The sequence below is a fragment of the Alteraurantiacibacter palmitatis genome, from assembly GCF_037154115.1.
GTDB lineage: Bacteria > Pseudomonadota > Alphaproteobacteria > Sphingomonadales > Sphingomonadaceae > Alteraurantiacibacter > Alteraurantiacibacter palmitatis.
In genome coordinates this window covers 1-113,996 of record NZ_JBANRO010000010.1, presented here as the reverse complement: position 1 = coordinate 113,996, position 113,996 = coordinate 1, and the positions used below count along the sequence as shown (strand labels likewise).

Here is a 113,996-nt window from a genome sequence, read left to right as displayed (position 1 = left end):
GATGCCGGACGTCGAACCCGTCCTGCCGATCGCCGACACGTCGGTTGACGGCGAGGAGGGCGAGGCGCTCCCGGCGTTCCTCGGGGAGGACGGCGATGGTGACACCGAGGATTCGGCATACGCCATCGCGGCGGAATAGCCGCATCGGGCGGGGTGGTTTCGGCCGCTCCGCCCCTTTTTCTTCACAATGCCGACCAACGGCCCGGCCGAGCGCCGGGCCTTTCGCATGGCCGCCCGGCCACTTCCGGCCGGGCGGCTTCCACCCTCATCATAGGAGTATCCCCATGAAGATCGACGAGATCGCATTGGCGGACGCCGAGGCGCTCGCCCCCGTCCTGCTCGCCGCCATTCAGCGCCTCGGGCAGCTCGGCCGCTCGGGCGCCGTCGCGCTGGCGCGGCAGGTCGAAGACGGCGACGCCGATTTCGACGAGGCCGCCGAATGGATCGCCGACATTGCGGCCGGCAAGCTCACGAACTGAGCCGCGCGCCGCCGGTCCCATGACGGGGCCGGCGGCCAGAGCCCGAGGAAGGCCGGGGGCCGGATGAGCCGGCCGGATTGAGAGAGAGCATCGGACGGCTCGCTCCTTTCCCGCTCTCCCGGAGAAACATCATGTCCGACAACATCCACAACCCATCGCGCGCGGCCGTTTCGTCCGTCCTCGACGGCCACGCTGTCGTGGACTCCGTTCCGCTCGGCACCACGCTGCGCTTTTTCGATGGCACGCCGCGACCGCCCGAACGCTTCCGGCGCAAGCTGTCCGCCTGGAAGAGCCGCAATGACACGGGCCGTCTGGTCGAGAAGTCGGCTGCCTGCACGCTCGGCGGCACGCCATTTCCCGCCACCTTCACGCTGCACCTCGCCAACTACGGCTCGAACGGCACGATCGTCATGGTCGTGAACCGGGGTTTTCAGGCCACGACCGATCTTTGCTTCGAGGTTCTCGAACGTCCCGCGCCCGGCATGGTCCGCGTGTTCTCGCGGCGCGGCGGCCGGGTCGAGCTGCACCGCCTCGCGTCCGACATGGCCGAGGCCGAGGCGTGGATGGCGAAGAACCGCTATTGCGATCCTATTGCTGAGATCGTCGGCGAGGACGAAGCCGTGACCCTCGGGAGGGCGGCATGAGCGGCGGGGCTCCGATCGAGGCCATTTATGGTCTCACCGCCGATGGCCACCTGGCGGCACTGGTTGGTGATTTCGCCTACCTTGCCGTCCCGGACGCGGAGGGCTTACGCATCGAAAGCGCGTGGCGTCCCAACCGGCCTATAGCCGAGTGGACGCGGGCCGACTTCTATGGCTCCGCCGGAATAGTCCCGACCGAGGCCGGTTTCCGTGCTCATGTCGAAGAATATGTCCAGCATTGTCGTGAACAACGGGCAATCGGCCGCACCCGCGAACCGGCCAACGGCGTCTGGACGCCGTGGGACTGGTCGCAGGGCGCCGAAGTCTATGCCGAAGGCGTGGTCTTCCACTCCACGGCAAGCCACGGCGGCTTCAAGCTCGATGACGCCCATAACGCCGTCATGCCTCCCGCGCTGCGCGTCGATAGCGGCTGGTATGAGGAAGACTGCGAGTGGGTGAAGGTCGCGTTTGGCTTCCCGGAGCTGTTCACGGCCTACGAGCGGCGCATCGCGGAGAAGACCCTGCGCAACACCTTCCCCGAGTGCTGGGAAGCCGTCCACGGCCGCGCCCTCGCGTCAGGCGAATCCTTCGAGAACGATCGCCGCCTGTTCGAGGAGGCCCATGCTCAGGACTGGATCGTCGTATCCGCGAGCAGGTCCAGGAGTTCGCCGGGCTTCGTGAAATGCGTCGCGGCGCTCGGCGGGAAACGCGGCCGGCGGCCGTATCGTGGGTTTCTCGTGCCCAAGGATGAATATTGCTCCGGCCCGCATGGCTTCGTAATCGACGAGGCCCGACACGAAACCTGGAAGCTGTCGACCGCTCCTGACGCCTGATCTTCGCATAGCCCGTCCCTGCGCTTCGGCTGGGGGGCGGGCTCCTTTTTTTTTTTGCCATGTAGAGGCGCACCTCGTTCGCAATCGTCAACTTCAATTCTACCGAATAGCGATAGCCGAAAGATCGTTGGCGGGATCGACCACGACGCCCGCCGCCTTGCGTTCGGAATAGCGATCCACAAGCTGCGCGGCGTGCGGGCGCAGCAACACAGTGAACCGAACCAGCTCCTCCATCACATCAACGATGCGGTCATAATAGCTCGATGGCTTCATACGCCCGGCTTCGTCGAACTCTTTGTAGGCCATCGCCACGCTCGACTGGTTGGGGATGGTGAACATCCGCATCCAGCGGCCGAGCAGGCGCAGCGTGTTGACTGCGTTGAACGACTGTGAGCCGCCCGAAACCTGCATGACTGCGAGCGTTCGTCCCTGGGTCGGGCGCATCCCCTTCATCTCCAGCGGCAGATGGTCGATCTGCGCCTTCATGATGCCGGTGATCTGGCCGTGGCGCTCGGGACTGCACCACACCATACCTTCCGACCACAGCGCATGGTCGCGCAGCTCATGGACGGTGGGATGGTCGTCGCCCTTCACCTGGTCGGGCAACGGCAGGTCGGATGGATCGAAGATGCGCGTTTCTGCCCCGAAGAACCGGAGCAGCCGCGCGGCTTCCTCGACCGCGAGGCGCGAGAAAGACCGTTCGCGCAAGGAGCCGTAGAGCAACAGGATACGCGGAGGCGGATCAGCCCGGCGATATAGGAAGAGGCTTCACCTGCCGGCAGCAGCGGCGCGAACAGCCAGCCAAGGAAAAACGTGGCGAGCAGCGCCATCGAAAAGGGCTTGACCGCCCAGTTGATGAACAGGGTGACGCCGACGCCCTTCCAGTGCCGGCGCACCGATCCCAAGGCACCAAAGTCGATCTTGAGCAGCATCGGCACGATCATCAGCCAGATCAGCACCGCGACCACGAGATTGACCCGCGCCACTTCGGCCGAGGCGATCACGCCGAACAGGTCGGGCAGAGCATGACCGAGCGCGATGCCGACGACGATGCAAAGCGCCACCCATAGGGTCAGGTAACGCTCGAAGAAGGAGATGCCGGGACGGGCCGGCGCGGTGCCGGCGGGAACAGTTGCCATGCCTCAGATCACCTGCACGCCGGTTTGATCGACGACTTGCTGCCCGTCCTCCTTGGCGAACGCGCCCTGTTGTGGCGCAGGCAGCAGGTCCAGCACCGCTTCCGATGGCCGACAGAGCTTCACGCCCAGCGGTGAGACGACCAGTGGCCGGTTGATGAGGATCGGATGCGCCATCATCGCGTCGATAAGGGCTTCGTCAGACAGGGAAGCGTCGCCCAGACCCAAGTCGGTATAGGGCGTGCCCTTCTCGCGCAGTAGGTCGCGCGGCGTGAGACTCGCGCGCTCGATGAGTTGGACGAGCAAGGCGCGTGTGGGCGGCGTTTTCAGGTATTCGATGACATGCGGCTCAAAGCCCGCATTGCGGATCAGGCCCAGCACGTTGCGCGACGTGCCACACTCCGGGTTGTGATAGATGATGATGTCGGTCACGCGGCATCCCCGCGCCGGGCGGTTGAGCCTTCGGCATGGCCGATCTCGCGCAGCTTCGCGCCAAGCGCCTTGGCTTCAAGGGCCGCGATAGGCAGCGCTAGGAACAGTTTGATCCGGTTTTCCAGATAGCGCAGAGCCGTCACGAAGGCGCGCTCGCGTTCGATGTCCGTCCCTTCGACATGGCTGGGATCTTCGATGCCCCAATGGGCCGTCATCGGATGGCCGGGCCACACCGGGCAGGTCTCACCGGCCGCGTCGTCGCAGACGGTGAACACGAAATCCATATGCGACGCATCCGGTTGAGAGAACTCCTCCCAGCTTTTCGAGCGCAGCCCTTCGGTCGGATAGTCGATGCGCTCCAGCAGCCGGAGCGCGATCGGGTTGACCGCGCCCTTGGGGAAGCTCCCAGCCGAGAAGCCGCAGAAGCGGCCTTCGCCCAGCTTGTTGAGCGCGCTTTCCGCGAGGATCGAGCGCGCCGAATTTCCGGTGCAGAGGAACAGGACATTGAACACGCGATCGGCGGACATAGCGGTCTCCTTCAACAGCAGGGAGTGAGTTCGGCGACGAGCGGCGCGCATAGCTCCGGCTTTCCGGCGCAGCAGTCCTTGACCAGAAACAGGGTGAGCGCGCGCAACCTATCGAGGTCGGCGCGGTAGATGATCGACCGGCTTTGCCGTTCGGACTTCACCAATCCCGCACGCGACAGGATGCCAAGATGGGCGGACATGGTGTTCTGCGGGACGTCGAGCTGACGGGCGATCTCGCCGGCCGGCAGGCCGTCTGGCTCGTGCCGCACCAGCAAGCGGAAGGTATCGAGGCGCGTCCGTTGGGCGAGCGCGCTCAAGGCGAGGATGGTCGACTCTGATTCCATATATCCAGAATAACAGATATTATGGGACGACGCCATAGGACTTCCGCATCCCGCATCATGAGAGAGTGAGAGGGGGGCCGGAAATGGGCGGGTCGGCCGGATCGAGAGAGAGCGTCCGGCGGCCCGTTCCTTCCCGGCTCTCCCAGGACATTCGCCATGACCCTTGCTGCACCCGCCGCGTCTGCGGCGCCATTTCCGGTCGCGCCCGTTTTAGCCGCAACCGCCCAATCCACTCTCTCCGCCGCTGCGCTCATCCTTCCCGACCTCGAACGGGGCCGCGCCATCGACGCGCGCGCCTTGCGCGCCGCGATGGAGACCGCGTTCGGCGGCTCCGATGCCGATGGCGCCTGGGACTGGAAGACCGCCTATGACGCCTGCGAGGCGGCGCAGGTCCTGTTCCTGCGCAAATACGGCAGCGTCATCCTCCGCAAGTCGGCGTCGCCGGCCGCCGCGCTGGCGATGATCGAGAAGGTGGCGGCGCTGCTTCCCACCCATACCCGCCGGTCGGAGACGTCTCAGGCGTTCCAGCAGTTCTCGACGCCGGCCGGACTCGGCTTCGTCGCCACCATCGCGGCCGCGATCCGGCCCGGCGACGTGGTGCTCGAACCGTCCGCCGGCACTGGCCTGCTCGCCGTCCAGGCCGAGACGCGCGGTGCGGGCCTCATTCTCAACGAGCTGGCCGAGATCCGCGCCGAAATGCTCGCCGGCCTGTTCGGCGATTGCCCCGTCACTCGCCACGATGCCGCGCATATCCATGATTATCTGCGCGCGGACATCGCGCCGAGCGTGGTGGCGATGAACCCGCCCTTCTCGGCCGTTGCGCATGTCGATCGGACCATGAAGGACGCGGCCCTGCGCCATATCGGCTCGGCGCTGGCCCGTCTCGCGGAGGGCGGCCGCCTGGTCGCGATCACCGGGGCGAGCTGCGCGCCCGACAATCCCGCCTGGACCGACTCCTTCGCCCAGCTTCAGGAACGGGGCCGCGTCCTGTTCTCGGCGGCGATCGACGGCCGGGTCTATGCCAAGCATGGCACGTCCATCGACACTCGGCTGACCGTGATCGACCGTGTTCCGGCCGACGATCCTTCCGTCTTCCCAGCATCCCCCGGCGTCGCCCCGGACACCGCGACCCTGCTCGGCTGGGTGCTTGATCATGTCCCGCCGCGCGAGTCCGGTCCCGATACCCCGCCACCGGCCATGCCGGTTGCCGTGCCCGTCGCCATGCGGGCGATGTCGGCCAAGCCCGCGCGCCGTCGTCATGTCACGCCCGTTCCGGCCGCTGCGCCGGCCAAGCTGCCCGAAGTGGCGGAGTTGGCCTATGACGTGATCGACTGGACGCCCGCCGAGGCCGGCCGCCTGACCGACGCCATCTACGAGCCCTATGCGCTCCAATCGCTGCGGATCGACGGCGCCAGGGCGCATCCGACGCCGCTGGTCCAGTCCGCGGCGATGGCCTCGGTCCCGCCGCCCCGGCCGAGCTATCGGCCGATCCTGCCGGCGAGCCTCGTCGCCGATGGCGTCCTGTCCGACGCCCAGCTCGAATCCGTCATCCTCGCGGGCGAAGCGCACAGCGGACATCTCGCCGGAGCATGGACGGTCGATGACACCTGGGATGTCGTCACCGCCGCGCCGGACGATGCACAGGATGCCGTGCGCTTTCGCAGGGGCTGGTTCCTCGGCGACGGCACCGGCGCGGGCAAGGGCCGCCAGGTCGCGGGCATCATCCTCGACAACTGGCTGAAGGGCCGCCGCCGCGCGGTGTGGGTCAGCCGCTCCGAGACCCTGCATCAGGACGCCATGCGCGATTGGGAGGCGCTCGGCCAGGAACGCCTGCTAGTGACGCCTCTCTCGCGCTTCCGGCAGGGCACAGCGATCACGCTGGACGAAGGCGTGCTGTTCGTCACCTACGCCACGCTCCGATCGCAGGATCGCGGCGAGAAGGTGAGCCGCGTCCAGCAGATCGTCGATTGGCTGGGCGCCGACTTCGACGGCGTGATCGTGTTCGACGAGGCGCACGCGATGGCGAACGCCGCCGGAGGCACGGGCGCGCGCGGCGAACAAACGCCCTCCCAGCAGGGCCGCGCTGGGCTTCGGCTCCAGCACGCGCTCCCCGATGCCCGCGTCGTCTATGTCTCCGCGACCGGCGCGACCACCGTGCAGAACCTCGCCTATGCCCAGCGGCTCGGCCTGTGGGGCGGCGAGGATTTCCCCTTCGCCACCCGCAGCGAGTTCATCTCCGCGATCGAGGACGGCGGCGTGGCGGCGATGGAGGTGCTGGCCCGCGACCTGAAGGCGCTCGGCCTCTACTCCGCCCGCTCGTTGTCCTTCGACGGCGTGGAATATGAGATACTCGAACATGCGCTGACCCCGGCGCAGATCGGCATCTACGACGCCTACGCGGGCGCTTTCCAGATCATTCACAACAATCTGGATGCGGCGATGAAGGCCGCGAACATCACCGGCGCGACCGGCACGCTCAACGCCCAAGCCAAGTCGGCGGCGCGTAGCGCGTTCGAGTCGGCGAAGCAGAGGTTCTTCAATCACCTCATCACGGCGATGCAGACGCCATCGTTGATCGCCAGCATCGAGCGCGATCTGGAGGCCGGCCATAGCGCCGTCGTCCAGATCGTCTCGACCGGCGAGGCGTTGCAGGAACGCCGGCTCGCCGACATCCCGAACGAGGAATGGGACGATGTTCGCGTCGACGTGACGCCGCGCGAATATGTCCTTTCGTATCTCGAACACAGCTTCCCGGTGCAGCTCTACGAGCCGTTCACGGACAGCGAGGGCAATCTGTCCTCGCGGCCCGTCACCGACGCGGACGGCAATCCCGTGGAATCCCGCGAGGCCGTCGAGCGCCGCGACCGGCTCATCGAACGGCTCGCCTCGCTGGCCCCTGTGCCCGCCGCGCTCGATCAGATCATCCACCACTTCGGGACCGATCTTGTCGCCGAGGTGACGGGACGCTCGCGCCGCATCGTCAAGCGGCGCGGCTCGGACGGCATCGACCGCTATGTCGTCGAAAGCCGGCCGGGCTCGGCCAATGTCGGCGAGACCGATGCGTTCCAGAGCGACGCCAAGCGCATCCTGATCTTCAGCGATGCCGGGGGCACCGGCCGCAGCTACCACGCCGACCTCGGCGCGAGGAACCAGCGGCTGCGCGTCCACTATCTGCTGGAAGCGGGATGGAAGGCCGACAACGCCATCCAGGGCTTCGGCCGCACCAACCGCACCAATCAGAAGCAGCCGCCGCTGTTCCGGCCGGTCACGACCGACGTGAAGGCGCAGAAGCGGTTCATCTCGACGATCGCGCGCCGGCTTGACACGCTGGGCGCGATCACGCGCGGCCAGCGGCAGACCGGCGGCCAGGGGCTGTTCCGGCCCGAGGATAATCTGGAATCGCAATATGCGCGCGACGCGCTGCGCCAGCTCTACCGGCTGCTCTATGCGGGCAAGGTCGAGGGATGCTCGCTGTTGGCCTTCGAGGAGGCGACGGGTCTCAACCTGCGCGACGACACCGGCCTCAAGAACGAACTGCCGCCGATCACCACCTTCCTCAACCGGATGCTGGCGCTCACCATCGACCTCCAGAACATCCTGTTCACGGCGTTCGAGGACTTGCTGACCGCCCGCATCGAGGGGGCCATCGCGTCGGGAACCTACGAGCTGGGTCTGGAGACGCTACGGGCCGAGAGCTTCACGATTGCCGACCGGAGCACCATCTATACGCATCCGGGCACCACGGCGGAGACGAGGTTGCTGACGATCGAACGCAAGGACCGCAATCGGCCGCTTACGCTGGCGAAGGCGCTCGACCATCTTTCGGACCCGCGTGCGGTCCTGCTGGTCAACGCGCAGTCCGGCCGCGCGGCGGTGCAGATACCGACGAAGGGCGTCATGCTCGACGACGGCAGCATCGAGAGCCGCGTGCGCCTGGTCCGGCCTATGGAATCGACGCCGATGCCGTTGGAGGCGATGGCGCAGACGCAATGGCGCGAAGCGAGCCGTCCCGACTTCGCCCGCGCATGGGAGGCGGAGCTGGCCGAAGTGCCGGAGTTCGCCACGAGCACCATGCACATCGTCACCGGCTTGCTGCTCCCGATCTGGAAGCGCCTGCCCAACGAATCCACCCGCGTCTATCGGCTCCAGACCGATGACGGCGAGCGGATCGTCGGCCGCCGCGTGTCGCCGGCCTGGGTGGCGACGGCGACAGCCAACGACAATGCTCCGAGCCTCGACCCGCAGGCCGCCTTTGCCGCCCTGATGGACGGTCGCACGGTCCTCGACCTGGCCGAGGGCCTTCAGCTTCGCCGCGTGCGCGTCATGAACGCCTACCGGATCGAGCTGACGGGCTTTACCGACCCCATGCGCGAGCGGCTGACCGCTTACGGCCTGTTCCACGAAATCATCTCGTGGACGCTGCGCATGTTCGTGCCGGTCGATTCCAGTGGCGTCGCGGTGCTGGAACGGATCATGAAGCGATGGCCGCTCCAGCGCATCGCCGACCGGACGGCTGCGTGATGGGCCGGCTGTCGGATCAGGCAGGCAAGTTGGCGCACCGTCTCGGCGACCGGGCCGAGGCGGTGTGCCGCCACTACCTGTCGAAGGGGCATCGTGAAGGCCGCTATTGGCTGGTCGGCGATGCCCACAATACGCCGGGGCGCAGCCTCTATGTGAGGCTCTGGGGAACGGAGGACGGACGGGGCGAAGCCGGAAAATGGACCGATGCCGCGACAGGCGAGCATGGCGACCTGCTCGACATCATCGCGCTCGCCTGTGGCCATGCGCATCTCCGCGACACGCTGGACGAGGCGCGGAGCTTCCTCAGCCTGCCACATCCCGAGCCTTGCGCCGATGGTCCGCATCCCGCGCGCGAGCCGAAGGCGCCCACGGGCTCGCCGCAAGCCGCCAGGCGCTTGTTCGCCGCGTCCGAGCCTGTCCGTGGATCGGTCGTTCAAGCCTATCTGCATGACCGTGCGATCACCGGCTTGCGGACCGACGATCCCCTGCGCTTCCATCCGCGCTGCTATTACACCCCGTCGCGGAAAGACTTGCCCGGAACTCGTCGCGCATGGCCCGCCATGATAGCCGCCGTCACCGATCTCGACGGCACGATCACTGGCGTTCATCGCACCTGGATCGACCCTGTCACATCGACGAAGGCCCCGGTGGCGACGCCTCGGCGCGCGATGGGTTTCCTTCTCGGGCACGGCGTCCGTTTCGGGCGAGCGGACAGGGTGATGACCGCTGGCGAAGGCATCGAAACCATCCTGTCCCTGCGTTCGATCATGCCCGCAATGCCCATGATCGCCGCTCTATCCTCGTCCCACCTCGCGGCCATCCTGTTCCCGCCTGCGCTTCGACGCCTCTATGTCGCTCGCGACGACGATCCATCCGGCGACGCGGCGTTGACGAGGTTGACCGAGCGGGCTTCGCCGGCCGGGATCGAGGTCGTGCCGCTCTCGCCCATGCTCGGCGATTTCAACGAGGATCTGCGCCTGATCGGAGCCGAGCGGTTGCGATCGGTCCTCGGCACGCAGCTCATCCCCGAGGATGCGGGCCGGTTCCTGGCCATCTCGGGCTGAAGCCGGAAAGGCGGCGGAGGTTCGGCTCGGGGTTTGGGAAGGTCCGGCCTGTCGGTTGCGATAACGCTGCTGGTCATCGGAGAGACCACGCCCTTGCTGCCTTCTTGAGAGGCGTTCGGGACGACAGCCGCCCCGGCCCGGCAACGGCGTTCGGCGGCTAATTTCCGCCGCGGCCCGCAAGGGGCCGCTTTGCATCGCGAAGCAAATTAGCCGCCGCCCTGCCGTCCAGCGCGATGCTTGGCCCCCACCCACGCAGAGGCGCGGGATGGGGGTGCAGGCCCGGTTCGCCCGCCGTCTTTCGACGCCTGCGAAGGCCGCGAAGGGCGCGGTCACCCGCATCCGCCGCCAATGGTTCGCCAAACGCAAGAGCGTCGCGGCGATCCTCAAGGAAGTGATGACCAACGAGGCTTCGGCGCTGGTCGATAGCGACGCATCGAACAAGGCCGCCGACGCCGACACCGCCTTGCAGGAGCTGGGCGCCGACTATGCCGGCATGGCCTATGTGACGGCGACCGTCACCGTATCGGACCGCGATCCCGCCATTGCCGCCGAGAAGCTGCGGCTGGTCGAGAAGATCGTCCAGGGCCGGGACTTCACCACGATCCCCGAGGGGATGAACGCCATAGAAGCGTGGCTCGGCTCACTGCCCGGCCACACCTACGCCAACGTCCGGCAACCGCCGATCTCCACCCTCAATCTCGCCCACCTGATCCCCCTGTCAGCGGTATGGGCGGGGCCGGAACGGGACGAGCATTTCGGTGCTCCCCCCTTGCTCTACGGCAAGACCGAAGGCTCGACCCCGTTCCGGTTTTCCCTTCACCCCGATGGCAGCGATGTCGGCCATACGCTGATCGTCGGCCCGACCGGCGCCGGCAAGTCTGTCCTGCTCGCGCTGATGGCGATGCAGTTCCGCCGCTACGAAAACGGCCAGGTCTTCGCGTTCGATTTCGGCGGCAGCATCCGCGCCGCCGCGCTGGCGATGGGCGGGGACTGGCAGGATCTCGGCGGCGGGCTATCCGATGATGCCGATACCGGCGTCCAGCTACAGCCGCTCTCCCGCATCGACGATCCCGCCGAACGCGCCTGGGCGGCCGAGTGGCTGGCGGCGATCTTCGCCTCCGAAGGCGTCGCGGTCGATCCCCAGGCCAAGGAGCATATCTGGTCGGCGCTGACCTCGCTCGCCAGCGCGCCGCAGGCCGAGCGCACGCTGACGGGGCTTGCGGTCCTGTTGCAGAGCCAGCAGCTCAAGCAGGCGCTCGCGCCCTATTGCATCGGCGGGCCGTGGGGCCGGCTGCTCGACGCCGAGGCCGAGCGGCTGGGCGAGGCCGACGTGCAAGCGTTCGAGACCGAGGGCCTGGTCGGCGCGGGATCGGCGGCGGCTGTGCTGTCCTATCTGTTCCACCGGATTGAGGGCCGGCTGGACGGCTCGCCGACACTCATCATCATCGACGAGGGCTGGCTTGTCCTCGACAGCCCGGATTTCGCGGCCCAGCTCCGCGAGTGGCTGAAGACCTTGCGCAAGCGCAATGCCAGCGTCGTCTTCGCGACGCAGAGCCTCGCCGACATCGAGACGTCGAGCATCGCGCCGGCCATCATCGAATCCTGCCCGACGCGCATCTTTCTGCCCAACGAGCGCGCCGCCGAGCCGCAGATCGCGGCCATCTACGCGCGGTTCGGACTCAACGCCCGGCAGATCGAAATCCTCAGCCGGGCGACCCCGAAACGGGATTACTATTGTCAGAGCCGGCGGGGGAACCGGCTGTTCGAGCTGGGGCTGGGCGAGGTGGCGCTGGCCTTCACCGCCGCCTCGGCCAAGTCCGACCAGCTCCGCATCACCGAGATCATCGAAGCCTACGGGCAAAGCGCCTTCGCCGCCGAATGGCTGCGGCACCGCGGCTGCGCCTGGGCCGTCGAGCTGCTGCCGGAACCGGCCTCCGACCGCCAGCACCAGCTTCCCCTCACGCCAGACATGGAGATGCCCTCATGAAACTGCCCGCCATTCGCCGTGCCATCGTGGCCGGCATCCTCGCCAGCGCGGCCGTCGTGCCGATCATCCTGCCGATGCCGGCCTACGCGCAATTCGGCGGGATCGTCTATGACCCCACCAATTACGCCCAAAACGTGCTGACGGCCGCCCGGTCGCTGCAACAGATCAACAACCAGATTCAGCAAATCCAGAACCAGGCGACGAGCCTCATCAACGAGGCGCGCAACCTGACCTCGCTGCCATTCTCGTCGCTCCAGCAGCTCCAGCAGCAGGTGCAGCGCACGCAGCAGCTTCTCGGCGAAGCGCATCGCATCGCCTACGACGTGCAGGACATCCAGCAGGCGTTCAACGGCCGCTACAAGGGCGCGGTGCTGACCGGCGATCACGCGCAAATGGTCGCCAACGCCAATGCCCGCTGGGAGGATAGCGTCGGCGCCTTTCAGGATGCCTTGCAGGTTCAGGCCGGCGTCGTCGGCAATATCGAGGGCGCCCGCACGACGATGGACAGCCTGGTCTCGGCCAGCCAGTCCGCGACGGGCGCGCTTCAGGCGGCGCAGGCGGGCAACCAACTCCTCGCCCTGCAATCGCAGCAGCTTGCCGACCTCACCGCCGCCGTCGCGGCGCAGGGCCGGGCGCAGGCCCTGCAATCCGCCCGCCAGGCGGCCGAGGAGGCCGAAGGGCGCGAGCGGTTCCGCCGCTTCATGGGCAACTGAGACGCCCCATGTCGCGCACGGCGAAGATCGCAGGGGTGGCGGCGCTGGCCGGGCTGATGATGGCGGTGGCGATCGTCGCCGCCGTCCAGCCCGATGAGCCTGCGCCCGTGCCCCCGCTCGTCCTGCCGGTGGACGAAGGCCGAGCCAGGCTCGCTCGCGAGCTGGATCGCTGCGCCACGCTCACCATGCCGGATAGCGGCTGCGAGGCGGCCTGGGCCGCCAACCGCCGCCGCTTTTTCCGCCAGGACGAACCCGCGCCCGAGATGGAGCGCGGCAGCGGCACGGCGCCGGATGAAGGCGTCGCGCCATGAACGACACGGGCGTTATCGACAATTTCCTCAATGTCTTCACCGGCTACATCGACAGCGGATTCGGGCTGCTCGGCGGCGAGGTCGCGTTCCTCTCGACCACGCTCATCGCCATCGACGTGACGCTCGCAGGGCTGTTCTGGGCCTGGGGTGCGGACGAGGACGTGCTCCAGCGTCTCGTCAAGAAGACCCTCTACATCGGCACCTTCGCCTTCATCATCGGCAATTTCTCGCTGCTCGCGACCATCGTGTTCGAAAGCTTCGCCGGGCTTGGTCTCCAGGCCAGCGGCGGGGCGTTGACCATAGACGAGTTCATGAAGCCCGGCACGATCGCGGCGAAGGGGCTTGAAGCCGCCAAGCCCCTGCTCGATGCGGCGGGGCAGTTCTCCAGCCTTTGGGCCGTGTTCTCGAACCTCGCGCTCATCCTCGTGCTGTTGCTCGCCTGGGTGATCGTGGTGCTCGCCTTCTTCATCATCGCGGTGCAGGTGTTCATCACATTGATCGAGTTCAAGCTGGTGACACTCGCCGGCTTCGTGTTGCTGCCCTTCGCCTTCTTCAACAAGACCGCCTTCATGGCCGAGCGCGTGCTGGGCCATGTCGTCTCGACCGGCATCAAGGTGCTGGTGCTCGCCGTCATCACCGGCATCGGCACCACGCTGTTCAGCCAATTCACCACCGCCGGGCTGGGCGCGGAACCCGACATCAATCAGGTCATGGCGATTGCGCTGGCCGCGCTGTCGCTGCTGGGCCTTTCGATCTTCGGCCCCGGCATCGCCAACGGCATCGTCTCGGGTGGCCCGCAGCTTGGCGCGGGTGCTGCGGCCGGGACCGCGCTGGCCGCAGGCGGCGCGCTGGTCGGTGGCGCGGCTGCCGCACGGCTTGGCGTGGGCGCGGCCGGTTCCGCTGTCGGAGCGGCAGGCCGGATGACCGGCGCCGCTGCCCGTGGCGGCGCGCAAATGGCGGGCGGCGCCACCAGCGCCTACAGCCTCGGTTCGTTCGGCAAGAGCGGCGCAGGCGCGGTCGCGGGCGGCATGGCCGCGGTCGGCCAGGTGGCAGCGGGAAGCGCGGCGAGCGCCGTTCTCTCGCCGCTGCGCAAGGCGGCCGCCAAGGGCGGCGAGGCGATGAAGTCCAACTTCCGCTCGGGCGCCCGCGCCGGGTTCACTGCAACGGGCGGCACGATCACCGGCGGACCCGCGCAGGCCGCCGCAACCGCTGGCGGTTCCGAATCGGCCAGCACGTCCACCCAGCCCGCATGGGCCGCCGCGATGAAACGCCGCCAATCCATGACCCACGGCGCAACCGTCGTCGCCCACACGGTCAAGGCTGGCGACAGCCACGGCGGCGGCGCTGGTCCCGACATCAAAGAGAAGGACTGATCTCCGATGTTCCGACGCCCCACCATCCGTTACGGCCAGACCCCCGAACCGACGACACCCTATCAGCGCGCCGCCCAGCTATGGGACGACCGCATCGGCTCGGCCCGCGTGCAGGCGAAGAATTGGCGCCTCGCCTTCTTCGGCGCGCTGGCGCTCTCGGGCGGACTCGCGGGTGGCCTCGTCTGGCAATCGGCGCGCGGCCATATCGTGCCCTGGGTAGTGCAGGTCGATCGGCTCGGCGAGGCGCAGGCGGTCGCTCCGGCCGAGGCCGGCTACCGCCCGACCGATCCGCAGATCGCGTTCCACTTGGCCCGCTTCATCGAGCAGGTGCGGAGCATCCCAGCCGATCCGGTCATCGTCCGCCAGAACTGGCTCAGAGCCTATGATTTCACGACCGATCGGGGCGCGATGGCGCTGAACGACTATGCGCGGGCCAACGACCCCTTCGCCAATGTCGGCCGGGTGCAGGTCGCGGTGGAGGTGTCGAGCGTCATTCGCGCCTCGCCCGACAGCTTCCGCATCGCCTGGACCGAGCGGCGCTATCAGGACGGCCAGCTCGCCGCCACCGAACGCTGGTCGGCGATCCTCACCATCGTCGTGCAACCGCCGCGCACGCCCGATGCCCTGCGCAAGAATCCGCTCGGCGTCTTCGTCAACGCCCTCAACTGGTCGAAGGAGCTGTCGCAATGACACGCATGTCCGCCCGCCTTGCCGCCAGCACGGCAATGCTGCTTTCCGCCTCCGCGCTCGCCGGCTGCGCCACCACATCGGCAAAGCCGCCTGCCATCGCCTATGACGATCCGCCAGTGGAGATCGCGGCGACGCCCGCGCCCGAACCGCCGCGCGCGGTCGAGGTGGTGACGATTCCCGAACCGCTGCCGCTCCCCGGCCAATTGAAGCCGGTGACGGATACCGCGGCGACCTCCGAACCCGTCGATCCGCGCCGCCGTGTCGGCGCGGCCAATGCCGCCGCGCGCGTGCAGCCCGTCCGTGACGGCTTCCTCAACGCCATCCAGCAATACCCGTGGACGCAAGGTGCGCTCTATCAGGTCTATACCGCGCCCGGCCAGGTGACGGACATCGCCCTTCAGGAAGGCGAGCAGCTCGTGGGGCCGGGGCCGGTGGCGGCCGGCGATACCGTGCGCTGGATCATCGGCGACACGGTGAGCGGCAGCGGCGCTACCGCGCGCGTCCATATCCTCGTCAAGCCGACGCGGCCGGACATCGCCACGAACCTCATCATCAACACCGATCGCCGGACCTACCATCTGGAGCTGCGCGCGACGGCTTCGACCTACATGGCCTCGGTATCGTGGACCTATCCGCATGACGCGCTGATCGCCTTGGCGAACCGCAACGCAGCGGCCACGAACACCGCGCCAGTGGCGAGCGGCGTGGACGTGTCCGCGCTCAATTTCCGTTACCGGATCGAGGGCGACCGCGTTCCGTGGAAGCCCGTTCGCGCCTTCGACGATTCCACACAGGTCTTCATCGAGTTTCCGGCGGGGATCTCGCAGGGCGAGATGCCGCCGCTGTTCGTGACCGGCCCGGTCGGCGATGCCGAGCTGGTCAATTACCGCGTGCAGGGCCGCTACATGGTGGTGGACCGGCTGTTCGCCGCCGCCGAATTGCGCCTGGGCGACCGGCGCAGCGAGCAGCGCGTCCGCATCGTGCGGGACGACGGGCGCAGGGGGCGGCCGTGACCGATCCCGCCGACACTTCCCCGGCCGAGGCAGCCGCACCGCAAGCGCTGCGCTCCGATCCTCAAGCCTTCCAGCTTCGGGGCGACCCGCCGCGTGTCATGCGGCTCTCGCGCAAGGCGCTGGCTGTCATGGGTCTCGCCGCCGGCCTTGGGATCGGCGGCTCGCTGATCTACGCGCTCAAGCCCCCTGGCGAGAAGCAGGCGAAGGAACTCTACAGCACCGACGGCCGCGCCACGTCCGAGACAATCACATCGGGACCGCGCGACTACAGCCAGGCGCCCCGGCTCGGCCCGGCGCTTCCCGGCGATCTCGGCGGCCCGATCGTCTCAGCCCAGCAGCGCGGGGAGAACGTCTCGGTCCCGCCGGTCGGCGCACAGCCCGATCCGCGCGCCCAGGCCGAAGAAGCCGCCCGCCAGCGTGCCGAGCAGGAACGTGACGCGGCGCGTATGAGCAGCGTGTTCCTCGGGGGCAGCAGCGCCGGGGCCGCTGCGATGCCTTCTCTGCCTAACCTCGCAATGGCAGCGCCGGGCGCCGCCGCTCCGCAGCCCGCCGAGGCCGCGCAGAGCGACCAGGCTGCCAAACGAGCCTTCATGGCGCAGGCGTCGAGCCAGCGCACGGTGAGCGTCGAGCGCCTGATGGGGCCGGCCTCGCCCAACATCGTGCAGGCCGGCAGCATCGTTCCTGCTGCGCTTATCACCGGCATCCGTTCCGATCTTCCCGGTCAAATTACCGCCCAGGTGACGGCCAACGTCTATGACAGCCCTACGGGCCGTATCCTGCTCATCCCGCAGGGGGCGCGGCTGATCGGCGAATATGACAGCGAGATCGCCGCCGGGCAGACCCGCGTGCTGCTGGCCTGGGATCGGCTGATATTGCCGGACGGCCGCTCGATCGTTCTCGAGCGCCAGCCCGGCGCCGATGCGGCCGGATATGCCGGCTTGCAGGACCGCGTGAACCAGCATTGGGGCAATCTCCTGAAAGCCGCCGCCGTCTCGACGCTGCTCGGCGTCGGGGCCGAGCTGGGCGCCGACGAGGACGACGACCTCACCCGCGCCCTGCGGCGAGGCTCGCAGGACACCATCAACCAGACCGGCCAGCAGATCGTGCGGCGACAGCTCAATGTGCAACCGACGCTCACCATCCGGCCGGGGCACCCGTTGCGCGTGGTCATTGAAGCCGGCATTCGCCCGCTTCAATTCCCCATGAACCGCTTGAAGCGGTCCCGGCCTTCCGCCTCGATGACGGCCTGCTCGGCATTGGCGCACTCGCCGCCTCGCACCGAGCCTTCCGCGCATTGCGTCACGATCTCCCCTGCTTCATCGAGATGCGCCGCGAAATACTGCGTCCCGCGCGGCTCGGCCGGCCTCGGTGCGGCGGGGGCCGGGCTCGCGAGGGCCGGTGCCCGCTCGACGGGAACGATCACCGGGCGCAGCACGAAGCCCGCTCCGAATCCGACGATGAGCGTGACCAGCACGATGATGAGTGTGTTGCCTTGCGTCATGATGGCTCCTTTCCCGGTTGCTGAGACGGTGGCTGCGGTCCAGGCACGGACGGCAGCGAATAGCGGGTGGCTACGAAGTCGAGAAAACGGCGCAGCACCGGATTGTCATTGTCCTCGCGCCAATAGCCCGAGAAGCCGATCCGCATATGCCCGTTGGTCTCGTGGACCTCACGGAAGACGACGCCTGGGACGTGGATGCCGAGCGCCGATTCCGCAACGATTGAAATGTGCCCGCCGAGCGCGATGACGCTCAACACGGTGTCTCGCCTGATGTCCTCCATGTCGATCTCTGGCGAATAGCCCGGCATCCCGAGCTTGCCCAGGAGCATGTTGCGCGTCTCGGGACCGGGATCTTGCTCCATGAGCAAGAACCGTTCGCCGATCAGATCGGTCCAGTGGATGCGGTCGCGCTGCGCAAGCGCATGGCCTTCGGGCATCGCCACTAGGATGCGCTCGCTCCAGAAAGAGCGGCTCATCAGTCCTTGATAGGGCGCCTCGCCGATCATGATGGCGATGTCGAGCAGCCCGTTCTCAATTCCGGCCAGCAGCATGTCGCGGTCGCGCTCGAACCCGCGCAGACGCACGTCGGGATGGTACTTGCCAAACTCGCTCAGGGTCGCACGCAGGTTGCCGGCCGAGAAGGAGGTGTAGAAACCCACGGCCAGCTTGCCGGCATGGCCATTGTTCGTGGCGCGGACCCAGGCGTTCAATTCCTCCCACTCTTTCATGATCCGCTGCGCGACGCGCAGATAGGTCGCCCCGTCTCCAGTCAGGGTCGCGCCGCGTGTCTTGCGGTCGAACAGCACCATGCCCAACCGCTTCTCCACTTCGAGGATATGGCGGCTGAGCGTGGCTTGCTTGATGTTGAGGTTGCGCGCCGCCCGGCTGAAGCTCCCCGCTTCGGCCGCAGCAATCAGATAGCGCAACTGGCGCAGTTCGATCATCAGCCCGGCTCAATCGAGCAAAAAATAGGGGCAAGTTGGAACCTCGGGGGTCGATCCTGATAGGCAAGCCACAGCACCAGGGCTCCGGCGATCAGGTTGGCGGTGGCAGCGTGCCCAGGACTGCCACCAGCGCGAGTAGCGCGACGCCGGCCGCGAGTTCCAAACCGATGCTCAGGCGCAGTATCCGCAGCCGGGCTTCCCTTGCGTCGTCCCCAACAGCGGCAAGGGCGGGTGTGAGGCGGAACCGATTGGCCCCTGCCAGCGCGAGCATTATGGCAAACAGCACCAGCTTGGCGATCAGCGCCTGACCATAGGGGGTCTTGCCAAGCGTCGGCACATTCTCGAAACCGATCAGAATGGCGCTGTTGGTGAGTCCAGTGCCGATCAGCAGCACGACCGCGAGTGTTCCAATCCGCGCGAAGCCCGCGAGCGCCGTGATGAGCGGCCGAAGGCGAGCGTTGGAATCGCCTGGCCGCCAAAGCACGATGCCTGCGAAGGCCACCAGCGCACCGATCCAAATCGAGGCTGCGAACAGATGAACGATGTCGGAAAGAAGGACAGGCAGGAAGCCGGCGGCCCCGGCGTGGCCGGTCCAGGCGAAGGTTGCATTGACCAAAGCGGCTATAACCGCCGCAACCAGCCACAGCGTGCGCTCCGGCTTGAATGCGGCAAGGACGACAACCAACAGCGCGGCGCCGATGGCACGACCCAGGATAGCCATGCCCAGCGGTAGGCCGATCACGGCGCCGAGCGCATCCGGATTGAGCGCCGCTTCGAGCGAGCCAGCCATCATCGCGGTTTGCGCAACGAGTGCCGCCGGCGCCGCAGCCAACAGCACCAACGCCGCAGCCAGCGCGACGCGGCGTGGCCACGCCAGCCCGAGCTCGCGGACCGTAGGGCTGTAAAGCATGAAGGCGGGCAAGCCCAACGCGATGGCGATGGCGACATATTGCACGCCACGCAGCGCGATGACGCAAAGCTCTATCACCTCAGCGGACAGTGAAGGCGAACGATCCCGTCATCCGGTGCCCGTCGCCGGCGGCAATCCGCCAATTAACCGTGTATCGACCCGAAGTAAGCGGTCGTGCGGGAACCCCGCTGATCGACTTCCGATCCTCGCTGACGCTGGTGCGCACCGCGACTGTCGCGCCGGCTGAATTGATCAACTCGAAGCCTGAGAAGGTGGGAACGACCGCGTCGCTGAACGTAAGCGTAAGCCGGGCCGGTGCCGTGACGGTAGCGTTCACCGCTGGCGTTGAGCTGACAAGATCGACATGGGCGTAGGCCGCGGTTGCAGAAAGAAGCAGCGCGGCGGTGGTAAGGATGGAATGTAAAAGGCGCTTCATCGGTTTCACTCTGATATATGGCTTCAAGGCGGTCACTCCTGAATACGCAACCAAAGCGCCCGTCCCTCATCCGCGAGCGACGCCGCCAGCTTTAAGTCCGCAAGATCGCCCATCTCCCCTGCGCGCAAAGCGAGCGCTCAATGGTGGTCATAGAAGCCAACGTCTCGAATGTTATTCCAGCTATCGGTCGTGTGACACGCGCCGCATTGCTCGACCTCGGCGCGCTTGCCCGCCACGCGCCGCGAGACCATTTCGAAATGGCCCATGTAATGGCTGGGCGGGGCCTGGTGACATTGGGCACATTGTGTCGAGTTGACGGACGGATGCCGGAAGCTTGGGATGCTCCAACTCTCGACGGTGTGGCACGAGCTGCACTCGCTCCCGAACTGGCCTTCATGGGGATCGCGATAGGCGTGGCAACTTGCGCAGTTGAGCTCACGCAGAGGATTTTGGGGTCGCATAGCTCCGAAGAAGGAGGGAGTGGAAATCCGTGCTGGAGGCTTACCCGCGTCCGGTTCCAATAGGGCCTCGCCGTCCATTCTCACCAAGGCGCGAAGCAAAGCTTGATGGTCCATTCTTACGATACCGCGCTCGCCCTCATGCTCGACATGGCAGCTCGTGCATTGCGTTACTTCGGCGTGAAAGCGCGTTGATTGCTTGCTGCCGAAATCCGTGTTTACGTGGCAGGACATGCAGGTTGCCGCCTCGACGCCCTGATGGGGGGTGTGGCACGTCTCGCACTGATCCGCGAACTGCTGGTGCGCGCGCGAGATCGGACCCGGATTGACCAGTCCTCGCCACCCGCCGACGGCGCCGCTCCCGCCTGCATGCACCATCAGCGGGATGACGACCGCCACAAGGAGCAACGCCGTGATGAAGCCGGCATAGAGAAGAACACCGCGCTTCATAGCCAGCGCAGCCCGTAATAGAGCGCGGCCCAAATATGCAGGATCAGGAGCAGATAGAGGATCGCGGCCACGGTGACATGGATTCTGCGCCACTTTCGAAGCAAGTCGCCGACCGCCGCCTCTGCGCGCACGGCGTATTCGACGTCGACGATCGCGCCGGCCAAGTGCTCGCGCTGGCCAGCCAGCTCGTCAGGTTCGATCTCGTCCGGAACGAAAAACAGCCGCATCATGCGCGCGCGCCACGTTGGCGGCGCGATCGTCTCGGTCTCGTCGGGCGCGAGGCCCTCATAGGCCGACTTCAGCGACGCCAACTCGGCATGGCGTCCGCGCGCCGCCTTGGCGAGTTCGCCAAGCAGGTAGCGGCCGGTGAAGCCGGTGACGACGATCAGCAGCATCACGCCCGTCAGGGCGACGCCGAGCGGGCTGTTGAACTTGTGGGCGGCATGAACGAGGCCCAGGATCGGCGCGAGCACGCCTGCATAGATGTGAATCGAGAGCAGCGTCCGCGTGCTGATGCGCGGCGTCATCCAGGCATTGACCGCAGGGATGCGCTTGGCGACCACATAGAGGAGCGGCGCAAGCATCAGCAGCGCGGCGCCTATCCCGATCAGGCTGCCGATCAGGCTGCCGGGGAAGCGCGGCGACGCATGGAAAACAAAGCCAAGCGGGAACAGGACCAAGAGCGTGACGAGGATGGCGACCAACGCGCCGCCGCGCTCGCGCATCAGGCTTCCACAACCAGCGGCCCGCCGGTGCTCCTTGCTTGGCAGGCGAGAATATAGCCCTCCGCCGCATCTGCCGGATCAAGCCCGGTCTCGACCGCCATCGTCACGTCGCCTTCAAGGAGGCGCGTAACGCAGACCCCGCAATCGCCGACCCGGCAGGCATAGGGAATCTCGATCCCAGCTTCCTCGGCCGCCTCCAGCACGGTCTGCTCCCCGGCCAGCGCGGCCGAGACGCCGGAGAGCGCGAACGTGATGGTCGTTGCAGCAACGTCCGCGCGCGCCTGCGCGGGTGCCCACGGCGGCGCGCTGGCGGTGGTCACAGCGCTCGGCGCGTCCTCGGCCGGAAGCGAAGCAGGTCCGAACGCCTCACTGTGGATCTGCGCCTCGGGAACGCCAAGCTCGACCAGCAGACCCCGCACGGCCGCCATCATCCGCGGCGGCCCGCACAAATGGATACGCCTGTTCGCGAGATTCGGCACCGCCTCCGCGAGCGCCTCTTTCGTGATCATCCCCGTCGGACCGACCCATTCGGCGCCGGTCGCGTCCTGCATCGTGGCGAAGACGTGCAGCCGTTCGTGAAGGCGTTCCAATCGCTCGATCTCTTCGCGAAACACGAACTCGTCGGGCGATCTCGCGCCATAGACAAAGAAGATGTCGCCCGGCCAGGCGATGTCCGTCAGATAGCGCAGCACGGACATCATCGGCGTTATGCCAACCCCGCCGGCGATGAGCACGATGCTGTCGGCATCGGAGCCGGTGAAGGTGAACTTGCCGAACGGGCCGGTGAGTTTGAGGAAATCCCCGGTCTCCACATGGTCATGCAAATAGCGCGAGACGGCACCATGCTCCTCGCGCTTGACCGTCAGCTCGACATAGGCGCGCTGCGAGGGAGAGGACGCGATCGTGTAAGATCGCCGTGCGGTCTTTCCTGGCTCAAGCTCGACTTCAACTTGGAGGAACTGACCCGGCAGGAAATCGAACGGCAAGCGGCCGGTCAAGGGCTCAACCAGACGATAGGTTTCGATCGTCGGCGTCTCGCGCATGATATGCGCGACCTTGAGCTGTCCTGTCCAGGGCCGAGGACGTTGCGCCGCGCCAGCGCCGGACGGCCGCGCATTGGCGTCGCGCAGGTTCGGGGCGTCCCCGCCGCGCGCCTGTGCTGCGTCGCGCGGCGAAAGGCCGACCAGGGCTGCGCCGGGGTTTTTAACCAAAGCGCGCACCCGCCGCGCGCGCGCCACCTGCAATATGAGCAGGCCCACGGACATCAGCACGAGAATGGTCATAAACAGCAGGTGGCCGGGAGATATGCCGAACTGACGTTGGCCCTCATCGCCGTGCAGCGGCAGGACGGCCATGCCCATTTCCTCGCGAAACCAGTTCAGCGCGACGTGCTGGGGCGGCACCCCATCCACAAGCGCAGTGCGAACCGCAGACCCGCTCTGAAACAGATCGAGGCCCTCCCGCAACTGATCGGCCGCCTGGCGCGCCTCCTCCGCCGTGACGGCACCCTCGGCGCCGGCGACTCCGCGATGGAGCAAAGCCAGCCCCTGATGGATACGCATGTCCACTTCGCCGGCGAGCCGGCGGCGCTCATCGTCGGTGAGCGCGGACAAACCGATGAGGCGAGGATAGAATTGGTCGACCTGCCGCCGATGATGTTCGCCTTCCCCCATCATGTCAGCCATCATTTCCGCCATCGCACCCGCCGATGGGGCGGGCGTTTGAGATGGCGGTGAAGCGGGCGCCGGCATCGGCATTGAAGGAGCGGCGTTCGCGGGCGGGTGATGAGCGCTATGATCCTCGTCCGCTTGTGCGTGCGCGCTCGTCGGCGTGACAAAAAGCGCCGCACCGGCTGCCAGGGCAACAGGGAGGATTCGCTGCATTACGGACAGAACACTTGGTTCCGTCTATTCGTGCTTCATCCCCTGCATTGGCGGCGGCTCAGGCGACGCCGTGGCTTGCGGCGTCGCCTGCGAGGTCGTTGCCCCGGCCGGATGCGGCGCGCCTTTTTGCGCGTTGTGGTCCCCTTCCATGCGCATGTGATCCATCCGCATCCGGTCATGCTCTTCCATCATCTGATGGTTCGCCTGATCCCCGCCGGGCCCCATGTTATGCTGGCCCGCCTCACGGTCGCGGTCATCATGCGCGGCTCCCGCCGCGTTCGCCGCATCTTGCGTTGCATTGGCGGCAGGCGCGACGGCGGCGTTCTCGGGCGTCTTCGTCTGCTCGTCGGTAGAGGCGCCGCAGCCGGACAGGCCGATCACAATCAGGGTCGCCGCAGCCGCTATCCAAGCTCCGTTCGGCCGCTTGTCGTTCAAACGAGTCATTGACCGTCTCCTTACGCTTGTTGTCGCAATCGCCCTGCATTGCCCGCAGCGCTCAACAGCGACGCAGGCTACGGCGGAGAGTCGGGTCGTCGGACCGGCCGCGCACCAGTCGCTGGAAGACGACGGCGCTTGCAGCCGATCCGACGAACCCTTTGGCCGGTCAGTTGTTCTCCGAACTGGTCCCGGCAGGGGCGGGCTGCGAGAGAATCTGACGACACCGGCTATGGCTGAGGTTCATCGGATTGCGTCCCTGGCCCTTCATTTCACGGTGGTCGTGACGATCCGCCACGCCCATGTCTCGTTCCATTTCCTGACAGGACGCATATTGCGCCGGGGTCGCTTGCGTCGTGGCACACGCCCCCAGTAGTAGCATTGATCCCGCCGCGGCTATTGTCATCCCGAGTTTCATGATAATCCCTTTCGTGGCAAAAGCGCCCATCGCCGTTCGCGGCTCTCCCCCCGCAGTTCTCATTCTCGCTGGTCCGGGAACGTGGCCCCACGCACAGGAAACCATAGGCGGGCAGGAGGGCTGGTCTTTAACCGACATCAAATTGCCATGCGTTTTTTGGGGAGTTGGGCGACGTCGCTAGCGATGAAGCCCCGACTGGCCCTGCCTTTGCGATTTCACCCAATGACCGCGACGAGCTACAGGAAGCGTAATCAAAACCAGAGGCGGACACCGGCAACAAAGGTCGCGCCACCAACGTCCTCGCCATCCGCTCGTGCGTAGCGCGCCGTGCCACCGAAACGACGCTCCCAAGCGATGCCGACATACGGCGAGAACTCGCGCACGATCTCGTAGCGCAGCCGCAAGCCAAGCTCGATATTGGTTAGCCCCGACCCGATGCGGTCACGCGGCACATCCTGCGCCGAGAAATTGGCCTCTGCGCGCGGCTGCAAGAGCACACGCTGGGTCAGGCGCACATCGTGGTAGCCCTCGAAGCGCGCCAGAAGGTCGCCCCGATCCGAAAGGAACAACGTCCCTTCCAGCTCGAACCAGTAGGGTGCCAGACCCTCAATGCCGACCGCCGCGTAGCTGCGCGAACGCTTGAAATCGTAGCGGACACCTGCCTGGAAATTCCAGTAGGGGTCGATCGCACGGCTGTAGAGCAATTGCAGGTCGGCGCGATCCGTGCCGCCGCGAAAAGCGCCTTCGCCCTCGCTCTTGATGGTGAGCTGGTTGATGTCGCCGCCGATCCAAGCCTGCATGTCCCAATGGTAGCTGCCACCATCGCCGGTCGCTCGATACTCAAGGAGATTGAGCAGAACCTGGCTGTATATCCCGCCGCCATGCTCGCGTCGCTCGCCCGCGCGCACGCGGGCCATCTCCGAAGGAGAAAAGCTCCGGTCCGCATAGAAATCCTCCGGCACCGGCGGCGGCGGTGCGTCGCCGGCCGGGAGCGCCGTGCCCGCGATGCCATGCGATGGGGATGCGCCTGCCTCGCCATGCCCTGCGTGTGGGTCCGAGGCTGGCGCCGCATCATGCCCCGCATGTGGATCGGTGGCCTGCGGTGGCGACGCTTGCGCACCATGTGCCGCGTGGGGATCGGCGTCCTGTCCGGTCGCTGCGCGTTCGTGGTCCTGAGCCGGCGGCGGCGAACTTGATCCGGTCACGCCATGTCCGGCGTGCGGATCGGCCGGTTCTGCGGGCCGCGTCTGTGGCTCTGCGCGAGACGGCGCGCGGTGTTCGGCGTGCGGGTCTTGGGTCGATTGCCCGCTTTGCTCCGGCGTTGGCGTTCCATGCTGGCCATGATGAGCTTGTGCGAATGCTGCCGGAGTGTGCGCGAGAGCCGCCACCGTGGCGAGGGCGATGAACCGGACGCTCATCGGGCGTCTCCTTCGGGACGCACCGTGACTACCTGCATCATCCCGGCGTGCATGTGATAGAGAAGGTGACAGTGAAACGCCCAGTCGCCAACGGCGTCGGTGGTCACGTCGAAGGTGACGGAGCCACCAGGTGCCACATTGACCGTATGCTTGCGCGGCGCGAAATCGGCATGGCCCGTCACAAGCTCGAAGAAATGGCCGTGCAAGTGGATCGGGTGCGCCATCATCGTGTCGTTGACGAGCGTGACGCGCACGCGCTCGTCCTGCCGGAACGGGATAGGGTCGGGAAAGTCACTGAACTTGAGGCCGTCGAACGCCCACATATAGCGTTCCATGTTTCCCGTTAGATGGAGTTGTAGGCTCCGGCTCGGCGCTCGGATGTCCGGGTTGCGGTCCAGCGCCATCAGATCGCGATAGGTCAGCACCCGGTGTTCGACGCCGTCCAAACCCTGGCCCGGCTCGCCGGTGCGATCCACCGGCATCGGCGCGATCGACTGCACCGTTGGCGTGCGCGCCACGCCCGGAGCATTGGAGAAATCGCGCATCGAATGGCTCATCTCGCCGCCTGAACCCGCGCCCTCCGCCGCCGGCGCGCCGTGACCCATCGCGCTATGGTCCACGCCATCGCCTGCCTGGCCGTGGTCCATGTCGCCCATGCCCATATCGCGCATCGTCGCGAGCGGCCGTTCGCGCAGTGCCGGGACGGGCGCCGTCATGCCCGCGCGAGGCGCGAGGGTCGCCCGTCCCATGCCCGAGCGGTCGCTTGCCTCGGCGACCAGCGTGTAGGCGCGATCTTCGGGCTCGACGATCACGTCATAGGTCTCCGCGACGGTGATCTGGAACTCTTCCACCGGCACCGGGCGCACGTTCAGCCCGTCGGCCTGAACGACGGTCATCCGCAGGCCCGGAATACGCACATTGAAGATCGTCATGGCGGCGGCGTTGATGAAGCGCAGGCGCACGCGCTCGCCCGCGCGGAAGAGCCCCGTCCAATTGTCTTGCGGGCCATGCCCGTTGACGAGGAAGCTGTAGGTCGATCCGGTTACGTCGGCGATGTCGGTCGGGTCCATCCGCATCCGGCCCCAGGCGAGACGCTCCCCAAGCGGCTGGTCGCGCCCGTCCAGAAGACCGGCGACCGTCTGGCGCTGGTAGTTGAAATAGCCGCCCTGCTGCTTGAGCCTGCGAAAGACGAGATGCGGGTGCATGTGGCTATAGTCGGACAGCACGATCACATGCTCGCGATCGTAGCGCACCGGATCTTCACCCGCAGGGTCGATGATCATCGGCCCGTAATGGCCGAGCTGCTCCTGCAAGCCCGAATGGCTGTGAAACCAATAGGTGCCGGACTGCACGATCGGGAACTCATAGACGAAGGTTTCGCCCGGACGGATGCCGGGAAAGCTGACTCCGGGCACGCCGTCCATGTTTGCCGGGACTATAAGCCCGTGCCAGTGGATCGAACTGTCCTCGTCGAGCGCGTTGGTGACGGCGATCCGCACATTCTGACCTTCGCGCAGACGGACCAGCGGCGCAGGGATCGTCCCGTTCATCGCGATGCCGTGGCTGGTGCGCCCGTCGATAGTGATCGGCACATGCGCGATGCGCATGGCGATCTCCTCGCCGCTAAGCACGGGCATATCGGGGGCGATCCCGGCCGAGACCGGCTGCGCCCAGGCTGGGAACCAGCGCGCGAGCGCCAGGCTGCCGCCGGCCAGCGCCACCCCGCGCAGCAGTCCGCGCCGACCAATGGCGGATGAGGTCATGAGCATGGCCCTTCGTCGTCAGTAGTTCTGGGAAATACGCCGGCCCCACTTTGGCCCCTCAGAATTTCGTTCAGTTTCTGCCGAGCGCGATAGACGCGGGTTTCCACCGTCTTCTCGCTGACGCCGAGCAAAGCCGCGGTTTCGCTTTGCGAGAGGCCCTCCACCGTGTGCAGCAACAGAGCCTCCTTCAGCCTAGAGGGCAGTCGGGCGATCGCCAGCATGACGTCCTTGAGCCGCTGCCGATCGTCCAGCACGACATCCTGCGGGACGCTCTCGTCCGCAATGGCCTCGGCAGCGCCCAATGGCAGCGCGCCCGTCAGTAACCGCCGCACGGCGCGCCGACGTGCCCAATCGCGGCATTTGTTAAGTGCGATGCGCGCCAGCCAGTGGCGGAACGGGCGCACCCGATCGTAGCGGTCGAGCGCCGCAAACGCGGCGATGAAAGCCAGTTGCGTGACGTCGACCGCTTCGTCGGCGTCGCCGATATGGCCGCGCACGATCCGGTAAATCGGCTCCCGGTGTCGCGCCAGCAAGTCCGCATAGGCGGATTGCCGCCCGGAGAGGGCCATTGTAGCAAGCTCGCCGTCGGTCAGTGGCCCCTCGGCCATGCCCTACCGCTCCGGCGTTGTCAGCGCCCTCGTGACCGCCGCGTCGAAGCGCTCCGCCTGGTCGGGACGAAGCACGGCCCGCATCTCGAAAATATGCTCCAGCGTGGCCTTCTGGAGTTCGCCCATGACTTGGTGCGAATGGTCGACGGCAGCATCCACCCGAGGCCCATAGCCTTGCTCGGCCCGGATTGCGGCGGCAAGGCGCGCGTTGTCAGCACGCATTTCCTGTTCGAGCGCTCGGCGGCGCGTGGCGAATCGCTCTTCAATGTCCTCAATCGCAGCCAATTGCCCGGCATCCAGTTCTAGCTGATGGTGCAGCAGAGCATGGAGCTCGGTTTCCACCGGCTCTTTAACCGGGATCAATTGCCGGCCAAGAAAAACCCCGCCGAGCGCACTCGCGAAGGCGATCAGCACCACCAGCAGGATGCGCGTCCGGTTGGTCATGGGGTTTCGGCCAAGAGTGTCGAGGGCGCTAGCGCGGATGGGACGCCGAACGGGGCAAGCGGCATGCGCATCGGATGCGGCTGGGTAACGCCCGAGCCGATAATGCCGACGAAGAGCGCCAAGACGGCAACCAAGGCGAAGCTCGCGTTCGATACGGCCATGCTTCCGGCGCGACGCGCGCTGACGGCGGCTAGAACCTCACCGTCAATACCGGCCAGCCGGTCCGGGGCCGGGGCAGCGCGCAGGTGCCCCAGCAATCTGTCCAGCTCGTTCATTGCGAATCTCCTTCTATTGCAACCGATACGCAATTCAGACCAACTGCCCATCACCAAGGCCAACGCGCTTTAGCGCCAGGTCGATCACGGTTAGGGCAGAATGGCGCACGACTCCTAATCTGCTCCTTCCCCATGACCGACACCATCCTCACCATCAATCCCGCTTCCACCACGATCAAGCTCGGGTGTTGGCGCAGGATCGAAACTGCCTGCACGCACTCGGCGATTAGCACCCTCACGGCTGGAAGGCGGGCAGCGCGTCCCTAGGTGCCCGGTGCGAGGCGAGCCCTGATCCGCTTCATCTGCGCAATCTCGGAGCGTTGAGCGCCCATGATGTCGTCGCATAGAGCAACCAGCTCGGGATCACTCAAGGCAGACTCTCGGCACATGAGAATCGCCCCGGAATGGTGAGGGATCATAGATTCGATGAATTGATGGTCGTGGATCAACGCTTGTGAGCGCGTCGCGGCAAATGAAACAATCGTCAAAATGATGAAACTAGCATACAGTGCCAAGTTGAGAAGCCTTCTGGGAAACATTCCCGGCATCGTTGCCAGCATAAAAATGCCCATCGGAGCCCACATGGTCACTGCCATGTAAAACATATTGAGATTATTCCGGAAATCCTGGAAGCCGTCGATCATCGAGAACATCACGACATACATGACGAACAGGCCGAGCGCCATGTTGATCCAGAACATAAGATAGGGGCGGCTGGTGCCTCCGCCGTGCGAATGGGTGGCCGTTGGTGACGAATGCGTCATGTCGAAATCTTCCTTTTCGCTCGCTCAATGCCCTATCACGACGCTCATCGGCTTGACGATCATCCAGATCTCCATGCCTACCACCGTCAGGATTTTGGCAAGAGACACGATCCAAGGTATGCCTTGGTTTCATCCGAGGTGCTTTTTCCGCTTTCCCCTCGGCGGTTCTGGCGATTGAGGCACTGGAGTGCCGACAGAATCGGATTTTGATCTGGATTGAAGACGCGCGGGCCTTGGCAAGCCACGTTCTCCACCAGCGCTCCATACCGGGCAGCGGAAAGTCTTGGTGAGCGATGATCAAATCAAGCGATGCCACGCCGCCAACTGGAGATTCAACCGACGCGGCCAAGCCGCATGACGCGGCGGTCCAGCGCGCACTGGTCGAAGCGCGGGAAGAGATTCTTGTCTTTCTCCGTCAACGCCTGCGCAATCGGGACGAGGCAGAGGAGGTGTTGCAGCGTTTCTCGCTGCGCGTGCTGGAGCGCTCCGGTCAGCTTCGCGACGTCCAGACCGTGCGGGGTTGGCTCGGGCGCATCCTCTCGACCACTATCGTCGATCACCAGCGCGCCCAGGCGCGCAGGCATCGGCGAGAGGCGGCGGCCGACAGCATCGACATCGACGCGCTGCCCGCCGACCCCGACGCGGAGATCGACGCCACGGTGTGCAATTGCCTCTACCGGCTGTTGCCGACGCTGAAGGCCGAATATGCCGACGTCATCTGGCGCGCCGACATCCTGGGCGAGCCGCGCGACCGGCTGGCGGCAAGCCTCGGCACCTCGCTCAACAATGTCACCGTCCGTCTGCATCGCGGCCGCAAGGCGCTGCGCAAGCGGCTTGAGGAAATGTGCCGCACTTGCTCGACGCATGGTTTCCTCGACTGCCGCTGCGATGAATTGCCCCTTGGTGCCGAGGGGCCAACCGTCACGACCAGGTCCGCTCGCGCCTCGGCCAAGTCACGCCGCGCGCGAAAGAACCACCCATGATCCTTCGCGCCGCCGCCACGACCGGCAGCGTGTCACAGCCACGCCATCGCGGCGTTGTGGTCGACCCCGGCGACGCCGACCAGACGATCCGGGTCGAGTATGCGCAGCCGGCGATGATGAAATTCGACGACGCCTTCCTTGCGCAGCGTGCGCAAAACGCGGTTGACATGCACGAAGGTAAGACCAGTCGCGTCGCCGATATGCTCTTGCGTGAGCGGCAAATACATCTCCTCGATGCGATTCCCAGGCCATTGCGTTCGGCAGCGCACAAACAGTTCCAGTATGAGGCATGCGATGCGCTCGCGCGCATTGCGCCTGCCGACGCTGGTAAGGTGGTCAAAGGCGAGCGCACGATCGCGGCTCAAGGAGCGCACCAGCCGCGCGGCGACGTCGGGGGTGTCGCGTAGGTTTGCGCTCAGCACCGCTTGCGGGATGACGCATACGAGCACCTCCGTCAGTGCCTGCGCGCCATAGGTCGTGCGTCCGCTCGACGCCCCGAACATGCCGAACACCCCACCCGGCAACACGAACTGGACAATCTGACGGCGTCCATCCTCCAGCAAAGTGTAGAGCGCCACCCAGCCGTCGATGAGATTGTGAACGCCGTCGAACGGGGCGCCGACGCCGAACAGCTCTTGACCGGCCTCGACCTTGCGATCCGCGCCCCGCACGCCGGGAAGCAGACGAAGCGCGTCGGTGCTGTCACCGGCGGGCGAGCCGTTGCTCGGGCCGACCGGCTGCTCGGTCGGCCCCTTCATCCGCGCCATGATCGGCGCTGGCGTCGGCCGTCCGGCGCTTTTTCGTTCTGGTCCATGCGCGCGCGCTTCCCCTTTGCGATCGAGAGGCCGCCATTCATCGCTCGTCTGCGCGCGCAGCGTCCTGAAGGATAAAGACGCTGGAACTGCCCCCACATTACACCTCACGCCCATCACCGCGGCCGAACGCGCGTTGCGGTTGCGATGAATACGCGCGCGGGACAGACGCCCCTCGGGCAAAATTTTACCGGGGTTAAGGACTGACCATGCAGGCGCGGATACGCCCATCGGCTGACCCGACATCGCACCGGAGCTCTTATGGCTGTGCTCACTTCTAAGCCGCTCTCTCAGGAAACCGTTCGCACGGGCGTTATGGTGGCAATGCGCGCGGAAGGACCGATTCTCTGTCCTTTCTTCGCGCGCTGCGATGGCTTGGTCGTTTTCTCGGCCGACGGCGCTATCGAGACCTTTCCCGCAGGCCCGACTTGCGGAGAGCGCTCTATTTGTGACGTGATTACCGAAAGCGGTGTCGAGCGCTTGGTCTGCGGCTTCATCGCCGAGCCCTACCGCGCGCTCCTGCGCGCCCGCGGCGTCGACATCCGCCTGGGATCATGCCGTGAGGCGATCGCGGCGCTGGCCGCCTGCTTCGATACTCTCCCCAGCGCCTGAAAGCTAAGCCGGACGCGCACCATCGCCGGGCAAAAGTTCCCGCACGATTTAATGCTGATCAAAGACGCCGTTTCTTCGGCCTCTACTCTTGGCCATCATGAATAGGTTCGCGCCTGCGCGCTCGCCGGTCGGAATGGAGGCAGATGATGGAATCCGAGAACGTTAAACGCGACCCAAATCGCCGTCGATTGTCCATCGCGAATATCGTTCTGATGGGATTCCTCGCGATCGCGGGCTTCTTTCTCATCCTCGAACACCGAGCCCATTTGCTCGGCTGGCTCCCATTCCTGATCATCCTCCTGTGTCCGTTGATGCACATTTTCATGCACCGCAGTCACGGCGGACATGGCGGCGTTGCGGAGGCGCCTCAAGGCGAGCGGCCGCGGCGCCCTCACCACTGATCGGACCATACAAGGGGCGCTCTTATGGAGAATAGTATTCCAGCCTATGGGCTTTGGTCGCTGGTGGTGTTGAACTCGGCCATCTTCATCCTGTTCGCGTTCAGCTTCTTCAAACCGCAGACCAAGCGGGACTGGCGTTCATTTGGCGCGTTCAGCGCGTTCATCATTGCGCTGTTTACCGAGATGTATGGATTTCCACTCACTATCTATCTGCTCTCGGGCTGGCTTCAGAGCCGCTATCCGGGCGTCGATTGGTTCACGCACGATGCCGGCCATCTTCTCGAAGAGCTGTTCGGCTGGCGCGGAAATCCGCATTTCGGTCCGTTCCATCTGCTTAGCTTCGCGTTCATCGGTGGCGGCTTCATCCTGATCGCGTCGGCCTGGAAGGCGCTCTATGTAGCCCAGCGCGACGGTGTGCTGGCGACGACGGGCGCCTATGCCTCGATTCGCCACCCGCAGTATCTCGGCTTCATCCTCGTGATGTTCGGCTTCCTGCTGCAATGGCCGACGCTGCTGACGCTCCTCATGTTCCCTGTGCTGGTCGTCATGTATGTGCGCCTCGCCCGCACCGAGGAACGCGATGCGATCGCGACCTTTGGCGCCGACTATGAGAACTACAAGCGGCGAGTGCCCGCTTTCATTCCTCGCCTGGCGCGCGCACCTTCCTGATGGAGGCACTGCCCCGAAGCGATGAGGGGTGCATCCGGCGAGCGCGTAGTATGCTTCTAACTGCGGCGTCCTACTGGTGCGCCATCGCCACCAAGCTCGAATGAGGACCGAGGGATGAACCACGACGGCGCGCATCAGAACCATCACGGTCATGATCAGCATCCGCAGGCCGAACGCGCGGGCGTCTTCGTCCAGGCGTCGGGTTCGACACATGCCGACCATGCCGGCGGCCACGACCACGGAGCAATGATCGCGGACTTCCGCCGCCGTTTCTGGGTGGTGCTCGCGCTGACGCCGCCAGTGCTCCTCCTCTCGCCAATGATCCAGCATTTGCTCGGTCTGGCGGACAGACTCGCCTTTCCCGGCGATGGGCTGCTCCTCTTCGCTCTCTCTACCATCGTCTATCTTTATGGTGGCTGGCCGTTCCTGGCTGGCTTCGTCTCCGAGCTGCGCAAGAAACAGCCCGGCATGATGACCCTGATCGCGCTGGCGATCTCGGCCGCCTATTTCTTCTCCGCAGCCGTCACCTTCGGTTTCCCAGGCGAGTCTTTCTATTGGGAGCTGGTGACACTGATCGGCATCATGCTGCTCGGTCACTGGATAGAGATGCGCTCGGTGATGGGCGCGTCGCGCGCGCTTGAGGAACTGGTGCGTCTCTTGCCCGACACCGCGACGCGCATCGACGCCAATGGCGCGACCCAGGAAGTCCCGATCTCGGCCTTGATGCCGGGCGACCGCGTGCTGGTCCGTCCTGGCGCCAAGGTGCCGGTCGATGGCAGCATTCTCGAAGGAGCTTCTGGCTTCAACGAAGCGATGTTGACAGGCGAGTCGCGCCCCGTCTCGAAAGGCGTCGGCGAACCGGCGATCGGCGGTGCGATCAATGGCGCCAACGCCGTCACCATCGAAGTGACCGCAACCGGCGACAAGACCTATCTCGCCCAAGTCATTGAGCTGGTGAAGAAGGCGCAGGCGACGCGCTCGCGCACCCAGGACATCGCCAATCGCGCCGCCGCCTGGTTGACCTATATCGCGCTCGTCGTCGGCTTCGGCACGCTCTTTGTCTGGCTGCTGCTTGGCCAGACGACTAGTTTCGCCATTGAGCGGATGGTAACGGTGATGGTGGTCGCTTGCCCGCACGCGCTCGGCCTCGCCGTGCCGCTGGTGGTCGCGGTCAGCACCTCGCTCAGCGCCGGCAATGGCCTGCTTATCCGCGATCGTGCCGCCTTTGAACGTGCGCGCAATCTCAACGCCGTCGTCTTCGACAAGACCGGCACGCTGACAGAGGGGCGCTTCGGGGTGAGCGACATCGCCTTGCTCGGCGAGGGCGACGAGAATGAGGAGCTTGCCTTCGCCGCAGCGGCTGAAAGCCAGTCCGAGCATCCAATCGCGCACGGCATCGTTGCCGAAGCGAAGGATCGCGGCCTGAGCATCCCCAAGGCCAGCGATGTGCGCAACATTACTGGCGAGGGGATCGTCGCCAATGTCGGCGGCGAAGACATCCGTATCGTCAGCCCCGGCCATCTCGCCCGGACCGGCAAGGAGATTTCCGACCCGCGCTTGAAGCAGCTCGAAGGCCAAGGCAAAACCGTGGTTGTCTTGGTGCGCAGCGGCGCGCCCCGCGCCTTGTTTGCGCTCGCCGACATCGTGCGGCCGGAATCGAAGCAGGCGATAGCCGAACTCAAGTCGCTCGGGATCGACTCCGTCATGCTCACCGGCGATGCCCACGGCGTTGCTGAGGCGGTGTCCGAGGAATTGGGCATCACGGAATTTTTCGCCGAAGTGCTGCCGGATCAAAAATCGGACAAGATCGAGGAATTACAGCGGCGCGGCCTCGCCGTGGCGATGGTCGGCGATGGGGTCAACGATGCCCCGGCGCTGGTCGTGGCCGATCTTGGCGTCGCCATCGGCGCAGGCACCGACGTCGCCGTGGAATCGGCCGACATCGTGCTCGTGCGCAGCGACCCGCGCGACGTTGCCGCCATTCTCGGCCTTTCGCGCGCCACCTACCGAAAGATGGTCCAGAATCTGCTTTGGGCGACTGGCTACAATGCCATCGCCATTCCGATGGCCGCAGGCATCACGTTCGGCACCGGCTTCCTGATGACACCCGCCGTGGCAGCCGTCTTCATGTCCGCAAGCACGGTGATCGTCGCGATCAACGCGCAATTGCTGCGCTTCTACAGGGGGCGCCGGTGAGCATCGCGCTGACCCAATAGAGAGTGGCGAGATGCGCTTGATTTTCCCCCTTCCAGGCAACGAAACCTTTGCGCGATCGCTGGCCGAGGTCGGCGGCTTTGAGCTCGGCGCGATCGAGACACGAAGTTTCCCGGATGGCGAGAGCTATGTGCGCCTTCTCGCCGACGTCAGCGGCAGGTGCGTGGACCTGATCTGCACGCTCGCCCACCCGGACGAAGGCTTCCTGCGCCTCGTTTTCGCCGCCGATGCGGCCCGCGAACTCGGCGCGCATGAGGTCACGCTGATCGCGCCCTATCTAGCCTATATGCGACAGGATCGCCGCTTCCAGCACGGCGAGGCGATTTCCTCACGCAGTTTCGCGCGCCTCGTCTCGGCGACGTTCGACCGGCTAGTGACGGTCGATCCGCACCTGCATCGCCATCCCGCGCTCTCGGCGCTCTACACCATCCCGACCGAGACGCTGCATGCCGCGCCCTTGCTGGCCGATTGGATTGCAGCGCACGTCGATCAGCCGCTCCTCATCGGTCCGGACGAGGAGAGCGAGCAATGGGTCGCGGCGATTGCCGCGCGCGTAGGTGCGCCGTTCGCCGTTCTGACGAAGATCCGGCATGGCGACCGAAGCGTTGATGTCGAATTGCCGAGCCTGGACGACTGGCGGGGGCACCAGCCCGTCCTGGTCGACGACATCGCTTCATCTGGGCGAACTTTGATCGAGGCCGCGCGCAAGCTCACACTGCAAGGTTTCGCACGACCTGTCTGCGCGGTTGTGCATGGCGTCTTCGCCGAGGATTCCTACGAGCGGCTTGAGGCCATTACGAGCCGCATTGTGTCCTGCGATTCCGTTGCGCATCCAAGCAATGCCATCGGTCTCGCGCCGCTGGTGGCAGCCACGCTCGCATCAACCTGCGGCGCGGCCGAACGCCTCGTGCGTCTTCGCCGGCTGCCGGAGCCGCTCGACGATGTGGAGCGCGCCGGGGTCGATTCCTTCCCGGCCAGCGACGCGCCGCCTTGGACGGGCGGCCGATGACGGGCGAACCCGACCAGACTGCAAGCGCCCGCCTGAAGCGGGCCGAGCTGGCGTCCTCCCTTGGCGCGGGCCTCATCGGATTCGCGCTCGGCATGTGGGCCGCGCGTCATGCGGCCGATCTCGCCATCTTCGCACTGGCCGGGGGTCTCGTGACGCATGGCTGGGGGATGTATGACAAGCACGCAATCGAGCGGCGGTTGGGCTGGCGGGAGGCGCCCTGGATGGCGGCGCTCTACTGGCTGTGCTGGTTCCACCTCGCCGGACTGACGGGCACGCTGCTTTATCGCCTGGCTCTCTAGCCGGCGCGGACAACCGCCTCGAAAAACGAAAAGGCCGCTTCATGCTCACACTCACTTCGCTCGGCGGCGCAGGGACCGTCACCGGCTCCAAGCATCTGCTGGAGCACGACGGCAAACGCATCCTTGTCGATTGTGGGCTGTTTCAGGGCATGAAAAATCTGCGAGAGCTCAATTGGGAGCCGCTGCCCGTCCCGTCCGAGAGCATCGACGCGGTCATCCTCACCCACGCGCATCTCGATCATTCGGGCTATCTGCCGCGTCTGGTGCGCAACGGGTTTCGCGGGCGCATCTTCGCGACCGCAGCAACCCGCGACGTAGCCGAACTCATTCTCAAGGACAGCGGCTATCTCAACGAGAAGGACGCCGATTTTCTTAACCGCACTGGCGCGACCCGGCACAAGCCGGCCCTGCCTCTCTATACGGTGCGCGACGCCGAGCGTGCGCTCCAATCCTTCACAACGATTCCAATCCGCAAGCCGACCGCGCTTTTTGAAGGGGCTGTATTCACCTTCCGTCGTGCCGGCCACATTCTCGGCGCGGCGACCGTGGACCTCACGTGGGGCGGGCAGCGTATCGCTTTCTCGGGCGATCTTGGCCGTTACGGCGATCCCTTCATGCTCGACCCTGAGCCGATCCCGGACGCCGATCATGTCGTGGTCGAGTCCACATATGGAAACCGCGTCCATGACGGCGCCGATCCGACCGCAGCTCTGGGCGCGATCGCCGAGCGCACCGTCCGGCGCGGCGGCACGCTCATTATCCCCGCCTTCGCAGTCGGGCGCGCCCAAGCATTGCTCTATCATCTTTGGAAGTTGCGCGAAGCGGGCCGCCTTAAAAATGTCCCGATCTATCTCGACAGCCCGATGGCGATCAACGCCAGCGAGATGCTGTGCGCCTATCTGGACGATCACCGGCTCAGCGCCGAGGTTTGCAGCGCTTCCTGCGCGATTGCCACCTACACGCGCGAGGTGGAAGAATCCAAGGCGATCACGATGAGTCCCTATCCCAAGATCGTCATCTCGGCGAGCGGCATGGCAACGGGCGGGCGTGTGCTGCATCATCTCAAAGCATTTGCGCCCGATCACAAGAACACAATCCTCTTCTCCGGCTTCCAGGCTGCGGGCACGCGCGGGCGTGCCATGCTCGAAGGCGCACGCGAGGTGAAAATTCACGGCCAGTGGATTCCCGTCCAAGCCGAAGTCGCCGACCTGCCGATGCTCTCGGCACACGCCGACGCCAACGAACTGATGCGGTGGCTGACTGGTTTCAAGCGTTCGCCGCGGCGTGTCTTCGTTGTGCATGGCGAGGCGCAGGCGTCCGAGGCGATGCGCTCGCGCATTGACCGCGAGCTCGGTTGGAACGCTGTCGTGCCGCGCCAAGATCAAGTATTCGAGTTATGACGCGAAACAATGCGCATACAGGCGCTCCGTTGCAGCCGGCGCTTCGAGCCAAGCGGCTTGGGCTCTACGCCCAACACCAGCCGGTCGTGATCATGCGCACCGACTGTCATGTGTGCCGTGCCGAAGGGCTTTCGAGCCGTTCGCAAGTGCTTGTCTCGGCCGGCGGACGGCAGGTGCAAGCGGCTCTCTTTCAAGTCCAAGGCGACGCTCTGCTCGCAATCAACGAGGCGGCGCTCTCGGAGACCGCCTGGCAGGCGCTCGGCGTCGCCGAAGGCGACATGATCCATGTGTCCCATGCCCCCGCCATCGAATCGCTCGCCAGCGTGCGCCATCGCATCTACGGCCATCGCCTCGACGCGCGCGCGTTCGCGGACATCGTCGGCGACGTCGCGGCCGGTCGCTACACCGACGTCCATCTCGCCGCCTTTCTGACTGCGAGCGCGGCGCTTCCGCTGGACGAGGACGAGACGGTCGACTTGACCGCAGCCATGATCGACATCGGCGACCGCCTGCGCTGGGATGCGCCGTGTGTCGTCGACAAGCATTGCGTTGGCGGCTTGCCGGGCAACCGCACGACGCCAATCATCGTTGCGATCGTCGCCGCGAACGGGCTCGTCATGCCAAAAACCTCCTCACGCGCGATCACATCTCCGGCCGGCACCGCCGACACGATGGAGACGCTCGCCCCGGTTGATCTCGACATGGCGACGCTAAAGCGTGTCGTCGAACAGGAGGGCGGCTGCGTCGCTTGGGGCGGTGCGGTGCATCTCAGCCCGGCCGATGACAAGTTCGTGCGCATCGAGCGCGAACTGGACATCGACACCGAAGGCCAACTTATCGCGTCGGTTCTCTCCAAAAAGATCGCCGCTGGATCGACTCATGTGGTGATCGACATCCCTGTCGGCCCGACCGCCAAGGTGCGCAATGCCGAAACGGCCGAACGGCTGGCCGAGCGCATGCGTAGCGTGGCGGCTCGCTTCAACCTGACGGCGCGCTGCCTGCTTACGGACGGGGCTCAGCCCGTGGGCCGCGGCGTCGGCCCCGCGCTCGAAGCGTTCGACGTGCTCGCCGTCTTGCGCAACGCATCCGATGCGCCCGACGACCTCCGCCGCCGCTCGGTCGTTCTTGCTGGCGCCGCGCTGGAGATCGGCGGCAAAGCGAAGACCGGACAAGGCGCCGCACTGGCGCTCGAAACGCTCGCTAATGGTCAAGCTTGGTCAAAGTTCGAGGCGATCTGCGAAGCACAGGGCGGAATGCGCACGCCCCCGGTGGCTGCGCATGTGCAGCCGCTCATCGCACCGCGCGCCGGACACATCGTTCATATCGACAACCGTAAGCTTGCGCGCCTTGCCAAGCTGGCGGGGGCGCCCGATGCGAAAGCGGCCGGCGTGCTCATGAACGTGCGCATTGGTGACGAGGTCGGCCGAGGCGAACCCTTGATCCACCTCCATGCCGAAACCGGCGGCGAGTTGAACTATGCGCTCGACTATGCCGAACGCAACCCGGACATCGTCTCATTGACCCCGTGATCGCCCGGCGTCCGGGTCCAGCTTATCGTCGGCCTTTCGACGCGAGCAACACAGCGGCGGCTGCCGCCAGTAGAAAGATCGCCGCGATGAACCACAGGAAATCGGATCTGAGGACGATGTTGCTAATGAGAAAGCGTCCGAACGCGGCCAGAATGCCGAGCGCTGTCGCCCAATAGAGCCAGCGCGCGCGCCCTGTCAGCATGAAGGTGCCGATCCCCATCAACAGCGCGCCAAAGCCGGCGACAAAGCCGCCCCATGTCCGGAACACGATTCCGAGCCAATCGAGCAAGGGAGGCGGCAGCACCTCCGGGGCCACGCCGATAAAAAGAATATCTTCCGGCAGCAGCGGCGGGCGCAACCACAGGAAATAGATTCCCGTTCCCAGTGTGAGGACGCCCAACACGAGCACCAGCGCGCCAACGAGCGGAGCCTTGTCGGAACCCATAGATCACTTCCTCACTATGTGGCCGCTAACTGCGGCACCGGCGCGTGACCTGGCCGCAATCAACCTGATCCGCCGCGTAGTCGGCGGCTGTTTTCTGAAGACCGTGCTCACGAAATACCAGCATCCCTATGGGCGCCGTTTAGTGCGCGCATAAGCATGTTCAGCGCCCGGAAGGTTCGGTGCCTAACGGCGGGAGGCCCGGTTTGGCGTCACGCTGCGTTCACCGCCGGAAATCCGGCGGCGGCCAAGGCGTGCTCAATTTCGGCTTGCGGTTGGTTGGACGTCACCTCGACGATCCGGCTCGGCGGGTCTGCGGTGACATTGGCGGTCGGATCGACCGACTGGATAGCTTTGGTGACGCCGCGGGCGCAGCCACCGCAGGTCATGTTCTGGATACGGAAGCGCATGGGACTCTCCTGTTTGTGTCTCATGCTCCCTCAAATGAGGCTTCCCATCGTTGGAAGGTCAAGTGCTTGATGGAAATAAACATGCCCCACATTGCGTTGACCGCCGAAAATCGTGCGGCGGTTAGCGCGGTCGATTTCAGCTTGAGGGTTGGAAGTCGCGATTGCGTAGTTATCGCGGAGGGCTTTCCGTTGTGCTAAGCACCCTTCGCTCAGATTTGGAGACACTAATATGAAGCTTCGCCTGTTCGCCGCCATCGCCGCAGCCATGCTCATCCCCGGCACTGCATATGCTATGGACTGCTGCAAGGAGGACAAGTGCGCGTGTTGCAAGGAGAATGATGCGCCCACGCCCGCTCCCCAAGGCGATCACCAGCACTGACAATGCGGATGCTGCCCGACTGCCGCTGAGACAGCGACGCAGCGACGCGCTCTCTGGGTTGCGCTTACCCTCCATGCGGCCATATTCGCTGTCGAGACGGCAACGGGCTCGCCTGATCGCCGATGCGGTGAACATACTGCCTGAACCGCGCCACCGTTGCGCGTCATGCGCATGCGCGGACTTGGACCATAGTCCTCCTGTGAGCACTCACGTTAAAATCGGCAGCGCACACGAGCTTTAATCCAGGTCAAGCGGAGAGTCTGGACCACTCTGCGGGGATTCGTGCATGGGCCTTGACCTTCCAACGATGGGAACCCCTACATAGGGCGCGAGCCAACGAATTATCGAAGGAATCGCGCGTGGATATTCAGTCCAAAATGCACTCGCGGGTCGACACCCCCATCAGCCTAGCGATCGAGGGGATGAGCTGCGCGTCCTGCGTTGGACGGGTGGAGCAGGCTCTCGCGTCGGTGCCGGGCGTCACGGCAGCGCGCGTCAATCTGGCGAGCGAGCGTGCCGCCGTCGAAGGCAGCGACGACATAGCAGCACTAATCCGCGCCATAGAGGGCGCGGGGTATGAGGCGCGTCTCCTCGGCCACGATCCCGTTCAGGACAGCAAGGCCGCTGCGCGGAGGGACGCCGATGCCGCTGCCCTCAAGCGCGATGTCGCCATTGCCGCCATTCTGACCGTGCCTCTGTTGGTGCTCGAAATGGGCTCCCATCTCGTCCCGGCGATGCACGACCTCATCATGCGCACCATCGGCATGCAGGCGAATTGGTATCTACAGTTCGTGCTGGCGACGCTGGTGTTGTTCGGCCCCGGTCTGCGCTTCTACCGCAAGGGCGTGCCTGCCTTGGCGCGTCTCGCGCCCGACATGAACGCGCTGGTCGCGGTCGGCACCTTCGCCGCCTATGCTTATTCGCTGGTTGCGACCTTTGCCGCCGATATTCTGCCGCCGGACTCAGTCCATGTCTATTACGAGGCGGCGGCCGTCATCGTCACCTTGATCCTGCTGGGCCGCTACCTCGAAGCGCGCGCCAAGGGCCGCACTTCCGAGGCAATCAAGCGACTTGTCGGACTTCAGCCGAAGATCGCCCGCGTGCGCCGCGAGGGCCGCGTGGTCCAAATCGACGTCGCCGAGATCTCCTCGGGCGACATTGTCGAGGTGCGCCCCGGTGAGCGCGTGCCAGTCGATGGAGAGGTGCTCGAAGGCGAAAGCTATGTCGATGAATCGATGATCACCGGCGAGCCGGTCCCGGTCCTCAAGTCGCCGGGCTCTTTGCTTGTGGGCGGCACCGTGAACCAGCGCGGAGCGCTTGCCTTGTGCGCCACCGCAGTCGGTGAGGCAAGTATGCTGGCGCAGATCATCCGCATGGTCGAGGAAGCGCAAGGCTCCAAGCTGCCGATCCAGGCGCTGGTCGATCGAGTGACCATGTGGTTCGTGCCCGCCGTTATGGCAATCGCGGCGCTGACCTTCACGGTGTGGCTCACCTACGGACCCGCGCCGGCCCTCACTTTCGCGCTGGTTAATGCCGTAGCTGTCCTGATCATCGCCTGTCCGTGCGCAATGGGACTCGCGACGCCAACCTCGATCATGGTCGGCACGGGACGCGGCGCCGAGCTTGGCGTGCTGTTTCGCAAGGGCGAGGCACTCCAGCTCTTGCAAGACATCAGGATCGTTGCCCTCGACAAGACCGGCACACTTACGGAGGGCAAGCCCACCCTCACCGATCTGGAGTTGGCCGAAGGATTCACACGCGCGGACGTGCTTGCGCGGATCGCCGCGGTCGAGGCGAAATCCGAGCACCCGATCGCGCGGGCAATCGTCGCCGCGGCCGAAGCGGATGGGCTCGAAAGGTTCGAAGCTGCCGCATTTGAATCCGTCACCGGCTTCGGCGTGCGCGCGGAGGTCACAGGCACTCGCGTCGAGATCGGCGCGGACCGCTTCATGCGCAGCCTGGGCCTGGACGTTGCGCCGTTTGCCGCGACCGCCGCGCAGCTCGCAGAGGAGGGCAAGTCGCCGCTCTACGGCGCGATCGACGGCATCCTCGCGGCCATCATCGCCGTCTCGGACCCGGTGAAGGAGACCACGCCCGAGGCCATCGACGCCTTGCATCGCCTCGGCCTCAAGATCGCGATGATTACCGGCGACAATGCGCGCACGGCCGAGGCTATCGCACGGCGGCTCGGAATCGACGAGGTCGTCGCCGAAGTGCTCCCCGAAGGCAAAGTCGAGGCCGTGCGCCGGCTCAAGGTCGAGCACGGCCGGCTCGCCTTCGTCGGCGATGGTGTCAACGATGCGCCAGCGCTTGCGGAGGCCGACGTCGGGCTCGCCGTCGGCACCGGCACGGACATCGCCATCGAGGCGGCCGATGTCGTGTTGATGTCGGGCAGCCTCAAGGGCGTCGCCAACGCCTTCGCCTTGTCCAAGGCGACCATCGCCAATATTCGCCAGAACCTGTTTTGGGCGTTCGCCTACAATACGCTGCTGATCCCCGTCGCGGCTGGTGTGCTGTATCCGGTCTTCGGCCTTCGCCTGTCGCCAATGCTCGCGGCGGGCGCGATGGCGCTGTCGAGCATCTTCGTTCTCGGCAACGCCTTGCGGCTGCGCCATTTCCAAGCGCCGCTGCCGGCCGGGCGCGCGCGCGCCACATCCTCGGAACCCGCAACCCAAGCCAGCGACAGCGCGCGGCGCGCCGTGATCGAAGGGAGCCCCGCATGAACATCGGCGAGGCAGCGCGCCGATCAGGCGTCAGCGCCAAGATGATCCGCTATTACGAGCAGATCGGTCTCATTCCATCGGTCGGCCGCACCGAGAGCGGATACCGCGATTACGGGGCCAGCGACATCCACATGCTACGTTTCATCCGTCGCGCGCGAGACCTCGGCTTTTCCACCGCGGAGATCAACGAGTTGCTCCAGCTCTGGCGCGACCGATCCCGGAGGAGCGGCGATGTCAAACGGATCGCACTCGCTCACATCACCAACCTTCGTCAGCGCATCGCCGAAATGGAGGAAATGGCCGCAGCGCTTGAGCATCTGGCCGAGTGCTGCGCGGGCGACGAGAGGCCAGATTGCCCGATTCTCACCGATCTCGAAAGTCCGACGGAGATGGGAGAGGAGGCCCGTCCATCGAAGCCGTCGCCGCGCGCGTTCCGCCGCAGCCTTCAACGAGGGCAAGCCTCCCGAAACACGAAAGGAAACCTCGCATGATCGCAATATCCCGTCGTAAGCTGCTCGCCCTCGGCGCGATCGGCGCCACTGCCTCCGTCGCGATCGCCGCGCCGTGGCTCTCGGCCGCTTCCGCCCAGCCGGCGATCGACGTTTCCCGCTCTCCAAGTTGCGGCTGTTGCGGCGACTGGATCACGCACATGCGCGCCGCCGGTTTCACGGTCAATGACAGGCTCGTCGACGACTTGGCGCCGCTCAAAGCCCAGCTCGGCGTGCCGGCCGACCTGCAATCCTGTCACACCGCCTTCATCGACGGCTATGCCATCGAAGGCCACGTTCCGGCCCAGGATGTGCATCGCCTCCTGCGCGAACGACCGGCCGCCGCCGGCCTCGCCGTGGCCGGCATGCCACTCGGCTCGCCCGGCATGGAAGTCGACGGCAGGAAGGAGCCCTACGAAGTAATCCTATTCACGGCATCAGGCCGAAGCGTATTCGCCCGTCATTGAGCTGCCGCGCAATCCCGTATGCCCTCACCGCCGATCCGCGTCACGACGGCGGCAGCGAGGATAATCGGCATTCAATAGCGCTTCCTGAGATTAGGCCGCGAGACGGTCCAATTCCTCCGGCTGCGTTGGCGTCTCCGCGCGAGGCGTCAGGAACCGAACCAGCGCGGCCTTCCTGGAAGTCCGGTCAAGTGCATAATGGGTGTGGGACAGCTCTGCCCCGTCGAGCAACGCTTGGATGTATCCGGAGACTGTATCTGCCGCCATGACGAGCGCCGCATCGAGTGTATGCACATAGCGGCTGGTGATCGAACTGGAGGCGTGGCCGAGCAGCGCCGCAATCGTGATCTCGGTAAAACCTAGGTCATTTGCGATGCTGGCGAAGCTGTGACGCAGGACATGCGCGGTGACATCCGCCAGTTCGGTCCCGGCGAAAATCTTCTCCCAATGTCGGGGGAAGCTGCCGAACGGCCCGTCTGGGTTCCTCTCGCCGGGAAACACATAGGGGCTGTCGCCATCCATGTCCCGCTCGTCGAAATACTCGACGATGGGCAAGCCCATCGGACGAACGGACTGACCTTCCTTCGTGTCCTCGAACCGGAAGGCGCTCCCAACCGTGTCGATCTCCGCTTTTCGCACCTCGATGATCTCGCCGCGTCGGCAGCCCGACATGGCGATCAGCCGGATGATGTCGACAGTGCGCGTATAGCGTTGGTCCTCGGCCGCTTTGGCGAGGATGCGGCCGAGGGTCCGATACTCGTCCTCGTTCAGCCGCCGCTTCCGCACCACGTCCTTCGGCTTGCGGACACCGTGCGCCGGATTGACCTCGATGATGCCCAGCTCGTCTCGCGCATAGGTGAAGATGCCCCCCAGCAGGCCGACCGTGCGGCTCGCCGCGCCGAGGCCGCCCCGGACGATCGACTTGCCGCGCAGCTTCTTCGTCTTCTCGCTGGTGCGCGTCTTGCCGGCCATGATGTCCTTCATCATCGCCGTCACGTCCGCCTTGGTGACATGGGTGACACGCTTCGAGCCGAGGAGCGGAATGATATGGCGCGTGATCCGGCCAAGATCAGTGATCTTGGTGCTGGCCTTCTTGGGCCGGCCGCCCTTGCCGAGAATCCGGCCGGCCTCCAGTTCCGCCATATACAGCTCGCACAGCTCCTTCACCGAGATCGCCTTGCGGGCACTGTTCCGACCTTCGAGCGGATCGTTGCCCTTGGATACTTCGGCGAGCGCCTGAATTGCCAACGTGCGCGCCTGCTCGGCGGTGATCGCGCCATGCCGGCCGAGCTTCATCCGGCGCCGCACATTGTTGGCGTTTCGGTAGTCGACGAAGTAGGTTCGCGTGCCTGAAGGCAGCACGAACACGCCAAAGCCCTTTAGATCGCTGCACCAGACGGTATATTGCCGGTCTCGCGGCTCGGCCTTGTCAACGACGGTTTTCGTCAATTTTGGCATATGCACCTCGCTAGAGCGGGTCCAGAAAACTCACCAAAAACTCACCAGCAGATCGAAAACTGTGGGGTGTTTTTGCGTAGTCTGGAATACCCTTGTTGTCAAGAAATCACTGTATAAACAGTGACTTATCGTGCTCTAGCGTTAGATTGAAAAGCCTAGCGTAGCGTTGTAGTTCTAGCTCCGAAGGCAGAGGTCACAGGTTCGAATCCTGTCGGGTGCGCCAGCTTTTCTAGGCGCGTTCGCCCCGGCCTTTCCGTCTGAGATCACCCTTGCAGCGTTCCGAGCACGTCTTCACCTCGTCCCAGTCGCGCGCCCATTTCTTGCGCCAGGCGAAGGGGCGGCCGCAGGCGGCGCAGGTTTTTTCGGGCAGATTGCTCTTGGTATAGCGTTTCGCCTCGGCCTTGGCGGGCATCAGCCGATGCCCAGCGCGCGCAGGCCTTCGGGAATCCGTTCCTTGAACGGGAAAAAGCCTTTCGTGGCGTGCGGCCAGAAGGTCTCGTCCCAGGCACGGCGCGGTCGCCGCAGCGCGATGCCTTCAGCGGCCAGGGCAGGAGCCAGCCGTTCGAGCGCCGCGGCCACCTGGCCGATCGGCGCATAGGGGGTCACGATCTGCCGCGCCCCGGCCGCCCGCGCGGCGGCGAGCAGTGTCGCCGCATCGAGCCGCGCCGCCTGTTCCACCGCAAGGCCGGCGTCAGCGGCAATGGCACGGGCGCAATCGGTGGCTGCATCAACGGCAAAGCGGCGCGCTCTGCTGCCCCACACAAGCGTGTCATCGTCCACCACCAGCGCGCCTGCAAAGGTCGGCCGCCCCCCATTGGTCTCGCTGCGCGACAGCCATTCGGGCCACATATCCTCGGGCGTGACGAGCAGCAGAGCGGGCGCATCGGGATCGGGTGTTTCGCGCCTTGGCAGGGCTTGCGGCTTGCCCAGCGGTTCCTCGGTCAGCGCTTCGGCTTCGGTCGCAAGGCCAGCAGGAGCAAAGCGGCCCTTGGTGTAGCGCGCGATATTGTCCGCCGTGGCGAGGTAGGTCTTGCCCGGCGTCTGCAACCCCGCCACCCAGCGCCATGACAGCGTGTTGCTGGCGGCATCGGCATCGAGCAGATGGCGCAGGAAGAAATCCGCCCCCAGCGTCCAGGGCAGGCGCAGGGTGAAAATCCAGATCGAGGCGAACCACATCCGGGCGTGGTTGTGCAGATATCCGGTGGCGAGCAGTTCGCGCGCCCAGTCGTCAAATCCCTCGATGCCCGTTGCCCCGCTTTGCGCTGCGGCCAGCATGATCGGGTTCCGCAGTGCCGCCTGATCCGCCTCACGCTGCGCCAGATAGCGCGTCCAGACCTGCGGGCGCATTTCCAGCCACCCTTTCCAGTAGGTGCGCCAGAGCACTTCCTGCACATATTTTTCCGCCGCCTGCAGGCTATGGCGGGCCAGCACGGCGGATACCACCTCCTCCTCCGCCAGCAGGCGGTGGCGGATATAGGGGGACAGCCGCGATACGGCCGAAGCCGCGCCGGGGCCGGAATCGGTGTTGCGCCATTCGGCATAGGCGCGGCCTGCCTGCGGCACAAAAGCGGCGAGCCTTTCCAGCGCGGCGGCGCGCGTGGGTGGAAACAGCGATTGCGCCGGTGCGCGCACGGGGGTCTGAATGGTCATGGCCCGGCCTTCCTGCCCTGTCGCGCGTCGCTTCGCACTACCGGCTTTGTGCGGGCCGTCGCCTCAGCTTGCGGACATTATGGCGGAAAGCACCGGGTCCACGCGGCAGGCGCCCTGCGCATCATCCGGCCCTTCGAACTGCAGCGCGGAAGGAAAGGGGCAGAGCGTGCGGGTAAAGGCAGGCGCGCCGTTCTCCAGCCGTGTGGCAGTCAGCGTTTGCGGCGCCTCGCCCTGCTCTACCCAGCGGATCAGCGCCCACAATGCGTCGCGCGCCGGATCGCCGGGGAAGGCGGCATGGCCCGAACCGCCGAACTGGTCGGCCCCCGGCCCGCCTGCGCAGTGATACATCCCCGGCACCATGAACAGCCGCGCGGTCTGGGCCAGTTGCTCCAACCCGCCATTGGCGCGGGCAAGGCCGGCATACCAGTCGATCGTGGGGCCGGCATTGGTGGAAGGGTCGGCCCAGCCCTGATAGATGATCGCCTTGCCGCCCAGCCGGACAAAGGCGTTGATCGCGGTGCGGTCGGCGCGCAATTCGGGCATGGCGCGGTTGGCGGCGGCCAGATCGCGGCTGCGCTGGAATGTGTCCTCGTCCCAGTGGGGATCGTCGAATACGCCATCGGCCCACATCGCGCGCAGCAGCGGCGAAGGCGGGCCGGGGCGCGTGCGCACGCCGGGGAACAGGCCGCCATCCATCGCCGCGCCGCTTTCGTCCAGCAAGGGGCTGGTGATCGCGCGCAGCATGGCGAGGCGCGGTGCGGGAATGCAATCGCCGCCGGTCAGCCCCGCAGGACATTCGAGCGTCGCGAGGTCAAAGGTGCAGGCGGCGGGGTTCTCGACAATTCCGTCCACCCGCCCGTCGCCCGCATCGCAGGCCTGTGTCACGCGCGCCTCGTAAAGCGTCCAGTCGGCATCGGTCAGCGCGGCATCCGGGCTCCATTTCTGAAGCAGGGCAAACCACATCATCCGCACCGATTGCAGCGGCATATAGGGGCCGGGTGCGCCCGCGAGTATGCCGTCAAAATCGGCGGGGTAATTCTGCAGGGATTTGAGCGCCTGGCGTCCGCCGCCCGAACAGCCCGTGAAATAGGCATGGCTGACCGGCGCGCCATAGAACGCCTCGGTCAGCCGCCGTGCGGCCACGGTGGTGAGGTGCACGGCGCGGTGTTCGTAATCGACGCGCGCCTTGGCATCGGCCATCCAGCGTGCATCGCCCGCCTTGTGCCCGCTGTCGGTGCTGGCCACGGCAAAGCCTTCGTTCACCCGCAGGCTCATGTCGGCATAGTTGAACACGCCCGCATCGCCGCCCACGCCCGCACCCAGATAGCGGCGGTTCCAGTCCTGCGGCAGCCACAGTTCAAAGCCGATATTCCCCTCTATCGTCCCTTCGACCCGGCAAAGCGGGGCGGAAACGGGGCGCGGGGAATAGGCGCGCTGGGCAGTCGGCAGCCAGTTATCGCTGGGCTGCACGGCGGCAGCGCTGCTGACCACCACCTGGTCCGGATGCTGGCCCATCAGGGCAGCGCATCCGGCCAAAGTGGCAGCCAGCAGCTTGCCCATCAGAAGCGGAAGCCCGCCGTCACCGCGAAAATGCGGGGGAAGGGGCTGGCCGATTGCGGATCCCAGCCATTGGTGGTGTCCACAAAGGGCGGGTTGGCATCAAACAAATTGCGCACATCCGCGCCGATGCTGAAATTGTCGTTGATGTCGTAATTCAGCGACAGGTCGAAGGTGTTGTAATCCGACACTTTCTGCACCGGATTGACCGTGGTGTTGCGATAGCCGTTGAGGTAATTCCACACCAGCCGGGCGCGCAGCGCGTCGAACCGGGCGGTCAGGTCGCTTTGCGTGCGGAACTTGTGCGCAAAACCGATGGTGTTGAGCACGTTCTGCAACCCTGCGCCCGGCACCGCCTCGAACGCGTATTTCAGGACATAGCTGCCCTGCACGCCTGCCGACAGGTCGACCGCGCCCAATTCCCAGTCATAGGAGACCATGAAATCGAGCCCGCGCATCAGCGTGGTGCCCAGATTCTGGCGGCGGCCATCGGCGATGAAGGTCACATCCGCCGCATTGATCGTGCCGTTGATCGGCAGGCCCGAATTGATCAGCGCGTTCACCTGTGCCAGCGTGGGGTTGAACTGCACGAAATCGGCATAGAGCGGATTGGTGAGCAGGCCCGGCGTGCCGCGCAGCGCCTGGATCTGATCCTTGTAATCGATCCGGAAATAGCTGAGCGAGGCGTTGAAGCCCGGCAGGGCCACCGGCGCCAGCTCAACACTGGCCGACCAGGTTGTCGCGGTTTCCGGACGCAGGCCCGGATTGCCGCCGGCAAGGCCGATGCCGATCAGATTGCCACCACCCGGCCCCGGCAGGATGTCGGGATACAGGCCTGCGCCGCCCGCGACGGTGCTGGTTTCGGTAAAGGTCGGCGCGCGGAACGAGGTGCCGTAGCTGCCCTTTACCGTCACCCCGTCAACCGGCACCCAGGTGAGGCCGATCTTGGGATTGGTGGTGTTGCCGAAGTCCGAATATTCCTCGTGCCGCAGCGCCAGCGAAACCGACAATTCCTCCAGCCCCGGCGAGGCATTGCCGCCGCCCACCACGGGCACGAACACTTCGCCGAACACGGCATCGACATTGCGGCTGCCGCCCGCACCGGTCGAGCGGATATTGGCCGATGTGCCGGTGAGCAGATCGGTAAAAGTATATTCGGTGCGGTGTTCCGCGCCCAGCGCGATGCGCACATCGCCGCCGGGCAGTGCGAACAGCGAACCGTCGACCTGGCCGTTGATCACTTCGAGCCGCGTCTTGCCGATAATCACGAACAGATTGTCGGTGATGTTGTTGAGCGTCGTGAGGTTGACCGGGCCGCCGAACACATTGAGCGCGGTGGCCGGGTTGGTATCGGCCAGCGCCGCGTTCAGCCGCGGTGTATTGAAGCCGTTGCGGCGGCGGTCGGCGAGTTCGGACGACTTGCCGTAGGAATAATAGACCGTGCCGCGGAAATCGCTGAACAGATCGGCTTCCAGCCCCACCACGCCGTTCCACGAATCGGATTTGTAGGGGTTGAGCTGAAGCCCGATGATCGGTGTGGCCGACCAGTTGACCGTCACCGATGTGGCGCCGGCCACCGGTGTCACGAAGAACGGGTTCGTGCTGGGCACCACCACATTGGCCTGCGCAGTGATCGGCACCTGCCCGGTGCGCTCGGAATAGAAGCCGTCGGCAAACAGGCGCACCGGGCCGATTTCCTGGCTGAACGCGCCGACAAAGCTGGTGCGTTCCTGGCTCCAGATCACATGGTCGAGATCGCCATAGAAGCACAGATTGCGCGTGCCGGCCTGCAACTGGTTCGCCGTGGCAGGCGTTACGCCGCCTGCGGGAATGGCATAATTGACGCCGCCAACCACAATCGTGCCCGGCGCGCAATTGGCGCTGCGCAGATCGCGCCCGCCGCGCGCGCGGTTGTCCTGCTGATACCATTCGGACAATTCGGCGCCGAAAAGCGGGTTGTTCTCCGAATATTCGGCCGCCAGCATGATCCGGCCCGTATCCCAGCGGTGCCCGCCGATAACCGCGACCTGCTTTTCGTTGTAATCGCCCTCGGTAAAGCCGTAGCGCACGCGCCCTTCGATCCCGTCGACATCGGTGCGCAGGATCAGATTGACCACGCCGGCAATCGCGTCCGACCCGTAAATGGCCGATGCGCCATCCGCGACCACTTCCACGCGGCCCAGCGCGATCGAGGGGATGACCGAAGGATCGGTGAACTGGCCCTGCGTGCCCTGCGGCGGGAAGCGGCGGCCGTCATACAGGAGCAGCGTGGCGTTGGTGGAAATGCCGCGCAGATTGATACCCGCACCGCGCGTGGCGTTGGCCGCGCCGTTCTGCGCCGCGCCGCCCTGGCGGTTGGCCCCCAGCGAGACGACCTGCGGCACGCGGCGCAGGATGTCGTTGGTGGAAATCACCGGCTCGGCCAGGATTTCTTCCATGTTGAGCCCGATCACGTTGGAGCCGACCGGCTCGATCCCGCGGATGCGGCTGCCGGTCACGATGATGGCATCGCTGCTGGCCTGCGGCATATCCTCGGCCGGATCGGTGCTTTGCGCCTGCGCCGCAGGAGCGCACAGGGCCGCAGCCGCGAGTGCGAGAAACGACGCGCCGCGATGAAAGCGATTGCATGAGAAAGTCATCAAAATCCTCCCCTGAAGGAGCCTGCCGGCCGTGCCGGGGCGCCTGATTATTGCCAGCGAAGGGCGCTATTCTGCCAACGTTGCGCTGCGCGCTTCGGCGGCAGGTGCGGCTGCGGTCCCAACGCGCCGCGCATCCTCCATCCCGCGCCGGTCATAATTGGCGCGGATTCCAAATGCAAGCGCTATCATAGAGCGCCTGCCCGGATCAGCCCAACTCCAGCTCAACCATGTCTGGCCCCTGGGCATAGCGCGCGTTCAGCCCGGCTTCCTGCGTTACCGCCGACAGGTAATCCACAACGGCAGCGTGCTGCGCACTGCCCGGCGCGGCGAAGTGCGGCACGGCGTCACGGCCGATATGCAGCGGCAGGAAACCGGCTTTCAGCAGCTTGCCTTCGGCCACTTCGAACCGTGCGACCATGGCGAGGCGCGATGCCTTGGGGAAGTTGTAGAGCCCTTCGAAATCAGGCTCCCACTCTTCGGCCAGCACGCGGATTTCGTTCCAGCTTTTGGATTTGGCGTGCGCCTCGTCCATCGCCAGATCGGTGGCGAAATTGCACAGGCAATGGAACACCGGCTTGCCGTCGATCACCTGACACCCCTTGATGATATGCGGGTGCCCGCCGATGATCGCATCCGCCCCCGCCGCGATCGCGGCGCGCGCCACGTCATGCTCGTAATCGGCAATGACCGCGCGCACGAAATGGATGCCCCAATGCTGGCTGACAAAGACAAGGTCAGCCTGTGCCTTGGCGGCGCGAATATCGGCCTGCATGGCGGCAAGGTCATCGCGGTGCGGATAGGTGTGGATGCGCGCGGGCGTGCCCGGCTGGTCGTGCTCGATCTGTTCATACACCGTATGCGCGCGCATCGGGGCGCAGCCGGGCCGCCGCTCCTCCGCCCAGGTCGAATGCGGCAGGATGGAGGAATAGGCGAGGAAGGCCACGCGCGTCCCGTCGCCCAGCGTGCGGATCACCGGCTGGCGCGCTTCGGCAATATCGCGCCCCGCGCCCACCACGCTGATCCCGGCGGCCTCCAGATTGGCCTTGGTCTCGAAAAACGCCTCGCGCCCCCAATCCATGCAGTGATTGCCCGCCATCGAGATGATGTCGAACCCCGCGCGGCCCAGCGCGGCGGCGCCATCGGGCCGGGCGAGCACGGCGTGGCGTGCCTGCGGCAGGCGGCTGCCCTTCTCGGCAAAGCTGGTTTCCAGCTGGCCGAACACGATGTCGGCTGCGTGGAGCACATCGCGCGTGGCGACATAGCTGTCATCGTAATTGTCCCGGTCGGGCGCCAGATCGCCCGTGGCCAGTATGGTATGCGGCACCCGAAATCTCCCCGCCTTGTCTCAAACGTAATGTCTCATACGTAAGCGCTTGCATGGCAGAGCCTATGCGCCCTGACAAGGCGATCAATCACACGCTTTCGCGGGCAATCAGGCGGAAACCGACATCAATCTTGCGCGAAAGGAAGTCCTTGCCCTCCTGATGGCGGGCAATCGCGGCCATCACTTCGCGGGCTATGCGCGCGCCGTCCACATCGACCGAGGTGATGGTGGGGCGCATCTCGCCCGAAATGGCGTTGTTGCCAAAGCCCAGCACGCCCAGATCATCAGGCACGCGCAGGCCCGCTGCCTGCGCTTCCACGATCAGCCCTTGCGCCAGATGGTCCGACCCGCACACCACCACATCGGGCCGTTCGTCCATCCGGCGGATATCGGCAAAGACGCGCCGCGCATGGCCAAAGCGCGTGGGCATATCGACAATGCTTTCGGATGGCGGCGCGTGGCCCAGCGCCTGCCATTCGGTGAAGAATCCCTGCTTGCGCGCCTGCGCCCGCGGGCTGTCGGCCGTCACCAGATGCGGCCGCTGATACCCGCGCGAGGCGAGGAAGCGGGCAATGTCGCGCCCCGCATCCTCGTGGCTGAAGCCGATGGCGATCCCCACGGGTTCTTCGGGCAGTTCCCACACCTGGATGAACAGCGTGCGGCTGCGGGCCACCATGCTGTCCACTGCCTCGCTTGCCGGGCCGGTGGAGATGATCGCGTCCACCCGCCGGGCCAAAGCCGCGCGCACCAGGCTGTCGGTCCGGTCGCGCGATGTGCCGGTGAGGCCGATCATCACATTGTTGCCGCTGGCGGTCATTTCGCCCACCATGCGCTCGATCATGTCGTTGAACAGCGAATGTTCCAGATGCGGGATCAGCACCGCGACCATGCGGCTCTTGCTGCTCGCCAGATCGCCTGCCAGCGCGTTGGGGATATAGCCGGTCAGCTCGATCGCGGCACGGATGCGCGCGCCGGTCTCTTCCGCCACCACGCCGGGATTGTTGAGGAAGCGGCTGACCGTGGCGGAGGAGACCTTCGCCTCGCGTGCCACATCGGTCAGCGTCGGCGGGCGATTGGCGCTGGATCCCTGCTCTGTTCCGTTGGAACTGGCAGGCGGTGGCTTGGTCATGCATTCTCCCCCAAGGCTGGTCGCATCTCTCCATGCCCCAGCGGCGTGCGCCATGCAATCGGACATGCAAAGCGCTTTCACGCGCGAAGCGAAAAAATCGCCTTTTCGATGAAAGCGATTGCATCGGTTTCGGCTGGGCCATAGGTAGCGAAGGCTGAGGGGCAGGAGAGGCGGCGCCGCGCGTGGACGTGCGCCGCAAAAGCCCGCCCCAAGCAGGGAGGATGGCGCAAGGATGGCGAATTTCGGCTTACCGGTGGAAGGGATTTTCCCGATTCTCTGGCTGTTGCTGGGCGCCATCGCCATTTCGATTGCGCTGGAACGCAGCGCTTACCGCAAATATCTGCCCGGCCCGATCATGGTGCTGATCATCCCCTGCACGCTCGCCAATATCGGCGTGCTGCCCGCCCAGTCGCCGGTCTATGACGGGATTTCGGGCATCGCCATTCCGGTGGGTGTGCTGCTGCTGCTGCTGAAGGCGGATATCGGGGAAATCCTGCGTTCGTCGGGCAAAATGCTGCCGCCGTTCCTGCTGGCGGCGGTGGGAGTGGTGCTGGCCATCGCCATTGCCGGCCAGTTCATGCAGTTCGAAAACGAAGGCAGTCTGTGGGCGCTGCTCTCCGCGCTGTTCATCGGCAGCGTGCTCAACATGGTGGCAACCGCGCAGGCGATTCAGGCGGACGAGACGCTGGTGGCCGCCGTCTTGGCGGCAAATGCCCTGCTTGCCCCGCTGTATCTGGCGGTGCTGATGTTGCTGATGCCCAGCCGTCTGATCGGGCGGCTGGTGGGCGTCGCCCCGGGCTCGAGCGCGGGCCAGTTTGCGGCGCATGGCGACACCGACGCGAAGGCGCGGGTGAAGGACGGCAGCCGCGCCCCCGCGCCGCCATTGGGCGCATTGCTGGCGCTGACCTATGCACTCGGCGCGTTTCTGGCGGTGGATTGGATTGCGGCCGCGCTGGGCATTCAGAACTACGCGATCCTGCTGGTCACGCTGGTGGCGGTGGCGGTGCCCAATCTGTTCCCGCAAATCCGCAGCTTTCTGGCGGGTGCACGCGAAATGGGAATGATCGCGATGTTCCTGTTCATCGGCGCGGTATCGGCGCAGATTGATCTGGGGGCGCTGGGCTATTCCAGCCTGCGCGTGATGCTGTTTTCCGCCATGGCGCTGGCGATCAATCTGGTGTTCGTGGTGGCGATCGGCCGCGCGTTGAAATCCGATCCCCATGTGCTGCTGCTCGCCTCGCTTGCAGGCGTGGGCGGGCCGACCTCCACCGCGGCCGTTGCCGCAGCGCAGGGGCGCGAGGATCTGGTGACGCCAGGCATATTGTGCGCGCTGCTGGGCGTGGTGGTGAGCACCTTTGTCGCGGTGCTGCTGTTTCAGGTGCTGGGCTGAGCCGCGATGGAGGAAGCTGTGGGCGCATCCTTGAGCGAGCAGGTTGCGGCCCTGATCGCGGGCGTGGACTATGCCGCGCTGCCCGATGCGGTGCTGCGCGCGGGCAAGTTGGCGCTGCTCGATGCTACCGGGGTGATGCTGGCGGCATCGGGCCTTTCGCCCGAAGCCCGCGCCTTTGCGCGCATGGCGCAAGGCATGGGCGGTGGGCCGTGCGCGATTCTTGGCACGCGACAGCGCGCCGCCGCCCCGATGGCGGCGCTGGCCAATGGTGCGCTGGCCCATGCGCTGGATTTCGAGGATGCGTTTGATCTCGCGCCCGGCCACCCCAATGGCAGCCTGGTGCCGGCGCTGATTGCGCTGGCACAGATGCAGGGGGCCGCCGGGGATCCCGTGGACGGGCAGCGCTTTCTGGCGGCGCTGGTCGCGGGGTGCGAGATGTCGTGCCGCATGGGTCTGGCGCTGCGGCGCAAGATGGAGGAGGGAGGCTGGTATCCGCCGCCGATTCTTGCCGGATTCGGCGCGGTGGCAGGGGCGGCGCATCTGCTGCGCCTGAACCCCCGGCAGATGGCCGATGCGTTCTCGCTCGCCCTGTGCAGCGTCACCATGCCTGGCGAAATCAAATACAGCCAGCGCACCACGATCCGCGCGATCCGGGAAGCGTTCCCCGCGCAGGCGGCGGTGCAGGCGGTGCTGCTGGCGCAAGCGGGCGTGGCGGGTTTCGAGGAGCCGCTGGAAGGGCGCGCCGGGTTCTATGCGCTGTATGCGGGCGGGCAATTTGACCCTGATATTCTGCTTGCCCCGCCGGATGGCGCATTCTGGATCGAGCAGCTTACCTTCAAGCCTTGGCCCTCCTGCCGCGGAACGCATCCCTTTATCGAGATGGCGCTGGCGCTTCAGGCCGAGCACGGATTTACCGTGCAGGACATTGCCGCAATCCGTGCCGGCATCGGGCCGATGCAAGTGATGCTGGCCGAGCCGCACGCGCGCAAGGCCGCGCCCGAAGTGGCGATCGATGCAAAGTTCTCGGTGCCTTTCTGCACTGCTCTGGCGCTGGCGAAAGGTGGCGTCGGGCTGGACAGTTTTGCGCCCGAAATGCTTGCCGATCCCGCCGTGCTGGCACTGGCTTCGCGTGTCACCTGCCATGTGCCCGACGGCGCGGAAAACTGGCGCGGCGATGCGGGCGCGCTGGAGATTGCGCTGGCCGATGGCACGGTCCTGTCTGCCCGGCGCGACGCGGCGCGCGGCGCGCCGCACAATCCGCTGGCCGAAGGGGAAGTGATCGACAAATTCGTCGCCTGCGCCGCCCGCGCGGCCCGCCCATTGGCAGATTCGCCAGCGCGCGAACTGGCCCGGCAAATCCTCTCGCTTGAAAAATGCGCCGATGCAGGGGCGCTGCTTGCTTAGACCACGCTTTCCCGCCACCGGCTGACCCCGGCAGCCAGAAGCGCCGCCAGCGTCAGCGGCAGCAGCACCAGCGCCAATTGCCACGGCCCCTGCGCGCCAAACGGGCCCAGCGCCCAGGCGCACAGCGCACTCACGCCCATCTGCAGCGCGCCTGCAAGGCTCGTCGCGGTGCCTTCCAGCCCTTTTTCTGCGGCCATGATTCGTGCAATCGCGGTGGGGCCGATAAAGCCCGCGGTCAGCCCCAGCAGCATCAGCGGGCCAATCAGCAGCGGCAAGGCAGGCGGGCCGCTTGCCGCCAGCAATGCCAGTCCGGCTGCGGCCAGCACGCCCAGCCCCGTGCCCAGCAGCAGCGTATCGGTGCGGCGCTGCGTCGCCCCCACCAGACGCGTTCCCGCAATGCTCGCCCCCGCCACCAGCAAGAGACACAGGCCGATGTCGCGCGGGGAGAGCGCATAGCCGCGTTCAAGCAGGAACGGCACAGTGCCCAGAAACAGGTAAAGGCTGGCGCTGGCAAAGGCCATTGCCGCGCTGGCGGCCAGAAATCGCCTGTTGCGCAGGATGCGGGAATAGCTTGCCCTCAGCCCGGCACGCGGCCCCTCCACGCCATCGGCGACATGAGCCGGGATGTGCCGCAGCACGACCGGCACGGCAATCAGCCCGGCAAGGCACAGCCCCCAGAGCACCGCGCGCCATCCCAGCCATTCGGTCAGCGCGCCGCCCAGCACGGGGGCAAGCGCGGGGGATATGAGCACGATCCCCATCAACCCCGCCTGCGCCGACACTTTCTTGTCGGGCGGGGCCAGCGCGTTCAGCAGCACGCGCGCCGTCACCAGTCCGGCGGAGGCGCCCACCGCCTGCAGCAGCCGCGCCGCCAGCAGCACCGCCAGCGTCTCGGCACAGGCGGCAAGCAGGCTAGCTGCGGCATAAAGCGCCAGCCCGGCCAGCAGCAGCGTGCGGCGTTCAACCCGGTCGGCCAGCGGCCCGATCAGCAATTGCCCGCCGCCAAGCCCGATCAGGAACACCCCGATCACCAATTGCGCCGAGGCAACGCCGACGCCCAGTTCTGCCGATAGCGTGGGCAAGGCAGGCACCAGCATCTGCGTGGCAAGCGAGCCCAGCGCCGCAATCGTGCCCAGCAGAAAGATGATGCCGCGTGTCAAACCGCCGCTCATGCCCGCAAATGTCCCGCAATTGGCGCCAGATAATGTGCCGCAAGGCCGCGCATCCCGATCCCCCTTCCCGTTGCTGATAGCGCTTGCATAGAGCCGCGTCGAGCGGTGCGCGAAAAGATGATTGCGCTTGCATCACGCCCGGCCCTTGCCTTAGCAGACGCAAGCTGAAACCGTGCGGCCCCACATATACCGCTGCCAAAGCGCAACCTCCGGGAGAGCAGATCAATGACTCAATTCCACCGCCTCAACCCGCTGACCGGCGAAGTCGCCTCCAGCGCCGCCGCCATGAAGGCAGGCGATATTCCCGCCATTGCCGCCCGCGCGCAGGAAGGCTTTGCCGTCTGGTCGAAAATGGGGCCAAACGCCCGCCGCGCCGTGCTGATGAAGGCGGCCGATGCGCTGGTGGCGAAGAAGGACGATTTCGTCGCCGCGATGATGGCCGAAATCGGCGCGACCGCCGGCTGGGCCGGGTTCAACCTGATGCTGGCCGCCGGCATGGTGCGCGAGGCCGCCGCGATCACCACGCAGATCACCGGCGAAGTCATCCCTTCGGATCACGAAGGCACCGTGGCACTTGCAGTCAAGGAGCCGGTGGGCGTGCTGCTCGGCATTGCGCCGTGGAATGCGCCAATCATCCTGGGCGTGCGCGCCATTGCCGTGCCGCTGGCCTGCGGCAATGCGGTGATCCTGAAGGCAAGCGAGAGCTGCCCGCGAACTCACGCGCTGATTATCGAAGCCTTTGCCGAGGCCGGTTTCCCCGAAGGCGTGGTCAATGTCGTCACCAACGCGCCCGAGGATGCCGCCGAAGTGGTGGGCGCGCTGATCGATGCGCCGCAGGTGAAGCGCATCAACTTCACCGGATCGACCGCCGTGGGCAAGATCATCGCCAAGCGCGCGGCGGAGCATTTGAAGCCCGTGCTGCTCGAACTGGGCGGCAAGGCGCCGATGCTGGTGCTGGAAGATGCCGATCTGGACGAAGCGGTAAAGGCCGCGGCCTTTGGCGCCTATATGAACCAGGGCCAGATCTGCATGAGCACCGAACGGATCATTGTGGTCGATGCGGTGGCCGATGCCTTTGCCGAGAAATTCGCCGCCAAGGTGCGCTCCATGTCCGCGGGCGATCCGGCGGCGGGCAATACGCCGCTGGGCGCGGTGGTTGATCGCAAGACGGTGGACCATTGCCTGTCGCTGATCGAAGATGCGGTCGCCAAGGGTGCGCAGCTGCTGGTGAGCGGGGAAACCACGCAGAATGTGGTGATGCCCGCGCATCTGTTGGACAAGGTGACGCCCGACATGAAGCTGTTCCGCGATGAAAGCTTCGGCCCGGTGGTGGGCATCATTCGCGCGCGGGACGAAGCCCATGCCATCGAACTGGCGAATGATACCGAATACGGGCTGTCTTCGGCCGTGTTCACCCGCGACACCGCGCGCGGCATGAAAGTGGCGCGGCAGATTCAGGCGGGCATCTGTCACATCAATGCCAGCACCGTGTCGGACGAACCGCAGATGCCGTTCGGCGGGATGAAGGCCAGCGGCTATGGCCGCTTCGGCGGCAGGCAGGGCATCGATGCCTTCACCGAAACGCGCTGGATCACCTTCGAGACCGAACCGGGCCACTACCCGATCTGATCCGCTGTGCATTTCCCGGCGGGCCGGTCAGCCCGCCGGGTGCATCGCTGCATCGAGCGAGGACAGGAAGCGGTGGCCGTTCTCGATATGCTGGCGCATCGCGGCCTCGGCGCGCGGCGCATCGCCGGCCAGAATGGCATCGAGGATCAGGCGGTGGTCGGCCACCGCCTCGCGCAGGCGGTCGCCGCGGTAGAAGGTTTCGAACAGCAGGTGGTGCACTGGCGTGTTGAGCCTTTTCACCAGCGTTTCGATCACCTCGTTACCGGTCACACGCATGATCAGCGTGTGCCACTGGGCGTTGAGCGCGCCGAACCGTTCGCGCGTGCCGCCTTCGACGCAATCCTCCATCTCCTCGGCAATTGCGCGCAGACGCTGCTTCTCCTCTGGCGTGGCAAGGCGCGCGAAATCGCCCGCGCAAATGCCCTCCAGCGCGGCGCGGGCGCGGTAAAGCTGGCGCACCTCCTCCATTGAAGCGCCGCGCACCGATGCGCCGCGAAACTCCTCGATCTCGACCAGGTCTTCCGCGGCCAGGCGTTGCAGCGCCTCGCGCACCTTGAAGCGGCTGCCCCCGGTCTGGCGGATCAGATCGACCTCGATCAGGCGCTGGCCCGGCACCAGCCGCGCGGAGCGGATCTGCGAACGAATCCAGTCCGCAATCTCGATCGCCGTGGGGCCTTTGCCGGGAAGAGCCTTTGCCAATTCGTCCATGCCTTCAGTTGGACACACTGCCAACGAAATTGTCAACAATATTGTCGGCAAACAAATGATTGCGCTTTCAGCCTGAAAGGGGGATGTCGCAGCATCAAGGGAAGGGTCGGCAAACCGGCCCCGCTATGTGCATGGGAGGTTGAGATGCTGAAACTGAAGGGGAATCGTGCCGGGATGCTGCTGCGTTCGGCCTCGCTGGCAACGATCGCGGTCTCGTCCCTGGCGTGGAGCCATGGAGCAATCGCGCAGGAAACGGCCGACGAAGATCGTGCCGATACCATCGTGGTCACCGGCAGCCGCATTGCCGAAGTGCCCGTGGGCTCCTCCGCGACCGTGCTGGGCCGGGCCGAGATCGAAACATCAGCGGGCGTCACCATCGACCGCATCATCAAGGAACTGCCGCAGAACTTTGACCTTGGCGTCTCCGAAAACTCGCGCGCGCAAACGGGCGGTTCGGGCAATATCGTCTATGGCAACACGGTGAACCTGCGCGGCATCGGGCCCTATGCCACGCTGGTGCTGATCGACGGGCACCGCGTGGTGAACAATTCGCGCTCTACCGATCCGTCCGTCCTGCCCACCTTGGGTGTGCAGCGGGTGGAGGTGGTGGCCGATGGCGCATCGGCCATTTACGGGTCGGACGCCGTGGCCGGCGTGGTCAACCTGATCCCGCGCCGCAATCTGGACGGGCTGGAGATGTTCGCCCGTTACGGCTTTGCCGACCGCGCCGATTTTGACGAGAACGCCATGGGCGTCGCCTTTGGCGATATGTTCGATGGCGGGCAGTTCATGGTCGCCTATGAACACGTCCGCCGCTCGCGCCTGAGCGGCGATGACCGTGATTTCTTCACCGCCGATCAAACCGCATTTGGTGGCCGCGATTACCGCACCACGCGCTGCGCGCCGGGCACGCTGGTGATCGGCACCACCACCTATGCGCTGCCCGAGCAGTATACGCAGGCCAACGCCAATGCGATCACCGCGGGCACGCGCAATCTGTGCGAGACCAATCCGGGACAGGATCTGTTCCCGCGGCAGGAATACAAGTCGGCCAACGCCACTTTCGATTACGAGATCGCGCCGTGGGTTGAAATCTTCGCCGATGCCTTCTGGTCGCGCCGCACCTTCGACCGGCGCGCGGCCACGCCCAGCGTGCGCCTGACCGTGCCGCAGACGAACGCCTTCTTCGTGCGGCCGGACTTCTTCACCGGCACCAGCTATTCGATCGATTACAGCTTCGAGAACGATTACCCGATCACCGGGACAACCGGCTATGCCAAGAGCTGGCAGGTGACGCCCGGCCTGCGCTTCAACCTGCCCGGCGGGTGGACCGCCGAAGCGCTGGTTGGCATCGGCGAAACGCGCGATTTCTCCGGCTCGTATGACGGGCTGAACAACGCCGCGCTCAACGCGGCGCTGGCCAGCAGCAATCCGCAGACGGCGTTCGATCCTTATGGCCTCGGCCGCACCAACCCGGCCGTCATCAGCGGCATTTTCAACCAGCTGTTCCTTGCCCCGACCAATGGCGATCTGACCGTCTACGAAGCGCGCGTCAACGGCCCGCTGTTCGAATTGCCAGGTGGCACGGTGGCGATGGCCGCCGGTTACGAGCGGCAGGAATTTGACGTGGCGCTGGGCACGGCGCGGGGCAATCCGGGCACGCCGATCACCTTCCGCAATTTCGGCCGCACGGTGGATTCAGGCTATATCGAAGTGCTGCTGCCGATCTTCGGCGCAGGCAACGCGGTTCCCGGCTTTGAAGAGCTGACGATCAACGCAGCCGTCCGCCATGACAGCTACAGCGATGCAGGCAAGACCACCAATCCCAAGATCGGGATCAACTGGATGCCGACCGACGGGCTGACGCTGCGCGGCAGCTATGGCACCTCGTTCCGTGCGCCCACCTTGCCCGAAATCTACGGCAATTCGAACAATCTGTTCGGTCAGAACTATACCAACCCTGCCGGCGGCGCGAACCTGCTCGGCTTTGCGCTGTCAGGCCAGAATCTGGATCTGAAACCCGAAACCGCCACCACCTGGTCGGTCGGGGCGGATTTCGATGCGGTGCCGAACCTTCGCCTGTCGCTGACCTATTTCAACGTCGACTATTCGAATCAGGTCATCGCCAATCTGTCCAATCTCGCCATCCTCGCGCAGGCGGCGGATTACGAAGGGACGGGCGTGATCCTGCGCGGCACGGCGGCGCAGCAGCGCGTGGCGCAATTGCTGGCCGATGGCATAGTGGTGCTGGGCACCCCGATCCCCGGCGGCAATGTCGCCAATGTGGACATCTTTGTCGACGGGCGCAGCCGCAATCTGGGCAAATCGATCACCCGCGGCATCGACTTTGCGGGCAGCTATCTGATCGATGTGTCCGCCAACGACACGCTGACCCTGTCGGCCAGCGGCACCTATCTGATCAATTACAAGGTGGCGACCACGCCCACCGCCGCCACGCAGGACAGGCTGAACCAGATCTTCCAGCCGCTGAAGTTCAAGGCGCGCGTATCGGCGGAATGGGAACATGGCCCGATCAGCGCGCGCGTGCTGGCGACCCATGTGGGCGGTTACACCAATACCGCGATTACACCCAACGAACCGGTGGGCAGCTATACCCCCATCGACCTCAGCGTGACATACCGCTTCGGGCAGGAGATGCCGGGAACGCTGCTGGAAGGCCTCTCCATCACCGGCGAAGTGCGCAATGTGTTTGATATCGATCCGCCTTACGTGAATCTGGCGCCGGGCGGGAACGGCAGCGGCGGTTACGATGCCACGGCTGCCAGCCCGATTGGCCGGGTCTTTGCCCTGGGTGCGCGACTGGTCTTCTGACCGGCACGCGCCGCCAGGGGCCGGAATGGCAAGGTTGGACAGTTGATGCAGGAAATGGCGGTGGAGGTGCTGGTAACGGGGGATCTGGTTCTGGACGAGCCCGATGCCGCACACTTCCTGTCCGCCATTGCTCCCATCCTGCGCAGCGCCAACCTTGCTATCGGCCATCTGGAAGTGCCGCACACCGCGGCCAGGCTGGAAGTGGCGGGCGATGTGCCCGCCCCCGGCGCGCCGCCCGCGAATATCGCGGCGCTGGCCGAGGCCGGGTTTGGCATGGTCAGCCTGGCGGGCAACCACATCGCCGATTGCGGCGCAGTGGGGATCGAGGACACGATTGCAGCGCTTGAGCAAGCGGGCGTGCTTCATGCGGGCGCCGGGTCCAATCTGGCGGCGGCGCGTGCGCCCGCCATTGCCACGGTGGAGGGGCGGCGCATTGCCTTGCTCAGCTACAATTGCGTGGGGCCGGAATTTGCCTGGGCGACTGAGGACAAGGCGGGCTGCGCTTTTCTGCCGATGATTGCAAAGGACGGCGCGCCTGTTACGCCGCGCGCCGAACTGGAAGCCGTGCACCCGGATGCCTTCTTCATCCTGGCCGAGGATATTGCAGCGGCCCGGCGGCAGGCGGACACGGTGCTGGTCGCGATGCACAAGGGCATCGTGCATACGCCGGCCACGCTTGCGCCCTATGAGCGACCCATCGCCCATGCCGCGATCCGCGCGGGAGCCGATGCGGTGCTTGCCCATCACGCCCATATTGCGCGCGGGATCGAGTTTCACCGCGGCAAGCCGATCTTCCATGGGTTGGGCAATGGCTGCGTGGTCACCCGCGCGCTATCGCCGCAGCAGGATAATCCCGCGCGCGCCGCATGGGCACAAAAGCGGAAAGAGCTGTTCGGGTTCGAGCCCGACCCGGCCTATTTCCTCGCGCCGTTTCATCCGCAGGCGGTAAACGCCTTCATCGGGCGCCTGCGCATTGCGCCCGATGGCTCTATCACGCCGGGGATCGTCCCGGTTTTCATCGAAGCGCCGGGGCGACCGGTGCCCGCCACCGGCGATCAGGCGCACAGCATTTCCGCCTATATCGAACACATCACCGTGGCGGCGGGTCTTCCGCCCATCGCCATCGCCGCTGATGGCAGGGTGTCGCCGGCATGAACCGGGCCAAGCGTCTGTGCATCTGGATCGGCGGGCTGGCGCTGCTGGCCGCCACCGCCACCGATACGCTGGCGGTGATCGGCAGGGCGATCGGCGCACCGCTGCCGGGGTCGATCGAGCTGATGCAGGCCATCGTGCTGGTATCGGGCACATTCGGCCTGATCATCGCCACGCTGGACGATTCGCACGCGCGCGTGCGGCTGCTGGTCGACCGCCTGTCCCCTGCACGCCGTGTTCTGGCGGACCGCTTCTCCGATCTGCTTGCCTTGATTTTCGTGCTGGCGCTGCTGGCAGGGTCGGTCTGGCTATCGGTAGAATTGTGGGGCGGGCATGAACAGAGCGAAGTCGTGGGCGTGCCCTGGGCGCTGCTGCGATTGATCGCCAACGCCGTGCTGCTGGCCGTGGCGGGCATCCTAGCCTGGCGGATCATCCGGCGGGAGCCGCGCGGATGAACCAGACCCTCTATGACACGGCGGCCACCGGCCTTGTGGGCGTGGCGATCCTGCTCGCCCTGCTGCTGGCGGGCGGGCGGATCGGCGCGGTGCTGGGGCTGGTCGGCCTTGGCGGGCTGGCGGTTGTGCTGGGGCCGGAAGCGGCGCTGATCAAAGGCGGCGTGGTGGTGGTGGACACTTTCACCCGCTATGAACTGGGCACGCTGCCGCTGTTCCTGTTCATGGCGCAGATCTTCTTTGCGGTGGATGCCAGCCGCGACCTGTTCGACGCGGCGGCCAAGATGCTCGGCCACCGCCGGGGCGGGTTGGCCTATGCCTCGATCGCGGGCTGTGCGGGCTTTGGCACGATCAACGGGTCAAGCCTTGCCACCACGGCGACGGTGGGCCTTGTTGCCTACCCCGAAATGCGCAAGCGCGGTTACGATCAGGGGCTGTCCACCGCCACCATTGCGGCGGGCGGCACGCTGGGGCAGATGATCCCGCCATCGGGCGCGCTGATCGTGTTCGGCATCATTGCCGAGGCATCGATTGGCCGCCTGTTCACTGCCGCGATCATTCCCGGCATCACACAGGCGCTGCTCTATGCGCTGGTAGTGTTCCTACTCGTGCGGATGCGCCCGCATCTGGCCCCGGCGGGTGAACGCGCGCCATGGGCTGAGCGGTGGCGTGCGCTGGCGAAGGTATGGGAAATCGGCGCGCTGGTGGCGCTGGTGATCGGCGGGATTGCGCTGGGCTGGATCAGCCCGCCCGAAGCTGCTGCCATCGGCGCGGCGGGTGCGCTGCTGATTGCCGCCCTGCGGCGCAAGCTGAACCGCGATACGCTGTTCACCGCCTTTCACGAGACGCTGCGCACCACGGGCCTCATCTTCCTCATCATCATCGGCGCGCTGATCTTCTCGATTTTCGTCAGCGTGACCGGTCTTGCCGATGCGGCGGGCGCGATGGTGGAGGGGATGGGCCTTGGCACGCTGGGCACGCTGTTGCTGGTGGCGCTGATCCTGCTGCTGCTGGGCACCATTCTGGATGGGCTGGCGCTGATGCTTCTGATGACGCCGATCCTGCTGCCGATTGTGGAGGCAACCGGCCTGTCCGCGATCTGGTTCGGGGTGTTTCTGGTGCGCGCGATGGAGGTGGGCTTCCTCACCCCGCCGCTAGGGATCAATCTGTTCGTGATGCAGGGCGTGGCAAAGGATGTGTCGATCAGCCGCATCTTCCGGGGCGTGCTGCCATTCCTGGCCAGCGATTTCTTCCATTTGCTGCTGCTGATCCTGTTCCCGGCCATGATCCTGTGGCTGCCGGGCGTTCTGGGGAGTTGACCTGTATGATCGGCATTGCCGGCCCTGATCTGCCGCACGAGGTGCTGCTGGCTGCGGGCAAGCATGGCGGGCCGCTGTCCTTCGCGCCGGATTGCGAGACACCGCGCGCGTCGCGCTGGCTGGAAAGCAAGTTTGCGCCCTGGGCCGCACCGCTTTTGGAGAACTGGCTGGAAGGCGCCTATGACGATCTCGACGCGGTGCTGTTCAGCCGGGCGGACGACAGCTCGCAGCGGCTCTATTACTATATTTGCGAGCTGCGGCGGCTGGGCGAGGCCAAGGGGCCGGAGCCGCTGATCTTCGACATTGCCCGAATCCCCCGCGTCATCAGCCGTGATCGCACGGTGAGCGAGGTGCGCGTGCTGGCCGCGCGGCTTGGCGTGGGTGATACTGCGCTGGAAGCCGCGATTGCCGATGCCAATGCGCGCCGTGCGCAAGGCACAGCTTTGCCTGGGGGGCCGCGCTGCCTGCTGCTGGGTTCGGCCCCGCCCGATTTGCGCCTGCATGACGCGGTGCAGGGCGCGGGATATGTGCCGCTGGGCGATACGCTGCCGCAGCAATGGCTGGATTTGGGCGAGGTTGTGAACGAAGGCACCGGCGACCCTGCGGCTGCAATCGGCACCGTGCTCCATGCCCGCGAGGGCGGCCCGCGCAGCTTTGCCGATCCTGCCGCCGTGTTGCGCCAGCGCATTGCCGCCAGCACGCCCGCCGCCGTGGTGCTGTGGCGGATCGAGGAGGACGAGGCGCAATGCTGGCACCTGCCCGCCGAACGCCGCGCGCTGGAGGAATCGGGCCTGCCGCATCTGGTGCTCACGCGCCGCGATTGGCTGGGCCGCGATGGCGCGATTGAAGAGATTACCGCATTTCTGCAAGGACTTGGCTAATGACGCCGCCCGAAACCCCCTTGGCCGGACATCGTGTCGCCGTGCTGGGCGGCATGGCGGATCGCCCGCTGGCGCGCTACCTTGCCTCGCTTGGTGCAGAGCTGGGCGGGCCGGTGGACGGCGCCAGCTTCGTGATCGACGATCTGGGGCAGGAGGCCACCGCGGATCTGGGCATTCCGGCCAGCGCGATCCATGTCTCGGTCACGCCGTTCGGATCGGGCGGGCCGCGCAGCCACTGGAAGGGCGGCGAGCTGGTCGCATCAGCCGTGGGCGGCGCGCTCAAGCTGACGGGCGAACCGGGCGAAAAGCCGGTGAAGGAAGCGGGAGATGCCTGCACCTTCCATGCCGACATGGTCGCCGCGGCCGGCGCGATGGCGGCGCATTTCGCGCGCGGGGCAAGCGGCATGGGCCAGCATATCGATGTCAGCATCCAGCAGGTGGCGATGAGCCGCAATGTCAACGGCGTGCTGGTGTGGCAGTTCGACCGGCGCAAGCTCGACCGGGCGGGCGGCTGCATCGCCTATGGCCGGGCCAAGGTGCGGGTAATCTGGCGGCTGGCCGATGGCTGGTGCTTCCACGCGCTGATGACCGGGCGGCTGGGCGCGCCGGCGAACAAGGGCCTGTCCGACTGGATGGACGAAGCGGGCTTTCCCAATCCGATGCAAGGCGTCGATTGGCTCGCCTATAACCGCTCCACCCTGCCTGCCGAAACGCGGAGCCAATGGGAAGCGGCGATGGCGGATTTCTTCCGCAGCCGCACCAAGGCCGAAATTGCCAGCGAAGGCCGCCGCCGGGGAATCAATGCCTGTGTGGTGAACGAGCCCGCCGATGTGCTGGCTGACGCGCATCTGGCGGCGCGTGGCTTCCTCGATACGCCGGATGGCCTGCCTGCGCGCTTTGCCAGCATTAGGCCCGGCCCGGTTGCGGCTGCTCCCGCCATTGTCAAAGGCAAGCGCAGCGGGCCGTTGTCGGGCGTGAAGGTGCTCGATTTCGCCTGGGCGCTGGTCGGGTCGATCACCACCAAGACGCTGGGCGATCTGGGGGCGGAGATCGTGAAGATCGAAACGCGCAGCCGCCCCGATCTGGCGCGGCTGGATGTGCAGGTGTCCGCCTCCAGCGCGACCAGCCTCGATGACAAGCCGTGGTTTGCGCATCTGAATACCTCGAAGCGCAGCCTGACGCTCGACCTGAAAAAGCCCGAGGCGCGGAGCCTTCTCGATCCGCTGATCGACTGGGCCGATGTGGTGGTGGAGAACTTCTCCCCCGGCACCATGGCCAAGCTGGGGCTGGATTACGACAGCCTGATTGCGCGCAACCCTTCGCTGGTGATGGTATCGGGCAGCGTGTTCGGCCAGACCGGGCCGCTGGCGCAGGAATGGGGCGTGGATGGCACGGGCGGCGCGCTGTCGGGGCGCACTTTCCTCACCGGCTATCCGGATCGTGACCCGGTGATCCCCGGCGCGGTGCCCTATGGCGATGTGATTGTGCCCTTCGTGATGGCGGGCCATGTCGCCGCCGCGCTGGAGCACCGCCGCCGCACCGGGCAGGGCTGCCATATCGATGCCAGTATGTACGAGATTTGCGTGCAGCAGATGCGCGATTATCTGCGCGCGGCGAAGAATGGCGAACATCCGCAGCGCAGCGGCAATGCCGATCCGCGCGTGTTCTGGCAGGATGTGCTTCCCTGTGCGGGCGAAGATCGCTGGGTGGCGATATCCTGCCCCACGGCGCAGGATCACGCAGCGCTTCTCGCCCTGACCGGGCCGGATGTGGCGGCGTGGACTGCGGCGCGCAGCGATCACGCAGCGGCCGAAACCTTGCAGGCGGCAGGCATTGCTGCCGGCGCCTTGCAGGATTGCGAGGATCTGATCGAGCGTGACCCGCAGATTGCCACGCGCGGCGCGCTGGTCACGCTGGACCATCCGCTGCTGGGCCCGTTCGGCCATGTCGCCACGCCGATCCGCTTTTCGCGCGATGTGCTTGCGCCCTTCCGTGCGCCGGGCATGGGCGAACACGCGCACGAAGTGGCGCGCGAGATTTGCGGGCTGGCCGAGGACGAAATCGCCCGCCTTGACGAGATGGGAGTATTCCGGTGAGCGCTGACGCACAGACTTCGGCCAATCAGCGCAGCCGCAAGACGCTGGCCTGCACCGGGGAGGCGACCGCCTATCAAAAGGCGTTCGGCGCCGATCTGCGCCGCCGCGTGGTGGAAGAGCGCGAACCCTATGCCATCGTGCAGGCCGATACCCCGCACGAGATTTTCCACGCGATGGATATCCCCATCGTCACCAACCAGTGGTGGAGCGCCTATATCTCCGCCAAGCAGCTTTCCACCCGCTATTTCGACAAGCTGGTGGAGGCGGGATACCCGGCCAATAGTTGCAAATACTGCTCGCTGGGGCTCGCCTGCACCGTAGCGAATGAACCGGAGACCGCGCCTTGGGGCGGCCTGCCCACCCCCACCGTGCTGGTGGCGCGGCTGACCTGCGATTGCATCCAGCAGGTGTTCGGCCAGTGGGCACATCTGCTGGGCAGCGAATTCTTTCCGATGGAAGCGCCCGCCTGGGTGGACAAGGATCCGCGCTGGTTCGCCCATGCGCGTGACGAATGGATGCGCGTCTATCAGCCCGATCGCATCGCGCAGATGGTGCGCGAAATGGGCGAGCTGATCGCGCTGCTCGAAAACCGCACGGGGCGCCGCTTTGACGAGGCAAGATTCCATCACCTGATGGAACAGATCAATGTGCAGGAAGGCTATATCTGGGAAGCGGCGCAGGCCATCGGCACCGCGCGGCCCTGCCCCGTCTCGATCGCCGAACAGATGCCCAACACGATGATCCCGCAATGGCATCGCGGTTCTGACTGGGCGGTGGCGCACGCGAAGAAGTTCCGCGACGAGGTGCAGGCCAAGATCGCGGCGGGCGAAGGCGCGTCCACCAACGAAAAGCTGCGCCTGATGTGGATTGGCGCGGGCGTGTGGCACGATCCGGGCTTCTATCAGGCGCTGGAGGAAAGCCTTGGCGCCGTCTTCGTCTGGTCGATGTATATGCCCTTTGCCGGCCCCGCCTATATCCGCGACTTGCAGGGCAGGCCCATGGAAGCGCTGGCCAGCCGCGTGGCGAGCATGAACGAGACGCTGCATCTGCCGCCGTGGATGAGCGGATGGATGACTTCGGAGGCGGAGCGCTGCGGCATTGATGCCGCGGTGGTGCTGCTGCCGCCCGACAACCGCCTGTCGCAATCGGGCAACAAGATCACCGCGCAGGCGCTGGAAGCTGCCGGGGTGCCGGTGCTGATGATCGATGCCGACATGGTCGATGCGCGCGTGTGGGATCACGACCGGATGGTGGGCATGGTGGCCCAGTTCCTGCACGCAAGGGGGCTGGCGTGAGGCGGCTTTTCGCCATTCTTGCGGCTCTGCTTCTGGCCGCCTGCGCACGCGAAGTGCCGCCGGGCGTGACCGAGCTGACCTATGCCACCCCCTATCCGCCCAGCCATCCGTTCAGCCGGGCGGATCAGCGCTGGATGGATTATGTGGCGCACGCATCGGGCGGGCGCCTTGTCATCAAGCCGCAATGGTCGGGCAAGTTGCTCTCGGCCGATATGTCGATGACTGAACTGCGCCACGGCGTTGCCGATATCGGCCTGATCACCCCCATTTATGTGCGCGGCGGCACGCATCTGATCCGCGTGCAATCGGGCTTTTACAGCGGGGCGGACAGCGTGGAGAGCCAGCTGGCCGTGTTCCAGTGCCTGCAAGCGCGTGTGCCGCAGATCGCGACCGAATTGGAGGGGCTGGAAGTGCTGGCGGTGCAGGGCGGGCTGCTGCCCGGCATCCTCACCCGCAACCGCCCGGTGCGCAGCCTGAATGATCTGCGCGGCCTGCGCATCCGCGCGCCGACCGAACTGCTCCCCGTCCTTTCCAGCCTGGGGGCAGACCCTGTGAATATGCCGATGGGCGAGGTCTATTCGGCGCTGGCAAAGGGGGTGATCGACGGCGTGGTTGCCCCGCCCGACACCTTCCGCGCGCTGCATTTTGCCGAAGTCGCCCGCTATTTCTACGAACTGCGCGTGCCGCGCGGCGCATACCCTGCGCGCGCCATGGGAAGCCGGCGCTGGAACGCGCTGGAGCCGTGGCAGCGCGATTTGCTGACCCGCAGCCGCGCCGTGTGGGAAGCGGCGCTGGCCGACGAAATCCGCCAGTCCGAAGCCGCCGGGCGCGAAGCTGGTGCGGGCCGCATCACCTCTTTCCCCGCCACCCCGGCGGATCAGGCGCGGTTTGACGCAATCTATCTGCGCGACGGGGAGGCCAATGCCAAATCGCTGCAACGCTTCGGTATCGACGGGCTGTCGGTGTTCCGCCTTGCCCGCGCCAGCATTCCGGCGCGCGATCAGGTTTCCTGTGGAGGTATCTCGTGACGCAGCCGCTTGCCGGTATCCGCATTGCCGATTTCAGCCATGTGATGGCCGGCCCCTTTGCCACGCATATTCTGCGCCTGCTGGGGGCAGAGGTGATCAAGATCGAAAGCAAGGGCGGCGACCAGTTCCGCAATTACGGCGCGAACCGCGAATTTGACGGGATGAGCCCGGCCTTCATCGCGGCCAATGTGGGCAAGAAGTCGATCGCGCTCGACCTGAAGGACGAAGGCGACAAGGCGATTGCCAATGCCATCATCGCGCGCAGCCATGTGCTGATCGAGAACTTTCGCCCCGGCGTGATCGACCGGCTGGGCTTCGGTTACGAGGCGGTGAAGGCCATCCGCCCCGATATCGTGTTCTGTTCGGTATCGGGATACGGGCAGGATTCACCCCAGCGCGACTGGCCCGCCATCGACAATATCGTGCAGGCCACCAGCGGCATGATGATGCTGAGCGGGGCCGAAGGCGATCCGCCCGTGCGCGTGGGCTTCCCCATCGTCGACACGCTGACCGGGCAGACCGCCGCCGTCGCGATACTGGCCGCCTTGGTGCAGCGCGAGCGGACCGGGCAGGGCTGTTTTATCGACGTGTCGATGCTGGATGCCAGCATGGCCTTCATGACATCGGCGCTCACGCCTTTCCTCGTCACCGGCAATTCGCTCAAACGGCTGGGCAATACCGGATACAGCGAGCTGCCCACGGCGGGGCTGTTCACCTGTTCCGATGGGCGCCATGTCTCGCTGGGCGTGGTGCAGGACAACCAGTTTGCCGCCCTTGCCCGCAAGCTGGGGCAGGAAGATTGGCTGACCGATCCGCGCTTTGCCAGCGCCGATGCGCGGCGCGCCAATTTCGATGCGATGTATGGCGCGCTGCAGGCGATCTTCGTCACCCGCACGGCGGAGGAATGGGAGCGCGATCTGAGCGGCGCAGGGATTCCGTGCGGCAAGGTGCGCCGGGTGAGCGAGGCGGCGCAGCTGTGTCGACCGGATGCGCTGATGCCGATGGCAATCGACGGCATTCCGGGTGGCGGCGATGTGGCCGTGCCCAATGTCGGCTTTCGCATGGCGCCGGGCGCGCCCGGCGTCGCTGCGCCGCCGCCGCGGCTGGACGAGAACCGGGAGGAGATTCTGCAATGGCTGGCAAGCGAGGACGAATAATGCGGTTTCTGGCGCTGCTGATCGCCGTGCTTCTGCCCGTGTCCGCCTGGGCGCAGCAATATCCGGATGTGCAGCGCCAATCGCTCTATGTCCCGGTGCGCGACGGCACGCGGCTGGCCGTGAACATCTATCGCCCGGCCCATGGCGATGCGGTGGCGGACGAACGCCTGCCGGTGATCTTCGTCTTCACCCCCTACCGTGCGCGCTTTGTCGATGATCGCGGGCAAGTGCAGGAAACCGCGCTCGGCGACAATCTGGCGCTGCGTTCGCTGATCCGCGCAGGCTATGTCGTGGCGGTGGCCGATATTCGCGGCAAGGGTGCCAGTTTCGGCACGCGGCGCGGCTTTCAGGACCGGACCGAGGCGCTGGACGGGCACGATCTGGTCGAATGGCTGGCGCGTCAGCCTTTCTCCAGCGGCGATGTGGGGATGATCGGCTGCTCCTATCTGGGCGGCACGGTAACGCATACCGCCAGCACTGCCCCGCCATCCCTGCGCGCCGCCTTCATCGGGGCGACCGATTGGGACAAATACGCCTTTGTGCGCGACGGCGGGATCACCGCGCAGTTCAACACAAGGCCTGATGAGCCGCTGGACGTCGATCTCGCCAGTGTTCCGGTGGACGGCGACGATGGCACGCTGCTGCGCGCCGCCGTGGCCCAGCACGCCGGGAACACGCCCATGGGGCCGCTGTGGTATGGTATGCCTTTCCGCGACAGCATTTCCGCCTTCACCGGCAACCCCTTCTGGGACGAGGTGGCGATCTGGCGGCACGCCGACACGATCCGCAATGCCGGGATTGCGACCTATTGGTGGAGCAATTGGGAGGATGAGCCCACTGCGCAGGCGATCATTGCCGCGCAGAACCTGGGCAGCCGCCTGCTGATCGGGCCGGGCAGCCATTGCGTGCCGCCGCCGGGCTTTGATTTCACCGGCGAAGTGGTGCGGTTTTTCGACCATCACCTGAAGGGCGCGGATAACGGCTTTGCCGCGCAGCCGCGCGTCACGCATTGGGTGGAGACGGGGCCGGGCGCGGGCGAATACCGGATGGGCGATGCGCTGCCGGGCAGCCTTTCCAGCACGCAGGCCTGGTATCTCGCCCCGCATCAGAACGGCGCGGAGCATGGCGGCCTCGCCCCGCGCGCGGTGGACGGGGCGGATCTGTTCACCGTGGATTACAATGTGCCGGGCGGGGAATATTTCGCCTTCTGGCCCGCGCCTGCCGATGCGCATGGCATTGTGTATGACAGCGCGCCTTTGCCAGCCCCGATCGATCTGCTGGGCAATCCGGTGGCGCATATCGCGCTCACATCGAGCACGCGCGATGCCGAGGTCTTTGTCTATCTGGAGGAAGCCACGGCTGCTGGCGAGGTGCGGATGCTGTCTTTCGGCCGGCTGAAACTGTCCCACCGCGCGACGGCAGAGGCGCCATGGGACAATCTGGGCCTGCCCTGGCATTCGGGCATGGCCGCCGATGTGCGCCCGCTGGCGGAAGGCGAAGTGGCGCGGCTGTCGATTGCCATGATGCCGCTGTCGCGCCGGATTGCGGCGGGATCGCGGCTACGCTTCGTGCTGACCGGGGCCGACCCGCGCCAGCGCAACCTGGCCGATGTGAAGCAGGATCCGCCGCCGCAATTCACCATCCTGACCGGCTGGGAAGCGGGATCGCGGATCGACCTGCCGCTTGCGGCTGAATGAGGGGATAAAGGGAGTAGGTTGGATGAAGCTGATCGGATCACTCGTTGCGGCGGGACTGTTGCTGGCGGGCTGCACCAGCGCAGCAGCACAAACCGGCGGACCTTCGGAGCGCCTGCTTGGCGTCGGCGCAGGCAACGGCGCATATGGCGGCGTGGCCTTTGCCCGCGATGACGCGCCCGGCTACACCTTTTACCGCCCCGAACGCTGGCCCGATGGCCCGGTGCCGGTGGTGCTGTGGGGCAATGGCGGGTGCCGCAATAACGGCCTGTCCGCCAGCCATTTCCTGCGCGAGATTGCCAGCCACGGCTATTTCGTGATCGCCAATGGCGCACCGGGTGAGGAGCGCCCCCCGGTGGCGGAATTGCCGCCCGCGCCCACATCGCTGCCCGAAAATGCGGTGACCAATCAGCCGCCGCGCGCAACGCCGGATGAAACCAGCGTGGAACAGATGCTGGCCGGAATCGACTGGGCTGCGGCGGCCAATGCCGATGCGGGTGATCCGCTGCACGGGCACCTCGATGCCGCGCGGGTGGCTGTGCTGGGGCACAGCTGCGGCGGCTTGCAAGCGCTTGCGGCAGGCGCCGATCCGCGGGTTGGCGCGGTGATCGCCTTTGCCAGTGGCGTTTATGTCCGCGCCGATGGGGGCCTCAGCGGTGTGCGGATCGGCAAGGAAGACCTGGCCCGTCTGCACACGCCGGTCGCCTATGTCATCGGCGGGCCGGGCGACATTGCCTGGCCCAATGCTGTCGATGATTTCGCGCGCATTTCCCATGTGCCGGTGATGCTTGCCAATCTGCCCGTGGGCCATGGCGGCACCTTTGCGCTGGCCAATGGCGGCGATTGGGCGCGCGTGGCGGTGGATTGGCTCGACTGGCAGATCAAGGGCGATGCGGCGGCCGGCCGAAGTTTCGTGGGCGAAGGGTGCCGCCTGTGCACCACCTATGGGTGGAAGGTGGAACGCAAGCAGTTTCCCGATTCGCCCTGACCGGCGTGTTGGGACGGGGATAGACCGGCCCGCCCGTGCTTTGGTTCCGGCGCGTCCCCGCCACGGGGCGATACATCCTTTCGTCCCGCTCCGGCGACGGGCCTTGCATGACTTTGTCCGATCCTGTAAGCGCTTTCACGAACGCCATGCACGGCGTCGAGCGGAAAGCAGCTCAAGGGGACAGGTGTGACCGAAGGCAGTTCTGACGTGGCCATGCGGGATGATTTCGATCCCCATGTGGAGGAAACCTTCGACAGCCCGCACGCCGAATACCGCCGGATGCGTGCCGAATGCCCGGTCGCCTGGTCGAGTGCGCATGGCGGCTTTTTCGCACTGACCCGTTTCGACGACATCGTGGCCGCGGTGACCGATTACGACCGGTTCATCACCTCGAAAATCAACGTCATCCCCAATATGTCGCTGGGCAAGCGGCGCCCGCCGCTGGGCAAGGATCCGCCCGAACATACCCCCTTCCGCCGCGCGCTCGACCGCACGCTGCGCGGGGCGCGCATTGCCGCGATGGAGCCGGTTCTGCGCGCCCATGCGCAGCGCGAATTGCAGCGCATGATCGATGCGGGGCAGGGCGACATTTCCAGCGATTTTGCCACCATCTACCCTGCCTGGGTGGAAGTGGAATGGCTCAACCTCGATCCCGGCCACGCGCCGCTGCTGGCCGAGGTCGCGCGCCTCTACAACATTGCCTGGCGCAGCGAGAACATGGATGCGGTGGCCGAGACGAGCGGCAAGCTCTATGATGTGGCCGCCGCCGTGGTGGAAGACCGCAAGGCCAATCCGCGTGCCGTGGAGACCGATCCTGCCTCCGCCCTGCTGGCCGAGGAAACGCCCGATGGGCCGATTCCCGAAGAATATGTCATCGCCACCATCCGGCAGGTGCTGGTGGTGGGCCTGATGGCCCCGCCGCCGCTGTTCGGCGCAATTTGCGTGCATCTGGTGCGCAACCCGGACTTGCAGGATTACCTGCGGCAGAACCCCGATCGCATCCCGGCCGCGGTGGAGGAGTTTTTGCGCCTCTATTCGCCTTATCGCGGCTTTGCCCGCACCACCACCTGCCCGGTGGAGATGCACGGGCGCGTGATCCCCGAAGGCGCGCCGGTAACGATGGTTTACGCCTCCGCCAACCGGGACGAGCGCGTGTTCGACGATCCCGACACCTTCCGCTTTGATCGGGAGAATATCCGCCAGCATCTTGCCTTTGGCCGGGGTGCACACCAATGCGCAGGCGCCGGCCTGGTGCGGCTGGAAATGCGCATCTTTCTGGAAGAGCTGCTCGCCCGCACCAGCGCCATGGCGCTGAATGGCGAGCTGGAAATGACTCGCCTGCCCGAACTGGGGCCGACCAGCACGCCGCTGCGCTTCACGCCCGCCTGATTGGCGGCCGCAAGGGGGGAGAGACAATGCGCCGCCTGATCCTGAGCATATGCGCCGCCCTGGCCGCGCTGGCTGCCCTTCCTGTCCTCGCACATTCGGAGCGGCTGCCGCTGTATGACGGCCCTGCGCCCGGTTCCGAGCACTGGACGCAGGAACGGGTGGAAATCGTGAATGGCGAACGGCGACAGGTCTACAACACCAGCCAGCCGGTCTATGAACTGCATTTGCCCCGCCCCGAACGCGCAAGCGGCGCGGCGCTGGTGATGTTGCCCGGCGGGGGCCTGCGCGTGCTGGGCACGGGCGCTGATCTGTATGACGAGATCGAGGCGCTGGTGGCGCAAGGCGTCGCGGTGATGCTGCTCGAATACCGCACGCTGCAATTGACGCCCGACCAGATCGAACGCGCCAGCGCGCCGCCGCCGCCGCGCCCCGAAGGTGCGTCGCCCGCCCGCTTTCCGCGCATGACCATCGTCAACGGCAATGCCAATCCGGCGCAGGGCAATGCCGCGATGGACGAAGTACTGCGCCTTGCCACGCAGGATGCGCAGGCCGCGCTGCGCCTGTTGCACAGCAATGCGGCCGCGTGGAATATCGACCCTGACCGCATCGGGGTGATGGGCACATCGGCGGGCGGTGGGGTGGCGTTCGGCGCGCTGCTGGACCGCGATGCCCCGGCAGAGGAGCAGCCCGATTTCCTTGTCTCGATCTACGGCCCCGCCTTGCAGGATGTGGCGACATGGGAAGGCGCGCCGCCGCTGTTCCTGGCGGTGGAGGCCGAGCACGGGGCGGTAACCGACGGGCTGATCGAGGCCTTCCGCATCTGGAACGACGCCTATCAAAGCGCCGAACTGCACATCTATCAGGTGCCCAATTTCAGCATGACCGTGGACCTGTGGGGGCCGCGCCTGTTTGCGTGGATGCGCGAACAGGGGATCATTCGGGCCGATTGATGGGCGGTTATTCCCAGCCGCGCTCCAGATAGCGCATCGCGCAAGCGGCAAGAAAGGCGCTGCCCTTGGGCATGGCGCTTTCGTCCACCATCATGCGGCTGGAATGGATGCCGCAGCAGCTTTTCCGGTCCGCCCCGTCCTTTGCCACGCCCAGAAACAGCATCGCGCCGGGCACTTTCTCCAGCACATAGGAGAAGTCTTCCGCCCCCATCAGCGAATGGGCGAGCCGCTGCCAGCCTTCCTCGCCGCCCATTTCCTTCGCTACGTTTTCCGCCAGCGTCACCGCGCGCGGATCGTTGAGCGTGACGGGGAAGCCGGGCATGATCGTGACCTCGACCTCGCAGCCATGCGCGCGCGCGGTGTGCTGGGCCACTTCGGTGAGCGCCGTGTGCACGGCCGCGCGGCGTTCGGGCGAGAGTGTGCGGATCGTGCCGCGCATCTTCGCGTGATCGGGGATGATGTTGTGCGCCGTTCCGGCTTCGATCATCGAGACGGTCACCACGGTTGCCTCTGCGGCAGAGAAGCGGCGTGTGACCATCGCCTGAAACGCGGTGACGATGGCAGCAGCGGCGGGCACCGGGTCGGCGGTGTCGTGCGGCAGGCTGGCATGGCCGCCGCGCCCCTTGACCACAATGTCGAACTGGTCGGCGGCAGCCAGCATCGCCCCGTTCTTGCCCGCGATCACGCCGTGCGGCGAATTGGGCATGATGTGCAGCGCAAAGGCCGCATCGGGAAGCGGATCGAGCAGGCCATCCTCGATCATGTAGCGTGCGCCGTGCCAGCCTTCTTCGCCCGGCTGGAACATGAACCGCACCTCGCCTGCGATCTCGCCTTGCCGTGCAGCCAATATGCGCGCCGCGCCTGCCAGCATGGCGGTGTGCGTATCGTGCCCGCAGGCGTGCATCCGGCCCGGAATGGTGGAGGCAAAGGGAAGCCCCGTGTTTTCGGGCATGGGCAGCGCGTCCATATCCCCGCGCAGCAGCACGGCAGGCCCGGACTTGCCGCCTTTCAGCGTGGCGACCGCGCCAGTGCACGATGTGCCTTCCCGCCATTCGAGCGGCAGATCGGCCAGCTCGGCGCGCACCTTGGCCAGAGTGAGCGGGGTATCAAGCCCCAGTTCGGGTTCGGCATGGATGGCGCGGCGCAGCGCCACGATCCGGGGTTCGATATCGCGCGCAGCCGCGAGAAGGCTTGATGTCAGCATGGACGGCATCCTATCGCGCCCTCTTGCCCAAGGCCAGACGGCAAAGCGTCCGCATCCGGGCACATTTGCGACAAATCGCCAAGGGCACGCCCTGCTTTACGCACATTTGCCATGTATTTTTGCCCGTTGCGTGGTTAAGGCAGCGCAAGATGCACGGTGCCATTCATCTGTTCGACCAATTGCACGAGGCCGATGGCGCGCAGCCCTCGGGCGGAGCGCAACCGCCTGCCAGTTTGCGGGCCACCAGGCGCGCCGATCCGCTGATTGGCGTGATCCGCAATCCGCGCAGCCACGGGAATGAAGGGCGCAAGGCCGATACCGGTGATATTCCGGGCGTGCTCCTCGCCTCGCCCGGCAAACGCAACGAACTGCCCGCGATCCTCGCCGATTTCGCCGCGAAAGGCGTCGATCTGCTGGTGGTTGACGGCGGTGACGGGACGGTGCGCGATGTGCTGACCTGCGGGGCCAGCGTGTTTGGCGATGCGTGGCCCACGCTGATCGTGCTGCCCAGCGGAAAGACCAATGCGCTGGCCTATGATCTGGGCGTTGCGCCCGGCTGGACGCTGGCCGAGGCGCTGGATGCCGCGCGGCGGCAAAGCGTGGCAGCGCGGCACCCAATTGTGGTTGCGCAAACCGACAATGACGCGGCGCAGGTGCGCGGCTTCGTGCTGGGCGCAGGCGCCTTCACCCAGGCCATCAGCCTGGGGCAGGATGCGCATGATTTCGGCGCGTTCAACGCTGCTGCCGTGGGCGTTACCACGGCGTGGAGCGTGCTGCAGGCGCTGTTTGGCGGTGCGGGCAATGTCTGGCGGCGCGGCACGCGAATGCGGCTGCGCGGGCCGGACGGGGCGGAACTGCCGCACGCTGGCGGCGGCCCGCTGGACGAACGGTATATGGTCTTTGCCAGCACGCTGGAACGGTTTCCGGTGGGATTGTGCCCGTTCAAGGGGATTGATGCGCCGCTGCGCATGGGCGTGCTCGACACGCCGCGCCGCGCGCTCCTGCTGCGCCTGCCCGCCATCTTCTATGGCAGGGCGGGCAAGGCCGCGCGGCGGCTGGGCTTTCAGGCGCATGGGCTGGACCGGTTCGACATGGAAATTGCCGACCGGTTCATACTGGATGGGGAGGCCTTTCCGGCGGGCTCCTATCAGGTGCGGCTTGGCCCGCGCCTGCATTTCGTTGTCCCGTGACAGGCGACCGCAGTGCCGATCTTGATGCGCGCCTTGCGAGCGTTCTGACGCGCGAGGTGCATCCGGCGATCACCGGTTTCGCGCAGGGTCTGGCGCGGGAAAGCGGCGCAGCCGGGCATGCGGCGGTGCTGTTCTATGGCTCCAATCTGCGCACCGGTTCGCTCGACGGGGTGCTCGATTACTACCTGCTGCTGCCCGGCCCGGCGGAAAAGGGCTTGTGGCCGCGCGTCTCCTACCGCGAATGGCAGCACGAGGGGGAAACGCTGCGCGCCAAGATCGCGGCGATGACCCTTGCGAAATTTGCCGAGGCGTGTCGGGGCGATACGCTCGACACCACCATCTGGGCGCGCTTCGTCCAGCCTTGCGCGCTGGTTCATGCAGGCAGCGCCGGTGTGGAGACGCAGGTGCTGGACGCGCTGGGCGAAGCCGCCCGCACGGCAGCGCGGCTGGCTGCGGCCTGCGGGCCTGTCAGCGGCACGGAGGAGGAGTTCTGGCGCGCTCTGTTCCGCGCTACCTACCGGGCCGAACTGCGGGTGGAAAAACCGGGGCGGGAGAATTCCATTCTCGAAGCCAATGCCGCACATTTCGCCGGCCTGCTGCGCGCCGCGCTGACGGCGCAGGGCATCGCCGTTGCGTGCGAGGCAGATGGCGCCATCCGCCCCGACCTTCCCCCTGCGCGGCGCGCGGCGGTGCTGCGCTGGTGGAACCGGCGGCGGCGCATGGGCAAGCCGCTCAACATTGCCCGCCTGCTGCGCGCGGCTCGCACCTTTGACGGGGCGGGCCGCTATGTCGCCTGGAAAGTGGAGCGCCACACCGGCATCCACATTCCCATGACACCCTGGCGCGAGGCGCATCCCGTGCTCGCCGCGCCGGGCGTCATCTGGCAATTGTGGCGCGAGGGAAAGCTGCGCTGACGCGCCCCCGGCACCGCCTACATATAGCGCATGGTAATGTTTATCGTGGTGACGCCCGTCACATCAAATGCGGTGCGCGAAACGCTGGGGCGACCCAGATTGAAAATGTTGATGCTGGGATTGTTCGACATCGCCCCGCCATCGGTGCGCAAGTCCGTGCTGCCATTGCCGTTGACATCGTGCCGCACTGCGACCGCGTAAGAGCCGTTGGCCGGCACCGGCATACAGAAGCTCATATTGCCTGCCTGCGCGGGAAGTTCGATGCGGTACATCCACCGCCCGCTTTGCAGCCAGTCCGCCTGCGTCGCGCGGTATATCTGCGCACGAACCGTGCCCTGTGCGTTCTTGATGCCGCTGACATTGACGCGCACCGCCGGGCCCGCGCCGCGACACACCGCCATGTCGTTGCGGATTTCCTGATGATACTGCGCCTGCGCGGCGCTGCCAGGCAGGGCCAGGGCAAGCAGTGCAGCCGGCGCGGCAAGTGCGGACAGAAGGCGGCTGAAAGACAAACGCATGGCAGATCCTGTCGTGTTCAAATGCATGGGCGGGAATGAACATCCCCCTTTCCTTGCCGTGCCACTTGCCAGAACGCCAGTGAACGGGGTGTGAAGCGGCTTGCAAGCCTGTGGCAAAGTCGGCCGGGCGTGCCGATCCATCATCTTGTCCATATGCGTGTTTTCCCTGTGTGGAAAATGCGTGTTCGCACCTTGCCCCGCGCGGGCGTGCTGCCTATCGCCTGAAGTCAGCCATGGCCACCCCGCTGATCTCCCCTTCCATCCTGTCCGCCGATTTCGCCCGGCTGGGCGAAGAAGTGCGCGCGATTGACGCCGCCGGCGCAGACTGGATCCATGTCGATGTGATGGACGGGCATTATGTGCCCAACCTCACCATCGGGCCTGCCGTGGTGAAGGCGCTGCGCCCGCACAGCGCCAAGGTGTTCGATGTGCACCTGATGGTGTCGCCGGTCGATATGTGGATCGAGCAGTTCGCCGCCGCAGGCGCCGATATCATCACCATCCACCCCGAAGCCGGGCCGCACGTTCACCGCAGCGTGCAGGCGATCAAGGCGCATGGCAAGAAGGCTGGCATCTCGCTCAACCCCGGAACGCCGGCCAAGATGCTCGATTACCTGATCGAGGAGATCGATCTGGTCCTGATCATGAGCGTCAATCCCGGCTTTGGCGGGCAAAGCTTCATCCCCAGCCAACTGAAGAAAATTGCAGCGGTGCGCCAGATGATCGACAAGCGCGGGCTGGATGTCCTGATCGAGGTGGATGGCGGGGTCAATGTCGAAACCGCGCGCCAATGCGTGGAGGCCGGCGCGGATGTGCTGGTGGCGGGATCGGCCACTTTCGCCGGCGGTGCCGATCACTATGCCGCCAATATCCGGGCGCTGAGGGGGCAATAGCGTGGGTGATCTGTCTGCCCGGATCCGCAGCGCGCCCGCCAGGAATGGGCCGGAAGGGAATCGGCAGATGGTGATGCCGCTGGACGATGGCCGCCGCGAGGAACTGGTGCTGCGACAGGATTTGCCGCCTTCTTCTTCCGCAGTGCCGGGTGTGGGTGAGCCCGCGCCCGCTGCTCCGCCCGGCCGTGCGTTGGCGCTCACCGATTTCAACCCACCCGAAATTGGCGCGGGCGAACGGCTCATCCGCCTCGCCTATCGGCTGGGCATTCCCGGCTCCACGCTGGCCGCGCCCTTCCGCAAGCCCTTGCGCCCGCGCCTGCTGGCGGTGGTCGAAAGCCCGGTGGCAGGTGACCGGGTGGCAGGAATGGGCTTGCGTGCCGGGCATTTTCTGGTTCACGGCGTCAAGGCGCCGATCGGGCAGGTCGATATGGCGCCGGTCGCCAAGCTGACCCCACCTTTCGAGCGCTATGTCCATGGGTTTGGCTGGCTGCGCGATTTGTCGGCCAGCGGGACGTTGCCGCAATGCGCGCCCGTTGCCCGCCGTATCCTTGCTGCCTGGTGCCTCGCCAATCCCGAACCCGCGCACAAGGCCGGACGCGGCCCGGCGTGGAAAGTGGACAATGCCGCGCACCGCCTGATGGGCTGGCTGGTGCACGCGCCGCTGCTGCTGTCCAGCGCCGACAAGGCCGAACGCCAGCAGATGCTGGATGCCATTGCGGATACGGCCCGCTATCTTGACCGGCACGTCACCCGTGCGGACGACCGGTTGGCCGAAGTGGCAGGCTGGTGCGCGATTACGGCGGCGGGCCTGCTGCTGCCCGAAGGCAAGCCGCGCCGCCTGTTTGGGGAGGCGGGGCTGGTGCGCGCGCTGGGTGATCTGGTGGGCGATGATGGCGGCGTTCTGTCGCGCAGCCCGCTGGGGCAGCTAGAAGCGATTGAGCTGCTGGTGGATCTGGCCGCCTGTTACCGCGCGGTGCGGCGCGATCCGCCCCGCGCGCTGGAAGTGATGCTGGGCCTGCTGGTGCCGCCCTTGCTGGCGCTGCTGCATTCGGACGGGAGCCTCGGCAATTGGCAGGGCGCGGGCGCGGTGAGCGCAGAGCGGATCGAGGCGCTGGTGCGCGCCAGCGGCGTGCGCACGCGGCCTTTGCGCGATGCGCGGCAATGGGGGTATCAGCGGGTCGCGGCGCGCGCCGGGGGCAAGCTGGCGGTGCTGCAATTCGATACCTCGCCCCCGCCGCTCGCCCGCCACGCACGGCATGGCTGCGCCTCCACCCTCGCTTTCGAATTCAGCCACGGCGAATACCGGCTGATTACCAATTGCGGCGGCGCGGGCTTTGCCGGCGGGCAGGTGCCGATCCGCATCGAGCAGGGCCTGCGCGCCACCGCTGCCCATTCCACGCTGGCGCTGGGCGAGGCGAATTCAACCGCGGTGCTGATCAACGGCAAGCTGGGCGCGGGCGTGGGCGAGGTGGAAGTGGATCGCCGCGTCATCACGCTCGATCGTGGCACATCGCCGGGAGGTGGATCGGCCAAGGGCGGCGCGACGAGGATCGAGGCCAGCCATGATGGCTATGCCCAGCGTTTTGGCCTGGTGCACCGGCGCATCCTGATCCTGCGCGACGATGGCAGCGAATTGCGCGGCGAAGACCTGCTGGTTCCTTCGGGCCGCGGCGGCAAGACGGGCAAGGTGCCCTATGCCATCCGCTTTCACCTCGGGCCGCAGGTGCGCCTTTCGCTGGGCGAAAACGGCAAGGGTGCGACCTTGGCCTTGCCCGATGGCAGCTATTGGCAATTCCTGACCGGAGCCGATACGTTGGAAGTTGAGGAAAGCCTGTTCGTCGATGGCGATGGCCGCCCCCACGCGGCGCAGCAATTGGTGATCCAGGGGCTTGTTTCACGCGGCGGCGGCAATTTTGCCTGGCTGCTGAAGAAGATGGGATAGCATTACGCATGAGCACGGTGGCAATCAGGCGGGCACTCCTTTCGGTGTCCGACAAGAGCGGTATTGTGGAACTGGCGGCTGCGCTGGCGGCGCGCGGCGTGGAATTGGTGTCCACCGGCGGCACCGCCAAGGCGATCCGCGATGCGGGCCTTCCCGTAAAGGACATTGCGGAACTCACCGGCTTTCCCGAAATGATGGACGGCCGCGTCAAGACGCTGCATCCCGTGGTGCATGGCGGCCTGCTGGCCGTGCGCGACGATGCAGGCCATCTGGCGTCGATGGCCGAGCACGGGATCGGCGCAATCGACCTGCTGGTGATCAATCTCTACCCCTTCGAAGCGACCGTGGCCAAGGGCGCGGGCCGCGACGAGGTGGTGGAGAATATCGACATTGGCGGCCCGGCCATGGTGCGCTCCTCCGCCAAGAACCATGCTTTCGTCACCGTGCTGACCGATCCCGCCGATTACGCCGAATTGCTCGCCGAGATCGACGCGGAAGGCGGCACCAGCCTTCCCTTCCGCATCCGCATGGCGGCCAAGGCCTATGCGCTGACGGCGGCCTATGACGCGGCGATTGCGGGCTGGTTCGCCTTTGCCGATGCCTTCACCAATCCGCTGGGGGCAGAGGCGCTGAAGGCCGAGGCTTTCCCCCCTACGCTGCCGCTGGCCTTCGCGCGCGGCGATGTGCTGCGTTATGGCGAAAACCCGCATCAGAGCGCGGCGGTCTATGTGCCGCGCGGCCCATCCACGCCCGGCGTGCCGCAGGCGCGGCAGGTGCAGGGCAAGGAACTGTCCTACAACAACCTCAACGATGCCGATGCCGCGCTGGAACTGATTGCCGAATTCAAGGGCGGCGACCCGGCGGTGGCGATCATCAAGCACGCCAATCCGTGCGGCGTGGCGCAGGCCCCGACGCTGCTGGGCGCGTGGGAGGCGGCGCTCGCGTGCGACAGCGTGTCGGCCTTTGGCGGGATCGTGGCGACCAATGTGGCGCTGGATGGCCCCACGGCCGAGGCGATCTGCCAGATCTTCACCGAAGTGGTGATTGCGCCGGGCGCGGATGATGCTGCGATTGCCGCCTTTGCCGCGAAGAAGAATCTGCGCCTGCTGCTGGTCGATTGCCTGCCCGATGCGGCACGCCCCGGCCTGCAGATGAAGACGATTGCCGGCGGCCTGCTGGTGCAATCGCGCGATGCCGGGATCATCGGCGCGGACGATCTGAAAGTGGTGAGCAAGCGCCAGCCGACCGAGCAGGAACTGGCCGATTGCCTGTTTGCATGGAAGGTGGCGAAGCACGTGAAGTCCAACGCCATCGTCTTTGCCAAGGATGGCGTCACCGCCGGGATTGGCGCAGGCCAGATGAATCGCCGCGATTCGGGCCGCATCGCCACGATCCGCGCGCGCGAGTCGGCGGAGACCGCCGGCTGGGATGCGCCGCGCACCACCGGCAGCGCCATGGCATCGGACGCTTTCCTTCCCTTTGCCGACGGAATCGATGTGGCGATCGAGGCCGGGGCCAGCGTGGTGATCCAGCCGGGCGGGGCAATGCGCGATGACGAGGTGATCGCCGCAGCGGACGCCGCCGGAATCGCCATGGTCTTCACCGGAATGCGCCATTTCCGCCATTGATCGCGCGGCCGGGTCGGCCCGCCTCTTCCTGAACGGGTGATTTCACCCCATTCAGTGAATGGCAAGACCTGCTGCCCTAGCCATGCAGTCCTGACGCAAACTGCACGAAAGGGGTGGAGGCAATGGGCCTGTTCACCGCGGAACTTTACCGTTCATTCTTCCTGGGCTTCGGTGTAACAGCAGCGGTGCTGGCGGCGCATATCCTGCCGCAAATGGGAGCCGTGTGACGCGATGAAGTGGAAGGCTGCCTTTGCTGCCCTGGCGCTGGGCGCTGCGGCGCTTACGGCGGTCCCGTCATCCGCCGAAGTCGCGTTCAACGCGCCGGTTGCCACCCGGCAGGCGCAGGAAACCGGGCTTCAGACCGCGATCTTCGCGGGCGGCTGTTTCTGGGGCATTGAAGGCATTTTCAGCCATACGCGCGGCGTGCGCAGTGCCGTTTCGGGCTATCACGGTGGGACAGAAGCGCAGGCGCGCTATCGCCTTGTTGCCTCGGGCATTACCGATCATGCCGAAGCGGTGCGGGTGGTCTATGATCCGGCGGTCGTTCGGTATGACCAATTGCTCCAGATCCTGTTTTCGGTGGGGGCCGATCCCACGCTACTCAACCGGCAGGGGCCGGATCGCGGGCCGCAATACCGCACGGCCATCGTCCCCTTGAACGCCGAACAGCGCGCGGTGGCGCAGGCCTATATCCGGCAGATGGGCCGTTCGGGCGTGTGGTCGGATCCCATTGTCGTGGCGATTGAGGAGCCGCGCCGCTTCTACGAGGCGGAGGAATATCATCAGGATTTCATGCACCGTAATCCCGACAATCCCTATATCCGCCGCTGGGATGCGCCCAAGCTGGAAGCCCTGCGCACCATGTTCCCGCAGCTTTATCGGCGCGCTTTCCTGACCGGGTGATTTGCAGGCCTGCGCCTCTCGCACTATATCCGCGACATGGCTGACCACGCGCATCATTCGCACCACACCGAACATTCCGGGCAAGGCCTTGTGGACGAGGCGGGACGCGTGCTGGAAGCTGCGGGCGAACAATGGACCGCGATGCGCGAGGATGTGTTCCGGGTGCTCTCGTCTTACGACAAGCCCGCCAGCGCCTATGACATTGCCGATGGCGTCGGGCAGGCGCGCGGCAAGCGGGTAGCGCCCAACAGCGTCTACCGCATCCTCGACCTGTTCGTGCGCACCAATCTTGCCAACCGGATCGAGAGCGCGAATGCCTATCTCGCCAACACGCACCCCGGGTGCCGCCACGATTGCATCTTCCTGATCTGCGACGATTGCGGCGCGGCCAGCCATCTGGACGATGACCGGCTGACCGGCGCCCTGCGCGAGGCGGGAGTGCGCGCCGGATTCGCCAATGTGCGCCCCGTGGTGGAACTGCGCGGCCTGTGCGCGGATTGTACCGGTTAAAATAGGGCTAAGGGCGGTCATCGACAGGCGGCCATCCCCGCTGTAAGAGCTTGCAATGAATATCCGTCCGGAAACGCCTCTGCTCGACACGGTCGACACGCCGCACGACCTGAGACGGCTGGAACCCAGCCAGCTTCGCCAACTTGCCGATGAACTTCGCGCCGAGATGATCGACACGGTGGGCACCACCGGCGGACATCTGGGTTCGGGCCTTGGCGTGGTGGAACTGACCGTGGCGATCCATTATGTGTTCGACACGCCCACCGACAAGCTGATCTGGGATGTGGGCCACCAGGCCTATCCGCACAAGATCATCACCGGCCGGCGCGACCGTATCCGCACGCTGCGGCAGGGCGGCGGCCTGTCGGGCTTTACCAAGCGCAGCGAAAGCGAATACGACCCCTTCGGCGCGGCGCATTCCTCCACTTCCATTTCGGCGGGCCTTGGCTTTGCCATCGCCAACAAGCTGGCCGGACAGCCGGGCAAGGCGATTGCGGTGATCGGTGACGGCGCGATGAGCGCGGGCATGGCCTATGAGGCGATGAACAATGCCGAGGCGGCGGGCAACCGGCTGGTCGTGATCCTGAACGACAACGATATGTCGATTGCGCCGCCTGTGGGTGGTCTGTCGGGCTATCTGGCGCGTCTGGTGACGTCGGGCCAGTTCCTTGGCCTGCGCGATCTGGCCAAGAAATTCGCCCGCAAGCTGCCGCGCCCGCTGCACCAGGCGGCCAAGAAGACCGATGAATATGCCCGCGGCATGGCGATGGGCGGCACCTTGTTCGAAGAGCTGGGCTTCTACTATGTCGGCCCGATTGACGGGCACGATCTCGATCAGCTCATCCCCGTGCTGGAAAATGTGCGCGATGCGGCGGAAGGCCCGTGCCTGATTCATGTCGTCACGCAAAAGGGCAAGGGCTATGCCCCCGCCGAAGCGAGTGCCGACAAATATCACGGCGTGCAGAAGTTCGATGTGATCACGGGTGAGCAGAAGAAGGGCCCGGCTGGCCCGCCTGCCTACCAGAACGTCTTTGGGGAAACGCTGGCCAAGCTGGCCGAAACCGATCCGAAAATCTGCGCCATCACCGCCGCCATGCCCAGCGGCACCGGGGTGGACAAGTTTGCGAAAGCGCATCCCGCCCGCGCCTTTGACGTGGGCATTGCCGAACAGCACGCCGTGACCTTCGCCGCTGGCCTCGCCGCGCAGGGGATGCGTCCGTTCTGCGCGATCTATTCCACCTTCCTGCAGCGCGCCTATGACCAGATCGTGCACGATGTGGCGATCCAGAACCTGCCCGTGCGCTTTGCCATCGACCGCGCCGGGCTGGTGGGGGCGGACGGGGCGACCCATGCGGGCAGTTTTGACATCACCTATCTTGCAAGCCTGCCCAACATGGTCGTCATGTCGCCTTCGGACGAGGCGGAACTGGTGCATATGACCTACACCGCCGTCTGCCATGACAGCGGGCCGATTGCCTTCCGCTATCCGCGCGGCAATGGCACGGGCGTGGCCCTGCCAGAGGTTCCGCAGCAGCTGGAAATTGGCAAGGGCCGCGTGGTGCGCGGCGATGAAAAGGGCGGCAAGGTCGCGATCCTCTCGCTCGGCACCCGTCTCGCCGAGGCGCAGAAGGCCGCCGACGCGCTGGACGCCAAGGGCCTGCCCACCACGATTGCCGATCTGCGCTTCGTCAAGCCGCTCGACACCGCGCTGATCCGCCGCCTGATGCTGAGCCATGAAGTCGTGGTGACGATCGAGGAGGGCAGCATTGGCGGGCTGGGAGCCCATGTCCTCACCATGGCAAGCGACGAGGGGCTGACCGATGCGGGCCTGAAAATCCGCACCATGCGCCTGCCCGATATGTTCCAGGATCACGACACGCCCGACAGGCAGTATGAGGAAGCGGGCCTGACCGCGCCGCATATCGTCGAAACGGTGCTGTCCGCGCTGCGCCACAACAGCGCGGGGGTCGAGGAAGCGCGGGCTTAACCCATCCAGCGCCAAATCCCTGCCGGTATCCCACCCAAGGGCATATGGGCGAAGGTGGCGACCAGCCAGATCGCGCCGCCTGCCAGCCACCACACCCAGCCGATGCGGGCAAAGGCGCTCCATTTCGGCCAATAGCTTGTCTGCGCCTGCCAGCCCGCCCAAGCCTCGCCCAGCAGGCCGCGCTTCTTCCTGTCCTGCAAATGCGCGCCCAGCAATGCGAGCACACCCATGGCGCTGGCGGTGATGAGGGTGCGCGTGCTCCACCATAGCGCGACATGGGCAATCGCCCACAGGCCGATACCCCACATCATCGGGTGGCGGGTGACGCGGAACACGCCGCGCGGCTCGGCCGGGATTTTCACCTTGCCGGTGGGATCGGGCAAAGCGGGATTGCCCGCAAAGGAGCCCGCCAGCAGCACCATGGCGGGCAGGGTCAAAGCGGTGGCGAGCAGCCAGCCAATCGCTCCGCTGCCGCCAAGGTCGGCCGGCGGCGCGGCCTGAAACGCCTGCACCACCCAATAGAGCAGCGCAAGACTGGCCAGCGAATAGACGCCCAGAAATCCGCTCGGCCCCAGCACGCGCACCATCGGGGTGCGCATGGGATGGCTCATCGCGAAATGGCTGCCGACAAAGGCGGCATTGGCAAGGAGGAGTTGGGTCAGTTCGGATGTCATTGCCAGATCCCCCTGCCTTTCCCGTCAGCCGCGCCCGTCCGGATGCACGCCCGCCGCCTGCGGCTCGCCCAGTTCGGCATTGCCCGGCAGGCCCGATTGCGCATCTTCCAGCGTGTCGAGATGCATCCAGCGCTTGATGATGGGGCTGACCAGCAGCACCGCCACCGCCACGCCAATCGCGATCCAGCCAATCTGGTCGTAGATTTGCAGGGTCAGCTCCTTCGACATCTCGCCGCTTTCGCCGCCGGTCGCCTCGCCGATCTTGCCCGCCACAAAACTGCCCACCGCCGTCATGTAGAACCATGCGCCCATGATGAGGCTGGCCATGAAGCCGGGCGCAAGGCGGTTCATCGCGGAAAGGCCCACCGGGGACAGGCACAGCTCACCCGTGGTGTGCAGCAGATAGATCAGGAAAACGAAGATCACCGGCGTCATCGCCTCCATCCCCGCCGCGGTCGCGCCCCAGGCAAAGACAAGGAAGCCCGCGCCCACCTGAAACAGGGCGAGCGCAAATTTGGCGGGCGCGCTCGGCTCCAGCCCGCGCTTGCCCAGCCATTGCCACAGCGCGGCAAAGACCGGCGCGAACAGCAGGATGTAGATCGGGTTGATCGACTGGAAGATGGCGGCCGGCACATTGCCGGTGTCGACATAGGCATCGGTATAAAGGTTGAGGCTGCCCGGCGCCTGATCGAACAGGCCCCAGAACAGCGGGTTGAGCGCAATCAGGAACAGGATGGCGTAAATCCGCTCGCGCGGGTGCTTGTCCAGCTTGGATGCCTGCCACAGGACATAGCCCAGCAAGACCACCCCGGTCACGATCAGCAGCGTCTGGATCACTTCGCGGTACTGGATCAGCCCCCACATCACCGCAACAGCCGCAAGGCCCGCTGCGTAGATGAGCATTTCCTTGCGGCGCTCCAGCGGGATGGGCGCTTCGCCTGCGCCGCGCAAGGCCGCCTTGCCCAGCACGAACACGATCAGCCCGGCCACCATGCCGATGCCCGCCAGGCCAAAGCCCCAGGCCCACCCCAGCGTCAGCCCCAGATAGCCGACGAGGATAGAGCCCGCGGCCGCGCCGAGGTTAATGCCCATGTAGAAGATGGTGTAGGCCGCATCGCGGCGGCTGTCGGTCAGGCGGTACAGCTGACCCACCATCACCGAGATATTGGCCTTCAGGAAGCCCGATCCCACGATGATCAGCGCCAGCGCCAGCCAGAACACATTGAGCGCGGGATCGGATTGCCCGCCGTCGCCCTCCACCGCCATGAACAGGTGGCCCAGCGCCAGCAGAACGGCACCGAACAGCACCGCCTTGCGCTGGCCGAGATAACGGTCTGCCAGCCAGCCGCCCAGCAGCGGCGTGACATAGACCATCGCGCCATACGCGCCCAGAATCAGGTTGCCTTCGCCCTGGCTGAACATCCAGTGCTGCACGAGGTAGAAGATCAGGATTGCACGCATCCCGTAGAAGCTGAACCGCTCCCACATTTCCGCGAAGAACAGCATATACAGGCCTTTGGGATGGCCGAGCACTTCTTGCCGGCGGCTGGCAGCGATCAGCGCGCCCGCCGCCAGAAAGGCTGCCAGGATGATGGCCGCGATCGCCGCGACCCAATCGCCTTCGTTCCACAGCCCGATCTCTTTCATCCCGCGTTCCCGTAACTCCATGATGCACAGCCAGAGCCCGCCGCGCATATTGCGGGCACCCTAGCGGCAGAAACGGCCTTGTGAAGCGGCAAAGTTGCATCCGTAACCTTTACCCGCGCGCCGGGGAGATCGTCGCCGCTTGACCTGCGCCGCTGTATTATGGCACTGCATCACCACGATGCATGAAAGCAAGCCCGTCTATCTGCGCCTGCGCGACAAGATTGCTGCGGCGATCATCGCGGGCGAATATGCGGAAGGGACGATGCTGCCATCGGTGCGCGCCTTTGCGGCGCAGCAGGGGGCCAATCCGCTGACCGTGGCCAAGGCCTATCAACAGTTCCAGTCCGATGGCTTCATCCGTGTGCAGCGCGGGGTCGGGATGTTCGTGAACGAAGGCGCTGCGGAGCGCCTGCGCGCCGTCGAGCGCGAGACTTTCCTGCGCGAGGAATGGCCTGAAATCCGGCGACGCATCGTGCAGCTCGACCTCAGCCTCTCGGAACTGCTCGACCGCGTGTAAACGGCTGGGCGGGCTCGCGTCATGGTAGCCCTCCCCAGCTTTCTTCACGAATGTGAAATTATTCATATTGTTGAAGTGTTTATTGCGCAAAGGCTTAGCCTGTGCCATGCACTTCCGTGCAGGCATTGCTTCGGGTCGCACTGTGCATTGCAAGGCCTTTTGGTGTTGTGAAATCTTGAGCCGGTCCTTGCGCCCGGCCCTTCAGGGGGCGATCATGATAAGATCAGAACTGCTGCAATCGCTTATCGACGACAATCCCGACCTGCGGCCTGAAGAGGTTGAGCAGGTGGTTGACATTTTCTTTGACGAAATCGCGTTGCGTCTGGCCGAAGGTGGCCGGGTGGAATTGCGCGGTTTTGGCACCTTTTCCAGCCGCGCACGCGATGCGCGCACCGGGCGCAATCCGCGCACGGGCGACACGGTGGAGGTGCCCGCCAAGCGCGTGCCCTATTTCAAGCCGGGCAAGGAAATGCGCGAGCGGCTGAACGCCGACTAAGTCCAGAGGGTTTTCGGGCGCCGGCCTTCATGGCCCGTGCAGCCCGCCCGGCGGGGGAGAGACGCCGGTGAAAGGAAGGGGCGCGGATCATAATGATCTGCGCCCCTTTATCTTTGCCTGTTGGTTCAGGCTCACCAAGGCAGGCAATCGGCCCCGGCCCGTAAGGCAGGGGCCGATCATCCCATCAGAAGCGGCGTTCGACCGACAGCTGCCAGGTGCGCGGCAGGCCGGGCACGCCGGTTACCACACCCAGCGATGTCGTCGTGTCGCTCACCGAGGTGAAGTAGTACTTGTCGAAGATGTTATCGACACGCAGGGCCAGCGTCCACTCGTCACTCGGATTGGTGAAGGCGATGCGCCCGTTCATGAGGAACAGCGAATCCATCTTGCTCCACACCGTGTTGAACGTGTCGGTGTAGATCGCCGAACGGTAGTTCGCATCCAGACGGAAGCTGAGTTCCGAACCGGTATCCATCTCGTAGTCATACTGGACACCGCCGCTCCACGTCCATTCGGGCGTGTAGGGGGTGACTTCGGTGCCGCGCAGACCGGCGGCCGCCACCGATGCCACATCGTACTGGAAGTCGATATAGCTCAGCGTGGTGTCGATCGTCAGCCCGTCGGTCGGGAAGACCGCAGCCTCCACTTCGAAGCCCTTCACCTTGGCTTCACCCACGTTGCGCGGCTGCAGACAGGGCGAGCTGGGGCAGGCCGGCAGGGTCAGGACGATGTTCTGGTAATCGTTGTAGAACGCTGCGGTGTTGATGCGCAGGCGGCGATCCAGAAGGTCGAGCTTGAACCCGACTTCGTAGGTGGTGATGGTTTCCGGATCGAACGAACGCAGCTGGTTGCACGGCGGTGCCGGAATGATCGAACCATCGGGGTTGAAGGTGAGCGCCGGGCATGGGCCTGCCGACGGCCCGAAGAACGGACGCGGGTTCACACCGCCGCCCTTGAAGCCCGTCGAGACCGAGGCATAGGCCAGCACTTCATCGCTGAAGCGGTAATCGGCCACCACGCGCCAGTCGAAGCGGTCACCCTGGAAGCCGTCCGAAATGCCGAACAGGCCGGTGAGCAGGCAGTTCGGCGAGTTGCCGAGCGAGACCGGCCCGCCGCCATCCGGATCTGCGCCGTAGAAATACTCGCAGATTGGCGGGGCGCCCGCGGGCGGGGCCAGCGCACCCTGGAACGGCACCGTGCCATCGGGGTTGGACCGGAAGTAGGTGTAGATCTTCTTGTCCTTGCTGTAGCGCAGACCGCCCGTCAGGCTGAGCGCATCGGTCGGGCGCACGGTCAGCGTGCCGAACACCGCCTTGGTGGTGCTGGGCGTCGTGTCCGGGCCGTGGATGAAGTCGATCCCGGCATAGTTCAGGTCCACACGCGCGGTGTATTCGCCGCTCTGATCCAGATAGAAGCCGCCGACCGTGCCCTGCAGCAGGCCTTCGGCCGCTTCGAAGTTCAGGCGGACTTCGCTGCTCCATGCCTCGTGGTTCAGCTGGTTGTCGAGCTGTGCGATCGGAATCGGCGTGGCGTCCTGATCCTGGCCCCACTTCGATTCATAGGTTCGGTACGAACCGATATAGACGAATTGCAGATCGTCAGTGATGTCATAGGTCAGGTTGCCCTGGATGCCCCAGCCTTCGAACCGGGTGATCGGCAGCGCGAAATAGGGCTTGTAGGGCGCCTGCGTGGTGGGCGTGCGCGCATCCATGAAGTTGGAATAGCTGATATAGCGCGGGTCATACCCGGCCAGATTGCCACCCGTGTCGCAGCTGTATTCGCCAAACGGCACGAAGGCGCAGGACGAAGGCACACCCTGGCCGTTCTTGCCCACCAGCCACGGAAGCGACTGATAGCCGATAATGTTGCCTTCCCCGTCGCGGATGGCCGCGCCAACCGAAGCGGCCGGGTTGACCGAGCGCGGATTGAAGACGGGATTGGTGGCCGAAACCGGCAGGCCCGCCGCGATCAACACGGTGGCGATCGCATCGGAGTTTTCCCGGGTGTAATCGCCCGAGATGTTCACTTCCAGACGGTCGGTGGCTTCCCAGCGCAGCGAACCGCGCAGCGCCATCACGCTCTGCCCGCCCATCGTGCCGTAATCGGGATTGCCCCGGCCGCGGGCATTGTTGCCCGGCACGTTCGAATTGGGGTGCGTGGTGCCGTAATCGAGCATGGTGACGTGCCCGTCACGGCTGCGGCCCATGCCCGAAATGCGCATGGCCAGCGAATCGGTGAGCGAGAAGTCCATCATGCCGCGGATGGCGATCGAATCGAGCGAGCCATATTCGGCGCGCAGGCTGCCCGAACCATCACCGCGCGGACGCTGCGAGAACAGCTTGATCGCGCCGCCCAGCGAGTTCTTGCCCGCCAGCGTGCCCTGCGGGCCGCGCAGGATTTCCACGCGGTCAAGGTCGACCAGTTCGAGCAGCGAGGAGGACAGCGTGGGAATGTAGACATCGTCGATATAGATGCCGACCGCGGGGTCGAGCGCGAAGTTGAAGTCGGTCTGGCCGACGCCGCGGATGAACGCGATCAGGCCCGAACCGCCATTCTGCGGCTGCGGGGTGAGCGTCACGTTGGGCGCTTGTGCTGCGACCTGCGAAATGTCGGTCTGGCCGCGGGCCTGAAGCATTTCGGCGTTGACGGCGGTAATGGCGAGCGGCGTGTCCTGCAGGTTGGCTTCGCGGAATTCCGCCGTCACGACGATGACGTTGGAACGGCCTTCTTCGCTTGCATCCTGGGCATATGCCGGTGTGGCCATCGTGGCCGCAACGGCCAGCGACGACACTACGCTGAGCGTCTTGAACTTCATCAGGTTACCTCCCCATGCGCGGCCCGAAAGACCTCGCTTTTATGGAATCAACCGCGCCAGCCCGTATGCGGGTCTGGTTGGCGGACGAATGGCGAGAGGTAGGCAAATGGCTGCCTGCGATATCTCTCTCCCCTCGATGACATTACCGTTTGATACTATCGGGGCAAGCCAATTGCACAAATGCGCATGGCAAATCGCCCGCATTGTCGTAATCAAGCAACACAGGAAGTGCCGGTTTCTTGCGCAATCAAATAGCTTAGTTTGCTAATAATTGCTCGGAAGCACGGACACGCGCGGGGAGAGACGATGACCGACACGACACCAGCTGCGGGCGCAGGGCGCCCGGACGCGATACGTTTGGGCGGCTATGAGCTAACGGTATTGCTGTTGCTGGGTCTGGCTTATGGCTTTGCCTATTTCGACCGGATGGCGATGACCTTTCTCGGCCCCTTCGTGGCGGCCGAGATGGGATTGTCGAACGAGCAGCTGGGCTGGCTGGGTTCCGGTCTGTCGCTCACCTGGGCGCTGGGGGCCTATTTCGTGGGCCGGTGGTCCGACCTGATGGGCAAGCGCAAGCCTTTCCTGCTGGCGGCGCTGGTGATCTTCTCCTTCGCCTCGGTGATGTCGGGATTGGCGTGGAGTTTCGGCTCACTGCTTGCCAGCCGCATCGTGATGGGCGCCGCCGAAGGGCCGTTCCTGCCGATCTGCCTTGCCATCATGGTCGCTGCCAGTGCCGAGCATCGCAAGGGGCTGAACGCGGCAGTGGTGCAGAACGTGTTCGGATCGATCATCGGAACAGCCCTTGCGCCGATTGTGCTGATCGCGATTGCCACAACGTGGGACTGGCGCGTGGCCTTTTACCTGTCGGGCATACCGGGGCTGGTGCTGGCGGTGCTGATCTGGCGCTATATCAGGGAGCCCGAAGCCGCGCCCAAAACAGCCGAACCCGCCGCGCGCCTTTCGCTCGGCCAGTTGTTGGCGCGCGAGGGGCGCGAAGTGCGCAGCCTGATGGCCACGCGCAATATCGCGCTGTGTGCTCTCGTCTCGATCTTCGCTGTGGGCACGGTGGTGATCGGCTCGATTTTCATGCCCCTTTACCTCGATGGCCCGCGCGACCTTGATCCCGCCACCTGGAGCCGGATGATGTCGGTGCTGGGCTTCTCGCCCGCAGCAGGAGCGGTGACGGCGGGCCTGCTGTCCGAGAAGGTGGGGCGCAAGCCTGCGCTGGTGCTGTTCTGCCTGCTGATGACGATTGCCCCTGCCGCCTTGCTGTGGGTGGAGGGATCGCCCACGCTGCTGGCGGCGCTGATGTTTGTCAGCTGGATGGGGCTGGGCAGCTTTCCGCTGTTCATGGGCGTGATCCCGGCCGAAACGCTGGGCCGCCTGCGCGCCGCCACCGCGATGGGCGCGGTGGTGGCAGTGGGGGAGATATTTGGCGGCTTCGCCCTGCCGCCGATCACCGGGCGGCTGGCCGACAGCTTCAGCCTCGACGTGGCGCTCTATGTCCAGCTGGGCCTTGCCGCGACAGCCGGGCTGATCGCACTGGCGGTGGCCGAAACCAATCCGCGCATCACCGGCAAGCCCGCCATCGCCTGATTGCCACTACCGCCCCGGCTCCAGCCGCCGGGCGCGGTGGAAAGTGAGCGCTGACAGAATGGCAGGCACGCCCATCACCGCGCACACCATGCCCACGGTCAGGGTGACATCGAGCGTCACGAAGCCCAGCGACAGGTCGTCGGTGCGCGTGCCCAGCAGCGCGCCGCCCACGATCGGCCCGAAGATCGACCCCACGCGCCCCGCCGTGGTGGCAAAGCCAAGGCCGGTGGCGCGCAAATGCGGGGGGAAGGCATAGGCGATGGTCAGCCAGTTCGCCACGGCCGAACCGAACAGCGCCGCGCCGATCAGCGGGGCGATCACCATCAGCATGGATGTGTTGCCGACAAACTGCCCGAACAGCCCAATCAGCACGGCAAGGCTCACCATGGTGGCCCACATCATCCGCTTCACGCCGAAAGTGCCGCACAGGAATCCGGCGGTCAGCCCGCCCACGATGCCGCCATAGGATACCCAGGCGGAATAGCGCGCGCCCAGTGCATCCGAACCGCTGGCTTCGGCCACCAGCGGCGGGCCCCAGTTGATGATGAAATACCAGGCGAACATATTGAGCGCATGGGCCAGGAACAGCTTGCCGATCAGTTCCTTGCGGTGAATCGGCTGGGCAATCTCCTTCAGCGCGGTGGAACCTTCGCCCGAATCTGCGGGGCGCGGCGGCAACTCCGCGATTTCCGGCACATTCATCCGCCGCAGCACCGTGTTGGTGGTTTCCAGCGCCCCCTTGGGCTGCCGTGTCAGCAGGAAGTCGAGGCTTTCGGGAAGCCATGCCCAGGCAATTGGCAGCAGGATGGCCGAGAGCGCAGCGCCGAACCAGAATATGCCGCGCCAGCCATAGGTATCAAGCACTGCCACCGCCACCATCGCGCCGATGATCGTGCCCACCGGATAGGCCGAGGCGACCGCGGAAGTTGCGAATTCGCGCCGCTTGTAACTGGCATATTCGAGCGCGAGTGTTCCGGCCGTGCTCGTCATCCCGCCAATGCCGATGCCGGTAATCAGCCGCCCGATCGCCATCGTCACAAAGCCGGTGGAAACGGCGGATACCGCCATGCCCACGCTCATCAGGATCAAACAGATCAGCATGGCGGGCCGCCGGCCATACTGGTCGGCCACGGGCGACACGCCCAGCGCGCCCGCCGCCATGCCAATGAGGTTCATCGACAAGAGCGTGCCCAGCTCCGCATTCGACAGGCCCCAGTCGCGGCTGAGCGCGCTGCCTGCCTGCGCCAATGCGAGAATGTCATAGCCATCGACCATGTTGATGAGCACGCACAGCGTCACCACGCCATATTGCTGAAGGTTCATCGCGCGGTGCCGCAGCACATCGCGCGGGTCCGCAAAGGCCCCTGCCATTCCCGTGATCCTCTCCCGATCATGCTTGCCGCTCGACGTCGGCTTGTTGCCATTGCTATGGTGCCGGGCGCGAGCCGTCAAAAGAATACGGCCGTGAGCGCCAAGGGGAGAGTGAAGGATGCACGAAGCGGTAGTCTCGCCGCGCGATGTCACCGCGACTATGAAATATGTCGTGCGGGGCGAAAAGGCGACCTTCTATGCCGGGGATCGCGAGCGCAGCCATTGGCCGGGCGAGGAGCACGCCGTCATCATCCACGACGCCCGCCCGCATATTGGAGAGCTCGCGCTCGACCGGAACGGCTTTGTGGTGGTTCAGGAGCCTTCGACCGTAACCGATTACGAAAATCCCGCCGCGATGGAGGCCTATTGCCGTGCCACGGAAGCGCTGGTGCAGCGGCTGACCGGGGCGGCGAAGGTCATCAGCTTTGGCGCGATTCTGCGCACCAGCGCCAGCGGCACGCATGGCCACAACCAGCCCGCATTCGGCGCGCATATCGATTACGGCGCAAGAACCGTCGCCGATTTCACCCGGCTGATCACGGGCGAGGAGGAGGCTGCGCGCTGGCTTTCCCGCCGCCATATGCTGATCAATGTCTGGCGCCCCATCGCGCCGGTTGAAAGCACGCCGCTTGCCCTGTGCGATGCGCGCACCGTGCGGCGCGAAGATCTGTTCGACAGCGAGATCGTGGGCGGCCTTGGCGGGCTCGATTTCTCGCTCTGGGGCTTCAACCTTGCCTATCGCCCGGATCACCACTGGTATTGGGTGCCGGCCATGCAGCCGGACGAGGCAATGGTGTTCAAGCTGTTCGACAGCGATGCGGATGCTGTGCAGTTCACCGCTCATTCGGCCTTTGCTGACCCGACCGCCGCACCCGATGCCGCGCCGCGCCAGAGCGTGGAACTGCGCACCATCGCCTTTCTGGATTAGCCCTTTCGCTGGGGCCATTCCTTGCCTAGTCATAACAATCGTTAGAGTCGCAAAGACCGCAAGCACCGCCAATTGGGGAGAGAGCATTGGCACGCGCCGAGTTTCACGAGACCGTTTCCGCGCGCGGCGGGGAATATCCGCTGCACGGCCGCTATGACGAGGCGTTCCGCCCGGTGGTGGACGCCTTCCTCGCCAATTTTGCCGAGGAGGAGCTGGGCGCGGGCTGCTCGGTAGTGGTCGATGGTGAAACCGTGGTCGATCTGTGGGGCGGGTGGGCGCGTGCCGATCGCAGCGCCGAATGGGATGAACACTCCACCGTCTGCATGATGAGCGTCGCCAAGGGCGTCACCGGCATCGCCTTCAATATGTGCGTGGCCGATGGGCTGATCGATATCGACAAGCCGGTGGCGCATTACTGGCCCGAATTCGCGCAGAACGGGAAAGAGGATATTCTGGTGCGCTGGTGCCTCGATCACCGTGCAGCGATCCCTGTCCTGACGACCGACACGATGTATCCGGGCGGCTTCTTCGATTACGTTGGCTATATCCGCGCGCTCGAAGTGCAGGAGCCGCTGTGGCAACCGGGCACGCGCGCGGCCTATCACGTGCACAACCAGGGCTTCCTGCTGGGCGAGATCATGCGCCGGGTGACCGGCATGACGGTGGGGCCGTTTCTGCGCCAGCGCGTCACCGGGCCGCTCCGCGCCGAATATGCGATTGGCGGGATGGATGCCGCCGAACAGAGCCATGTGGCCGAGGTTCTGCCCAATACCGGTGCACGCCTGTTTGCGGCCAAGGACACCGCCATGCCCGAACGCCCCACCACGCCCGAAGGCTGGCAGGATGGCGTCGTGCTGCGCAAATTCGCCTTCCTGCAGAACCCGGCAGAACCGTGGCACACCACGATGAACAGCCCCATCTGGCGCACCTGCGAGATCGCCAGCGGATCGGGCCACGGCAATGCCCGCGGCGTGGCGCGCATTTACGGCGCAACCGTGGGCGAGGTCGATGGCATCTCGCTGCTTTCGCGCGATGCGCTGGAGGCGATGATTACCGAGCAGCACAACCAGACCGAACTGCTGCAGGAACGCCCCTATCATCAGGCGCTGGGCGTGCTGCTCAACACGCCCGAAGCGGTCTATATGGGGCCGAATATGCGCAGTTTTGGCCATCACGGCCTTGGCGGGTCGATCGGCTTTGGCGACCCTGATGCGCGGCTCGGCTTTTCCTATTGCTGCAACCAGATGCACGCCGTGGGCACCAATGGCCCGCGCGCGCGGCGGCTGATCGATGCCGTCTATTCCGTCCTGTGAGGAACCCGAAATGACCGAGAAGAAGCCCGCAGCCGAAATGACCGGCCAGGAAATGTTCGACCGGGGCATGGCCATTCGCCGCCAGGTGCTGGGCGATGCCTATGTCGACAAGGCGCTGGCGAAAAGCGGCCCCTTCAACGAGCCGTTGCAGGAACTTGTCACCACCTATTGCTGGGGCTGGAACTGGGGGCGCGAGGGGTTGCCGCTGCGCGACCGCAGCCTGATCAACCTTGCGATGATCGCGATCCTCAACCGGCATAACGAATTGAAGATCCATATTCGCGGCGCGCTCAACAACGGCCTCACCCGCGACGAAATCCGCGAAGTGCTGCTGCAGGTGGGCATATACGGCGGCATTCCGGCGGCGGTGGACAGCTTCCGGCTGGCAAACGAGGCCTTTGCCGAGATTGACGCCGAAGGAGATGCGGCATGAAGGACAAGAAGCGCGCCCGTATCGAGGCGGAGGTCGCCAAGCTGCCGCTGCTGTTCGCGCATTACGCCGACAATGGCGATCACGCGGCGATGGCCGATCTGTTCACCGAGGATTGCCAGTATGCGCGGCCGTTTCAGCCCGAGCATCCGTTTCACGGGCGCAGCGCGGTGCAGGCGATCTTTCGCGACCGCAAGCCGATCCTCGTGCGGCACATCGTCACCAATGTGCTGGTGGAGGTGCTGTCCGAAACCGAGGCACGCGGCACCAACTACCTCACCATGCTCTCCAGCCATGAGGGCACAGAGCCACCCCAGCCATCGGGCGCGATCTATGTCGGCGGGTTCGAGGATCACTATGTGAAGGTGGAAGGCAAGTGGCGCTTCATGAGCCGCTATGGCCGCGTGGCGCTGCATTCAGGCGGGCCGATGCCCACTCTGCCGCCACCATCGGACGAGGCGCGTGGACTGAAATAGCAGCCGCGAAAAGGGGAGAGGATGATGACTGTTCAAGCGGCCAATGCAGCAGAGCAACTGGTGCTCGATTTCTTCGTGGTGCTCTCCAGCGGCGACCTCGAAACGCTTCGCGGTTTCTATCGCGAGGCCAGCGTGTGGGAGCCGAAGGTCAAGGACATTCCCGGCGCAGGGCGCCATGTGGGCATGGCGATCATCGACGAATTCCTTGCGCCCGTGCGCGGTATGTTCAAGCCGGGCGATCCCAAGGTCCATGTGCAAGCCATGTTCAGCCAGACCAAGGACGGCACGACGTGGGTTTGCGTGGAAAGCAATTCCACCGGCGAGAGCATGGACGGCAAGGTCTATGACAATGATTATTGCTGGGTGTTCGAAATATCGAACGGCAAGATCGACGCGATGCGCGAATATATGGATTCGCTCTATACCGCCAAGTGGTTCGGGATGGTCTGATGCCGGGGCGTTTCGATAACCAGCCGATCCTGATTTCCGGCGGGGGGCGGGGCCTTGGCGAATGCATTGCGCGGCGGCTGGCGGCCGAAGGCGCGATCGTGGGCGTGGCCGATATCAACGGGGCCAGCGCGCTGGCCGTGGCGGAGAGCATCATCGCAGATGGCGGACGCGCCTTCAGCTATGGCGCGGATTGCGGCAGCCGCGACGCCTTCTTCCAGCTGGCGGAGGATTTTGCAGCCGATGCAGGGCCGCTGCGCGCGGTGATCAACAACGCCTCGGTGCTGGTATACGAGCCGATCGAGGAAGTGACCGAGGCGACGCTCGACCGGATGCTGTCGGCGGGTCTCAAAAGCGTGTTCTGGGGCGTGCAGGCGTTTCTGGCGCACCGGGAAACGACCGCGCCCGGCAGTATCCTCAATTATTCCAGCCCCGTTGCCTATCGCGGGCGGCCCAATACCGGCGCCTATACCACGATCAAGGCCGGGATAGCAGGGCTTACCAGGGTGCTGGCCGGCGAATTGGGGCCGCGCGGCATCCGCGTCAACGCCATTGCGCCCGGCAGCGTGCCCACGCCTGCGACGGAAGGCTTCGTGACGGCGGAGCAATACGAACAGCGCGCGAAAAACATCCCGCTGCGCCGCAACGGGACGCCGGAGGATGTGGCGAGCGCGGTCGCGTTTTTGCTGAGCGAGGAGGCAAGCTTCATCAACGGGGCGATGCTGGCCGTGGACGGCGGCATCATCGCGGCGGGGTAGGTCGAAGGCTGAGGATCAGGAATATGACGGCAATCTGGCAGGAACGGCTCGACCATCTGAAGGCGGTGATCGAAGCCGATATCGCCAAGGGCGATTATTACGGCGCGGTGCTGAAAGTGGGGCGCGGCGGGATTGTGGTGTTCGACGAAGCGATCGGCCACGCCTATGCCGGGCAGGAGCGCACGTTGAAAAAGGACGATGTGTTCAGCCTGTTCTCCGTCACCAAGGCCTTCACCAATATCCTGATCCTGCGCGCTATCGAGGAGGGGCGCTTTGCCCTCACCACCAAGGTGCGCGATGTCCTGCCCGAGTTTACCGGCAAGCCGCGCGAGGAGGCGACCTTTTACCACCTCATCACCCATCAGGCCGGGATGCCCGGCGTGTGGAGCCCGAGGCCGGGGATGTTCCTCGACCGGTTGCAGGAACTGTTCGACGAGAGCATTGCTCATGTCCACGGCACTTCGCCGCCGGGCGAGAAGTGCGATTACTCGCCGCTGGTCAACCATGTTCTGATGGGCATGGCGCTGGTGCGCACCGATCCCAAGCGCCGCGATTACCGCACGCTGCTGCACGAGGATTTGTTTGCACCGCTGAAAATGCATTCGACCAGCATGGGCCTGCGCGCCGATCTGGATGCCCGCCATGTGCGCCCGGATATGCGCGGCACGGTGCCGATCAAGCATCTGTCGCGCAACCTGCCGGGCGATCACGCGCTGTTCGAGGATCCGGAGGTGGAGGCTCCGCACGTCGGCTGCGCCAGCACCTGCGGCGATCTGTGGCGCTTTGCCGAAATGCTGCGGCGCGAGGGCGAGTTGGAAGGCCACCGCATCCTCAGCCCCCGCATGATCCGCCTTGCCCGCCGCATCCACACCGGCGACAAGCCGAACGAGCTCTACAAGGGCGTCGCCCTGCGCGCCGGGTGGCAGGTGCCGCCCGCCAATCAGGGGCTGGGCTTTCAGGTGCGCGGGACCGGTATTTACCAGCACCTGTTCGGCCAGCTCTCCAGCCCCGAAACCTTCGGCAATTACGGCGCGGGCTCGACGATGTTCTGGGTCGATCCGGTGGCGGATGTCACCTTCTCCTTCCTGTCCGCAGGGGTGATGACGCAAGGCTCCAATATCGAGCGCTGCGGCAAGCTGTCCGACATCGCGCTTTCCGCCTGTCTGTAAAGGATCATTATGACCGACGCAGATATCATCGTTATCGGGTCGGGGCATAATGGCCTTGTCGCCGCCGCCTATCTCGCCTGCGCGGGCAAGCGCGTGTTGGTGCTGGAACGCAACGCATGGCACGGCGGCGGGGTGGTTTCCCGCGAACTGACGCGACCCGGCTTCATCCACGATCAGCATTCGATGAGCCACATCTTCATCCAGGGCAATCCGCTGCTGCTGAACGATGATCTGGGGCTGAAGGCGAAATACGGCCTGCGCTATGTCTTCCCCGATGTGCCGATGATGAGCGTGTGGGAGGATGGCACCACCCTGCCGCTGCACCGCGATCCGGCGAAGAGTGCGGAGGCCATCCGCCATTTCAGCGAAAGGGACGCCGCCACCTTCCTGAGGATGAGCGAGCAGGCGGCCGCGTGGCTGCCGATGATTCAGGCGGGCCTCTATTCCCCGCCCATGCCGCTGGGCGCGCAGACCGCGATGATGGATCAGAGCGCCGAGGGGCGCGAGATCATGCGCACGATGGGCGTGTCCACCTTCGATCTCATGGAAGAGCTGTTCGAGCACGACAAGGTCAAGGCGCATTTCGGCCGCGTGGCGGGCGAGAACCTCGTCTCTCCGGACGAGAAGGCGACCGGCATCGGCGCCTATGTGTTCCTCGGCTTCCTCGAAAAGTTCGGCTTTGGCGTGCCGGTAGGCGGATCGGGTTCGCTCACAAACGCGCTGATCGCCTGTATCGAAGATCACGGCGGCAGCGTGCAGGCGGGCAAGCCGGTGCGCGAAGTGCTGAGCGATGGCGGCAAGGCGGCGGGCGTTGTGCTGGATGATGGCACGCGGCTGAGCGCAAAGGACGGCGTGATCGGCGCGATCCATCCGCATATCCTGCCCGACATGGTGCCCGGCCTGCCTGCCGATGTCGCGCGCAACGCCCGGCGCACGCATATCACGCCTGCGGCCTGCTTCACCGTCCACGCCGCGCTGGATGCGCCGCTCCGGTTCAAGGCGAAGCGCCACGATGGCGCGCCGCTGTCGGCGGTCATGTATGAACTGATGCCCGCCGAATATGAGGATATGCGCCGCGCCTTTGACGAGCTGCGTTATGGCAATTTCAGCCCCACCCCGCTGGTGGGGGTGGGCCAGTTGACGCAGCACGATCCATCCCGCGCGCCGGAAGGCAAGGCGATCTTCCACGCCTGGGATTACGTGCCCTATGCCCGCAAGGATGGGCGCAACTGGGACGAGGCGAAGGGCGAATGTGCGGACAAGATGATCGCGCAGATAGGCAAATACATCGCCAATCTGCCCGATGCGGTGCTGGAATACCATTGCGACAGCCCGGTCGATATGGAGCGCACCAGCCCCAGCTTCCTGCGCGGCGATCTGCACGGCATTGCCACCACGCCTTACCAATCGGGCAGCCACCGGCCCACGCCCGAACTCGGCCAATACCGCGTGCCGGGGGTGGATCGGCTTTATCTGGTCGGCCCGTTCCAGCATCCGGGCGGCGGCGTGTTCGGCGCAGGCCGCGCCACCGCGATGGTGATGGCCGAAGATCTCGGCATCGATTTTGACGAAATCCGGCCGTGAAGCCGGCCCTTTAGGAGCGCCCCATGAAAATCCGCGCCGCCGACAAGTCCGAACTGATGCAGGTCAGCAAGATCGAGCGCAAGGGCAATGACCTTGTGCTCAAGGGCAAGGTCTACGGCACCATGCCGATGACCGCGACGCTGACGCCGGAGGAAGCGAAGAACTTCCTGAAACTGCTCACGCCGGGCCTCGCCTGGTTCATCCTCACCCTGCCGTTCCGCACATCGAAAGGCTGATATCATGCGCCACAAGGGAAGCTCCATCATCGTGACCGGGGCCGCCGGTTCCATCGGCTTTGCCACCTGCGAAATCCTGGCCCGCGAAGGGGCCGAGGTCTTGCTGGTGGACATAAACGCCGACGGGGTGAAGGCCCGCGCCGATGAACTCGTCGCCAGGGGCTACCGCGCGATTGCTCATGTGGCGGACTGCGCGGACGAGGCGGCGGTCGCAGGCTATGCCAGCGCGGCGATGGAGGCTTTCGGCAAGATCGACGGCTTCTTCAACAATGCCGGGATCGAAGGCGTGCTGGCCCCCACGCACGAATATCCGGTGGACGAATTCGACAAGATCATAAGGGTAAACCTGCGCTCGATGTTCCTTGGCCTGCGCTTTGTCATCCCCCACATGGTCGCGGCCGGAAAGGGCGCCATCGTCAACACCGCCAGCATTGGGTCGGAACGCGGGCTGGCGGGGGCGTGCGCCTATAACGCGGCGAAGCACGGCGCGGTCGGCCTCACCCGCACGGCGGCCAGCGAAGTGGCGCAAAAGGGCGTGCGCGTGAACTGCGTGATGCCCGGCGTGATCGAAACCCCGCTGCTGGTGGGGATGCTCGAACAGATGTTCGACGGCGATGTGCAGGCAGGCATGGACAAGCTGGGGCAGGTCGCCACATTGAACCGCGTAGGGCAACCGCGCGAGGTGGGCGATGTGGTGAGCTTCCTGCTTTCGGACGAGGCAAGCTATGTCAATGGCGCAAAGTGGGAGATCGACGGCGGCGCGCTGGCCACGATCCGGAACGATATCTGACGCTAGATATCCGGCACGATGAAATTGGCGATATAGCTGCGCGGGCCTGCAACAGCGGTGCAGACGATGGCGGAGATTTCGTTCTGCCGGAACTCCAGCCGGCAGGATCCGCGCGCCTCGTCAGCGGCCCTTTGCCCGCGCCGGGCGACATGGGTCAGTTGCAACTCGCTGCCGTTCCATGAGCCGATGAAGCGGAGATTGGGGACAAAACCGCGCGCGGCAAAGGCAATGCCCTGCCCGTTCAGCATGGCTTCGCCGCAGGTGACGAGCTGAGCCGTGCCAGCTTGGCGAGCCAGTTCGTCGGGATAGATGCAGCGCCCCTCCAGCCGCAATTCGGCTGCCTCTCCGGCCGGAAACTGGGCAAGGATCAGCGCGGCGATCAGGGCAGACATGGCGGCAAGTTCCTGACTGTGAAAGACATTCCCTTCATCGGCCTGTCAGACCGCAATGGAAAGAGTGTTTACCATTACTTGTCACGCCACGCCGCAGAGTGCAGCGTGTCGGCATGGATGGATATGTGCTTTTCGAGATCGGGGTATCCATCGCGGCGGCGGTGATCCTGTTCATTTACGCGCTCAAGGGGTTCAGCAACGATATCCGCCGGGCGGGCGGGGCGGCGCTGGACCGGCTGCTCACCCGGCTGACCGGCAATCCGGTGACGGGTTTTGGCCTGGGCGCGCTGCTCACCGCGCTGGTGCAATCCTCCAGCGCGATCAGCGGCATTACCGTGGCGCTGGTGCAGGCGGGCACGATCAGCTTTCGCGGCAGCCTGCCGGTGTTTCTGGGCGCGAATGTCGGCACCACCTCCACCGCCTGGCTGGTGGCGATCAACGCCACGATCCTTGGCCCCTTCCTGATCGTGCTGAGCGCGCTGATGCACTTTGCGCCGCAACGCATCCGCCTGTTCGGGCACGCGGTGCTGTATCTGGGGATCATCCTGCTCGCGCTGCAACTCATCAGTTCCTATGTCGCCCCGCTCCGGCAATCGGAGGAGGTGGCCGCCTGGCTGATCCATGCCAGCAATCCGTGGGTCGGCCTGCTGATCGGCGTTGTGATGACCGCGCTGCTGCAATCGAGCAGCGTGGTGGTGGGCCTTGCCGTGGTGGCGGTGTCGCAGGGCCTGCTGACCACGCCCGATGTGGTGCCCATCGTGCTGGGCGCGAATATCGGCACCACCTCCACCGCGCTGTTTGCCGCGCTGTCGATGGGTGCGGTGGCGAAGCGCGCGGCCTTTGCCAATCTGGTGTTCAATGCCGCCGGCGTGCTGGCCTTCCTGCCCTTTCTGGGTGCGTTCAGTGCCTTTGTCGTCGGTATGACCGGGCCGGGCACGATGGCGGTGGCGACCGCGCATCTGCTATTCAATCTGGGGGTGGCGGTGATCGGCTTTGCGCTGATCCCGCTGGTCACGCGCTTCTATGCCGCGCGCCCGCTGGGGCCCGAGGTGTAGGTTGGGAACCCGTCAGGGAACCCGCGCCGCCCCTGACGCATTGAATGGCCAGACAACAAGGAGACGACCCATGTTTGGCAAGGTTATCGGCGCCGTGGCAGGCGCACAGGCGGCAAAGCACAGCGCAGCGATTGGCGGCACCGGCGGCGCTCTTCTGGGCGCGGTGGCGGTGCCATTGGTGCGCCGCCTGAGCATTCCGGCGCTGCTGGTGGTGGGTGCGGGCGGTTATCTGGCCAAGCGCGCCTATGACAAGCGCCACGCCGCGCCAGCGCCCAAGACAGCGCGGCGCAGCAAGGCGGCGGAGGCGGCTTCCAAGGCCTGATTGCCCCTAACGATCCGGATCAAGGCCGGCTGCTTCTTCCACCACCTTGGCAATGGCGGTGAAATCGGCGGTCGGCCCTTCGCGTTCCAGCGTGCGTTCGAGATAATTCTCGACAATCCGGCCCAGCGGCAGCGGCACGCCCGCGGCCGCGGCTTCGTCCATCAGCAGGCGCGTGTCTTTCAGGCTGAGCGCGGCGGCAAAGCCGAAGTCGAAGCTGCGCGGCAGAACGCTGCGCGGCCATTTGTCGCGCGTGGCCGAATTGATGCCGGTGGACTGGTTCAGCACCTCTATCATGCGCGCCGGGTCCAGCCCCTGCTTGATGCCAAAGGCCATGCCTTCCGCAGTCACGCCGATGGCGACGGCGCCCAGCAGGTTGTTTACCAGCTTCATCGTTTGCCCGGAACCGGGCGCTTCGCCCATGTAGAAGGGCTTGCCGATAGCCTCCAGCAAGGGCCGCAATTGCGCCTCGTAGGGGCCCGACGGCCCGCCGACCATGATCGATATGGTCGCCTCCACCGCGCCCTTGATCCCGCCCGATACCGGCGCGTCGAAGCAGGCAACGCCATGCGGGGTGAGCGCCGCAGCCAGTTCCTGTGCCAGCCTGGGCCCGCTGGTGGACAGGTCGCACAGGATCCGGGGATAGCCATGCGCGCAGATGCCATCGCCGCCCAGCACCGCTTCGCGCACAATGGCGGGGGTCGGCAGGCTGGTGAACACGATATCGCACCGCTCGCCCAGCGCAGTCGCCGATCCGGCGGCCTCAGCCCCCTGCGCAACCAGAGCCGCAACGGCGTCTGCCGATACATCGTGCACCAGCAGGCGATGGCCCGCTTTCAGCAGGTTCGCCGCCATCGGCGCACCCATGCGGCCAAGGCCCAGAAAGCCGATCGTGGTCATAGCAACTCCGCAAGCGGCCGGTGCGGCGGCAGATCCACACGGGCAATGTCGTTTTCAGTCGGAAAAGCGGCCAGAACCAGCGGATCGTGGCCGGGTATCACATGGTCAAGGCTGCCGCCTGCCAGTTCCATCACGCGCGCTTGCGCAGCAGCGTAATCGCCTTCGTCCACAAAGATCGGGAATGGGATTGCCCGCGTGATATTGGCGTAAAGATGCGCGGCATCGCTCGCCAGCACGACAGGCCCGCGCGCGGTATCGCACACCACCGCCATCAGCCCGGCGGTATGGCCGGGGCACAGCGCCAGCCGGATACCGGGCGCAAACTGCGCATCGCCATCGTGAAACACGACATGGTCGGCATAGACCTTGCGCACCAATTGGGCGACCGGCTCCCCGTCGAACGGCGCGCGCACGCCGGGGTCGCAGACCTGCCGCCCGGTGGCGAAGGCCATTTCGGCGTCCTGCACATGGAAGCGGGCATTGGGGAATGTGCTTAATCCCCCGGCGTGATCGTAATGCAGGTGGGTCAGGATCACGTCCTCCACCAACAGATGGTCGATCCCTGCCGCGCGCAGGCCTTCCACCACTGGGCGGGTGATGATGCGCCCGCGCGCCATTGCCGCCGCCTCGCCAAAGCCGGTGTCGACGATGACCGGCGGCGCGCCTTCGCGGTGGATCGCCCAGACGAAGTAATCGAGCGGCATGGGCACATCGTGATCGTCCACCGGCGCGGCAAAATTGGCCTCCGCCGTCCGTTCGTGCCGGGCATAGCGGATGGCATCGATACGGGTGACTTGTGCGCTCATCGTTTTGGCATCAGGCGAAGGTAAGCCGCACCGGCTGGCTGATCGGGCCGTGGCCTACCGTGGTCATCCATGGCTGGTAATCGCCGGCGATTTCGAACGCGGCGACTTCGCGCACCAAGGTTCCCAGCAGCGCCTGCGCCTCGGTCTGCGCCAGCACGCGCCCCACGCAGCCATGCACCCCGTATCCCCAGCCCAGAGAGTGCTTCGTGTCGCGCGTAATGTCGTAGCGTTCAGGCTCGGCCCAGAAGCGCGGATCGCGGTTGGCGGCGGCGAACATCAGCCCGCAGCGCGTGCCTGCGGGCACCACCAGATCGCCCACTTCCACATCGCAGGTGGTGATGCGGCCCGCCATGCGGCTGGGCGAATCCCAGCGCAGGCTTTCGTCAAAGGCGTTGCGCAGCAGCTTGGGATCGGCACGCAGCTTTTCATACTGGTCGGGGAATAGCGCCCAGGCGCGGATCGCATTGGCCATGGTCAGGTAAGTGGTATCGGCACCTGCGCTCAGCACGGTTTGCAGCAGCAGCTTGGCCTCCTCCATTGACACCTGGCCCCTGTCAGCCGCGCGGAAGATTTCCGCGCCGATGCCATCGGGGTCGATCGCGTCCCGGTCGCACGCGGTGCCCAGCCATTCGATCACGGCGGAGAAATCGTGGCGCATCGCCTCGTCGAACAATTCGCCTGGCGGCCCCATCGTGGCCCAGACCATTTGCGAAAAGCCGTGCATATGCTCGCGCCCTTCTTTCGGCAGGCCCAGCACATCGGGCAGCACGCGAAAAATGAAGGCCTGCGTGATCTCGCCCACGGCATCGACTGCCTCGCCCTCACGCGCGCGCAGTTCGGCCACGAACTCCTCGGCAGCTTGCTGAAACACCGCTTTGGTGCGTTCGAGCGCACGCGGGGACAGCGCGTCCTGGATCACCTTGCGCACCTGCGTATGCCGTGGTGGATCATCGGTCAGGAGGATTTCGGGCCGCGGGCTGTTCGGATCGTGCCATGGGCGCGAGCGGGAGGAGAAGCTCTTCCAGTCGAGCAGGCCGGCGGTGACATCCTTGTGCCGCGCGATCATCACCGTGCCATCGTGCAGGCGGACAGCGGGGGCGAATTCGCGCACCTCGTCATCCACTTCGCGGGCATTGCGCACCGCATCGGGGGTGAAAATGTCATAGGGGAAAAGCGGGATTTCCTTCATCGCGCTCACAGCCCCAGCCCGTGAAACCAGGTCGCGCCGTCGGGTGCGGTTTCGATGTGGCCTGCGGTGGGATCGAAGAAATGCGCGCCGATCACCACCACGCCGCTGTCGCGGTATTTCTCGACAAAGGATATGCGGCTGGCGCGCCCGGCATCCTTGTCCATGTCGAAAGTGGCGGTGCGGTGGGGCATGGCGCATTGCATCGGGTGGTGCATCAGATCGCCGGTGATGACCGCGCGTTCGCCCTTGCTCTCGATACAGACATGGACATGGCCCGGCGTGTGGCCGTGGCTGGGTTCGGTAAAGATGCGCCAGCCGGGGCCTTCGGCAATCACATGATCGGCTTCGATAAAGTCCGCGAGGCCCAATTCCACAATCGGGTCGACACATTCGACCAGATGCGTGTCGGTATGGTGCCCGTCATGCCGGATCACATTCTGCCATGCGTCATATTCGGTGCGGCCGAACAGATAGCGGGCATTGGGGAAAGTGGGCTTGTAGGTGCCGGTTTCCGGGTCCTTCCAGGTGTTCCAGCCGACATGGTCGAAATGCAGATGCGTGCATAGCACCGTGTCCACCTGATCACGCGTCAGGCCGAGGCTTTCGAGATCTTCCAGAAAGCCTTCGGGCAGGTTGCAGAACACATCGAAATCACGCTGGCGGCCCGCACCGATGCAGCTGTCCACCACGATATTGCGGCCACCGGCCTGCACGACAAAGCCCTGAAAGTTCATCCGCTGCTGCCCTTCGGGCGTGGCGTAGTGCGGATGCAGCCATTCGAGCGCGATCACCTCTTCCGGCGTCGCGTCGGACATGGTCATGTTGATGTGATCGGTGAAATTCCAGATTTCGACAATGCGGGTGACGGTTACATCGCCCACCTGCCAGCTCATCATCGTGTCGCGTGCCATGTCGGCCTCTCTCCCGTTCAGGCGGCTTTGGCCGCTCGTTTGATTTTGGGTTTGTAGCGCGCCACGCTTTCGGGCGGCAGATCGGCGGCGGGCAGGGCCGGCTTGCCGAGGATGAAATCGGCGCAGCGTTCGCCAATCATCACGCAGGGCGCATTGGTGTTGCCGCCGATCACGGATGGCATGACGCTGGCATCCGCCACGCGCAGGCCTGCAATGCCCTTCACGCGCAATTGCGGATCGACCACGGTCAGCGCATCCTTCGGATCACCCATGCGCGCAGTGCCGACCGGGTGATGCACGGTATAGCCGGTGGCGCGGATATAGGCGTCCAGCCCCGCGTCGCTGGTCACATCCGGCCCGGGCGCGACCTCGACGCCGTTATATTTGGCGAAAGGCGCACTGGCGAAGGCAGCGCGGGCAATCTTCAGCGCGCGGATCAGGGGGAGGATATCCTCCGGCTCCTTGAGGAGGTTGGGGTCGATCAGCGGCGCGGCGGCAGGATCGGCGCTGGCAAGGCGCACAGTCCCCCGGCTCTTGGGATAGAGCGCTACGGGGCTGATCGCATAGCCATGGCCCAGCGGAAACGGCACCTTGGGGTTGGTGAGCCTTTTGGCAGGCTGGAACACGAATTGCACATCGGGTTTTTCGAGCGACGGATCGGTACGCAGGAAAGCCACGCTTTCAAACACATTGCCCGCCAGCGGGCCTTTGCGCGTGGCGAGGTAATAGAAGAACCAGAAAATGTCGCGCGGCATGGCTTTCCAGCTGATGCCGTAACTGGTGCTGTCGCGCGTCTCCATGTGGATCGGGCTGGCGACATGGTCCTGGTAATTGCCGCCGACGCCGGGCAAGTCGTGCACCACCGCGATGCCGTGTTCCTGCAAATGCGTGGGCTCGCCGATGCCCGACAGCATCAGGATTTGCGGCGTCTGGATCGTTCCGGCGGAAAGCACGATTTCATGCCGCGCACGGATTATCCGGCCATCGGTCAGTTCCACCGCCACGGCGTGCTTGTCCTCCACCACGATGCGGGCGACCTGCGCGTGGGTTTGCAGGTGGATATTGCCGCGCGCCATCGCGGGCCGCAGCATATTCTTGGCGGTCGTCTCGCGCAGCCCGTTGCGGATCAGGCCCTGGCGGCGGCCGTAGCCTTCGGGGTCTGGCCCGTTGAAATCGGGGCAGGGCTTGAACTGGAGCGAAGCGAGCGCATCCATGAAATCGTAATTGAGCGGGTTCGGCCCCTCCACCATCTTGGCGTTGATGGGGCCGGATTTCCCGTGAAACACGCTTTCGGGGTAATCCTCGTTATGCTCGGTCCGGGTGAAGTAGGGGAGCACTTCGGCATAGGACCAGCCCTTGGCACCGGCATCCGCCCAGTCATCGTAATCGGTCGGGTGGCCGCGGAAATAGACCATGCCGTTGATCGCGCCGCTGCCGCCCAGCACTTTGCCACGCGGAACCCCAATGCGGCGGCCTGCCATGCCCGCCTGCGGCACGGTTTCAAAACGCCAGTTGGTTTCCTTGCGGCCAATTGCGGCGGCGACAAAGCTGGGCACATGGATAAAGGGATGGCTGTCATGCCCGCCCGCCTCCAGCACGCAGACGGTCTTGGTCTCATCCTCGCCCAGCCGAGCCGCCACGCACGCCCCGGCACTGCCTGCGCCGATAACGATGTAATCGAATTCGCCCGCAATCATCTGTGTTGTCTCTCCCACCACGCATGGTGCGCGAAGGGAGACGGGGTTGGCAAGGGGGATTGTATCGGGCGTTAGGGTTCCCAGCTTCTTCTAGGCCGTGTTGACAAAAGACTTCAACCATAGGCGTGTGGCGGCGAGGTTGAGGAAGCTTTCGAAGGATAGGGCAGT

At 65.6% G+C, this 113,996-nt stretch carries 104 protein-coding genes and 4 pseudogenes (1 of these 108 running past the window's edge); 64 read left to right on the top strand and 44 right to left on the bottom strand.

The window, feature by feature from the left end:
* The 4 genes from WFP44_RS12865 to WFP44_RS12850 all read left to right on the top strand — a co-directional run.
* Positions 1–139, top strand: the final stretch of a protein-coding gene (locus tag WFP44_RS12865) for a ParB/RepB/Spo0J family partition protein (protein WP_336926958.1). The gene continues 2,021 nt to the left of window position 1, outside the view; the window shows 139 of its 2,160 coding nt (coding positions 2,022–2,160); the start codon falls outside the window, past its left edge; the stop codon is at positions 137–139.
* Positions 140–284: 145 nt separating this feature from the next.
* Positions 285–479: a hypothetical protein gene (locus WFP44_RS12860; protein WP_336926957.1), complete on the top strand. Its 195-nt coding sequence runs from the start codon at positions 285–287 to the stop codon at positions 477–479.
* Between the two features lie 131 nt (positions 480–610).
* Entirely contained in the window at positions 611–1,123 is a 513-nt protein-coding gene (locus WFP44_RS12855; RefSeq protein WP_336926956.1) for a hypothetical protein, read from the top strand.
* Positions 1,120–1,953 carry a DUF7007 domain-containing protein gene (locus tag WFP44_RS12850; RefSeq protein ID WP_336926955.1) on the top strand — a complete coding sequence of 278 codons (834 nt, stop codon included), beginning with the start codon at positions 1,120–1,122 and terminating at the stop codon, positions 1,951–1,953. The genes WFP44_RS12855 and WFP44_RS12850 overlap by 4 nt, the downstream gene beginning before the upstream one ends.
* Positions 1,954–2,052: 99 nt before the next feature.
* Here the strand turns inward: WFP44_RS12850 and arsH are convergent.
* From arsH to WFP44_RS12825, 5 genes and pseudogenes are all read right to left on the bottom strand, one after another.
* Positions 2,053–2,694 (bottom strand): annotated as a pseudogene (gene arsH / locus WFP44_RS12845) (arsenical resistance protein ArsH); the annotation flags it as partial.
* Positions 2,670–3,092, bottom strand: a pseudogene (locus WFP44_RS12840) (arsenic resistance protein); the annotation flags it as partial. The pseudogenes arsH and WFP44_RS12840, both read right to left, overlap by 25 nt.
* Positions 3,093–3,095: 3 nt before the next feature.
* Positions 3,096–3,521, bottom strand: a complete 426-nt coding sequence (gene arsC / locus WFP44_RS12835) for an arsenate reductase (glutaredoxin) (protein WP_336926954.1) — start codon at positions 3,519–3,521, stop codon at positions 3,096–3,098.
* On the bottom strand, positions 3,518–4,048 hold the full coding sequence (locus WFP44_RS12830) for an arsenate reductase ArsC (protein ID WP_336926953.1): 531 nt from the start codon (positions 4,046–4,048) through the stop codon (positions 3,518–3,520). The genes arsC and WFP44_RS12830 overlap by 4 nt, the downstream gene beginning before the upstream one ends.
* Before the next feature lie 11 nt (positions 4,049–4,059).
* Entirely contained in the window at positions 4,060–4,392 is a 333-nt protein-coding gene (locus tag WFP44_RS12825; protein WP_336926952.1) for an ArsR/SmtB family transcription factor, read from the bottom strand.
* A 156-nt stretch (positions 4,393–4,548) separates the two neighbouring features.
* On the opposite strand from WFP44_RS12825, the gene WFP44_RS12820 reads away from it, so the two are divergent.
* The 9 genes and pseudogenes from WFP44_RS12820 to WFP44_RS12780 form a co-directional block, all read left to right on the top strand.
* Complete coding sequence (locus WFP44_RS12820; protein WP_336926951.1) at positions 4,549–8,913, top strand: strawberry notch-like NTP hydrolase domain-containing protein; 4,365 nt, start codon at positions 4,549–4,551, stop codon at positions 8,911–8,913.
* Complete coding sequence (locus WFP44_RS12815; RefSeq protein WP_336927001.1) at positions 8,913–9,977, top strand: DUF7146 domain-containing protein; 1,065 nt, start codon at positions 8,913–8,915, stop codon at positions 9,975–9,977. Before WFP44_RS12820 ends, WFP44_RS12815 begins: the two co-directional genes overlap by 1 nt.
* A gap of 328 nt (positions 9,978–10,305) precedes the next feature.
* Positions 10,306–11,964 (top strand): annotated as a pseudogene (locus tag WFP44_RS12810) (TraG/VirB4 family ATPase); the annotation flags it as partial.
* Entirely contained in the window at positions 11,961–12,677 is a 717-nt protein-coding gene (trbJ, locus tag WFP44_RS12805) for a P-type conjugative transfer protein TrbJ (protein WP_336926950.1), read from the top strand. The pseudogene WFP44_RS12810 and the gene trbJ, both read left to right, overlap by 4 nt.
* A gap of 8 nt (positions 12,678–12,685) precedes the next feature.
* Positions 12,686–12,988: a putative entry exclusion protein TrbK-alt gene (gene trbK-alt, locus WFP44_RS12800; protein WP_336926949.1), complete on the top strand. Its 303-nt coding sequence runs from the start codon at positions 12,686–12,688 to the stop codon at positions 12,986–12,988.
* The gene (gene trbL, locus WFP44_RS12795) at positions 12,985–14,361 is read left to right on the top strand and encodes a P-type conjugative transfer protein TrbL (RefSeq protein WP_336926948.1); all 1,377 of its coding nucleotides are present in this window, start codon (positions 12,985–12,987) and stop codon (positions 14,359–14,361) included. Before trbK-alt ends, trbL begins: the two co-directional genes overlap by 4 nt.
* A 6-nt stretch (positions 14,362–14,367) precedes the next feature.
* The gene (trbF, locus tag WFP44_RS12790) at positions 14,368–15,051 is read left to right on the top strand and encodes a conjugal transfer protein TrbF (RefSeq protein ID WP_336926947.1); all 684 of its coding nucleotides are present in this window, start codon (positions 14,368–14,370) and stop codon (positions 15,049–15,051) included.
* Positions 15,048–16,064 carry a P-type conjugative transfer protein TrbG gene (trbG, locus tag WFP44_RS12785; protein ID WP_336926946.1) on the top strand — a complete coding sequence of 339 codons (1,017 nt, stop codon included), beginning with the start codon at positions 15,048–15,050 and terminating at the stop codon, positions 16,062–16,064. The genes trbF and trbG overlap by 4 nt, the downstream gene beginning before the upstream one ends.
* Positions 16,061–17,236, top strand: a pseudogene (locus WFP44_RS12780) (TraB/TrbI/VirB10 family type IV secretion system protein); the annotation flags it as partial. The gene trbG and the pseudogene WFP44_RS12780, both read left to right, overlap by 4 nt.
* 20 nt (positions 17,237–17,256) lie before the next feature.
* Here WFP44_RS12780 and WFP44_RS12775 read toward each other — a convergent pair.
* The 14 genes from WFP44_RS12775 to WFP44_RS12710 all read right to left on the bottom strand — a co-directional run bounded on the left by WFP44_RS12775 (position 17,257) and on the right by WFP44_RS12710 (position 29,496).
* Entirely contained in the window at positions 17,257–17,565 is a 309-nt protein-coding gene (locus tag WFP44_RS12775) for a hypothetical protein (RefSeq protein ID WP_336926945.1), read from the bottom strand.
* Positions 17,562–18,509, bottom strand: a complete 948-nt coding sequence (locus WFP44_RS12770) for a LysR family transcriptional regulator (protein ID WP_336926944.1) — start codon at positions 18,507–18,509, stop codon at positions 17,562–17,564. Before WFP44_RS12770 ends, WFP44_RS12775 begins: the two co-directional genes overlap by 4 nt.
* Positions 18,510–18,600: 91 nt before the next feature.
* Positions 18,601–19,497 (bottom strand): copper homeostasis membrane protein CopD, encoded by an 897-nt coding sequence (gene copD, locus WFP44_RS12765; protein WP_336926943.1) that lies wholly within the window; start codon positions 19,495–19,497, stop codon positions 18,601–18,603.
* Between the two features lies 1 nt (position 19,498).
* Positions 19,499–19,882: a copper homeostasis periplasmic binding protein CopC gene (gene copC, locus WFP44_RS12760; RefSeq protein WP_336926942.1), complete on the bottom strand. Its 384-nt coding sequence runs from the start codon at positions 19,880–19,882 to the stop codon at positions 19,499–19,501.
* A 110-nt stretch (positions 19,883–19,992) separates the two neighbouring features.
* On the bottom strand, positions 19,993–20,763 hold the full coding sequence (locus WFP44_RS12755) for a cytochrome C (protein WP_336926941.1): 771 nt from the start codon (positions 20,761–20,763) through the stop codon (positions 19,993–19,995).
* Positions 20,760–21,488 (bottom strand): hypothetical protein, encoded by a 729-nt coding sequence (locus WFP44_RS12750; RefSeq protein WP_336926940.1) that lies wholly within the window; start codon positions 21,486–21,488, stop codon positions 20,760–20,762. Before WFP44_RS12750 ends, WFP44_RS12755 begins: the two co-directional genes overlap by 4 nt.
* Complete coding sequence (locus WFP44_RS12745; RefSeq protein ID WP_336926939.1) at positions 21,488–23,185, bottom strand: 2Fe-2S iron-sulfur cluster-binding protein; 1,698 nt, start codon at positions 23,183–23,185, stop codon at positions 21,488–21,490. The genes WFP44_RS12750 and WFP44_RS12745 overlap by 1 nt, the downstream gene beginning before the upstream one ends.
* Positions 23,186–23,395: 210 nt before the next feature.
* Positions 23,396–23,815: a hypothetical protein gene (locus WFP44_RS12740; protein ID WP_336926938.1), complete on the bottom strand. Its 420-nt coding sequence runs from the start codon at positions 23,813–23,815 to the stop codon at positions 23,396–23,398.
* 660 nt (positions 23,816–24,475) lie between these two features.
* Positions 24,476–25,642: a copper resistance protein B gene (locus WFP44_RS12735; protein WP_336926937.1), complete on the bottom strand. Its 1,167-nt coding sequence runs from the start codon at positions 25,640–25,642 to the stop codon at positions 24,476–24,478.
* Positions 25,639–27,405, bottom strand: a complete 1,767-nt coding sequence (locus WFP44_RS12730) for a copper resistance system multicopper oxidase (protein ID WP_336926936.1) — start codon at positions 27,403–27,405, stop codon at positions 25,639–25,641. The genes WFP44_RS12735 and WFP44_RS12730 overlap by 4 nt, the downstream gene beginning before the upstream one ends.
* Positions 27,402–28,013, bottom strand: coding sequence for an RNA polymerase sigma factor (locus tag WFP44_RS12725; RefSeq protein WP_336926935.1), 612 nt, complete (start codon positions 28,011–28,013; stop codon positions 27,402–27,404). The genes WFP44_RS12730 and WFP44_RS12725 overlap by 4 nt, the downstream gene beginning before the upstream one ends.
* 3 nt (positions 28,014–28,016) lie before the next feature.
* A complete protein-coding gene (locus tag WFP44_RS12720; protein ID WP_336926934.1) occupies positions 28,017–28,457 on the bottom strand; it encodes a periplasmic heavy metal sensor in 441 nt (146 codons plus the stop codon).
* On the bottom strand, positions 28,454–28,732 hold the full coding sequence (locus tag WFP44_RS12715) for a hypothetical protein (RefSeq protein ID WP_336926933.1): 279 nt from the start codon (positions 28,730–28,732) through the stop codon (positions 28,454–28,456). The genes WFP44_RS12720 and WFP44_RS12715 overlap by 4 nt, the downstream gene beginning before the upstream one ends.
* A gap of 263 nt (positions 28,733–28,995) precedes the next feature.
* Complete coding sequence (locus WFP44_RS12710; RefSeq protein WP_336926932.1) at positions 28,996–29,496, bottom strand: DUF305 domain-containing protein; 501 nt, start codon at positions 29,494–29,496, stop codon at positions 28,996–28,998.
* 293 nt (positions 29,497–29,789) lie between these two features.
* Between WFP44_RS12710 and WFP44_RS12705 the strand changes: the two genes are divergently transcribed.
* Entirely contained in the window at positions 29,790–30,479 is a 690-nt protein-coding gene (locus WFP44_RS12705; protein WP_336926931.1) for an RNA polymerase sigma factor, read from the top strand.
* 32 nt (positions 30,480–30,511) lie between these two features.
* Here WFP44_RS12705 and WFP44_RS12700 read toward each other — a convergent pair whose 3' ends face one another.
* Positions 30,512–31,522: a Crp/Fnr family transcriptional regulator gene (locus tag WFP44_RS12700; protein WP_336926930.1), complete on the bottom strand. Its 1,011-nt coding sequence runs from the start codon at positions 31,520–31,522 to the stop codon at positions 30,512–30,514.
* 30 nt (positions 31,523–31,552) lie between these two features.
* Here WFP44_RS12700 and WFP44_RS12695 point away from each other — a divergent pair, with 30 nt between their 5' ends.
* The 8 genes from WFP44_RS12695 (at position 31,553) to WFP44_RS12660 (ending at position 39,424) form a co-directional block, all read left to right on the top strand.
* Positions 31,553–31,903, top strand: a complete 351-nt coding sequence (locus WFP44_RS12695) for a NifB/NifX family molybdenum-iron cluster-binding protein (RefSeq protein ID WP_336926929.1) — start codon at positions 31,553–31,555, stop codon at positions 31,901–31,903.
* Between the two features lie 143 nt (positions 31,904–32,046).
* Positions 32,047–32,304, top strand: a complete 258-nt coding sequence (locus tag WFP44_RS12690) for a DUF2933 domain-containing protein (protein ID WP_377923086.1) — start codon at positions 32,047–32,049, stop codon at positions 32,302–32,304.
* A 24-nt stretch (positions 32,305–32,328) separates the two neighbouring features.
* Positions 32,329–32,973, top strand: coding sequence for a methyltransferase family protein (locus tag WFP44_RS12685; RefSeq protein ID WP_336926928.1), 645 nt, complete (start codon positions 32,329–32,331; stop codon positions 32,971–32,973).
* Between the two features lie 114 nt (positions 32,974–33,087).
* Positions 33,088–35,169, top strand: a complete 2,082-nt coding sequence (locus WFP44_RS12680; RefSeq protein WP_336926927.1) for a heavy metal translocating P-type ATPase — start codon at positions 33,088–33,090, stop codon at positions 35,167–35,169.
* 31 nt (positions 35,170–35,200) lie between these two features.
* Complete coding sequence (locus tag WFP44_RS12675; RefSeq protein WP_336926926.1) at positions 35,201–36,196, top strand: ribose-phosphate pyrophosphokinase; 996 nt, start codon at positions 35,201–35,203, stop codon at positions 36,194–36,196.
* Entirely contained in the window at positions 36,193–36,495 is a 303-nt protein-coding gene (locus WFP44_RS12670) for a hypothetical protein (RefSeq protein ID WP_336926925.1), read from the top strand. The genes WFP44_RS12675 and WFP44_RS12670 overlap by 4 nt, the downstream gene beginning before the upstream one ends.
* A 41-nt stretch (positions 36,496–36,536) precedes the next feature.
* Positions 36,537–37,895: an MBL fold metallo-hydrolase gene (locus WFP44_RS12665; protein ID WP_336926924.1), complete on the top strand. Its 1,359-nt coding sequence runs from the start codon at positions 36,537–36,539 to the stop codon at positions 37,893–37,895.
* Positions 37,892–39,424 carry a thymidine phosphorylase family protein gene (locus tag WFP44_RS12660; RefSeq protein WP_336926923.1) on the top strand — a complete coding sequence of 511 codons (1,533 nt, stop codon included), beginning with the start codon at positions 37,892–37,894 and terminating at the stop codon, positions 39,422–39,424. Before WFP44_RS12665 ends, WFP44_RS12660 begins: the two co-directional genes overlap by 4 nt.
* Positions 39,425–39,446: 22 nt before the next feature.
* On the opposite strand, the gene WFP44_RS12655 is transcribed toward WFP44_RS12660, so the two are convergent.
* From WFP44_RS12655 to WFP44_RS12645, 3 genes are all read right to left on the bottom strand, one after another.
* Complete coding sequence (locus tag WFP44_RS12655; protein ID WP_336926922.1) at positions 39,447–39,869, bottom strand: hypothetical protein; 423 nt, start codon at positions 39,867–39,869, stop codon at positions 39,447–39,449.
* Positions 39,870–40,078: 209 nt separating this feature from the next.
* Positions 40,079–40,276, bottom strand: a complete 198-nt coding sequence (locus WFP44_RS12650; protein ID WP_336926921.1) for a heavy-metal-associated domain-containing protein — start codon at positions 40,274–40,276, stop codon at positions 40,079–40,081.
* Between the two features lie 30 nt (positions 40,277–40,306).
* Positions 40,307–40,543, bottom strand: coding sequence for a hypothetical protein (locus WFP44_RS12645; RefSeq protein ID WP_336926920.1), 237 nt, complete (start codon positions 40,541–40,543; stop codon positions 40,307–40,309).
* A gap of 471 nt (positions 40,544–41,014) precedes the next feature.
* Between WFP44_RS12645 and WFP44_RS12640 the strand changes: the two genes are divergently transcribed.
* Genes WFP44_RS12640 through WFP44_RS12630 form a run of 3 tightly spaced genes read left to right on the top strand, consistent with a single transcriptional unit; the run spans position 41,015 to position 44,333 of the window.
* Complete coding sequence (locus WFP44_RS12640; protein WP_452039004.1) at positions 41,015–43,378, top strand: heavy metal translocating P-type ATPase; 2,364 nt, start codon at positions 41,015–41,017, stop codon at positions 43,376–43,378.
* Positions 43,375–43,869, top strand: coding sequence for a Cu(I)-responsive transcriptional regulator (gene cueR / locus WFP44_RS12635; RefSeq protein WP_336926919.1), 495 nt, complete (start codon positions 43,375–43,377; stop codon positions 43,867–43,869). Before WFP44_RS12640 ends, cueR begins: the two co-directional genes overlap by 4 nt.
* A complete protein-coding gene (locus tag WFP44_RS12630) occupies positions 43,866–44,333 on the top strand; it encodes a DUF411 domain-containing protein (protein WP_336926918.1) in 468 nt (155 codons plus the stop codon). Before cueR ends, WFP44_RS12630 begins: the two co-directional genes overlap by 4 nt.
* A 90-nt stretch (positions 44,334–44,423) precedes the next feature.
* On the opposite strand, the gene WFP44_RS12625 is transcribed toward WFP44_RS12630, so the two are convergent.
* From WFP44_RS12625 to WFP44_RS12595, 7 genes are all read right to left on the bottom strand, one after another.
* Positions 44,424–45,788, bottom strand: coding sequence for a tyrosine-type recombinase/integrase (locus WFP44_RS12625; RefSeq protein WP_336926917.1), 1,365 nt, complete (start codon positions 45,786–45,788; stop codon positions 44,424–44,426).
* A gap of 229 nt (positions 45,789–46,017) precedes the next feature.
* Positions 46,018–46,200, bottom strand: a complete 183-nt coding sequence (locus WFP44_RS12620) for a DUF2256 domain-containing protein (protein WP_336926916.1) — start codon at positions 46,198–46,200, stop codon at positions 46,018–46,020.
* Complete coding sequence (locus WFP44_RS12615; protein ID WP_336926915.1) at positions 46,200–47,438, bottom strand: FAD-binding domain-containing protein; 1,239 nt, start codon at positions 47,436–47,438, stop codon at positions 46,200–46,202. Before WFP44_RS12615 ends, WFP44_RS12620 begins: the two co-directional genes overlap by 1 nt.
* Before the next feature lie 63 nt (positions 47,439–47,501).
* Positions 47,502–48,998 (bottom strand): tannase/feruloyl esterase family alpha/beta hydrolase, encoded by a 1,497-nt coding sequence (locus tag WFP44_RS12610; RefSeq protein ID WP_336926914.1) that lies wholly within the window; start codon positions 48,996–48,998, stop codon positions 47,502–47,504.
* Positions 48,998–51,634 carry a TonB-dependent receptor plug domain-containing protein gene (locus WFP44_RS12605; RefSeq protein WP_336926913.1) on the bottom strand — a complete coding sequence of 879 codons (2,637 nt, stop codon included), beginning with the start codon at positions 51,632–51,634 and terminating at the stop codon, positions 48,998–49,000. The genes WFP44_RS12610 and WFP44_RS12605 overlap by 1 nt, the downstream gene beginning before the upstream one ends.
* Positions 51,635–51,839: 205 nt before the next feature.
* Positions 51,840–52,958: a CapA family protein gene (locus WFP44_RS12600; RefSeq protein WP_336926912.1), complete on the bottom strand. Its 1,119-nt coding sequence runs from the start codon at positions 52,956–52,958 to the stop codon at positions 51,840–51,842.
* A gap of 88 nt (positions 52,959–53,046) precedes the next feature.
* On the bottom strand, positions 53,047–54,087 hold the full coding sequence (locus tag WFP44_RS12595; RefSeq protein ID WP_336926911.1) for a LacI family DNA-binding transcriptional regulator: 1,041 nt from the start codon (positions 54,085–54,087) through the stop codon (positions 53,047–53,049).
* A gap of 232 nt (positions 54,088–54,319) precedes the next feature.
* Here WFP44_RS12595 and WFP44_RS12590 point away from each other — a divergent pair, with 232 nt between their 5' ends.
* Complete coding sequence (locus WFP44_RS12590; RefSeq protein WP_336926910.1) at positions 54,320–55,477, top strand: DUF819 family protein; 1,158 nt, start codon at positions 54,320–54,322, stop codon at positions 55,475–55,477.
* Between the two features lie 30 nt (positions 55,478–55,507).
* On the top strand, positions 55,508–56,881 hold the full coding sequence (locus WFP44_RS12585; RefSeq protein ID WP_336926909.1) for an MmgE/PrpD family protein: 1,374 nt from the start codon (positions 55,508–55,510) through the stop codon (positions 56,879–56,881).
* Here WFP44_RS12585 and WFP44_RS12580 read toward each other — a convergent pair.
* Positions 56,878–58,053, bottom strand: coding sequence for an MFS transporter (locus WFP44_RS12580; protein ID WP_336926908.1), 1,176 nt, complete (start codon positions 58,051–58,053; stop codon positions 56,878–56,880). The genes WFP44_RS12585 and WFP44_RS12580 overlap by 4 nt on opposite strands.
* 225 nt (positions 58,054–58,278) lie before the next feature.
* On the opposite strand from WFP44_RS12580, the gene WFP44_RS12575 reads away from it, so the two are divergent.
* A complete protein-coding gene (locus tag WFP44_RS12575; RefSeq protein WP_336926907.1) occupies positions 58,279–59,682 on the top strand; it encodes an aldehyde dehydrogenase in 1,404 nt (467 codons plus the stop codon).
* Positions 59,683–59,709: 27 nt separating this feature from the next.
* Here the strand turns inward: WFP44_RS12575 and WFP44_RS12570 are convergent, their stop codons facing one another.
* Positions 59,710–60,390: a GntR family transcriptional regulator gene (locus WFP44_RS12570; protein ID WP_336926906.1), complete on the bottom strand. Its 681-nt coding sequence runs from the start codon at positions 60,388–60,390 to the stop codon at positions 59,710–59,712.
* Positions 60,391–60,534: 144 nt separating this feature from the next.
* On the opposite strand from WFP44_RS12570, the gene WFP44_RS12565 reads away from it, so the two are divergent.
* From WFP44_RS12565 to WFP44_RS12505, 13 genes are all read left to right on the top strand, one after another.
* Positions 60,535–63,222 carry a TonB-dependent receptor plug domain-containing protein gene (locus WFP44_RS12565; protein ID WP_336926905.1) on the top strand — a complete coding sequence of 896 codons (2,688 nt, stop codon included), beginning with the start codon at positions 60,535–60,537 and terminating at the stop codon, positions 63,220–63,222.
* Positions 63,223–63,267: 45 nt separating this feature from the next.
* A complete protein-coding gene (locus WFP44_RS12560) occupies positions 63,268–64,377 on the top strand; it encodes a CapA family protein (RefSeq protein ID WP_336926998.1) in 1,110 nt (369 codons plus the stop codon).
* Positions 64,374–64,829 (top strand): TRAP transporter small permease, encoded by a 456-nt coding sequence (locus WFP44_RS12555; RefSeq protein WP_336926904.1) that lies wholly within the window; start codon positions 64,374–64,376, stop codon positions 64,827–64,829. Before WFP44_RS12560 ends, WFP44_RS12555 begins: the two co-directional genes overlap by 4 nt.
* Positions 64,826–66,145 carry a TRAP transporter large permease gene (locus WFP44_RS12550; protein WP_336926903.1) on the top strand — a complete coding sequence of 440 codons (1,320 nt, stop codon included), beginning with the start codon at positions 64,826–64,828 and terminating at the stop codon, positions 66,143–66,145. The genes WFP44_RS12555 and WFP44_RS12550 overlap by 4 nt, the downstream gene beginning before the upstream one ends.
* A 5-nt stretch (positions 66,146–66,150) precedes the next feature.
* Entirely contained in the window at positions 66,151–67,026 is an 876-nt protein-coding gene (locus WFP44_RS12545) for a hypothetical protein (protein ID WP_336926902.1), read from the top strand.
* Positions 67,026–69,122: a CaiB/BaiF CoA-transferase family protein gene (locus WFP44_RS12540; protein ID WP_336926901.1), complete on the top strand. Its 2,097-nt coding sequence runs from the start codon at positions 67,026–67,028 to the stop codon at positions 69,120–69,122. Before WFP44_RS12545 ends, WFP44_RS12540 begins: the two co-directional genes overlap by 1 nt.
* Positions 69,119–70,417, top strand: a complete 1,299-nt coding sequence (locus tag WFP44_RS12535) for a 2-hydroxyacyl-CoA dehydratase subunit D (RefSeq protein WP_336926900.1) — start codon at positions 69,119–69,121, stop codon at positions 70,415–70,417. The genes WFP44_RS12540 and WFP44_RS12535 overlap by 4 nt, the downstream gene beginning before the upstream one ends.
* The gene (gene dctP / locus WFP44_RS12530; protein WP_336926899.1) at positions 70,414–71,445 is read left to right on the top strand and encodes a TRAP transporter substrate-binding protein DctP; all 1,032 of its coding nucleotides are present in this window, start codon (positions 70,414–70,416) and stop codon (positions 71,443–71,445) included. Before WFP44_RS12535 ends, dctP begins: the two co-directional genes overlap by 4 nt.
* Positions 71,442–72,602, top strand: coding sequence for a CaiB/BaiF CoA transferase family protein (locus tag WFP44_RS12525; protein WP_336926898.1), 1,161 nt, complete (start codon positions 71,442–71,444; stop codon positions 72,600–72,602). Before dctP ends, WFP44_RS12525 begins: the two co-directional genes overlap by 4 nt.
* Entirely contained in the window at positions 72,578–74,299 is a 1,722-nt protein-coding gene (locus WFP44_RS12520; RefSeq protein WP_336926897.1) for a CocE/NonD family hydrolase, read from the top strand. Before WFP44_RS12525 ends, WFP44_RS12520 begins: the two co-directional genes overlap by 25 nt.
* Before the next feature lie 22 nt (positions 74,300–74,321).
* Positions 74,322–75,284 (top strand): alpha/beta hydrolase, encoded by a 963-nt coding sequence (locus WFP44_RS12515; RefSeq protein ID WP_336926896.1) that lies wholly within the window; start codon positions 74,322–74,324, stop codon positions 75,282–75,284.
* A 213-nt stretch (positions 75,285–75,497) separates the two neighbouring features.
* Positions 75,498–76,673, top strand: coding sequence for a cytochrome P450 (locus WFP44_RS12510; protein WP_336926997.1), 1,176 nt, complete (start codon positions 75,498–75,500; stop codon positions 76,671–76,673).
* A 26-nt stretch (positions 76,674–76,699) separates the two neighbouring features.
* Positions 76,700–77,623 carry an alpha/beta hydrolase gene (locus WFP44_RS12505; protein WP_336926895.1) on the top strand — a complete coding sequence of 308 codons (924 nt, stop codon included), beginning with the start codon at positions 76,700–76,702 and terminating at the stop codon, positions 77,621–77,623.
* Between the two features lie 7 nt (positions 77,624–77,630).
* Here the strand turns inward: WFP44_RS12505 and WFP44_RS12500 are convergent, their stop codons facing one another.
* Positions 77,631–78,827 (bottom strand): M20 metallopeptidase family protein, encoded by a 1,197-nt coding sequence (locus WFP44_RS12500; protein WP_336926894.1) that lies wholly within the window; start codon positions 78,825–78,827, stop codon positions 77,631–77,633.
* Positions 78,828–78,976: 149 nt separating this feature from the next.
* On the opposite strand from WFP44_RS12500, the gene WFP44_RS12495 reads away from it, so the two are divergent.
* Complete coding sequence (locus WFP44_RS12495) at positions 78,977–80,017, top strand: diacylglycerol/lipid kinase family protein (protein ID WP_336926893.1); 1,041 nt, start codon at positions 78,977–78,979, stop codon at positions 80,015–80,017.
* Positions 80,014–80,931: a hypothetical protein gene (locus WFP44_RS12490; protein WP_336926892.1), complete on the top strand. Its 918-nt coding sequence runs from the start codon at positions 80,014–80,016 to the stop codon at positions 80,929–80,931. The genes WFP44_RS12495 and WFP44_RS12490 overlap by 4 nt, the downstream gene beginning before the upstream one ends.
* Positions 80,932–80,948: 17 nt before the next feature.
* Here WFP44_RS12490 and WFP44_RS12485 read toward each other — a convergent pair whose 3' ends face one another.
* Complete coding sequence (locus WFP44_RS12485) at positions 80,949–81,449, bottom strand: DUF2141 domain-containing protein (RefSeq protein WP_336926891.1); 501 nt, start codon at positions 81,447–81,449, stop codon at positions 80,949–80,951.
* Positions 81,450–81,682: 233 nt separating this feature from the next.
* On the opposite strand from WFP44_RS12485, the gene rpe reads away from it, so the two are divergent.
* The 6 genes from rpe (at position 81,683) to dxs (ending at position 89,312) form a co-directional block, all read left to right on the top strand.
* Complete coding sequence (rpe, locus tag WFP44_RS12480; RefSeq protein ID WP_336926890.1) at positions 81,683–82,342, top strand: ribulose-phosphate 3-epimerase; 660 nt, start codon at positions 81,683–81,685, stop codon at positions 82,340–82,342.
* Positions 82,343–82,409: 67 nt separating this feature from the next.
* Complete coding sequence (locus tag WFP44_RS12475) at positions 82,410–84,284, top strand: heparinase II/III family protein (protein ID WP_336926889.1); 1,875 nt, start codon at positions 82,410–82,412, stop codon at positions 84,282–84,284.
* Positions 84,285–84,292: 8 nt separating this feature from the next.
* The gene (gene purH / locus WFP44_RS12470) at positions 84,293–85,912 is read left to right on the top strand and encodes a bifunctional phosphoribosylaminoimidazolecarboxamide formyltransferase/IMP cyclohydrolase (protein ID WP_336926888.1); all 1,620 of its coding nucleotides are present in this window, start codon (positions 84,293–84,295) and stop codon (positions 85,910–85,912) included.
* A 231-nt stretch (positions 85,913–86,143) separates the two neighbouring features.
* Entirely contained in the window at positions 86,144–86,815 is a 672-nt protein-coding gene (gene msrA, locus WFP44_RS12465) for a peptide-methionine (S)-S-oxide reductase MsrA (RefSeq protein ID WP_336926887.1), read from the top strand.
* Positions 86,816–86,851: 36 nt separating this feature from the next.
* A complete protein-coding gene (locus tag WFP44_RS12460) occupies positions 86,852–87,325 on the top strand; it encodes a Fur family transcriptional regulator (protein WP_336926886.1) in 474 nt (157 codons plus the stop codon).
* Between the two features lie 55 nt (positions 87,326–87,380).
* On the top strand, positions 87,381–89,312 hold the full coding sequence (gene dxs / locus WFP44_RS12455) for a 1-deoxy-D-xylulose-5-phosphate synthase (protein WP_336926885.1): 1,932 nt from the start codon (positions 87,381–87,383) through the stop codon (positions 89,310–89,312).
* On the opposite strand, the gene WFP44_RS12450 is transcribed toward dxs, so the two are convergent.
* Positions 89,309–89,986, bottom strand: a complete 678-nt coding sequence (locus WFP44_RS12450) for an NnrU family protein (RefSeq protein ID WP_336926884.1) — start codon at positions 89,984–89,986, stop codon at positions 89,309–89,311. The genes dxs and WFP44_RS12450 overlap by 4 nt on opposite strands.
* A 24-nt stretch (positions 89,987–90,010) precedes the next feature.
* Entirely contained in the window at positions 90,011–91,633 is a 1,623-nt protein-coding gene (locus tag WFP44_RS12445) for a peptide MFS transporter (protein WP_336926883.1), read from the bottom strand.
* A gap of 178 nt (positions 91,634–91,811) precedes the next feature.
* On the opposite strand from WFP44_RS12445, the gene WFP44_RS12440 reads away from it, so the two are divergent.
* Together WFP44_RS12440 and WFP44_RS12435 are read left to right on the top strand one after the other, a co-directional pair.
* On the top strand, positions 91,812–92,150 hold the full coding sequence (locus WFP44_RS12440) for a GntR family transcriptional regulator (RefSeq protein WP_336926882.1): 339 nt from the start codon (positions 91,812–91,814) through the stop codon (positions 92,148–92,150).
* A gap of 214 nt (positions 92,151–92,364) precedes the next feature.
* A complete protein-coding gene (locus WFP44_RS12435; protein WP_336919102.1) occupies positions 92,365–92,646 on the top strand; it encodes an integration host factor subunit beta in 282 nt (93 codons plus the stop codon).
* 184 nt (positions 92,647–92,830) lie between these two features.
* On the opposite strand, the gene WFP44_RS12430 is transcribed toward WFP44_RS12435, so the two are convergent.
* Positions 92,831–95,461 carry a TonB-dependent receptor gene (locus WFP44_RS12430; RefSeq protein ID WP_336926881.1) on the bottom strand — a complete coding sequence of 877 codons (2,631 nt, stop codon included), beginning with the start codon at positions 95,459–95,461 and terminating at the stop codon, positions 92,831–92,833.
* 306 nt (positions 95,462–95,767) lie between these two features.
* On the opposite strand from WFP44_RS12430, the gene WFP44_RS12425 reads away from it, so the two are divergent.
* Positions 95,768–97,057, top strand: coding sequence for an MFS transporter (locus WFP44_RS12425; protein WP_336926880.1), 1,290 nt, complete (start codon positions 95,768–95,770; stop codon positions 97,055–97,057).
* 6 nt (positions 97,058–97,063) lie between these two features.
* Here WFP44_RS12425 and WFP44_RS12420 read toward each other — a convergent pair whose 3' ends face one another.
* Positions 97,064–98,428: an MFS transporter gene (locus WFP44_RS12420; RefSeq protein ID WP_336926879.1), complete on the bottom strand. Its 1,365-nt coding sequence runs from the start codon at positions 98,426–98,428 to the stop codon at positions 97,064–97,066.
* A 118-nt stretch (positions 98,429–98,546) separates the two neighbouring features.
* Here WFP44_RS12420 and WFP44_RS12415 point away from each other — a divergent pair, with 118 nt between their 5' ends.
* The 10 genes from WFP44_RS12415 to WFP44_RS12370 all read left to right on the top strand — a co-directional run bounded on the left by WFP44_RS12415 (position 98,547) and on the right by WFP44_RS12370 (position 106,559).
* Positions 98,547–99,356 (top strand): CmcJ/NvfI family oxidoreductase, encoded by an 810-nt coding sequence (locus WFP44_RS12415; protein WP_336926878.1) that lies wholly within the window; start codon positions 98,547–98,549, stop codon positions 99,354–99,356.
* Positions 99,357–99,442: 86 nt separating this feature from the next.
* On the top strand, positions 99,443–100,669 hold the full coding sequence (locus WFP44_RS12410) for a serine hydrolase domain-containing protein (RefSeq protein WP_336926877.1): 1,227 nt from the start codon (positions 99,443–99,445) through the stop codon (positions 100,667–100,669).
* 10 nt (positions 100,670–100,679) lie between these two features.
* Positions 100,680–101,102 (top strand): carboxymuconolactone decarboxylase family protein, encoded by a 423-nt coding sequence (locus tag WFP44_RS12405; RefSeq protein WP_377923085.1) that lies wholly within the window; start codon positions 100,680–100,682, stop codon positions 101,100–101,102.
* Positions 101,099–101,575: a nuclear transport factor 2 family protein gene (locus tag WFP44_RS12400; protein WP_336926876.1), complete on the top strand. Its 477-nt coding sequence runs from the start codon at positions 101,099–101,101 to the stop codon at positions 101,573–101,575. Before WFP44_RS12405 ends, WFP44_RS12400 begins: the two co-directional genes overlap by 4 nt.
* A gap of 21 nt (positions 101,576–101,596) precedes the next feature.
* Positions 101,597–102,025 (top strand): nuclear transport factor 2 family protein, encoded by a 429-nt coding sequence (locus tag WFP44_RS12395; protein WP_336926875.1) that lies wholly within the window; start codon positions 101,597–101,599, stop codon positions 102,023–102,025.
* Positions 102,025–102,780, top strand: coding sequence for an SDR family NAD(P)-dependent oxidoreductase (locus WFP44_RS12390; protein ID WP_336926874.1), 756 nt, complete (start codon positions 102,025–102,027; stop codon positions 102,778–102,780). Before WFP44_RS12395 ends, WFP44_RS12390 begins: the two co-directional genes overlap by 1 nt.
* 23 nt (positions 102,781–102,803) lie before the next feature.
* The gene (locus WFP44_RS12385; RefSeq protein WP_336926873.1) at positions 102,804–103,949 is read left to right on the top strand and encodes a serine hydrolase domain-containing protein; all 1,146 of its coding nucleotides are present in this window, start codon (positions 102,804–102,806) and stop codon (positions 103,947–103,949) included.
* A 9-nt stretch (positions 103,950–103,958) separates the two neighbouring features.
* Positions 103,959–105,533, top strand: coding sequence for a phytoene desaturase family protein (locus tag WFP44_RS12380; protein ID WP_336926872.1), 1,575 nt, complete (start codon positions 103,959–103,961; stop codon positions 105,531–105,533).
* 23 nt (positions 105,534–105,556) lie between these two features.
* Positions 105,557–105,769 (top strand): hypothetical protein, encoded by a 213-nt coding sequence (locus WFP44_RS12375; RefSeq protein ID WP_336926871.1) that lies wholly within the window; start codon positions 105,557–105,559, stop codon positions 105,767–105,769.
* 4 nt (positions 105,770–105,773) lie between these two features.
* A complete protein-coding gene (locus tag WFP44_RS12370; protein WP_336926870.1) occupies positions 105,774–106,559 on the top strand; it encodes an SDR family NAD(P)-dependent oxidoreductase in 786 nt (261 codons plus the stop codon).
* Between the two features lie 2 nt (positions 106,560–106,561).
* Here the strand turns inward: WFP44_RS12370 and WFP44_RS12365 are convergent, their stop codons facing one another.
* A complete protein-coding gene (locus WFP44_RS12365; RefSeq protein ID WP_336926869.1) occupies positions 106,562–106,951 on the bottom strand; it encodes a hypothetical protein in 390 nt (129 codons plus the stop codon).
* 113 nt (positions 106,952–107,064) lie between these two features.
* Between WFP44_RS12365 and WFP44_RS12360 the strand changes: the two genes are divergently transcribed.
* Together WFP44_RS12360 and WFP44_RS12355 are read left to right on the top strand one after the other, a co-directional pair.
* Positions 107,065–108,006, top strand: a complete 942-nt coding sequence (locus WFP44_RS12360) for a Na/Pi cotransporter family protein (protein ID WP_336926868.1) — start codon at positions 107,065–107,067, stop codon at positions 108,004–108,006.
* Positions 108,007–108,076: 70 nt separating this feature from the next.
* Complete coding sequence (locus WFP44_RS12355; RefSeq protein WP_336926867.1) at positions 108,077–108,328, top strand: hypothetical protein; 252 nt, start codon at positions 108,077–108,079, stop codon at positions 108,326–108,328.
* 6 nt (positions 108,329–108,334) lie between these two features.
* Here the strand turns inward: WFP44_RS12355 and WFP44_RS12350 are convergent, their stop codons facing one another.
* The 5 genes from WFP44_RS12350 to WFP44_RS12330 are packed head-to-tail and all read right to left on the bottom strand — an operon-like array spanning position 108,335 to position 113,846.
* Positions 108,335–109,225: an NAD(P)-dependent oxidoreductase gene (locus tag WFP44_RS12350; RefSeq protein WP_336926866.1), complete on the bottom strand. Its 891-nt coding sequence runs from the start codon at positions 109,223–109,225 to the stop codon at positions 108,335–108,337.
* Positions 109,222–110,031, bottom strand: coding sequence for an N-acyl homoserine lactonase family protein (locus WFP44_RS12345; protein ID WP_336926865.1), 810 nt, complete (start codon positions 110,029–110,031; stop codon positions 109,222–109,224). Before WFP44_RS12345 ends, WFP44_RS12350 begins: the two co-directional genes overlap by 4 nt.
* A gap of 10 nt (positions 110,032–110,041) precedes the next feature.
* Positions 110,042–111,220: a cytochrome P450 gene (locus WFP44_RS12340; RefSeq protein WP_336926995.1), complete on the bottom strand. Its 1,179-nt coding sequence runs from the start codon at positions 111,218–111,220 to the stop codon at positions 110,042–110,044.
* A 5-nt stretch (positions 111,221–111,225) separates the two neighbouring features.
* Positions 111,226–112,131 (bottom strand): MBL fold metallo-hydrolase, encoded by a 906-nt coding sequence (locus WFP44_RS12335; RefSeq protein WP_336926864.1) that lies wholly within the window; start codon positions 112,129–112,131, stop codon positions 111,226–111,228.
* Between the two features lie 17 nt (positions 112,132–112,148).
* Positions 112,149–113,846: a GMC family oxidoreductase gene (locus WFP44_RS12330; RefSeq protein WP_336926863.1), complete on the bottom strand. Its 1,698-nt coding sequence runs from the start codon at positions 113,844–113,846 to the stop codon at positions 112,149–112,151.
* Positions 113,847–113,996: the final 150 nt, after the last annotated feature.

Coding starts and splice junctions, on each gene's coding strand:
- WFP44_RS12365 (WP_336926869.1), bottom strand. CDS start 106,951: ATGTCTGCCCTGATCGCCGCGCTGATCCTTGCCCAGTTTCCGGCCGGA.
- WFP44_RS12500 (WP_336926894.1), bottom strand. CDS start 78,827: ATGCTGACATCAAGCCTTCTCGCGGCTGCGCGCGATATCGAACCCCGG.
- WFP44_RS12735 (WP_336926937.1), bottom strand. CDS start 25,642: ATGAGCGTCCGGTTCATCGCCCTCGCCACGGTGGCGGCTCTCGCGCAC.
- WFP44_RS12575 (WP_336926907.1), top strand. CDS start 58,279: ATGACTCAATTCCACCGCCTCAACCCGCTGACCGGCGAAGTCGCCTCC.
- WFP44_RS12425 (WP_336926880.1), top strand. CDS start 95,768: ATGACCGACACGACACCAGCTGCGGGCGCAGGGCGCCCGGACGCGATA.
- WFP44_RS12695 (WP_336926929.1), top strand. CDS start 31,553: ATGGCTGTGCTCACTTCTAAGCCGCTCTCTCAGGAAACCGTTCGCACG.
- WFP44_RS12755 (WP_336926941.1), bottom strand. CDS start 20,763: ATGAAGCGCGGTGTTCTTCTCTATGCCGGCTTCATCACGGCGTTGCTC.
- WFP44_RS12340 (WP_336926995.1), bottom strand. CDS start 111,220: ATGAAGGAAATCCCGCTTTTCCCCTATGACATTTTCACCCCCGATGCG.
- WFP44_RS12725 (WP_336926935.1), bottom strand. CDS start 28,013: ATGGCCGAGGGGCCACTGACCGACGGCGAGCTTGCTACAATGGCCCTC.
- WFP44_RS12355 (WP_336926867.1), top strand. CDS start 108,077: ATGTTTGGCAAGGTTATCGGCGCCGTGGCAGGCGCACAGGCGGCAAAG.
- WFP44_RS12720 (WP_336926934.1), bottom strand. CDS start 28,457: ATGACCAACCGGACGCGCATCCTGCTGGTGGTGCTGATCGCCTTCGCG.
- WFP44_RS12860 (WP_336926957.1), top strand. CDS start 285: ATGAAGATCGACGAGATCGCATTGGCGGACGCCGAGGCGCTCGCCCCC.
- trbG (WP_336926946.1), top strand. CDS start 15,048: ATGACACGCATGTCCGCCCGCCTTGCCGCCAGCACGGCAATGCTGCTT.
- dxs (WP_336926885.1), top strand. CDS start 87,381: ATGAATATCCGTCCGGAAACGCCTCTGCTCGACACGGTCGACACGCCG.
- WFP44_RS12360 (WP_336926868.1), top strand. CDS start 107,065: ATGGATGGATATGTGCTTTTCGAGATCGGGGTATCCATCGCGGCGGCG.
- WFP44_RS12445 (WP_336926883.1), bottom strand. CDS start 91,633: ATGAAAGAGATCGGGCTGTGGAACGAAGGCGATTGGGTCGCGGCGATC.
- WFP44_RS12770 (WP_336926944.1), bottom strand. CDS start 18,509: ATGATCGAACTGCGCCAGTTGCGCTATCTGATTGCTGCGGCCGAAGCG.
- WFP44_RS12655 (WP_336926922.1), bottom strand. CDS start 39,869: ATGGGTTCCGACAAGGCTCCGCTCGTTGGCGCGCTGGTGCTCGTGTTG.
- WFP44_RS12580 (WP_336926908.1), bottom strand. CDS start 58,053: ATGAGCGGCGGTTTGACACGCGGCATCATCTTTCTGCTGGGCACGATT.
- WFP44_RS12620 (WP_336926916.1), bottom strand. CDS start 46,200: ATGCCCGCCAAGGCCGAGGCGAAACGCTATACCAAGAGCAATCTGCCC.
- WFP44_RS12440 (WP_336926882.1), top strand. CDS start 91,812: ATGCATGAAAGCAAGCCCGTCTATCTGCGCCTGCGCGACAAGATTGCT.
- WFP44_RS12555 (WP_336926904.1), top strand. CDS start 64,374: ATGAACCGGGCCAAGCGTCTGTGCATCTGGATCGGCGGGCTGGCGCTG.
- WFP44_RS12550 (WP_336926903.1), top strand. CDS start 64,826: ATGAACCAGACCCTCTATGACACGGCGGCCACCGGCCTTGTGGGCGTG.
- WFP44_RS12505 (WP_336926895.1), top strand. CDS start 76,700: ATGCGCCGCCTGATCCTGAGCATATGCGCCGCCCTGGCCGCGCTGGCT.
- WFP44_RS12435 (WP_336919102.1), top strand. CDS start 92,365: ATGATAAGATCAGAACTGCTGCAATCGCTTATCGACGACAATCCCGAC.
- WFP44_RS12775 (WP_336926945.1), bottom strand. CDS start 17,565: ATGACGCAAGGCAACACACTCATCATCGTGCTGGTCACGCTCATCGTC.
- WFP44_RS12400 (WP_336926876.1), top strand. CDS start 101,099: ATGAAGGACAAGAAGCGCGCCCGTATCGAGGCGGAGGTCGCCAAGCTG.
- trbL (WP_336926948.1), top strand. CDS start 12,985: ATGAACGACACGGGCGTTATCGACAATTTCCTCAATGTCTTCACCGGC.
- WFP44_RS12610 (WP_336926914.1), bottom strand. CDS start 48,998: ATGGGCAAGCTGCTGGCTGCCACTTTGGCCGGATGCGCTGCCCTGATG.
- WFP44_RS12625 (WP_336926917.1), bottom strand. CDS start 45,788: ATGCCAAAATTGACGAAAACCGTCGTTGACAAGGCCGAGCCGCGAGAC.
- WFP44_RS12615 (WP_336926915.1), bottom strand. CDS start 47,438: ATGACCATTCAGACCCCCGTGCGCGCACCGGCGCAATCGCTGTTTCCA.
- WFP44_RS12515 (WP_336926896.1), top strand. CDS start 74,322: ATGAAGCTGATCGGATCACTCGTTGCGGCGGGACTGTTGCTGGCGGGC.
- WFP44_RS12740 (WP_336926938.1), bottom strand. CDS start 23,815: ATGACTCGTTTGAACGACAAGCGGCCGAACGGAGCTTGGATAGCGGCT.
- WFP44_RS12415 (WP_336926878.1), top strand. CDS start 98,547: ATGCACGAAGCGGTAGTCTCGCCGCGCGATGTCACCGCGACTATGAAA.
- WFP44_RS12730 (WP_336926936.1), bottom strand. CDS start 27,405: ATGACCTCATCCGCCATTGGTCGGCGCGGACTGCTGCGCGGGGTGGCG.
- WFP44_RS12630 (WP_336926918.1), top strand. CDS start 43,866: ATGATCGCAATATCCCGTCGTAAGCTGCTCGCCCTCGGCGCGATCGGC.
- WFP44_RS12670 (WP_336926925.1), top strand. CDS start 36,193: ATGACGGGCGAACCCGACCAGACTGCAAGCGCCCGCCTGAAGCGGGCC.
- WFP44_RS12420 (WP_336926879.1), bottom strand. CDS start 98,428: ATGGCAGGGGCCTTTGCGGACCCGCGCGATGTGCTGCGGCACCGCGCG.
- WFP44_RS12370 (WP_336926870.1), top strand. CDS start 105,774: ATGCGCCACAAGGGAAGCTCCATCATCGTGACCGGGGCCGCCGGTTCC.
- WFP44_RS12590 (WP_336926910.1), top strand. CDS start 54,320: ATGGCGAATTTCGGCTTACCGGTGGAAGGGATTTTCCCGATTCTCTGG.
- WFP44_RS12405 (WP_377923085.1), top strand. CDS start 100,680: ATGACCGAGAAGAAGCCCGCAGCCGAAATGACCGGCCAGGAAATGTTC.
- WFP44_RS12460 (WP_336926886.1), top strand. CDS start 86,852: ATGGCTGACCACGCGCATCATTCGCACCACACCGAACATTCCGGGCAA.
- WFP44_RS12690 (WP_377923086.1), top strand. CDS start 32,047: ATGATGGAATCCGAGAACGTTAAACGCGACCCAAATCGCCGTCGATTG.
- cueR (WP_336926919.1), top strand. CDS start 43,375: ATGAACATCGGCGAGGCAGCGCGCCGATCAGGCGTCAGCGCCAAGATG.
- WFP44_RS12820 (WP_336926951.1), top strand. CDS start 4,549: ATGACCCTTGCTGCACCCGCCGCGTCTGCGGCGCCATTTCCGGTCGCG.
- WFP44_RS12850 (WP_336926955.1), top strand. CDS start 1,120: ATGAGCGGCGGGGCTCCGATCGAGGCCATTTATGGTCTCACCGCCGAT.
- WFP44_RS12830 (WP_336926953.1), bottom strand. CDS start 4,048: ATGTCCGCCGATCGCGTGTTCAATGTCCTGTTCCTCTGCACCGGAAAT.
- WFP44_RS12855 (WP_336926956.1), top strand. CDS start 611: ATGTCCGACAACATCCACAACCCATCGCGCGCGGCCGTTTCGTCCGTC.
- WFP44_RS12815 (WP_336927001.1), top strand. CDS start 8,913: ATGGGCCGGCTGTCGGATCAGGCAGGCAAGTTGGCGCACCGTCTCGGC.
- WFP44_RS12660 (WP_336926923.1), top strand. CDS start 37,892: ATGACGCGAAACAATGCGCATACAGGCGCTCCGTTGCAGCCGGCGCTT.
- WFP44_RS12605 (WP_336926913.1), bottom strand. CDS start 51,634: ATGACTTTCTCATGCAATCGCTTTCATCGCGGCGCGTCGTTTCTCGCA.
- WFP44_RS12345 (WP_336926865.1), bottom strand. CDS start 110,031: ATGAGCGCACAAGTCACCCGTATCGATGCCATCCGCTATGCCCGGCAC.
- WFP44_RS12510 (WP_336926997.1), top strand. CDS start 75,498: ATGCGGGATGATTTCGATCCCCATGTGGAGGAAACCTTCGACAGCCCG.
- WFP44_RS12520 (WP_336926897.1), top strand. CDS start 72,578: ATGGCTGGCAAGCGAGGACGAATAATGCGGTTTCTGGCGCTGCTGATC.
- WFP44_RS12335 (WP_336926864.1), bottom strand. CDS start 112,131: ATGGCACGCGACACGATGATGAGCTGGCAGGTGGGCGATGTAACCGTC.
- WFP44_RS12565 (WP_336926905.1), top strand. CDS start 60,535: ATGCTGAAACTGAAGGGGAATCGTGCCGGGATGCTGCTGCGTTCGGCC.
- rpe (WP_336926890.1), top strand. CDS start 81,683: ATGGCCACCCCGCTGATCTCCCCTTCCATCCTGTCCGCCGATTTCGCC.
- WFP44_RS12595 (WP_336926911.1), bottom strand. CDS start 54,087: ATGACCAAGCCACCGCCTGCCAGTTCCAACGGAACAGAGCAGGGATCC.
- msrA (WP_336926887.1), top strand. CDS start 86,144: ATGAAGTGGAAGGCTGCCTTTGCTGCCCTGGCGCTGGGCGCTGCGGCG.
- trbJ (WP_336926950.1), top strand. CDS start 11,961: ATGAAACTGCCCGCCATTCGCCGTGCCATCGTGGCCGGCATCCTCGCC.
- WFP44_RS12645 (WP_336926920.1), bottom strand. CDS start 40,543: ATGGCTGCGGCGATGGCGGCGAACAGGCGAAGCTTCATATTAGTGTCT.
- WFP44_RS12560 (WP_336926998.1), top strand. CDS start 63,268: ATGCAGGAAATGGCGGTGGAGGTGCTGGTAACGGGGGATCTGGTTCTG.
- WFP44_RS12665 (WP_336926924.1), top strand. CDS start 36,537: ATGCTCACACTCACTTCGCTCGGCGGCGCAGGGACCGTCACCGGCTCC.
- WFP44_RS12705 (WP_336926931.1), top strand. CDS start 29,790: ATGATCAAATCAAGCGATGCCACGCCGCCAACTGGAGATTCAACCGAC.
- purH (WP_336926888.1), top strand. CDS start 84,293: ATGAGCACGGTGGCAATCAGGCGGGCACTCCTTTCGGTGTCCGACAAG.
- WFP44_RS12390 (WP_336926874.1), top strand. CDS start 102,025: ATGCCGGGGCGTTTCGATAACCAGCCGATCCTGATTTCCGGCGGGGGG.
- WFP44_RS12350 (WP_336926866.1), bottom strand. CDS start 109,225: ATGACCACGATCGGCTTTCTGGGCCTTGGCCGCATGGGTGCGCCGATG.
- WFP44_RS12395 (WP_336926875.1), top strand. CDS start 101,597: ATGATGACTGTTCAAGCGGCCAATGCAGCAGAGCAACTGGTGCTCGAT.
- WFP44_RS12430 (WP_336926881.1), bottom strand. CDS start 95,461: ATGAAGTTCAAGACGCTCAGCGTAGTGTCGTCGCTGGCCGTTGCGGCC.
- trbK-alt (WP_336926949.1), top strand. CDS start 12,686: ATGTCGCGCACGGCGAAGATCGCAGGGGTGGCGGCGCTGGCCGGGCTG.
- WFP44_RS12825 (WP_336926952.1), bottom strand. CDS start 4,392: ATGGAATCAGAGTCGACCATCCTCGCCTTGAGCGCGCTCGCCCAACGG.
- WFP44_RS12650 (WP_336926921.1), bottom strand. CDS start 40,276: ATGCGCTTCCGTATCCAGAACATGACCTGCGGTGGCTGCGCCCGCGGC.
- WFP44_RS12540 (WP_336926901.1), top strand. CDS start 67,026: ATGACGCCGCCCGAAACCCCCTTGGCCGGACATCGTGTCGCCGTGCTG.
- WFP44_RS12700 (WP_336926930.1), bottom strand. CDS start 31,522: ATGGGCGTATCCGCGCCTGCATGGTCAGTCCTTAACCCCGGTAAAATT.
- WFP44_RS12545 (WP_336926902.1), top strand. CDS start 66,151: ATGATCGGCATTGCCGGCCCTGATCTGCCGCACGAGGTGCTGCTGGCT.
- WFP44_RS12710 (WP_336926932.1), bottom strand. CDS start 29,496: ATGACGCATTCGTCACCAACGGCCACCCATTCGCACGGCGGAGGCACC.
- WFP44_RS12570 (WP_336926906.1), bottom strand. CDS start 60,390: ATGGACGAATTGGCAAAGGCTCTTCCCGGCAAAGGCCCCACGGCGATC.
- WFP44_RS12680 (WP_336926927.1), top strand. CDS start 33,088: ATGAACCACGACGGCGCGCATCAGAACCATCACGGTCATGATCAGCAT.
- WFP44_RS12450 (WP_336926884.1), bottom strand. CDS start 89,986: ATGACATCCGAACTGACCCAACTCCTCCTTGCCAATGCCGCCTTTGTC.
- WFP44_RS12485 (WP_336926891.1), bottom strand. CDS start 81,449: ATGCGTTTGTCTTTCAGCCGCCTTCTGTCCGCACTTGCCGCGCCGGCT.
- WFP44_RS12385 (WP_336926873.1), top strand. CDS start 102,804: ATGACGGCAATCTGGCAGGAACGGCTCGACCATCTGAAGGCGGTGATC.
- WFP44_RS12380 (WP_336926872.1), top strand. CDS start 103,959: ATGACCGACGCAGATATCATCGTTATCGGGTCGGGGCATAATGGCCTT.
- WFP44_RS12745 (WP_336926939.1), bottom strand. CDS start 23,185: ATGGCGGAAATGATGGCTGACATGATGGGGGAAGGCGAACATCATCGG.
- WFP44_RS12675 (WP_336926926.1), top strand. CDS start 35,201: ATGCGCTTGATTTTCCCCCTTCCAGGCAACGAAACCTTTGCGCGATCG.
- WFP44_RS12475 (WP_336926889.1), top strand. CDS start 82,410: ATGGTGATGCCGCTGGACGATGGCCGCCGCGAGGAACTGGTGCTGCGA.
- WFP44_RS12715 (WP_336926933.1), bottom strand. CDS start 28,732: ATGAACGAGCTGGACAGATTGCTGGGGCACCTGCGCGCTGCCCCGGCC.
- trbF (WP_336926947.1), top strand. CDS start 14,368: ATGTTCCGACGCCCCACCATCCGTTACGGCCAGACCCCCGAACCGACG.
- WFP44_RS12375 (WP_336926871.1), top strand. CDS start 105,557: ATGAAAATCCGCGCCGCCGACAAGTCCGAACTGATGCAGGTCAGCAAG.
- WFP44_RS12685 (WP_336926928.1), top strand. CDS start 32,329: ATGGAGAATAGTATTCCAGCCTATGGGCTTTGGTCGCTGGTGGTGTTG.
- WFP44_RS12750 (WP_336926940.1), bottom strand. CDS start 21,488: ATGCGCGAGCGCGGCGGCGCGTTGGTCGCCATCCTCGTCACGCTCTTG.
- WFP44_RS12495 (WP_336926893.1), top strand. CDS start 78,977: ATGCACGGTGCCATTCATCTGTTCGACCAATTGCACGAGGCCGATGGC.